Annotated in this window: 87 protein-coding genes and 2 pseudogenes (2 of these 89 running past the window's edge); 42 read left to right on the top strand and 47 right to left on the bottom strand. The window is 71.7% G+C overall.

What is annotated here, in order from left to right; genetic code table 11:
* On the top strand, positions 1-537 hold the 3' portion of the coding sequence (locus tag IE275_RS32115) for a GTP-binding protein (protein WP_189715672.1). It extends 63 nt beyond the left edge of the window; the window shows 537 of its 600 coding nt (coding positions 64-600); its start codon lies off the left edge, out of view; it ends in the stop codon at positions 535-537.
* Between the two features lie 131 nt (positions 538-668).
* A pseudogene (locus IE275_RS32120) lies at positions 669-2,063 on the top strand (glycoside hydrolase family 43 protein).
* A 13-nt stretch (positions 2,064-2,076) separates the two neighbouring features.
* Here IE275_RS32120 and IE275_RS32125 read toward each other — a convergent pair.
* Both IE275_RS32125 and IE275_RS32130 read right to left on the bottom strand, forming a co-directional pair.
* Positions 2,077-3,852, bottom strand: coding sequence for an aromatic amino acid ammonia-lyase (locus IE275_RS32125; RefSeq protein WP_189715674.1), 1,776 nt, complete (start codon positions 3,850-3,852; stop codon positions 2,077-2,079).
* Between the two features lie 25 nt (positions 3,853-3,877).
* Positions 3,878-4,846 carry an ABC transporter substrate-binding protein gene (locus tag IE275_RS32130; RefSeq protein WP_189715676.1) on the bottom strand — a complete coding sequence of 323 codons (969 nt, stop codon included), beginning with the start codon at positions 4,844-4,846 and terminating at the stop codon, positions 3,878-3,880.
* A 405-nt stretch (positions 4,847-5,251) separates the two neighbouring features.
* Between IE275_RS32130 and IE275_RS32135 the strand changes: the two genes are divergently transcribed.
* From IE275_RS32135 to IE275_RS32150, 4 genes are read left to right on the top strand one after another with little or no spacing between them, the layout of a single operon-like run.
* Positions 5,252-8,200 (top strand): sensor histidine kinase, encoded by a 2,949-nt coding sequence (locus IE275_RS32135; RefSeq protein ID WP_189715678.1) that lies wholly within the window; start codon positions 5,252-5,254, stop codon positions 8,198-8,200.
* Complete coding sequence (locus tag IE275_RS32140) at positions 8,197-8,673, top strand: roadblock/LC7 domain-containing protein (protein ID WP_189715680.1); 477 nt, start codon at positions 8,197-8,199, stop codon at positions 8,671-8,673. The genes IE275_RS32135 and IE275_RS32140 overlap by 4 nt, the downstream gene beginning before the upstream one ends.
* A gap of 43 nt (positions 8,674-8,716) precedes the next feature.
* A complete protein-coding gene (locus IE275_RS32145) occupies positions 8,717-9,157 on the top strand; it encodes a DUF742 domain-containing protein (protein ID WP_189715682.1) in 441 nt (146 codons plus the stop codon).
* On the top strand, positions 9,144-9,743 hold the full coding sequence (locus IE275_RS32150; RefSeq protein WP_189715684.1) for a GTP-binding protein: 600 nt from the start codon (positions 9,144-9,146) through the stop codon (positions 9,741-9,743). Before IE275_RS32145 ends, IE275_RS32150 begins: the two co-directional genes overlap by 14 nt.
* 81 nt (positions 9,744-9,824) lie before the next feature.
* Here IE275_RS32150 and IE275_RS32155 read toward each other — a convergent pair whose 3' ends face one another.
* From IE275_RS32155 to IE275_RS32165, 3 genes are read right to left on the bottom strand one after another with little or no spacing between them, the layout of a single operon-like run.
* Complete coding sequence (locus tag IE275_RS32155) at positions 9,825-10,493, bottom strand: ABC transporter permease (protein ID WP_189715686.1); 669 nt, start codon at positions 10,491-10,493, stop codon at positions 9,825-9,827.
* Complete coding sequence (locus tag IE275_RS32160; protein WP_189715688.1) at positions 10,490-11,179, bottom strand: ABC transporter permease; 690 nt, start codon at positions 11,177-11,179, stop codon at positions 10,490-10,492. The genes IE275_RS32155 and IE275_RS32160 overlap by 4 nt, the downstream gene beginning before the upstream one ends.
* Positions 11,176-12,345 (bottom strand): ABC transporter ATP-binding protein, encoded by a 1,170-nt coding sequence (locus tag IE275_RS32165; protein ID WP_189715690.1) that lies wholly within the window; start codon positions 12,343-12,345, stop codon positions 11,176-11,178. The genes IE275_RS32160 and IE275_RS32165 overlap by 4 nt, the downstream gene beginning before the upstream one ends.
* A gap of 257 nt (positions 12,346-12,602) precedes the next feature.
* Here IE275_RS32165 and IE275_RS32170 point away from each other — a divergent pair, with 257 nt between their 5' ends.
* Complete coding sequence (locus tag IE275_RS32170; protein WP_189715847.1) at positions 12,603-14,702, top strand: ArnT family glycosyltransferase; 2,100 nt, start codon at positions 12,603-12,605, stop codon at positions 14,700-14,702.
* A 65-nt stretch (positions 14,703-14,767) separates the two neighbouring features.
* Here IE275_RS32170 and IE275_RS32175 read toward each other — a convergent pair whose 3' ends face one another.
* The 3 genes from IE275_RS32175 to IE275_RS32185 are packed head-to-tail and all read right to left on the bottom strand — an operon-like array spanning position 14,768 to position 17,586.
* Positions 14,768-15,529 carry an FAD:protein FMN transferase gene (locus IE275_RS32175; protein WP_189715692.1) on the bottom strand — a complete coding sequence of 254 codons (762 nt, stop codon included), beginning with the start codon at positions 15,527-15,529 and terminating at the stop codon, positions 14,768-14,770.
* A gap of 1 nt (position 15,530) precedes the next feature.
* Positions 15,531-16,229, bottom strand: a complete 699-nt coding sequence (locus IE275_RS32180; RefSeq protein ID WP_189715694.1) for an FMN-binding protein — start codon at positions 16,227-16,229, stop codon at positions 15,531-15,533.
* A 10-nt stretch (positions 16,230-16,239) separates the two neighbouring features.
* Positions 16,240-17,586: a ferredoxin reductase family protein gene (locus IE275_RS32185; RefSeq protein WP_189715696.1), complete on the bottom strand. Its 1,347-nt coding sequence runs from the start codon at positions 17,584-17,586 to the stop codon at positions 16,240-16,242.
* Between the two features lie 152 nt (positions 17,587-17,738).
* Here IE275_RS32185 and IE275_RS32190 point away from each other — a divergent pair, with 152 nt between their 5' ends.
* The 3 genes from IE275_RS32190 to IE275_RS32200 all read left to right on the top strand — a co-directional run bounded on the left by IE275_RS32190 (position 17,739) and on the right by IE275_RS32200 (position 21,201).
* A complete protein-coding gene (locus tag IE275_RS32190) occupies positions 17,739-18,431 on the top strand; it encodes a response regulator transcription factor (protein ID WP_189715848.1) in 693 nt (230 codons plus the stop codon).
* On the top strand, positions 18,428-19,876 hold the full coding sequence (locus tag IE275_RS32195; RefSeq protein WP_189715698.1) for a sensor histidine kinase: 1,449 nt from the start codon (positions 18,428-18,430) through the stop codon (positions 19,874-19,876). The genes IE275_RS32190 and IE275_RS32195 overlap by 4 nt, the downstream gene beginning before the upstream one ends.
* A 311-nt stretch (positions 19,877-20,187) precedes the next feature.
* Positions 20,188-21,201, top strand: a complete 1,014-nt coding sequence (locus IE275_RS32200; protein ID WP_189715700.1) for a lysylphosphatidylglycerol synthase transmembrane domain-containing protein — start codon at positions 20,188-20,190, stop codon at positions 21,199-21,201.
* Positions 21,202-21,219: 18 nt separating this feature from the next.
* Here the strand turns inward: IE275_RS32200 and msrB are convergent, their stop codons facing one another.
* The 4 genes from msrB to IE275_RS32220 all read right to left on the bottom strand — a co-directional run bounded on the left by msrB (position 21,220) and on the right by IE275_RS32220 (position 24,607).
* Complete coding sequence (gene msrB / locus IE275_RS32205; protein WP_189715702.1) at positions 21,220-21,627, bottom strand: peptide-methionine (R)-S-oxide reductase MsrB; 408 nt, start codon at positions 21,625-21,627, stop codon at positions 21,220-21,222.
* Between the two features lie 13 nt (positions 21,628-21,640).
* Complete coding sequence (gene murC, locus IE275_RS32210; RefSeq protein ID WP_189715704.1) at positions 21,641-23,026, bottom strand: UDP-N-acetylmuramate--L-alanine ligase; 1,386 nt, start codon at positions 23,024-23,026, stop codon at positions 21,641-21,643.
* A 167-nt stretch (positions 23,027-23,193) separates the two neighbouring features.
* The gene (locus IE275_RS32215) at positions 23,194-23,667 is read right to left on the bottom strand and encodes an indole-3-glycerol phosphate synthase (protein WP_189715706.1); all 474 of its coding nucleotides are present in this window, start codon (positions 23,665-23,667) and stop codon (positions 23,194-23,196) included.
* A 157-nt stretch (positions 23,668-23,824) separates the two neighbouring features.
* Positions 23,825-24,607 (bottom strand): pyrimidine reductase family protein, encoded by a 783-nt coding sequence (locus tag IE275_RS32220; protein WP_189715708.1) that lies wholly within the window; start codon positions 24,605-24,607, stop codon positions 23,825-23,827.
* A 37-nt stretch (positions 24,608-24,644) separates the two neighbouring features.
* Here IE275_RS32220 and zapE point away from each other — a divergent pair, with 37 nt between their 5' ends.
* The 8 genes from zapE (at position 24,645) to IE275_RS32260 (ending at position 32,277) form a co-directional block, all read left to right on the top strand.
* Entirely contained in the window at positions 24,645-25,751 is a 1,107-nt protein-coding gene (gene zapE, locus IE275_RS32225) for a cell division protein ZapE (RefSeq protein ID WP_189715710.1), read from the top strand.
* 195 nt (positions 25,752-25,946) lie between these two features.
* The gene (locus tag IE275_RS32230; protein ID WP_189715712.1) at positions 25,947-26,387 is read left to right on the top strand and encodes a hypothetical protein; all 441 of its coding nucleotides are present in this window, start codon (positions 25,947-25,949) and stop codon (positions 26,385-26,387) included.
* An 89-nt stretch (positions 26,388-26,476) separates the two neighbouring features.
* On the top strand, positions 26,477-27,058 hold the full coding sequence (locus IE275_RS32235; RefSeq protein ID WP_189715714.1) for a carbonic anhydrase: 582 nt from the start codon (positions 26,477-26,479) through the stop codon (positions 27,056-27,058).
* An 8-nt stretch (positions 27,059-27,066) separates the two neighbouring features.
* The gene (locus IE275_RS32240) at positions 27,067-28,557 is read left to right on the top strand and encodes a SulP family inorganic anion transporter (RefSeq protein ID WP_189715716.1); all 1,491 of its coding nucleotides are present in this window, start codon (positions 27,067-27,069) and stop codon (positions 28,555-28,557) included.
* A 111-nt stretch (positions 28,558-28,668) separates the two neighbouring features.
* A complete protein-coding gene (locus tag IE275_RS32245; RefSeq protein ID WP_189715850.1) occupies positions 28,669-29,607 on the top strand; it encodes a slipin family protein in 939 nt (312 codons plus the stop codon).
* Between the two features lie 90 nt (positions 29,608-29,697).
* On the top strand, positions 29,698-31,065 hold the full coding sequence (locus tag IE275_RS32250) for an alkaline phosphatase PhoX (protein WP_189715718.1): 1,368 nt from the start codon (positions 29,698-29,700) through the stop codon (positions 31,063-31,065).
* 148 nt (positions 31,066-31,213) lie between these two features.
* Positions 31,214-32,065, top strand: coding sequence for a polysaccharide deacetylase family protein (locus IE275_RS32255; RefSeq protein WP_189715720.1), 852 nt, complete (start codon positions 31,214-31,216; stop codon positions 32,063-32,065).
* Between the two features lie 32 nt (positions 32,066-32,097).
* A complete protein-coding gene (locus tag IE275_RS32260) occupies positions 32,098-32,277 on the top strand; it encodes a hypothetical protein (protein WP_189715722.1) in 180 nt (59 codons plus the stop codon).
* 23 nt (positions 32,278-32,300) lie between these two features.
* On the opposite strand, the gene IE275_RS32265 is transcribed toward IE275_RS32260, so the two are convergent.
* Entirely contained in the window at positions 32,301-32,972 is a 672-nt protein-coding gene (locus IE275_RS32265) for an ABC transporter (RefSeq protein WP_189715724.1), read from the bottom strand.
* Entirely contained in the window at positions 32,969-33,826 is an 858-nt protein-coding gene (locus tag IE275_RS32270) for an ABC transporter ATP-binding protein (RefSeq protein WP_189715726.1), read from the bottom strand. The genes IE275_RS32265 and IE275_RS32270 overlap by 4 nt, the downstream gene beginning before the upstream one ends.
* Positions 33,827-33,885: 59 nt before the next feature.
* Here IE275_RS32270 and IE275_RS32275 point away from each other — a divergent pair, with 59 nt between their 5' ends.
* Positions 33,886-34,602, top strand: a complete 717-nt coding sequence (locus IE275_RS32275; protein ID WP_189715728.1) for a peptidyl-tRNA hydrolase — start codon at positions 33,886-33,888, stop codon at positions 34,600-34,602.
* A gap of 125 nt (positions 34,603-34,727) precedes the next feature.
* Positions 34,728-36,014, top strand: a complete 1,287-nt coding sequence (locus tag IE275_RS32280; RefSeq protein ID WP_189715730.1) for an MbnB/TglH/ChrH family RiPP precursor modification enzyme — start codon at positions 34,728-34,730, stop codon at positions 36,012-36,014.
* Positions 36,015-36,144: 130 nt separating this feature from the next.
* On the opposite strand, the gene IE275_RS32285 is transcribed toward IE275_RS32280, so the two are convergent.
* The 3 genes from IE275_RS32285 to IE275_RS32295 form a co-directional block, all read right to left on the bottom strand.
* Positions 36,145-36,621, bottom strand: a complete 477-nt coding sequence (locus IE275_RS32285) for a barstar family protein (protein ID WP_189715732.1) — start codon at positions 36,619-36,621, stop codon at positions 36,145-36,147.
* Positions 36,618-43,172, bottom strand: coding sequence for an RHS repeat-associated core domain-containing protein (locus tag IE275_RS32290; protein WP_229870764.1), 6,555 nt, complete (start codon positions 43,170-43,172; stop codon positions 36,618-36,620). Before IE275_RS32290 ends, IE275_RS32285 begins: the two co-directional genes overlap by 4 nt.
* 96 nt (positions 43,173-43,268) lie before the next feature.
* Positions 43,269-46,898: a LamG domain-containing protein gene (locus IE275_RS32295; protein WP_229870766.1), complete on the bottom strand. Its 3,630-nt coding sequence runs from the start codon at positions 46,896-46,898 to the stop codon at positions 43,269-43,271.
* A gap of 396 nt (positions 46,899-47,294) precedes the next feature.
* On the opposite strand from IE275_RS32295, the gene IE275_RS32300 reads away from it, so the two are divergent.
* The 3 genes from IE275_RS32300 (at position 47,295) to IE275_RS32310 (ending at position 50,773) form a co-directional block, all read left to right on the top strand.
* Positions 47,295-48,071, top strand: a complete 777-nt coding sequence (locus tag IE275_RS32300; RefSeq protein WP_189715733.1) for a DUF4142 domain-containing protein — start codon at positions 47,295-47,297, stop codon at positions 48,069-48,071.
* A gap of 98 nt (positions 48,072-48,169) precedes the next feature.
* Entirely contained in the window at positions 48,170-48,955 is a 786-nt protein-coding gene (locus IE275_RS32305) for a TIGR04222 domain-containing membrane protein (protein ID WP_189715735.1), read from the top strand.
* Between the two features lie 204 nt (positions 48,956-49,159).
* Positions 49,160-50,773, top strand: a complete 1,614-nt coding sequence (locus IE275_RS32310; protein WP_189715737.1) for an alpha/beta hydrolase — start codon at positions 49,160-49,162, stop codon at positions 50,771-50,773.
* On the opposite strand, the gene hemQ is transcribed toward IE275_RS32310, so the two are convergent.
* Positions 50,774-51,505: a hydrogen peroxide-dependent heme synthase gene (hemQ, locus tag IE275_RS32315; protein WP_189715739.1), complete on the bottom strand. Its 732-nt coding sequence runs from the start codon at positions 51,503-51,505 to the stop codon at positions 50,774-50,776.
* Between the two features lie 5 nt (positions 51,506-51,510).
* On the bottom strand, positions 51,511-52,968 hold the full coding sequence (gene hemG, locus IE275_RS32320; RefSeq protein ID WP_189715741.1) for a protoporphyrinogen oxidase: 1,458 nt from the start codon (positions 52,966-52,968) through the stop codon (positions 51,511-51,513).
* 166 nt (positions 52,969-53,134) lie between these two features.
* On the opposite strand from hemG, the gene IE275_RS32325 reads away from it, so the two are divergent.
* Entirely contained in the window at positions 53,135-54,070 is a 936-nt protein-coding gene (locus IE275_RS32325) for a DUF4349 domain-containing protein (protein ID WP_189715743.1), read from the top strand.
* Positions 54,071-54,097: 27 nt separating this feature from the next.
* Positions 54,098-55,477 carry an FAD-dependent oxidoreductase gene (locus IE275_RS32330; RefSeq protein WP_189715745.1) on the top strand — a complete coding sequence of 460 codons (1,380 nt, stop codon included), beginning with the start codon at positions 54,098-54,100 and terminating at the stop codon, positions 55,475-55,477.
* 134 nt (positions 55,478-55,611) lie between these two features.
* Here IE275_RS32330 and IE275_RS32335 read toward each other — a convergent pair whose 3' ends face one another.
* On the bottom strand, positions 55,612-55,884 hold the full coding sequence (locus IE275_RS32335) for a hypothetical protein (RefSeq protein WP_189715747.1): 273 nt from the start codon (positions 55,882-55,884) through the stop codon (positions 55,612-55,614).
* Positions 55,885-56,009: 125 nt separating this feature from the next.
* On the opposite strand from IE275_RS32335, the gene IE275_RS32340 reads away from it, so the two are divergent.
* The gene (locus tag IE275_RS32340; protein ID WP_189715750.1) at positions 56,010-56,822 is read left to right on the top strand and encodes a rhomboid family intramembrane serine protease; all 813 of its coding nucleotides are present in this window, start codon (positions 56,010-56,012) and stop codon (positions 56,820-56,822) included.
* A gap of 1 nt (position 56,823) precedes the next feature.
* Here IE275_RS32340 and hemE read toward each other — a convergent pair whose 3' ends face one another.
* Complete coding sequence (gene hemE / locus IE275_RS32345; protein ID WP_189715752.1) at positions 56,824-57,891, bottom strand: uroporphyrinogen decarboxylase; 1,068 nt, start codon at positions 57,889-57,891, stop codon at positions 56,824-56,826.
* 153 nt (positions 57,892-58,044) lie between these two features.
* Between hemE and IE275_RS32350 the strand changes: the two genes are divergently transcribed.
* The 3 genes from IE275_RS32350 to IE275_RS32360 all read left to right on the top strand — a co-directional run bounded on the left by IE275_RS32350 (position 58,045) and on the right by IE275_RS32360 (position 61,222).
* The gene (locus IE275_RS32350) at positions 58,045-58,713 is read left to right on the top strand and encodes a DUF3000 domain-containing protein (protein ID WP_189715753.1); all 669 of its coding nucleotides are present in this window, start codon (positions 58,045-58,047) and stop codon (positions 58,711-58,713) included.
* A 293-nt stretch (positions 58,714-59,006) separates the two neighbouring features.
* Positions 59,007-59,669, top strand: a complete 663-nt coding sequence (locus IE275_RS32355; protein ID WP_189715754.1) for a response regulator transcription factor — start codon at positions 59,007-59,009, stop codon at positions 59,667-59,669.
* 257 nt (positions 59,670-59,926) lie between these two features.
* Positions 59,927-61,222 (top strand): ribonuclease D, encoded by a 1,296-nt coding sequence (locus tag IE275_RS32360; RefSeq protein WP_189715755.1) that lies wholly within the window; start codon positions 59,927-59,929, stop codon positions 61,220-61,222.
* A gap of 137 nt (positions 61,223-61,359) precedes the next feature.
* On the opposite strand, the gene IE275_RS32365 is transcribed toward IE275_RS32360, so the two are convergent.
* Genes IE275_RS32365 through IE275_RS32375 form a run of 3 tightly spaced genes read right to left on the bottom strand, consistent with a single transcriptional unit; the run spans position 61,360 to position 64,504 of the window.
* Positions 61,360-62,226: a carbohydrate ABC transporter permease gene (locus IE275_RS32365; RefSeq protein WP_189715756.1), complete on the bottom strand. Its 867-nt coding sequence runs from the start codon at positions 62,224-62,226 to the stop codon at positions 61,360-61,362.
* Positions 62,223-63,191, bottom strand: coding sequence for a carbohydrate ABC transporter permease (locus IE275_RS32370; RefSeq protein ID WP_189715757.1), 969 nt, complete (start codon positions 63,189-63,191; stop codon positions 62,223-62,225). The genes IE275_RS32365 and IE275_RS32370 overlap by 4 nt, the downstream gene beginning before the upstream one ends.
* On the bottom strand, positions 63,191-64,504 hold the full coding sequence (locus tag IE275_RS32375; RefSeq protein WP_189715759.1) for an ABC transporter substrate-binding protein: 1,314 nt from the start codon (positions 64,502-64,504) through the stop codon (positions 63,191-63,193). The genes IE275_RS32370 and IE275_RS32375 overlap by 1 nt, the downstream gene beginning before the upstream one ends.
* A 151-nt stretch (positions 64,505-64,655) precedes the next feature.
* Between IE275_RS32375 and IE275_RS32380 the strand changes: the two genes are divergently transcribed.
* From IE275_RS32380 to IE275_RS32395, 4 genes are all read left to right on the top strand, one after another.
* Entirely contained in the window at positions 64,656-67,064 is a 2,409-nt protein-coding gene (locus tag IE275_RS32380; RefSeq protein ID WP_189715761.1) for a glycoside hydrolase family 2 protein, read from the top strand.
* Positions 67,061-68,098 (top strand): LacI family DNA-binding transcriptional regulator, encoded by a 1,038-nt coding sequence (locus tag IE275_RS32385; protein ID WP_189715763.1) that lies wholly within the window; start codon positions 67,061-67,063, stop codon positions 68,096-68,098. The genes IE275_RS32380 and IE275_RS32385 overlap by 4 nt, the downstream gene beginning before the upstream one ends.
* A 161-nt stretch (positions 68,099-68,259) precedes the next feature.
* Positions 68,260-69,480 (top strand): thiolase family protein, encoded by a 1,221-nt coding sequence (locus IE275_RS32390; protein ID WP_189715765.1) that lies wholly within the window; start codon positions 68,260-68,262, stop codon positions 69,478-69,480.
* On the top strand, positions 69,477-71,609 hold the full coding sequence (locus IE275_RS32395) for a 3-hydroxyacyl-CoA dehydrogenase NAD-binding domain-containing protein (RefSeq protein ID WP_189715767.1): 2,133 nt from the start codon (positions 69,477-69,479) through the stop codon (positions 71,607-71,609). Before IE275_RS32390 ends, IE275_RS32395 begins: the two co-directional genes overlap by 4 nt.
* Positions 71,610-71,681: 72 nt before the next feature.
* On the opposite strand, the gene IE275_RS32400 is transcribed toward IE275_RS32395, so the two are convergent.
* Positions 71,682-72,701 (bottom strand): PLL family lectin, encoded by a 1,020-nt coding sequence (locus IE275_RS32400; protein WP_189715769.1) that lies wholly within the window; start codon positions 72,699-72,701, stop codon positions 71,682-71,684.
* Between the two features lie 109 nt (positions 72,702-72,810).
* On the opposite strand from IE275_RS32400, the gene IE275_RS32405 reads away from it, so the two are divergent.
* Positions 72,811-73,194: a PIN domain-containing protein gene (locus IE275_RS32405; protein WP_189715771.1), complete on the top strand. Its 384-nt coding sequence runs from the start codon at positions 72,811-72,813 to the stop codon at positions 73,192-73,194.
* A 42-nt stretch (positions 73,195-73,236) separates the two neighbouring features.
* Here the strand turns inward: IE275_RS32405 and IE275_RS32410 are convergent, their stop codons facing one another.
* The 9 genes from IE275_RS32410 to ngcE form a co-directional block, all read right to left on the bottom strand.
* Entirely contained in the window at positions 73,237-74,763 is a 1,527-nt protein-coding gene (locus tag IE275_RS32410) for an amino acid permease (protein WP_189715772.1), read from the bottom strand.
* 150 nt (positions 74,764-74,913) lie between these two features.
* Positions 74,914-76,839 carry a 1-deoxy-D-xylulose-5-phosphate synthase gene (gene dxs / locus IE275_RS32415; RefSeq protein ID WP_189715774.1) on the bottom strand — a complete coding sequence of 642 codons (1,926 nt, stop codon included), beginning with the start codon at positions 76,837-76,839 and terminating at the stop codon, positions 74,914-74,916.
* A 194-nt stretch (positions 76,840-77,033) separates the two neighbouring features.
* Positions 77,034-78,389 (bottom strand): sugar ABC transporter permease, encoded by a 1,356-nt coding sequence (locus IE275_RS32420; protein WP_189715776.1) that lies wholly within the window; start codon positions 78,387-78,389, stop codon positions 77,034-77,036.
* A complete protein-coding gene (locus IE275_RS32425; RefSeq protein WP_069767557.1) occupies positions 78,386-79,177 on the bottom strand; it encodes an ATP-binding cassette domain-containing protein in 792 nt (263 codons plus the stop codon). The genes IE275_RS32420 and IE275_RS32425 overlap by 4 nt, the downstream gene beginning before the upstream one ends.
* A gap of 272 nt (positions 79,178-79,449) precedes the next feature.
* Positions 79,450-80,538: a sugar ABC transporter substrate-binding protein gene (locus IE275_RS32430; protein ID WP_189715778.1), complete on the bottom strand. Its 1,089-nt coding sequence runs from the start codon at positions 80,536-80,538 to the stop codon at positions 79,450-79,452.
* 135 nt (positions 80,539-80,673) lie between these two features.
* Entirely contained in the window at positions 80,674-81,873 is a 1,200-nt protein-coding gene (locus IE275_RS32435; RefSeq protein WP_189715780.1) for an ROK family transcriptional regulator, read from the bottom strand.
* Between the two features lie 307 nt (positions 81,874-82,180).
* Positions 82,181-83,089 (bottom strand): carbohydrate ABC transporter permease, encoded by a 909-nt coding sequence (locus IE275_RS32440; protein ID WP_189715782.1) that lies wholly within the window; start codon positions 83,087-83,089, stop codon positions 82,181-82,183.
* 2 nt (positions 83,090-83,091) lie between these two features.
* On the bottom strand, positions 83,092-84,018 hold the full coding sequence (locus IE275_RS32445; protein WP_189715784.1) for a carbohydrate ABC transporter permease: 927 nt from the start codon (positions 84,016-84,018) through the stop codon (positions 83,092-83,094).
* Between the two features lie 28 nt (positions 84,019-84,046).
* Positions 84,047-85,498, bottom strand: a complete 1,452-nt coding sequence (ngcE, locus tag IE275_RS32450) for an N-acetylglucosamine/diacetylchitobiose ABC transporter substrate-binding protein (protein WP_189715787.1) — start codon at positions 85,496-85,498, stop codon at positions 84,047-84,049.
* Positions 85,499-85,840: 342 nt separating this feature from the next.
* Between ngcE and IE275_RS32455 the strand changes: the two genes are divergently transcribed.
* A complete protein-coding gene (locus tag IE275_RS32455; RefSeq protein WP_189715789.1) occupies positions 85,841-89,644 on the top strand; it encodes a GH92 family glycosyl hydrolase in 3,804 nt (1,267 codons plus the stop codon).
* Positions 89,645-89,718: 74 nt separating this feature from the next.
* A complete protein-coding gene (locus IE275_RS32460) occupies positions 89,719-91,731 on the top strand; it encodes an alpha-glucuronidase (protein WP_189715791.1) in 2,013 nt (670 codons plus the stop codon).
* Here the strand turns inward: IE275_RS32460 and IE275_RS32465 are convergent.
* The 6 genes from IE275_RS32465 to IE275_RS32490 are packed head-to-tail and all read right to left on the bottom strand — an operon-like array spanning position 91,721 to position 99,528.
* Positions 91,721-93,766, bottom strand: a complete 2,046-nt coding sequence (locus IE275_RS32465) for a beta-galactosidase (protein ID WP_189715793.1) — start codon at positions 93,764-93,766, stop codon at positions 91,721-91,723. The genes IE275_RS32460 and IE275_RS32465 overlap by 11 nt on opposite strands.
* Positions 93,763-94,443 (bottom strand): hypothetical protein, encoded by a 681-nt coding sequence (locus tag IE275_RS32470; protein ID WP_189715795.1) that lies wholly within the window; start codon positions 94,441-94,443, stop codon positions 93,763-93,765. Before IE275_RS32470 ends, IE275_RS32465 begins: the two co-directional genes overlap by 4 nt.
* Positions 94,440-95,948 carry a GH39 family glycosyl hydrolase gene (locus IE275_RS32475; protein WP_229870768.1) on the bottom strand — a complete coding sequence of 503 codons (1,509 nt, stop codon included), beginning with the start codon at positions 95,946-95,948 and terminating at the stop codon, positions 94,440-94,442. The genes IE275_RS32470 and IE275_RS32475 overlap by 4 nt, the downstream gene beginning before the upstream one ends.
* The gene (locus tag IE275_RS32480; protein ID WP_189715798.1) at positions 95,945-97,600 is read right to left on the bottom strand and encodes an ABC transporter substrate-binding protein; all 1,656 of its coding nucleotides are present in this window, start codon (positions 97,598-97,600) and stop codon (positions 95,945-95,947) included. The genes IE275_RS32475 and IE275_RS32480 overlap by 4 nt, the downstream gene beginning before the upstream one ends.
* Before the next feature lie 27 nt (positions 97,601-97,627).
* Complete coding sequence (locus IE275_RS32485; protein ID WP_373299331.1) at positions 97,628-98,542, bottom strand: carbohydrate ABC transporter permease; 915 nt, start codon at positions 98,540-98,542, stop codon at positions 97,628-97,630.
* On the bottom strand, positions 98,539-99,528 hold the full coding sequence (locus IE275_RS32490; protein ID WP_189715800.1) for an ABC transporter permease: 990 nt from the start codon (positions 99,526-99,528) through the stop codon (positions 98,539-98,541). Before IE275_RS32490 ends, IE275_RS32485 begins: the two co-directional genes overlap by 4 nt.
* A 268-nt stretch (positions 99,529-99,796) precedes the next feature.
* Between IE275_RS32490 and IE275_RS32495 the strand changes: the two genes are divergently transcribed.
* The gene (locus IE275_RS32495) at positions 99,797-100,792 is read left to right on the top strand and encodes an acetylxylan esterase (protein WP_189715803.1); all 996 of its coding nucleotides are present in this window, start codon (positions 99,797-99,799) and stop codon (positions 100,790-100,792) included.
* Positions 100,793-101,178: 386 nt separating this feature from the next.
* On the opposite strand, the gene IE275_RS32500 is transcribed toward IE275_RS32495, so the two are convergent.
* Positions 101,179-102,264, bottom strand: a complete 1,086-nt coding sequence (locus IE275_RS32500; protein ID WP_229870772.1) for a lytic polysaccharide monooxygenase auxiliary activity family 9 protein — start codon at positions 102,262-102,264, stop codon at positions 101,179-101,181.
* Positions 102,265-102,318: 54 nt separating this feature from the next.
* Here IE275_RS32500 and IE275_RS32505 point away from each other — a divergent pair, with 54 nt between their 5' ends.
* Positions 102,319-102,525 carry a hypothetical protein gene (locus tag IE275_RS32505; RefSeq protein ID WP_189715805.1) on the top strand — a complete coding sequence of 69 codons (207 nt, stop codon included), beginning with the start codon at positions 102,319-102,321 and terminating at the stop codon, positions 102,523-102,525.
* A 71-nt stretch (positions 102,526-102,596) separates the two neighbouring features.
* Here the strand turns inward: IE275_RS32505 and IE275_RS32510 are convergent, their stop codons facing one another.
* The 3 genes from IE275_RS32510 to acnA form a co-directional block, all read right to left on the bottom strand.
* Positions 102,597-104,111 carry a HAMP domain-containing sensor histidine kinase gene (locus IE275_RS32510; protein ID WP_189715808.1) on the bottom strand — a complete coding sequence of 505 codons (1,515 nt, stop codon included), beginning with the start codon at positions 104,109-104,111 and terminating at the stop codon, positions 102,597-102,599.
* Positions 104,108-104,833, bottom strand: coding sequence for a response regulator transcription factor (locus IE275_RS32515; RefSeq protein WP_189715810.1), 726 nt, complete (start codon positions 104,831-104,833; stop codon positions 104,108-104,110). The genes IE275_RS32510 and IE275_RS32515 overlap by 4 nt, the downstream gene beginning before the upstream one ends.
* Before the next feature lie 134 nt (positions 104,834-104,967).
* On the bottom strand, positions 104,968-107,682 hold the full coding sequence (gene acnA, locus IE275_RS32520) for an aconitate hydratase AcnA (RefSeq protein WP_189715811.1): 2,715 nt from the start codon (positions 107,680-107,682) through the stop codon (positions 104,968-104,970).
* A gap of 396 nt (positions 107,683-108,078) precedes the next feature.
* Between acnA and IE275_RS32525 the strand changes: the two genes are divergently transcribed.
* The 4 genes and pseudogenes from IE275_RS32525 (at position 108,079) to IE275_RS32535 (ending at position 112,049) form a co-directional block, all read left to right on the top strand.
* Entirely contained in the window at positions 108,079-108,714 is a 636-nt protein-coding gene (locus tag IE275_RS32525) for a shikimate kinase (RefSeq protein WP_189715812.1), read from the top strand.
* Between the two features lie 12 nt (positions 108,715-108,726).
* Positions 108,727-108,807: pseudogene (locus IE275_RS46210) on the top strand (DUF4236 domain-containing protein); the annotation flags it as partial.
* A gap of 94 nt (positions 108,808-108,901) precedes the next feature.
* Positions 108,902-110,431: a helix-turn-helix domain-containing protein gene (locus tag IE275_RS32530; RefSeq protein WP_189715813.1), complete on the top strand. Its 1,530-nt coding sequence runs from the start codon at positions 108,902-108,904 to the stop codon at positions 110,429-110,431.
* A 415-nt stretch (positions 110,432-110,846) separates the two neighbouring features.
* Entirely contained in the window at positions 110,847-112,049 is a 1,203-nt protein-coding gene (locus tag IE275_RS32535) for a hypothetical protein (RefSeq protein ID WP_189715814.1), read from the top strand.
* Here IE275_RS32535 and IE275_RS32540 read toward each other — a convergent pair.
* The 3 genes in view from IE275_RS32540 to IE275_RS32550 are tightly spaced (at most 1 nt apart) and all read right to left on the bottom strand, a layout consistent with a single transcriptional unit that may run on beyond the window.
* Complete coding sequence (locus tag IE275_RS32540) at positions 112,034-113,590, bottom strand: dynamin family protein (RefSeq protein WP_189715815.1); 1,557 nt, start codon at positions 113,588-113,590, stop codon at positions 112,034-112,036. The two genes, IE275_RS32535 and IE275_RS32540, sit on opposite strands and share 16 nt — an antisense overlap.
* Before the next feature lies 1 nt (position 113,591).
* A complete protein-coding gene (locus IE275_RS32545; RefSeq protein WP_189715816.1) occupies positions 113,592-114,503 on the bottom strand; it encodes a TRAFAC clade GTPase domain-containing protein in 912 nt (303 codons plus the stop codon).
* Positions 114,500-115,343: the end of a dynamin family protein gene (locus IE275_RS32550; RefSeq protein ID WP_189715818.1), read on the bottom strand. 1,157 nt of this gene lie beyond the right edge of the window; only the last 844 of its 2,001 coding nucleotides appear in the window; its start codon lies beyond the right edge, outside the window — the gene reads right to left on this strand; it ends in the stop codon at positions 114,500-114,502. Before IE275_RS32550 ends, IE275_RS32545 begins: the two co-directional genes overlap by 4 nt.

The following is a 115,343-nucleotide window of genomic DNA, read 5'->3' on the forward strand; positions in this document are numbered from 1 at the left end:
GCCGGTGGCTTCGGCGTCGGCAAGACCACCATGGTCGGATCGGTCAGCGAGATCGCGCCGCTGCGCACGGAGGAGCCGCTGACCGTCGCCGGGCTGGACGTCGACGACCTGTTGGGCATCGAGCAGAAGCGGGCCACGACCGTGGCGCTGGACTTCGGGCGGATCACGATCAGCGACGACCTGGTGCTGTATCTCTTCGGCACACCCGGTCAGCAGCGGTTCTGGTTCATGTGGAACGACCTGGCCATCGGCGCTCTTGGGGCGGTGGTGCTGATCGACGTGCGCCGGCCGGAGTCCAGCTTCGCCGCGATCGACTTCTTCGAGCGCCGGCGGATCCCGTTCGTCGTCGCGGTCAACGGCTTCCACGGCCGGCATCCCTATCCGGCGGCGGAGATCAGGGAGTCGCTGGCGCTGCCGACGCACGTCCCGGTGCTGCTGTGCGACGCGCGGGAGCGGGCCTCGTGCCGGGACGTCCTGGTCGCGCTGATCGACCGGCTGATCGCGGATGTCGAGTTCCAGCCAAGCCCGACAAGCTGATTGACGCACTTCAGTCACACCCCTACCTTCTGATCGACCTTCCGAACCATGTTCGGCATTTCGGTCAAGCGTGTGCGCAGTCCTCCCTCCACGCCCCTCCCCCGGGCGCCCGCACCCCCGTTGGAGCACGCATGACTCCCCCTCCCCGCCCGCACCCCTCCCGCCGGCTCGTGCTCGGCATGGCCGCCGCCGCCCCGCTGGCCATGACCGGCACCCTGACGCTCGGCGCCGGGACCGCCCACGCGGCCGACTCTGCGTACGTGATGAGCTACTTCACCGAGTCCACCAACCTCGGTGACGGCACCGACTACGGCCTCCATCTGGCCGTCAGCACGGACGGGCTGCGCTGGACCCCGTTGAACCAGAACAACCCGGTCGTCACCCCCACCGAGGGCGCGCTGGGGCTGCGCGACCCGTTCATCCTGCACAAGCAGGACGGCACCTTCGTGGTGCTCGCCACCGACCTCAAGGGCACCGACTGGAGCTACAACAGCCAGTACATCCACGTCTGGAACTCCACCGACCTGCGCACCTTCACCGGCTACCACCGGCTGAAGCTGCACGACATGACGACCCACAGCTGGGCGCCGGAGGCCTTCTGGGACGCCGGGCGCGGCCAGTACGGGATCGTGTACTCGTCGGTGAACTCCAGCGGCCACAACGTGCTGATGGTCAACTACACCACCGACTTCGTGACGGCCTCGGCGCCCCAGGTCTTCTTCGACCCCGGGTACGACGTGATCGACGGCGACCTGGCCGTGGGTGTGAACGGCGTCAACTACCTCTACTTCAAGAAGAACCAGACGCTGGTCGGGGCACGCTCCACCTCCCTGGACCCGGGCAGCTTCACGGAGTTCAGCACGGGGGTCGCACACGGCGGCACCGAGGCGCCGACCCTGGTCAAGTCCCTGACCTCCGGCACCTGGTGGCTCTGGGGCGACACCTACACGCCGAACGGCGTCTTCTACGCCTGGCAGTCCACCGATCTCTCGGCGGGCAGCTGGACCGCGCTCGACCAGCGGACCTACACCCAGCCGGTCAACTCCAAGCACTGCGGCATCACGACGATCACCACGGCCCAGTACAACGACCTCGTCGCCCACTGGGGCGCGCCCACCTGGAACCGGCTCAAGTCGTACAACTAACCGGCCCGTTACGTCCGCCACTCCAACTACGCCGGCCGGATCGACGAGTACCCGGTCGAGCCGTACAAGGACTCCCTGTGGACGCTGGTGCCGGGCCTCGCGGACAGCTCCGGGGTGTCCTTCCGGTCGGTCAACTACCCGACCCGCTACCTGCGGCACTACGACTACCAGCTCCGGCTGGACGCCAACGACGGCACCTCGGCCTTCGCGGGCGACGCGACCTTCTACCGTACGGCGGGCCTGGCGGACGCGAGCTGGGCGTCGTTCCGCTCGTACAACAACCCGACCCGGTACCTCCGGCACTCCAACTACGTCCTGCGCATCGACCCGATCTCGACGGCCACGGACCAGCAGGACGCCACCTTCCAGGTCGGCCACTGACCCGCCCGCCGCGTCACAACCCGGCGAGCACCGGCAGGAGTTCGGCGGCCGCCGTCACATCGCCCGTCAGGGGGCGGTCGTCCGTGCCCCGAGGCAGGGCGGCCGCCGCCACGGCGAAGGCCGCGACCGGCGGCGGCGCGGGACGCAGTCGCAACGCCCGTACGGCGGTGACGAGTTCGCAGGCCAGGACGGTGACGTAGGCCTCCGCCGCGCGCAGTGCCTGGCGGGCGGCCTGGCCCGCGAAGCTGGCGGCCTCCTCCAGACCGCGGGAGAGGACGGCGTGCCCCGCCGAGGCGGGTGCCGTGCACGAACGCAGCTCCGCCAGCGCGGAGTTGGAGGTGTACTCCAGAATCATCGTGCCCGAACTGCTCGCGGGTCCGGCGGCGAGGAAGGCGGGCAGGCCGGTGAGCGCCGGGTCGCCCAGCGCGGCCAGCCGGGCGGCCGACAGTTGGGCGGTCTGGAGCAGCGCGAGGTTCGCCGCGTCCAGGGCGAGGCCCAGGGGCGCGGCGAAGAAGCCTCCGTGGTGGTAGGCCGCGGTGCCGTCGGGCGCGATGACGGGGTTCTCCGAAGGGCAGTTGGCCTCCACCTCGACGACCTCGCGCAGCCGCTCGGCGGCGTCCAGGGCACAGCCGTGGGCCTGCGGGAACGCCCGGAAGCCGAACGGGTCCTGAATCCGCAGGCCGGGCGCGGCGGGCACACCTGAGGCACCGGACGCGCCGGCCGCCCGGTCGTCGAGCCCGAGCAGCCGCCGTACCTCCCCGGCGGCCCGGGCCGCGCCGGGGTAGGGCCGCAGCGCGTGCACGGGCGCCGCGTACGCCTCCGCCGAGCCCGACACCGCGGCCAGCGAGAGCGCGGCGACCGCGTGCGTGGCCCGCAGCAGCATGTCCAGCTCGCACTGCGCGACCGCGGCCTGCGCCAGGGCGAGGGCATTGCTGCTGAGCAGCGCGAGCGCGTCACCGGGGAGCAGGGTGACCGGGGCGGGCAGGGCGGAAGGCGGGAGCGGGGAAACGGGCGCGACCGCCTCCGACGACACCGAGGCCCCCGTCAGAACCGTGAGCCCCGCGCCGATGTCCTTCCCGCCCCCGGCGCCCCGGCCACCCGTCGGCCGCACGTCCGCGACCGAGCCGTACGACTCGCCCTCGGACCGGTCCCTCGTCGCGGCACCGGCTCCCGCGGCGGCCGGCGCCGGACCGCTCCCGGTGACGGGCGGCCCGCCATGGGCCGAGGGCCGGTCACCAGGTGTCCAGGGCCGGTCGCCATGTGTCCAGGGCTCGTCGCCGCCCGTCCAGGGCCGTTCGCCGATGAGGGTGAGGCCCGTCTGGGCCAGGGCCGTGAGATCGCCGGTGCCCACGGCGCCGTACTCGTGGACCGCCGGGTGGACACCGAGGCGCAGGGCGTCGGTGAGGGCGTCGACGAAGGCCGGCTGGATGCCGGAGCCGCCGGCGAGGAACTGGTTGAGGCGGACGGCGAGCATCGCCCGGACCTGGCGGGCCGGAAGCAGCGCGCCGGCGCCGCCCGCGTGACTGCGCAGCAGGCGCAGGCCGTGCGCGCTCTCGTCGGCCGGGTCGACCGGCACGGAGCGGTGCGCGCCGACACCGGTGCCCCGGCCGTAGAGCCGGCCGCCGGCGGCGAGGCGCTCGGCGGCGCGCCAGGAGCGTACGGCCCGCTCGCGCGCCTCGGGGGCGACGACGGGCACGGCCGCACCGTCGGCGAGCGCGATCAGCTCGCCGACGGTGAGGGTGGTGCCGTTCAGGACGACCCGGCGCGGGCCGTCCGGTGTCCGTTCCAAGGGTGGTTCAGCGGCCGGGCCGTGATCAGTCCAGGCCCGCCGACTTCAGCCACGCCTTGGCGACGTCCAGCGGGTCCTTGCTCTCCAGCTGCACCTGGGAGTCCAGCTCGAGCAGGGTCTTCGTGTCGAGCTTGGCGGAGACGGCGTTGAGCGCGGCGACGCCCTCCGCGGAGAGCCCGCTCTTGTAGACCAGCGGGGTCACGTTCGCGAAACCGAAGAGGTTCTCCGGGTCCTGGAGAACGACGAACTTCTCCTTGGTGATGGTCGGGTCCGTGGTGAAGATGTCCGCCGCCTGCACGGTGTTCTTCTTCAGCGCGGCCTGGGTCAGCGGGCCGCCCGCGTCGAGCGCCTTGAAGGACTTGAACTTCAGCCCGTACACCGACTCCAGGCCGACCATGCCCTGCTGCCGGGTCTGGAACTCGGGCGAGCCGCCGAGGACCAGCTCGGGCGCGTGGTCCTTGAGGTCGGCGAGCGTCGACTCGGAGGTGAGGTTGTACTTCTTGGCGGTCTCCGCGTTGATCGTGACGGAGTCCTTGTCCTCGGCCGGCGACGACTCCAGCAGCGTCAGCTTGGGGTCGAGCTTGGCCTGCGCGGCCGCGTTCACGGTCGCGAGGGACTTCTGCTCGGCCTTGGCGTCGAGGTAGGCCAGCAGCGAGCCGTTGTACTCCGGCAGAACGGTGATGGAGCCGTTCTTGAGCAGGCCGTACGTGGTCTCCCGGCTGCCGATGTTCGGCTTGTAGGAGACCTTGACGCCCTTGGCCTTCAGGGCCTCGCCGTAGATGTCGGCGATCAGGATGCTCTCGGCGAAGTTGTTGGAGCCGACGACGACGGTTCCGCCGGACGCCTTGTCCCCGTCGAGGGGGTTGTCGGAGGTGTCGTCGGACGAGGAGGAACATCCCGTCAGCAGGACCGCGATCGCGGCGAGCGCGACGGACGCCGCGCCGGGGTGGTTCCTGAGGGACCTGGACCTGCTGCTGTGGGCGTTGGAAGTCACGGTTCCGTTCCGAGCTCTGGGGGGCGATGAGATGTCGAGGTGGAACTGTCTAGGGGACCTGTCGAGGCGGGTCCGACGGTTCGGCGGAACCGACGGACACGGAAACACTCTGGCCTGATCCAATCCACCCTGTTCTTGGTCAGTCAAGTGCGGACAGGTTGCCGATTGGGTTCGATTCGTGGTCACTTGTGTGTTGTTCAGCGGCCATTCCTGGAGAACCTGGGGGCGCTTCGTAATGGATTCTTGACGTAGGGCAACACTCGGGGCCGCACAAAGAAGCGATAGTGTCCCTTGAGTTGGCGTCAACCACAGCGGTGTGCGGGGGCCGCTTGGGTGCCGTTTCGTTCACGTTCGGCCACACGCGTGCAACCGCCACGCTCGCAAGACCCCCCTGAAGGAGGCCCGGTGTCCACGAAAGAGGTGGACGCGCCCGCCCGGTCGGCATCCTCGGCTCCGTCCGCACGACGGGGCCTGCGGGGATTCGCCGACCGATGGCCCTTCCAGCGCAAGCTGAACGCCCTCGTCGGCATCCCGCTGACGGTCATCGCCCTGCTGCTGACGTATCTGATCGTCGACCTGGTGCAGGAGTCCAACCGCGCCGAGTCCGCGGCCCAACTGGTGCGCGACAGTGCCCAGGTGGCGCAGCTCGTCGCCGAACTCCAGGACGAACACCAGCAGGCGATCCTGCTCTCGGTGCGCTACCAGGCGGCCTTCGACGGCGGCACGCCCTCCACCGACGCCTACCGGCAGGCACAGCTCGCGGTGGACGACCAGGTCCAGAAGGTGGTCGACACCTTCGACGACCGGCTGCCGGACACCGAGGCGCAGGCGCTGCGGGAGATCCAGGGCCTGGCCGGCCTGCGGAGCACGATCGAGCAGGGCTTCCTGCCCGCCGACAACATCGACCCGGCGTACTCGGGCGCGGCCAAGGCCCTCATCGACGGCCTCGGCCTGGACCGCAACTCCGGCCTGGCGACCACCTTCACCGGCAACCTGCTCGACTCGCTGCTGCGCGCCGACGCCGCGCACGGCGCCTACGAGACCGGTGTGTTCTCCGCGCGGACCGGCGACAGCAACGCGCTCATCGAGTTCACCGGCGCGGTCGGGGCGTACGAGGTGTACCAGTACCAGGCCGAGCGGTTCGCCCGGTTCGCCACCGAGTCGCAGAACGACCGGCTCGGCGGTATCGAGCACAACGCCTCGCAGGCCTCCATCAGCCAGCACTTCGCCGAGCTCTCCGTCGACCCGAGCGCGTTGCAGGCGGAGTCCCGGGCCGAGACCCGTACGGCGTTCCGCGCGGCCCTCGCCTCCTACCCCGAGTACAGCGCGCAGTCCGCGACCCGGCTGAAGATCACCACGGGGCTGATCGACGAGATCGCCGACCGGGCCGACGAGACCGCGACCAGCGCCGAGTGGCGCGCGGGTCTGCTGCTGAACCTGGCGCTGCTCTGCTTCGCCCTGTGGATCGCCTTCGCCATCATGGTCCGCCGCTCCGTGGTCCGGCCGGTGCTGGCGCTGACCGGCGCCGCGCAGGAGGTCGCCGACATCGCCGGGCGCGAGCTCGCCCGGGTGGCCGACGACGACGCCGAGGAGTCCGGGCCGCCGCAGCTGCGCGAGCTGCCGGTCACCGCGGACGACGAGATCGGTGAACTCGCCGAGGCCTTCAACAACGTGCAGACGACCGCGGCCGCGCTGCTGGAGCGCCAGGTGCTCAGCCGGCGCAACGTCGCCGAGATGTTCGGCAACGTCGGCCGCCGCGTCAGCAACCTGACCACGCGGCAGCTCGCCCTGATCGACGCGGTGGAGCGCGGCGAGACGGACCCGGCGCTGCTCGAACGCCTCTACTCCATCGACCACATCGCCGTCCGGCTGCGCCGCAACGCCGACAGCCTGATGCTGCTGGCCGGCATCCGCGAGACCGTCCTGGACTCCGGCCCGACCGCGCTCACCAACGTGGTGCGCGCCGCGCTCGGCCAGATCGAGGGCTTCCAGCGGGTGCAGCTGTACGCCGGCACCGAGGCCATGGTGGAGCCCGACATCATCGGCGACCTGACGCTGATGATCGCCGAACTGCTGGAGAACGCCGTGTCGTTCTCGCCCGAGGGCAGCACCGTCGAGGTGGCGGTGGACTCCGGGGACCACGGCGCGACGATCACCGTCGCCGACCACGGCCTGGGCATGAGCACCGAGCGCCTCGCCGAGGAGAACGCCCGGCTGGTGCGCCGTGAGCGGCTCGACGTGGTGCCGACGAAGGTGCTCGGCCTGTTCGTCGTCGGCGCCCTGGCCCGCCGCTGGGACATCGACGTCACCCTCGCCCGCACCCCGGGCGGCGGTGTGACGTCCGAGGTGACCATCCCGTCGGCCCTGCTGCTGACGCTGAGCGGAATGGGCGTACCGGCGGACGCGTCGGCCCCGGCCGCGCTGCCCGTCCCCTCGGCTCCGGCGGCCGGCCCGTCCCCCGCGTCCTCCGTGACGCCCGAGGCCGGTACGTCGTCCGCCGAGGAGTCGGTGGCGCTGCCGCGCCGGGTGCCGCGCCGCGACCAGCCGGCCACCGCGGAGAACGAGCCCCCCGAGAGCACGGAGAGCACCGAGAGCACGGAGAGCACCGGGACCACCGGGACCGCCCCGAGCGTGCCCGCCGACGGGACGGCCGACCAGGAGGGCGCGCCGCCGGTGACCCCGGCCGCCGAGCCCGAGCCGGAGCCCGCCCGCCGCGAGGTGACGTCCCTCGCGGATGCGACCAGGACCGTGTCCGGCGCGGGCACCCCGGGCCGTGCGGCACAGCCCGTGCGCTCCGGCGCCCCGGCCGTGCCGACGCCGCGCGCCAGCACCGAGGGCTCCTCGGCCCGCACCGGCGCCGAGGGCGCCCGGGCCGACGCCGACACCGGCGCGAGCACCGACACCGGCGCCACCGAGGTCACGGGTCACGCCCGCACCCCGGAGCCGGCCTCCCCCGGCCGCACCGCCGGACACCCGGCGCCGCTCGGCCGGACAGCGGAGCCCGCGTCACCGAACGGCGGCTCCCCGAACGGCGATGCCTTCGCCACGGGGAGCGACGGCGCCCGTCCGCTCCGCCGCCGGGTCCGCGGCGCCACCCTGCGGACCACCGTCGACGCCGCCCACCAGGCGGCCCGGCAGCCCGCCCGCCCCGCCGACGCGGACGCCGTGCGCAGCGCGCTGGAGGAGTTCGAGGAGGCCGTGGAGCGCGCCCACCGCGACTCCGGTGGCGACACGGGCGAGCACCCGTCCCCCGCGGGACACCACCGAACCGACGGCCCGAGCGGCCGGAGCGACCAACAGAACCAGCAGAACCAGCAAGACCAGAACCACCTTCCGGAAGGAGCCGAGCAGTGAGCACGTCGACAGGTGAGACTCCCTCGGGAGACGCCACGCCGACCGACCTGCGGGCCGCCGCAGCCGACTTCACGTGGCTGCTCAATCGTTTCGCCACCGAGACGGCGGGCGTCGTGGACGCGATCGCGGTGTCCTCCGACGGCCTGTTGATCGCCGTGTCGGAGCTGCGCGAGCACGCCGACTCCGAGCGGCTGGCCGCGATCGTCTCCGGCATCACCAGCCTCGCCGCGGGCGCCTCCGGCAACTACGGCCTGGGCGGTCTGAACAAGGTCATCATCGATCTGGAGGGCGGCCATGTGCTGGTCTCCGCGATCGGCAGCGGCGCCGTGCTCGGCGTGGTCACCGACAAGGAGGCCAAGCTGGGCAACATCGCCTACGAGATGACGGTGTTCGCCAACCGCGCCGGTACCGCGCTCAGCCCCCAGCTGGTGCTGGAACTGAAGAACAGCGTCGGCGCCACCAGGTCGCGCTGAGCGGCCGGCACCGTAGGAACCGCAGAGGAAGCGAACGACACCGATGGCGGACGGCCGCACTCCAGGCGGCGGGGGCGAAGACGGTTTCCCACCGGTCGGCCCCGCGTCCGCCGTACGGCCCTTCCTGGTCACGGCGGGCCGGGTGGCGGGCGCGGGCGAGGCGTCGTCCGGCCGGACGATGCCCGTCGAGACCCAGCTGGTGGCCACCACCGACGGGCTCGACGCCCTGGACGGGCTCTCCTTCGAGCGGCACGACATCGTGGCCGCATGCAGGCAACCGCAGTCGATCGCGGAGATCGCGGCCCGGCTGAAGCTGCACCTGAACGTGGTGCGGGTCCTCGCCGAGGACCTGCGGACGGCGGGGCAGCTGTCCGTGCACGTGCCCGACTCCGGCGTCACCCACGACGCGTCCGTACTGCGCAGGCTCATCGATGGCCTGCGGGCCATCCCCGACTCCCGGGGGGTACTCCGTGACTCCGACTGAACCGCTGGTCCGCTCCGGGACCGGCCAGGCCTCCGTGCGGCCTCCGCTGCCGGTGAAACTGGTGATCGCGGGCGGCTTCGGCGTGGGCAAGACCACCGCCGTCGGCTCGATCTCCGAGATCGAACCGCTCACCACCGAGGCCGCCATCACCGAGGTCGCCGCGGGTGTGGACGACCTCAGCCACACCCCGCGCAAGACCACGACGACCGTGGCGATGGACTTCGGCTGCATCACCATCGACCCGACCCTGAAGCTGTACCTGTTCGGCACACCCGGGCAGGAACGGTTCGGCTTCATGTGGGACGACATCGTGGAGGGCGCGGTCGGCGGGCTCGTCATCGTCGACACCCGCCGGCTCGACGACTGCTACGCGGCCGTGGACTACTTCGAGCACCGGCAGATCCCGTTCGCCGTCGCCGTCAACGCCTTCGACGGCCAGGTCGCGCACACGCTGGAGGAGGTCCGCTGGGCCCTCGACGTGTCCGACGGCGTCCCGCTGCTCGTCTTCGACGCCCGCGAACGCGGCTCGGTACGGGACGCGCTGCTCGTCGTCCTCGAACAGGCCCTGGCCCGTACGGCGGGCTAGGGGGCCTCTCCCCCAGGCCGTTGTCCGCCAGGTGGCCGGGCCGCGGCTCCCCGATCCGGAGGAGCCGCGGGTCCGGCAGCGCTAGTTGCTCCGCCGCACTCCCGCCGACACCGTCAACCGGCCCAGCGCCCAGAACAGGGCGAGGGTCGCGAGGGCGAGGGCGGCAACCAGGGTGGCGCCGCCGACGACCTTCTCGTAGTCGCGCTGGTAGAGGCCGTCGACGATGTAGCGGCCGAGGCCCCCGAGGCTGACGTACGCGGCGATGGTGGCCGTGGAGACGATCTGGATGGCCGCCGAGCGCAGGCCGCCGAGGATCATCGGGAGCGCCACCGGGAGTTCGACCCGCAGCAGGATCCCGGCCTCGTTCATGCCCATGCCGCGCGCGGCGTCCACCGGGGACGGGTCGACGGAGCGCATGGCCTCGTACGTCGTGACCAGGATCGGCGGGACGGCCAGGACGACCAGCGGGATCATCACCGGCAGCATGCCGAAGCCGATCAGCATGGTCATCAGCACCAGCAGACCGAAGGTCGGCAGCGCCCGCGCGGCGGTGGCGATCAGGGAGAGGGCGTTTCCGCCGCGCCCGTAGTGCCCGGTGACCAGGCCGACCGGCAGCCCGATCAGGGCGGCCAGGGCGAGCGCCTCCAGGGTGTAGCCGAGGTGCTCGCTCACCCGGGTGGGGATGCCGTCGTAGCCCTGCCAGTACGCGTCGTTGCTGAAGAACGCGTTGACGTAGTGGAGTACGTTCACCGGGCCGCAGCCTCCTTACGGCCGCGCCCCTGGCCGCGGCCGGCCGTGCCGCTCGGCATCCAGGGTGTCAGCAGGACGCGGACGCCCACCAGCAGGACGTCGGCGAGGATCGCCAGGACGGCCATGGTGAGCACGGCGTTCCAGGCGAGTTCGGGCCGGTTGTAGATGGTCGCGTCGTGGAGCAGGTTGCCGAGGGCGCCCTGGTTGCCGATCAGGGTGCCGACGCTGACCAGGCTGATGCTGGACACGGTCGCCACCCGCAGGCCCGCGATGATGGCGGGCACCGCGATCGGCAACTGGACCTGCGCGTAACGGCGTACGGGTCCGAAGCCCATGGCGGCCGCGGCGGCGAGGGTCTCCGGCGGGACCGAGCGGACGCCGTCGACGATCGCCGGCACGAGGACGACAAGGGTGTAGACGGTGAGCGGGATCATCACCGTGACCTCGGTCTGGCCCGTGTAGTCGATGAGGACGACGAAGAAGGCCAGCGAGGGGATGGCGTAGAGCACGGTCGTCACCCACAGGACGGGCGGGTACAGCCAGCGCAGCCGGACGCACAGCTGCGCCAGCGGGAGTGCGAGCACCAGCCCGCCCAGGACGGGCAGCAGGGCCTCGCGCAGATGCAGCCCGATCAGACCGGCCCAGCTGTGCTGGAGGTCGCTGGGGATGTCGAAGAAGCGGTTCACCGGGCAGCCTTCTGCACGGCCGCGAGGTCCGGCGCGCCGGCGAAACCGGTGGTCCCGGTGGTGTCGTTGGCGTGGGCGCCGCGGATGGCCTCGCCGATGGCCGCCTGGGAGACGACACCGGCGGCGCGGCCCTCGCCGTCGACGGCGACCGCCCAGCCGGTGGGCGAGAGCACGGCGCAGTCGAGCGCGGCCCGCAGCGAGTCCCGTCCGGCCGCGAACGGCCGTCCGCACGGCAGCAGTCGGCCGGTGTCGACCTGCCCGGCGGTCAGCGCGCCCGGCTCGCTCCAGCCCAGCGGCCTGCCGTCCAGGCCGGTGACCAGGAGGTAGGGCACGTCCTCGGTGGCGCGGGCGGCGATCTGCTCGGCGCTCGCGTCGACCGCGACGATCGGGGCGGTGAGCAGTTCCAGCCCGGCGGACGAGAAGAACGACAACCGCCGGATGCCCCGGTCGGCGCCGAGGAAGTCCTCGACGAACGCGTCGGCGGGGTTGGTGAGCAGCTCGGCCGGCGGCGCGAACTGGGCGAGCCGGCCGCCCGTGCGCAGGACGGCGACCATGGTGCCGAGCTTGACCGCCTCGTCGATGTCGTGCGTGACGAAGACGATCGTCTTGCCCAACTCGTCCTGGATGCGCAGGAGTTCGTCCTGGAGTCCCTTGCGGACGACGGGGTCGACGGCGGAGAAGGGCTCGTCCATCAGGAGCACCGGCGGATCGGACGCAAGGGCCCGTGCCACGCCGACGCGCTGCTGCTGACCGCCGGAGAGCTGGTAGGGGTAGCGCCTGGCGAGCGAGGCGTCGAGACCGACGCGCTCCATCAGCTCCCGGGCCCTGGCCCGCGCCCGGTCCTTGCTCCAGCCGAGCAGCCGGGGCACGGTGGCGATGTTGTCGACGATCGTGCGGTGCTGGAAGAGACCGGCGTTCTGGATGACGTACCCCATGGACCGGCGCAGGGTGTTGACCGGCTGCTGCCGGGTGTCCCTGCCGTCGATGGAGATGGTGCCCTCACTGGGCTCGACCATCCGGTTGATCATCCGCAGGGTGGTCGTCTTGCCGCATCCCGAGGGGCCGACGAGGACGGTGATCGCGCGGTCCGGTATCTCCAGGGAGAGCCGGTCGACCGCCACCGTGCCGTCCGGGTACCGCTTGGTGACTGAATCTATCCGTATCAAAACGCCGAACGCCCTTCGGGTCTGGCACTTTCCGCCCGTTCTCGACCATGTGAGTTCGAGTGCCGTTGCGGGGAGAGTCTAGACCGCTTGTGTTGCGGGGGTTTTGACGGGAGACCCGCGATCCGGGGAGGCCACCGCCTTTGCGCAGGCTGTGAGTCCGCTGATTCTCACCCTCCCCTCACCGACGGCACAGGGAGCCCCCAGAGAGGCGCCCGATCGTCACTGCCATGAACGAATCGAACGCGGGAGGCGTCGTCATGAAGACCCTCGCCCCGCCGCCCACCCCCGTCGAGGAGGACGGCGCCCGCGCCCGACGCCTGTTCACCGGCGCCCCGGACGACCCGCGCTGGGCCCGCCCGGCCCTGTGGGCGGTCCTCGTCCTCGCCACGGCCCTGTACGCCTGGAACCTCTCCTCCCTCACCGGCAACACCTTCTACGACGCGGCCGTCTACTCCGGCACCAAGAGCTGGAAGGCGTTCTTCTTCGGCGCGCTGGACGCGGGCAGCTTCATCACGGTCGACAAACCGCCGTTCGCCCTGTGGGTGATGGGCCTGTCCGCACGCGCCTTCGGGTACGGCACCTGGCAGTTGGCGCTGCCGATGGTCGCGGCGGGAACCGGTTCCGTCGCGCTTCTCCACCGGCTGGTCAAGCGCGACTTCGGCGCGGTGGCGGCGACGGTCTCCGCACTGGCGCTGACGCTCACCCCGATCACCGTCGCCATCACCCGGGACACCAACCCCGACCCCGTCCTGGTCCTCCTCATGCTGCTCGGCGCGGCCGCGCTGCTGAAGGCCGTCCGCACCGGCCGGGCGATGCCGCTGGTGTGGTCCGGTGTCGCCATCGGTTTCGCGTTCAACACGAAGATGATGCAGGCGTACGTCGTCCTGCCCGCGTTCTTCCTGGTGTACCTGTGGGCCGCGAACGCCTCGCCGGGCAGGCGCATCCGCAACCTCGCGGCCGGCACGGTCGCGCTGATCGTCTCCAGCGCCTGGTGGATGGTGGTCGTCGATCTGATCCCGGCCTCCTCCCGCCCCTACATCGGCGGCTCGACCGACAACACGGTCTGGGACCTGGTCATCGGCTACAACGGCTTCGGCCGTATCTTCGGGGCGAGTTCCTCGGCCGGCTCGCAGGGCAACGGCGCGAGCTTCGGCGGCGAGGCCGGCCTGTACCGGATGTTCAACGAGATCATGGGCGGTCAGATCTCCTGGCTGATCCCGTTCGCGCTGATCGCCCTGGCCGGCGGTCTGGTGCTGCGCGGCCGGGCCCCGCGCACCGACGCCAGGCGGGCGGCGCTCCTGCTCTGGGGCGGCTGGTTCGTCCTGCACTACCTGACCTTCGCCCTCGCCGAGGGCACCTTCCACCCGTACTACGTCACCGCCATGGCCCCCGGGATCGCGGCCCTGGCCGGGGCGGGCGGTGTCATGCTCCACCAGGCCTTCCGTGAGTCCGCGGCGACGGGGGTCCTCCCGCGCGAGCGAAGCCGGGGGTGGGGCTGGGTGCTGCCGGCCGCGGTCGCGGTGAGCTCTCTGTGGGCGGTCGTCCTGCTCCGGCGGGTCTCCGGCTCCGGCACGCCGTACACGGTCGCCGAGGTCGTGGCCGGGGTGGCGGGGGCCGCCTCGGTGATCGGGCTGCTGGTCGCCCGGTTCACCGGGAGGCAGCGGCTGACGGGCGTCGCGGCACTGGCGGCGGTCGTGGCCCTGCTGGCCGGTCCGGCCGCGTACTCCGCCTCGGCGGCGGCCTCGAGCACCAACGGCACCAACCCGACGGCCGGTCCGAACACGGGCGGGACGGGCGGAACGGGTGGCGGTGGCGGTGGCGCCGGTGGGCAGCAGCCGAGCGGCGGCCCGGGCACCGGCTCCGGGCGGACGGGCCAGGCGCCGTCCTCCGGCAACGGCAGCGACAGCGGCGGCGGGACCTCGTCCTCGTCCGAGTCGGACGGCGCGGCCACCGAGTCCGGCGACGAGGGTCGGACGGGCGGTGCCATGGGCGGCGGCACGGGCGGCGCCACGGGCGGCGGCACCCAGGTGTCGTCCGCGATGATCACGTACCTGAAGAAGAACCAGGACGGCGCCACCTGGCTGGTCGCGGTCGCCACCGACCAGACCGCGTCCTCGATCATCCTGGAGTCCGGTGAGCCGGTCATCTCGATGGGCGGCTGGTCCGGCACCGACGACGCGATGACCCTCGCCGGGCTCAAGAGCCTGGTGAAGTCCGGCAAGCTGCACTACATCGTCGTCGGCGACAGCGGCCGGGGCTCGACGAACTCCGAGATCTCCACCTGGGTCGAGGCGAACGGCACGGCAGTCTCCGACTACAGCGGGCTGTACCGCCTGGACGCCTCCGACGTGACCTGATCCCCGTGGGGAGAGGACACCCCCGGCCAGGCGCGGCCGGGGGTGTTCCGGTGTTCCGGAAGCGGTTACGCCGCGGCCGCCGACGCCGTCGGGAACCCCGGCGTCCGCAGCACCCGGCCCCCGGAGAGCACCGCGAACACCTCGCAGCCCTCCCGCGAGGCCGCCCACTCCACCCCCTCCGTGCCCAGCGCGAACGCGGCCGTGGCGACGGTGTCCGCGAGGGTGAGGTCCGGGGCGACGACGGTGAGGCTGTCGAGGCCGGTGGCCGGGTGGCCGGTGCGGCCGTCGAGGATGTGGTCACCGCGCTCGTAGCGTGCGGAGGTCGCGACAGCCGCGTCGGTGAGGCCGAGGACCGCGCAGAGCTTGTCGGCGGCCTCGGGGTGCCGTACGCCGACCCGCCAGGGGCCGCCCGCGACGACCACGTCACCGCCGGCGTTGAGGCAGAACCGGGTGAGCCCGGCCGCCGTCAGCAGCTCCGCCGCCCGCTGCACGGACCAGCCCTTGACGACGGCGCACGGGTCGAGGCCCCGGCCGGGCAGCCGTACGTCGAAGGCGCCGCCGGTGGCGAGCCGGTACTCCTCGCACAGGTCGAGCACCTCGGTGAGGTCGGCGCTCAGCTCGCCGGGGGACAGCTCGCCCCGGTCCAGCCGGGACACCTCGCTGCCCTCCTTGAACGGGCTGAACCGCTCGTCGACCTCCCGCAGCCACGCGAAGACGGCGTCCGCCCCCTGCGCGAACACCCGCGCGTCGTCGATGCCGCCGATGCCGGCGACGTCGTCGACGCGCAGCGAGACCGGGAAGCCCATGACGTGCTCGACCCTGTGCACGTCAGGCGCCCTTCGCGTCGATCGCCGCCTGGAGCGACTCCCGGTAGCCGTCGCTGGTGATCGTCGCGCCGGACACGGTGTCGATGTCCGCGCTCTGCGCCTCCAGCGTCTCGGCGATCAACGTCGGCACCGCCGCCGTGGTCTGCGGATGGTCCGGCTGCTTCAGCATCCTCACGGCCGTGATCGCGTCACCCTCGAAGGTGACCTCGACCTGGACGTCGCCCTTCTCGGTGTTCACGGTCGAGCCCGAGACCGTCTGCGAGGCGGCGGCGGAGGCGGACGCCGAGGGGGACGCGGAGGCGGCGGACGCCTGGGCGTCGATGGCCGCCTGGAGCGACTCCCGGTAGCCGTCGCTGGTGATCGTCGCGCCGGACACGGTGTCGATGTCCGCGCTCTGCGCCTCCAGCGTCTCCGCGATCAACGTCGGCACCGCCGCCGTCGTCTGCGGATGGTCCGGCTGCTTCAGGAACTTCACGGCCGTGATCCGGTCGCCGTCGTAGGTCACCTGGACCTGCACGTCGCCCTTCTCGGTGTGCACGGTCGTCCCGGTGAAGGTCGATCCGGCGGACGAGGTGCCGGCGGAGGACGTCGAGGCCGGTTCGGTGACGGTGGTGGACGTCGAACCGGTCGACGCCTCGTAGCGCCAGACGGGGATCAGGCCCACCACGGACAGGACCAGGACAGGTATGGCTCGCTTCACGATGTCTCTCTCATCCCGCCAGGCTGAAGCGTTCGAAGTGGATCTGCGGCCGCGGCACGCCCAGCTCGCGCAGGGTGGCGAGAACCGCGTTCATCATCGGCGGCGGCCCGCACAGGAAGACGTCCCGCTCGGTGATGTCCGGCACCAGCGCGGCCAGTTCCCGCGGCGCCAGCCGGTCCGGCACCGGCGGTCCGGTGACCAGGTGCAGCTCGGCGCCCTTGGCGAGGGCCAGCTCGCGCAGCTCGTCGTAGAGGACGGCGTCGCGTTCACCGGCCACGCGGTAGACGACCACGGCGTGCCCGTCGATCTCCTCCAGCAGCGCGCGGATCGGCGTGACGCCGACGCCGCCGGCGATGAGCAGGGACTCGGGGCGGGTGCGGTGCATCGCGGTGAAGGCGCCGTAGGGCCCCTCGGCGAAGACCCGGGTGCCGGGCCTGAGGTGGCGCAGGGAGGCGGAGCCCTCGCCGGCCGCCTTCGCGGTCAGCCGCAGCCGGGTGCCGTCGGGCGCCGCGGATAGCGAGAACGGGTTCGCCTGCCACCAGCGGTCCTTCGTCAGGAACCGCCACAGGAAGAACTGGCCGGCCCGGGCGGGCAGCCGGTCCAGGTCGCGGCCGGTGATGTACACCGAGACCACGTTGTCGGACTCGGGGACGACCGCTTCGACGCGCAGCTGGTGGCGCAGGTTCCGCCACAGGGGCAGGGCCAGCCGGCCGGTGAACAGCGCCGCGCCGGCCGCGATCCAGAGGGTGTACCAGTACGCGGTGGCGGCGGGCGACGCGGTGAAGGTCGTGCCGACCGCGACCTGGTGGGTGAAGGCCAGCACCACGGCGACGTAGGTGTACAGGTGGATGAAGTGCCAGGTCTCGTAGGCCAGCCGGCGGCGGGCCCAGCGGGCGGAGACGCCGCCGATGACGAGGATCAGCGCCATCGCGACGGTCGCGCGCAGCACACCCTCGACGGTCTCGGCGAGGTCGACGAGCTCGCTGACCGGGTTCATCGACGAGTCCGCCGAGGCGTCCGCGTAGCCGAAGGTGATGAACACCACATGCGCGACCAGCGTCCAGAGCAGGCCGAAGCCGGTCCAGCGGTGCCAGTTGGTCAGCCGGTCCATGCCGATCCGGCGGTCGAGCCAGGGCAGACGGGCGACCAGCAGCAGCTGGAACGCCATCAGCAGGGCCGCGTACAGCCCGGCGAACCGGCCGACGACGACGAGCGCGTTGGAGGCGAAGCCCGCCTGGACGGCGAAGAGGGTCACGACGGCGGCGTTCGCCGCCAGCAGGGCGTACAGGCCGGTGCGGGCCACGATTTTGGGACGTGCCGCCGTGGGGGGTACGGGAGGCGATTGGACGGTCGTCACGGAAGGAAACTCCTTGATCTGATCCTCAGGACACAGAGCTTCTCCGTGCTTTGCTGTCGTTTTCCTGTCGTACAACTTTCAAGAGCTTATCGATCTCCGCGCAGGCGAGACGGGGGTGCTGCGGCCAGGGTGGCGTGACGCAGTATGAGCGGGTGGAAAAAGTACGACTCCTCGTCGTGGACGACGACCCGCCGATCGCCGACCTCGTGGCGACGGTCGCCCGCTACGAGGGCTGGGACGCGGTGACCGCGAACTCGGGCGAGGAGGCGCTGCGCCGCGCCGTCGCGTTCCGTCCCGACATCGTGGTGCTCGACCTGATGCTGCCCGACATCGACGGATTCGGCGTGCTGGACCGGCTGCGGCAGTCCGGCACGATGGTGCCGGTGGTGTTCCTCACCGCGCGCGACGGGGTCGCCGACCGGGTGGCGGGGCTGACCCGCGGCGGCGACGACTACCTGGTGAAACCATTCGCCGTGGAGGAGTTGATGGCCCGGCTGCGGACCGTGCTGCGACGCAGCGCGGGCCCCGCCTTCCAGCGCTCGGTCCTCGGGGTCGCGGACCTCACCATGGACGAGGACACCCGCGAGGTGCGCCGCGCCGGGAAACTGCTGACGCTGACCCCGACCGAGTACGAGGTGCTGCGCTACCTGATGCGCAAGTCGCCGACCGTCCTCACCAAGGCGCAGATCCTCGATCACGTCTGGGAATACGGTTTCGGCGGCCGTTCCAACGTCGTCGAACTGGTCGTCAGCCGGCTGCGCCGCAAGCTCGACGCGACCGGCGACGGCCCGCTGATCCAGACGGTACGCGGCTTCGGATACGTGATCCGGCAGGCGTCCGAGTGATCGGCCGGCTGCGGCGGTCGTACCGCAGACTCCGGCTCGGCACCCGTCTCGCGCTGGGCCTCGGGGCGCTGTCCCTGGTGGTGTTCGCCGTGGTCGGCACGGCCCTGACGACCTACATGCGGGACTATCTGTCGGCGCAGCTCAACGACCAGCTGAAGCTCGCCCAGGTCGCCCAGTCCAAGAGCATCGCGGACTACGGCACGCTGACCGGCAAGAAGTACTACCGCTGGTACTACGCGGTGTACGACGTCAAGGACGGCACCCCCGTGCTGCGCGAGCCGGAGGACCCCGCGGACGTACCCGAGGACGTCGACGACCTCACCGCCCTCGCCCGGATGCAGACCGCCACGAACACCGAGGTGCTGAGCACCGAGGACCTGCGGGGCGAGGGCCTGTACCGGCTGCGCGCCTGCGAGGTCGAGCCCGGTGTGGTCCTGGTCAGCGGCGCGCCCCTGGACGACATCGAGGACACCGTACGGCAGCTGATCACGGTCCAGGTCGTCACGTTCGTGCTGGCGCTGCTGGCCCTGGTGGTGTTCGGGCGGGCGATGCTGCGGCGCGGCCTCCAGCCGCTGAGCGACATGGCGTACACCGCGCACGGCATCGCCTCGCACGACCTCTCCGAGTCGGCGTCCCGGCTCCCGCTGCGGGCGGAGGCGCCGGGCGGCGGCCCCGAGGTGGAGGAACTGCGCACGGCCTTCAACACGATGCTGGAGCACATCGACGCCTCCCTGGCCGTGCGCGCGGAGGCGGAGCAGCGGCTGCGGCGCTTCGTCGCGGACGCCTCGCACGAACTGCGCACCCCGTTGATGTCGGTACGCGGTTACGCGGACCTCTTCCAGTACGCGCCCGCCAACGCGCCCGGGGAGCGGGACAAGCACCTGGCCCGGCTGCGTGCGGAGGCCGCCCGCATGGGGGTCCTCCTCGACGACCTGCTGCTGCTCGCCCGGCTGGACGCGGCCGAGGTGGACGCCCCGCTGCGGATGGAGGACGCCGATCTGGTGGACCTGGTCGAGCAGGCGGCGGACGCGTTCCGGGCGAGCCACCACGGTCATCCGCTGACGGTGCTCCCGGGTCCGGCCTCGGTCCGGCTGCGCCTCGACCCGCACCGTGCCCGGCAGGTGCTGGACAACCTCCTCACCAACGCGGCCGTGCACACCCCGGCCGGCACCCCGGTCTCCGTCGGGGTCTCGGTGACCGCGGGCGCGGCCCGGGTGCGGGTCACCGACCGCGGCCCCGGGATACCGTCGGGCGACCGCGACCAGGTCTTCGACCGCTTCTACCGGGTCGACAAGGCCCGCAGCCGCGACCGCGGCGGCAGCGGTCTCGGCCTGTCCGTGGCCCGCTCCCTGGTCCGCGCCCACGGCGGCTCGCTGGACCTGGACGGCGGGCCGGGGGAGACCGTGTTCACGGTGACGCTGCCGCTGGGCGGCGGCGGGCGGTAGCCCCCTCGGCGTCGCCGCCGCCTCGGCCCCAGCCGCTGTCACCGCCCTGTCCGCCGTCTCGGCCCCAGCTGCCGGCGTCACCTCGCCCGCACCACCGCCACCCCCACCGGGATGACCGCCCCCGCGCACGGGCAGAACTCTCACAGCGCCACCGCACCCCGTCGCCCCTCCGCCCGCGCACCGTCGGCTTCCGGACACCGCGCCGTCACGCGAGGAGGGGAAGTTCCCTCGCGTTCCCCTCCTCCCCGCCCGGGAGCCTGATCCGTCACCGCTGCCGCGTGCGGACGTGACGTGGAAGGACGACGTGCGCCGTGTCCCTGCAGCCGCTCGACACCCCCGCCTCACCGCCCCCTCCTCCGCCCTCTCCCCCGTCCCCGCGCGCGGCCGCCCGCCGCCCGCTGCTGACGTCCACCACCGCCCGGCACGCCGTGAGCCTGCTCCCCCTGCTGTATCTCGGGGTGTGGGCGGCGGTGGACTGGCACGCCGTCCGGGACGGCACCGCCCGGCTGGCCACCGCGGACCCGTGGTGGCTGCTGGCCGGGCTCTTCTTCACCTACCTGGGCGCGGTCGCCGCGGCCTGTGTCCGCCAGGGCGCGATACCGGACCGGCTGCCGCCCGGCCTCCTGGTGGCCTCCCAGATCGCCGCGGGCGCCGCGAACCACGTCCTGCCCGCGAGCATCGGCGCCCACGCGGTCACCGTCCGCTTCCTCCAGCGCCAGGGCATCCCGCTCGCCCGCGCCACCGCGTCGATCGGCCTGTACTCCCTGGTCAGGGCGCTGGCGAAGACACCTCTGGTGCTCGTCTTCCTCTTCACGGCCCCCGTCGCCGCGCTCGTCCCGGACGACCGCGCCCTGCTGCTGGCCGCGGTGGGGATCGTCCTGGCCCCGTCGGCGGGCGCGCTGCTGGTCGCCGTCGTGCGCCCGCTGCGCGGCCCCGCCCTGGCATTCGTCCGCACGGCCCTCACCGACGCCCGCCGGCTGCACACCCGGCCCGGGCGGGTCATCCCCCTGTGGGGCGGAGCGTTCGCGGCTCCCCTGATCCAGGCCTGTGTGGTGGCGTCGGTGGGGAAGGCGCTCGGCCTTCCCCTGACCTGGCCCGAGCTGCTCTTCGCGTTCCTCGCGGCGAGCACCGCGGCCGGCGCCGTCCCGGCCCCGGGCGGCATCGGCCCGGTGGACGCCGCCCTGGTCCTCGCCCTGGCCGGCTACGGCGCCCCGCTCGCCCTCGCCACGGCCACCGTCATCGGCTACCGCACGCTGACGGTCTGGCTGCCGCTGCTGCCGGGAGTGCTGGTGCTGTCCGCGCTGGTGCAGCGCGAACACCTGTGAAGGTGAACCGGAACCGGCTCAGCTCTCGTCCGGCGCCAGCCGCAGCGACACACTGTTGATGCAGTAGCGCTGGTCGGTCGGGGTCGGGTACCCCTCCCCGGCGAAGACGTGCCCGAGGTGCGAGCCACAGCGTGCGCACCGCACCTCGGTGCGCACCATGCCGTGCGAGCGGTCGTCGATCAGCTCCACCGCGTCGGTGTCCTTCGGGTCGAAGAACGACGGCCAGCCGCAGTGGGACTCGAACTTGGTGTCGGAGGTGAACAGTTCGGCGCCACAGGCCCGGCAGGAGTAGACACCCCGGGTCTTGGTGTCGGTGTACTCACCGGTGAACGCGGGCTCCGTCCCGGCCTGCCGGAGGACGGCGTACTCGGCGGGCGTCAGCTCCGCACGCCACTGCTCGTCCGGCTTCTCGACGTCGTACGACATGAGCTTCAGCCCCTCACTGCGAAAGACGGTCCAGGATGCGCGGGCCCAGGTCGGTCACATCGCCCGCGCCCATGGTGAGAACCAGATCACCGGGCTTGGCCATTCCCGCGACGACGTCGGGCACCTCGCCCTTGTCGTGCACCGGCGTGACGTCCGCGCCGGCCGCCCGGGCGGCGTCGATGATCAGGGCGCTGGTGACTCCGGGGACCGGGTCCTCGCGGGCCGGGTAGATGTCGAGGACGACGGAGGCGTCGGCCAGCGTGAGGGACTCGCCCATCTCCTTGCCCAGCTCCTGGGTGCGGGAGAAGAGGTGCGGCTGGAAGACGACCAGGATGCGGGCGTCGCCGGCCGCCGAGCGCATGGCCTCCAGGTCGGCCGTCATCTCGGTGGGGTGGTGCGCGTAGGAGTCGATGACCTGGACCCCCGCCGCCTCGCCCTTGAGCTGGAGGCGGCGCTTGACGCCGGTGTAGGCGGCGAGCGCGGGCGCCAGTTCGGCGGCCGGGATGCCGAGGGCCACGCCGGCGGCCAGCGCGGCGACGGCGTTGTGCGCGTAGTGCCGGCCGGGCACGGACACCGTGAAGGTGATCTCCTGTCCGTCCATGAGGACGGTGACCAGGCTCTTCAGGCCCTGCGGGACGACGGACAGCACCCGCACGTCGGCGTCCTCGGACTCCCCGTACGTCACCACGCGCACGCCCTCAACACGGCGGGTCAGCTCCCGCGCGCCCGCGTGGTCGGCGTTGATCACCAGGGTGCCGCCGGGCACGATCTTCCCGGCGAACGTCTCGAAGGACTCGTAGATCTCGTCCATCGACGCGTAGTTGGCGTGGTGGTCCAGCTCCACGTTGAGGACGATCGCGACCTCGGGGGCGTACTTGTGGAAGCTGCGGTCCGATTCGTCCGCCTCGGCGACGAAGATCTCGCCGTCGCCGTGCAGCGCGTTGGAACCGGGCGCGTCCAGGTCGCCGCCGATGGCGTAGGACGGCCGGCGGCCCAGCTCGGACAGGGAGACGGCCAGCATGGAGGTGGTGGTGGTCTTGCCGTGCGTGCCGGCGACGGCGATCGCGCGCAGCCCGTCCATCAGCGCGGCCAGCGCGTCGGAGCGGTGGACGACCGGGACGCCCAGCTCGGCCGCGCGGGCCAGCTCGGGGTTGTCCTGCCGGATCGCCGAGGACACGACGACACAGCTCGCGTCGTCGGCCAGGTGCTCCGCCGCGTGCCCGATGTGCACGGTGGCGCCCAGCGCCCGCAGCGCGGCGGCCGTCTCCGACTCCTTGGCGTCACTGCCCGCCACCCGGGCCCCGCGCTGCGCGAGGATCTTGGCGATCCCCGACATGCCGGCGCCGCCGATGCCGATGAAGTGCGGTCGGTCCATGGCGGGGGGAAGGCCGGCTGCCATGCGTGATCTCCCAGTGGTGCGGTACGACGGTGAGGGCTCCACCTTAGGGGGCGGGGCGGGGCGGCCGACCAGCGGGCGCGGGACCGTACCGATGTGCGGGACCGTACCGATGCGCGGCTCCGCCACGCGCGGGCGCGGCCGGGCCCGCACGCGGCAAAGCCTGCCGGCTAGGCCTTGCTGTGCGAGAACAGCTTCAGGACGGGGACCCCGACCTTGTGCCGGGCCCGTGACGCCCAGTCCCGGTGGAAGAACTCCTCCACGTAGTGGGGATCGGTCAGGACGATGACCTCGTCGGCCCCCACCTCCTCCACCAGGGATCTCAGCGCGTCCAGCGGATGGTCCTCGACCAGCCGGCCGACCGCCTCGCTGCCGGCGACGTGCAGCGCCTGGAGGGAGACCTCCAGGGCTCTCTCACCGAACCCCTTCGCCTCTTCGCCCTCCGGCGTCCGCCGCTCGCGCGCGGCCTCGTCCAGCTCCCCGAGCGCCACGTCGTCGATGGCTCGCAGCAGCCGGTCGGCCTGGTCGCCGCGCGGCTGGAGCAGCACATGGAAGGAGACCTGCTCGTCCCCGTGCAAGGTGGTGACGAACTCCACGTCGGCGGACGTCAGGGCCTTCTCGATCATCAAAACGCTTGTGAACACCAGCGCCCCATTCTCCTGCGGAAACCATCCTTCCCCGTGCCAGCACGGGAACTGCGAGTCCTAGTCTGCCCATCGGAAGCTAACCGGAACGGCATATTCCGCCGTTTTCGGGACTGTGTGGGTGTCATACCCCCACTCCTGACCCCACCCGGCCGTTTCAGACCCTTCCGTACCTGCTGAAGAGGAATCCGTCCTCCTCCAGCAGGGACACCAGTGCGAACCGCCGCGGCACCGCGACCGACGGCCCGCCCGCGATGCGCTGCGCGTCCCCCGCGGTGAGCATCGGCGAGACCGTCAGACAGAGCTCGTCGAGCACCCCGGCGGCGACGAACTGCCCCAGCATCCGGGGGCCGCCCTCGGTCAGCAGCCGGGTGTGGCCCAGCCCGGCGAGGGCCTGTACGGCGCGTGCGGGCTCCACGCCCGGCCCGTCGCCGGCGACCACCACCGTGGCGCCCGCCTTCTCCGCGGCGGCCACTCGGTCGGGGGCGGCCGCGGCGCCGGTCAGCAGCAGGGTCGGCACCGGCGGCGAGGTGAAGAGCGGGAGCGAGAAGTCGAGGTCGAGGCTCGCGGTGACCACCGCGATCGCCGGGGCGGGCGCCTGCCCGGCCGCCTCCCGCCGCGCCGCGAACTCCGCACGCGCGCGTGCCGGGCGGTACCCCTCCTGCCGTACCGTTTCCGCGCCCACGACGACGACGTCGGCGAGCCCCCGCAGCGTGCCGAAGATCCGCATGTCGGTGGCGGTGGAGATGGGCTGGGAGCGCCCGTCGTGCTGGGCGGCGCCGTCGAGCGTGGAGACCATGTTGGCCCGCAGCCAGGGCCGCGGCTCCCCGGGCGCGGGCACGGGGTAGGCGTAGGCCTCGGCGAGTTCGTCGAGGCTCCACTCCCGATCGCCCGGGGTCGTCGCGGGTGTCTGGTCGGTCACAGGGAACAGCCGTCGCATGCCAGGCAGTCTGGCACGCGGATTAGCATGGGGAACCGTGTCGTCCTCCACCTCCGCTCCCGGCATCGATGCGATAGCCGACGCGGCCCCGCTGTCCCTGTGCGCCCGTGAGCCGTATGTCCCCGCGGACCGGCTGGTCGCCGAGATGGTGCCGCCGCCCCGCTTCGACTCGGTGCGCTTCAGCACGTACCTCCCGGACCCGAACCAGCCCAGCCAGACCGAGGCCGTAGGGGTCCTGGAGGGCTTCGCGGGCGGGCTCGGCGGGGCGCATGCCGTGGGTGCCGCCAAACGGGGGTTCTTCGGCTTCGGGAAGGCGAAGGCCGCCAAGGTCCCGGCCGGACCCCGCGGCGTCTACCTGGACGGCGGCTACGGCGTCGGCAAGACCCACCTGCTCGCCTCGCTCTGGCACGCCACCCCGGCCGAGCCCGCGCTCAAGGCGTTCGGCACGTTCGTGGAGCTGACCAACCTGGTCGGCGCCCTCGGCTTCCAGCAGACGGTGCGCACGCTCTCCGGGCACCGTCTGCTCTGCATCGACGAGTTCGAGCTGGACGACCCGGGCGACACCGTCCTGGTCTCCACGCTGCTCGGCAAGCTGGTCGAGGCCGGCGTCGCGCTCGCCGCCACCTCCAACACCCTGCCCGGCAAGCTGGGCGAGGGCCGGTTCGCGGCCGCCGACTTCCTGCGCGAGATCCAGGGGCTGTCGGCGCACTTCCGCGCCCTGCGCATCGACGGCGAGGACTACCGCCACCGCGGCCTGCCCGCCGCGCCGAAGCCGTACTCCGACGAACAGGTGACGAAGACGGCGTACGCCACGCCCGGCACCTCGCTGGACGACTTCCCGCATCTGCTGGAGCACCTCGCCAAGGTCCACCCCAGCCGCTACGGCGCGCTGACCGATGACCTGAAGGCGGTGTGTCTGACGGACGTGTGTCCGATTCCCGACCAGTCGACGGCCCTCCGGCTCGTCGTCCTGGCCGACCGGCTCTACGACCGCGAGGTCCCGGTGCTCGCCGCCGGCGTCCCCTTCGACCAGCTGTTCAGCGAGGAGATGCTGAACGGCGGCTACCGCAAGAAGTACTTCCGGGCCATCTCGCGACTCACCGCGCTGGCCCGTGACGCCCAGCGACTGGTCGACACCCCTTAAGGGTTCCACCAGGTCCCGGTCAAGGATCGGTTCGCGCCAGAAAACCCTCGCATTTGAGGCGCACTTCTTCCCGACACGCCGAGTTAACCCTGCAAACAACTTTGCAGGGTTAACGTGTTCTTGACCAGTCATTGACCAACCATTGGTCTGGACTAGACCTGCCCGCGGTGGCGCGAACTGCCTGGAGGGGGGCGCATGTTCCGAGGTACGACGGCCCGGGGCGTGGTGTCGCACCTCGCCGCCGTCCTGCTCGCACTCGCGTTCTTCGCACCCGCGTCCCCCTTCGCACATGCGCACACGGCGCGTCAGGTCGAGGCCAAGGCCCAGCCCGGATCCACACCCTCCGTCAAGGCGCTGCGCCACGAGCCCGTCACGGTCCGCGACTGCGACCTCCCCCACTCTCGAACGGCATCGAGCGGGGGGACCCCCACCGGCCCCGCCGGTCCGCTGCGCTCCCGCGACCGCCACCGCGCCACCGTCAGCGCCGCCCCGGCCCCCCAGGAACCCGAGCGCCCGCTGCTGGCGCTGGATCCCGCCGCCGACCACGAACCGGCCCGGCCGGCCGAACCCTACGACCGCACGTCGAGATGCGCGACGGACCACTCCCCGGCCGCGCTCCAGGTCTTCCGCTGCTGAACGGGCGGAGCAGAACAGCGGTTCCCCCACCTGTCCTGTGTTCCGCACGTCCGACGCGCCCCCACAGCGCGCCAGGAGGAGTCACCAGCATGCAGCCCCTCATCGACAACGCCCGTACGTTCGGACAGCGCCCTGAGGAGTTCGCCGAGCTGGCCGAAGGCCAGTCTCCGCAGGTCCTGTTCATCACCTGCTCCGATTCGCGGGTCGTCCCCGCCCTGATCACGGGCGCCCGCCCCGGCCAGCTCTTCGAGCTGCGCACCGCGGGCAACATCGTGCCCCCGTACGGCTCCGACCGTCCCACCGGCGAGGCCGCCACCATCGAGTACGCCGTCGAGGTCCTCGGCGTCCAGGACGTCGTGGTCTGCGGCCACTCGCACTGCGGTGCCGTCGGCGCGCTGGTGCGCGGCGACGACCTCGACGCCGTCCCCGCCGTCCGCGACTGGCTCGCGCACGCCGCGGACGAGCCGGGAAGCGCCGACCCGGACGATCCGGCGGTCGCCCTCGCCGTCCAGCACCACGTCCTCGCCCAGCTGCTCAGGCTGCGCTCCTACCCCTGCGTGGAGAAGCGGCTGGCGGACGGCCGGCTGCGGGTGCGCGGCTGGTACTACGAGGTCCACACCGGCGCCGTGCGCGAACACCGGGTGGACACGGACGCCTTCGAAGCCCTGTGAGCGCCCCGATGACCGACCCCACCGCCCCCGCGCGGCGAATAGCCCCGTTCCCCCACCTCAGGCAGGACTTCGCCGCCTCACTCGTCGTCTTCCTGGTCGCGCTCCCGCTGTGCGTGGGCGTGGCCGTGGCCTCCGGCGTGCCGGCCGAGCTGGGGCTCGTCACCGGCATCGTCGGCGGCATCGTCACCGGGCTGATGCGCGGCAGCAGCCTCCAGGTGTCCGGTCCGGCCGCCGGACTGACCGTGCTGGTCTTCGAGGCGGTGCGGGAGTTCGGCCTGCCCGCCCTCGGAGTGATCGTCCTCGCCACGGGCGTCCTCCAGATCGCGATGGGCGCCCTGCGGCTGGGGCGCTGGTTCCGCGCGATCTCGGTGTCCGTGGTCGAGGGCATGCTGGCCGGCATCGGCCTGGTGCTGATCGCCGGCCAGCTGTACTCGGTGGTCGGCGCCAAGGCGCCCGCGTCCGGTCCGGAGAAGATCGCCGGGCTGCCCCGGGCGCTCGTGGACGCGGCCGGGAACACCGCGACGCTGGCCTCGCTCGCGCTCGGCGCCGGCACCGTCGCCGTACTGGTGGGGTGGAAGCGGCTCCCGGCGAAGGTCCGTACCGTGCCCGGTCCGCTCGCCGCGGTGGGCCTGGCGACCCTCGCCGCGCTGCTGCTGGACCTGCCCGTGGCCACCGTCGAGGTGCGGGGCCTGCTCGGTTCGATCCAGCCGCCGTCCCTGTCCGCCTTCGGCGAGGCGGCGAACGTCGGACTGCTCGGCACGATCGTCGCGTTCACCCTGATCGCGTCCGCCGAGTCCCTGTTCAGCGCGGCGGCCGTGGACCGGCTGCACGACGGGCCCCGCACCGCCTACGACAAGGAGCTGGTCGCGCAGGGCGCGGGCAACGCGATCTGCGGGATGCTCGGCGCGCTGCCGATGACCGCGGTGATCGTGCGCAGCGCGGCCAACGTCCAGGCGGGCGCCCGCACCAAGGCGTCCCGCGTCCTGCATGGCGTGTGGCTGCTGCTGTTCGCGGCGCTGCTGCCCGGCGTGCTGGCCTACATCCCCCTCCCGGCGCTCGCGGGCGTCCTGGTCCACGCCGGCGCGAAGCTGGTCCCCGTACGGGCGCTCGCGTCCCTGTGGCGCGAGCACCGCGGCGAGGCGCTGATCCTGGTCGTCACGGCCGTGTCGATCGTCGCGGTCAGCATGTTCGAGGGCGTCCTCGTCGGCCTCGGGCTGGCGGTCGCCAAGACGGCCTGGGAGGCCTCGCACCTGCGGCTGGAGATCGTCGACAAGGGCGCCGGGCCCGTCCAGGCGTACCTGTCGGGCAACGCGACCTTCCTGCGGCTGCCGAAGATCCTCGACAGCCTGGAGTCCCTGCCGCAGGACCGGCCCGTCGAGCTGGACCTCTCGGGTCTGCACCACCTCGACCACGCCTGCCGTACGGCCCTGGAGACCTGGGCCGAACGGCACAGCGCGGCCGGCACCGAACCGGTGAAGGTCACGGCGGACAAGGCCTAGGGGCTCTGTGCCCGTCGTCCGGTGCGGGGGCCGGTTCGTCGCCCCGCACCAGGCGGCGGGCTTATCGTGGACAGGAGCGGACGGATCGGCCCTGAGGTCGAGGAGGTCGTCATGCTCCAGGAACTGCTGGGCGCGGCGCTGGCGGCGGGTGCCGTCGGCATCGTGTACGCCGGGGCGGCCGCACGGGTCGTCAAGCAGTACGAACGCGGCGTGGTCCTGCGGCTCGGCCGGCTGCGCGGAGAGGTCCGCTCGCCGGGGTTCACCATGGTGATCCCGGCCGTGGACAGGCTGCGCAAGGTCAACATGCAGATCGTGACGATGCCGATCCCGGCCCAGGAGGGCATCACCCGCGACAACGTGACCGTACGGGTCGACGCGGTCGTGTACTTCCGGGTGGTGGACGCGTCGGCCGCCGTCATCAACGTCGAGGACTACCGTTTCGCCGTCTCCCAGATGGCCCAGACCTCGCTGCGCTCGATCATCGGCAAGAGCGAGCTGGACGATCTGCTGTCGAACCGGGAGAAGCTCAACGAGGGCCTGGAGCTGATGATCGACAGTCCGGCGGTGGGCTGGGGCGTGCAGATCGACCGGGTCGAGATCAAGGACGTGTCGCTGCCGGAGTCCATGAAGCGGTCCATGGCCCGGCAGGCCGAGGCCGACCGGGAGCGCCGCGCGCGGATCATCAACGCGGACGCCGAACTCCAGGCGTCGAAGAAGCTCGCCGAGGCGGCGAAGGAGATGTCCGAGCAGCCCGCCGCGCTCCAGCTGCGGCTGCTCCAGACGGTGGTCGCGGTCGCCGCCGAGAAGAACTCCACCCTGGTGCTGCCGTTCCCGGTGGAGCTGCTGAGGTTCCTGGAGAAGGCCCAGCAGCAGCCCGCCCCGGGCGCCCCGCCGGCTCCCCCGCCGGCTCCCCCGCCGTCGCCGCTCGGCCTCGAGGAACGCCTCGCCGCCGCCGCGGAACCCCCGCCCGACCCCGAACCGCCGGCCCCGCCGCACCCGCCGGCTCCCCGGCACGAACCCCCCGGCGCTTCCCCGGACCTCGACCGGTGACACGTGCGTCGGGCGTGGTTCCCGGGGCGTGCGCGGAGTGATAGACACAGCGGGATCACAGTTCCTGTCCGCCAGCAGGAAGGTTCCCGCATGTCTTCGACACGCCGTCAGATCCTCGCCCGCACCGGTGCCCTGGGGGCGGGCATCGCCTTCACCGGCGCCCTCTCCGACCTCTTCGCGGGCACCGCCGCCGCGCAGGAGACCGGCCACGGCGGCTACGGCCCCCTCGTCCCCGACCCGGACGGCCTGCTCGACCTCCCCGAGGGCTTCCGCTACCGGGTGCTCTCCCGCGAGGGCGACCCGCTGCGCTCCGGGGAGGGCCCCGTCCCCTCGAACCACGACGGCATGGCGGCCCTCCCCGGCCGCCAGGGCCGTGTCCACCTGGTCCGCAACCACGAGAACCGCCCCACCGCACGGCACCCCGTCCCCACGATCGAGGGCCTGACCTACGACCCGGCGGGCAAGGGCGGCTGTACGGCGCTGACGCTCGACGCGCGGGGCCGGGTGCTGTCGGAGCGGGTCGCCGTCGCCGGTACGGCCGTCAACTGCGCGGGCGGACCCACCCCGTGGCACACCTGGCTGACCTGCGAGGAGACCGAGGACAGGGCCGGCACCAACGGGTACACGAAGGACCACGGCTTCATCTTCGAGGTCGATCCGGCCGACCCGCGCCGCACCGGCGCCGTCCCGCTGGCCGCGATGGGCCGCTTCCAGCACGAGGCGGTCGCCGTCGACCCGCACCTCGGCGTCGTCTACGAGACGGAGGACGCGTTCCTCGAACCGTTCGGCCTCTTCTACCGCTTCCTGCCGAAGAAGCCGCTGGGCGGGATCGGTTCGCTGCGCGCCGGCGGCCGGCTCCAGGCGATGCGGGTGCCCGGCGTACCGGACCTGTCGTCGATCCTGGAGACCGGCGCGGTCTTCGACGGCGTGGAGTGGGCCGACGTGCCGGACCCGCTCGCCGCCGGAACCCCCACCCGACTCCAGGACTACGGCCCGCGGGGCATCACGCACGCCCAGAAGCTGGAGGGCTGCTACTGGGGCGGGCGGTGCGTGTACTTCGTGTCGTCGTTCGCGCGCAGCGCGGACGGTTCGGCGGCCGACCACTTCGGCCAGGTCTGGCGCTACGACCCGGCGCGCCGGCGCCTCACGCTCGTCGTCGTCTTCGGCCCGGACACCGACGTCCAGCTGCCCGGCGAGTCCCCCGACAACATCTGCCTCGCCGCCGGGGGCGGCCTGATGGTGTGCGAGGACGGCAACGGCGCCCAGCACGTCTTCGGTGTCACCCGGCACGGCGAGGTCTATCCGATGGCCCGCGGCCGGCAGAACATCGGCACCCCGGCCGAACCGGAGTGGGGCGAGTTCGCCGGTGTCACCTTCTCCCCCGACGGCCGCACGATGTACGTCAACTGCTACACCCCCGGGACGACGTTCGCGGTGACGGGCCCCTGGCGCCGCTGACGGCGACCGGGGTGTACCGCCCGGCTTTCCGAAGGTGTCCCCCGCCCTGGCGCGCACGGACCCCGTGCGCGCCCGGGCGGGTGACACCTCCGGGGAGCCGGGCGGCATATCGTCATAAGTAACTCTTTTCGGATCCTAAGTTCGTACGGTGATCCCTCCCGTACGCCGTCTCGCCGCCCTCTGCGCCCTCGGAGCCCTCGGCGCCTCGCTCACCGCCTGCGGCACCTCCCCGGCACCGCACCCCGCCCGCCCGGCCCCCGCCGCCGCTTCCGCCACGCCCTCCCGGCCGCCGACGCTCGCCCCGGGCCCCGCCGGACTGACCCCCGTCTTCCGGCACGGGCCCCGTACGGCCGGGAGGACCGTCGCCCTCACCTTCGACGCCGACATGACGGCCGACCAGGGACCGCGGGCGGCGCGCGGCGAGCACTTCGACAACCCGGGGCTGATCGCGGCCCTGCGGACGCTGAGGGTGCCGGCCACCGTGTTCATGACCGGCCGGTGGGCCGAGGAGTACCCCGCCCAGGCCCGCGCCATCGGCCGCGACCCCCTGTTCGAGGTCGCCAACCACTCCTTCAGCCACTACGCCTTCACCGACGACTGCTACGGGCTGCCGACCGTCTCCGGGGACCGGATGCGGGCGGACGTGGAGCGGGCGTACACGGCGCTGCGCCGGGTGGGGGTGCCCGACGCGATGCCGTACTTCCGCTTCCCGGGCGGCTGCTACGACCGGCGGGCGCTGCGCGCGGTGAGCGCCACGGGTGTCACCGCCGTGCAGTGGGACGTGGTGAGCGGGGACGCCTTCGCCACGGACGCGGACGCCGTCGCCCAGGACGTGCTGGACGGGGTGCGGCCGGGCTCCGTGGTCGTCATGCACTGCACCCGCAGCGCCGCGCCGACGACCGAGCGGGCCGTGCGCGCGATCGTGCCGGAGCTGCGCCGGCGCGGGTACCGGTTCGTGAAGGTGTCCGAGCTGATCGGGGCGGCGAGCGGGCGCCGCTGAGCCCCGGGGCGTCCTCCTCGTACGCTGGACGCATGAACGACGACGTGTGCGGCCCGGTCGACGCGACCCGGCCGCCCCGGGCCGACGGACCGCCGTACGCGGAGTGCGTGCTGTGCCGGAAGCCGACGGAGTACCCGGAGTCGCACAAGGGGATCACCTTGTGCCCGGTGTGCGAGTGGCAGGAGGCCCAGCGCACCGCCTGCTCGGGGTGAGTGCCGGGAGGCGGGCGCGCCGCTCAGGGTGAGCGCCGGGAGGTGAGCGCGCAGGCCGCGCCCGTCGCGGCGGCCGTCAGCAGCGCCGCGGCCGCCGTCGCCAGGAGCGGCAGGTGGACGGTCGCCGTGTGCGAGCCGCCGACCAGGCCGCTGACCGCCGCGTGCGCCGGGGATCCCGTCACCACCAGCGCCAGCAGGGCCGCGAGGAGCGTCGCCGGGACCGCCCGGCCGGGTGAGCGCAGCACGGGCCAGGCGGTGAGCGCGCCGACGGCCGTGCCGAGCAGGGCGCAGGTCAGGCAGGCGAGCAGCCCGGCCGCGGTGCCTTCGAGCGCGGGCACCCGCTGCTGGTGGTCGGCGCCGACCGGGTCGCTGACGAGGGCGACCACCGCCGTCGACGCCGTTCCGAGGAGGGTCGCGGCGCCCAGGGCGACCAGGACGCAGGCCAGGTGCGCCCGCGCGGGCCCGGCCGCCGCCGCGACGACGGTGCGCGCCGCCGGGGGCTCGCCGGAGACACAGATCCGCACCAGCCAGGCGGCGACGGGCAGCAGCGCGGCGGCCGTGTAGCCGAGCGAGTCCAGCAGCGGCTGGCCGCCCTGCACACCGATGCCGAGGAGGACGGCGTAGAGCAGGAACGGCGGCAGCCAGCGCTGGGAGCGCAGGAGCAGGGCGCTCTGGTAGCGCAGGAGGGCGGTCATGGGCGGCCTTCGCGGTCGGCCGGACCCACGCCGACGACGTGCCACGGCGGGCTCGCGGTCAGCAGGGCGCGGAGCAGGACGTCGGATCGGGCGGCGGGGACGGTCAGACGGTGGGTGCGGTCGCCCGTCTCCTCGGCGGAGACGACCAGGCGCAGCGCCCCCTCGGGCAGCGGCGACGGGCCCCGCACCTCGACGACCGTGTGCGGCCCGTCGGCGCCGGCGGCCGGCTGCGGGACGCGGCGGTGCAGGGTGCCGTCGCGGACCGCGTACACGACGTCCGTCGTCCCGGCGAGGCGGCGGGGGTCGTGGTCGACGAAGACGACGGCGGTCCCCGCGGCGGTGCGCTCGGCGACCGCGCGTTCCAGTTCGGCGCGCGCGTCGGTGTCGAGGCCGGTCCAGGCCTCGTCCAGGATCAGCAACTCCGGTTCGGCGAGCAGCGCCTGGGCCACCGCCACCTTCTGGCTGCTGCCCTTGGACAGCCGGGTCATGGGGGTGCGGGCGTGGGTGCCGGCGCCGAAGCGCTCCAGCCAGTCGCCCGCCGCGCGCTCGGCGGCCGTACGGTCCAGGCCGTGGACGGCGGCGAGGTGGGTGAGGTAGCCGAGGGCGGTGAAGGGCAGGGCGGCGGGGAAGCGTTCGGGGACGTGGGCGGTGCGGGGGCGGCCGGTGACCCTGCCCTCGGTCGGGGCGTCGACGCGGGCCAGGAGGCGCAGCAGGGTGGACTTGCCGGTGCCGTTGGCGCCTTCGACCCGGATCAGGGTGGCGGGGTCCGCGGTGAGGTCCACCCCGCGCAGGACCCAGGGGCCGCGCAGGCCGTAGCGGCGGCCGACGCCCTCCAGCCGTAGCGCACCGTGCATGCGGACCGTCCTTTCACGCGCCCCGGGGAGCGGATCTTCCACCTGGCAGACTGGAGGACGTGACCAGTGATCCGGCCGTTCCCGGCGACAGCCCTTTCCGTTCCGGAACCTCCCCCCGCGACGAGGCCCCGCAGTTCGTCCTTCCCCTGGTGGTCCGTATCGAGCGGGCCGCCCCGCCCGCGCGCACGGACGCGCTGGAGACGGCCGCGCGGGCCGTGCTGACCCTCCTCGCCGACGAGCGGGCGCTGGGCGACGGCGAGTGGGCCGAGGCCGTGCACGACTGGCAGGACGCCCGGATCCGCAAGGTGGTCCGGCGGGCGCGCGGCGCGGAGTGGCGGCGGGCCGAGGCACTGCCCGGCATCACGGTCACCGGCAAGTCGGCGGAGGTACGGGTGTTCCCGCCCGTCCCGCTGGACGGCTGGCCGAAGGACCTGGCCAGGCTCCAGGTCTCCGGCACGGACCTCGACGACCCGGAGCCGCCGGTGGAGGCCGGCCCCTTGGCGCCGGTGATCTGGCTGAACCCCGATCTCGGCATGTCCGCCGGCAAGGCGATGGCCCAGGCGGGGCACGGCGCGCAGCTCGCCTGGTGGGAACTGCCCGAGGAGGAGCGCACCGCCTGGCGCGAGGCCGGTTTCCCGCTGGCCGTACGGACCGCCGCGGCCGACCGGTGGCGCGAGCTGACGGCGAGCGGGCTGCCCGTGGTCCGGGACGCGGGGTTCACGGAGATCGCGCCCGGCAGCTGCACGGTGGTCGCCGAGCATCCGGCCCTGCGCTGAGCGGGGCCGCCCGCGCCCAACCTCAAATGTTGCTCTGAAGGCGGGCCGAGGACGGTTCGGCGCAACCTCGCGGGGTCATACCCCCGTCACCACCGAGGGGGCACGGCACGAAGGAGGCGGGGGCCATGACACGACTGGGCACGGGCATCGGCTGGCGGCCGGAGATCGCGGACGCCGTGGAGCGGATGCCGGGCATCGACTGGGTCGAGGTCGTGGCGGAGAACACCTGCCCCGGACACCTCCCCGAGTCCCTGCAACGGCTCCTCGACCGCGGTGTCACCGTCGTCCCGCACGGGGTCTCGCTGGGACTCGGCGGCGCCGACCGGCCCGACGAGGGGCGGCTGGCCGCCCTCGCCGAGCGGGCCGAGGCGCTGGGCTCACCGCTGGTGACCGAACACATCGCGTTCGTCCGCGCGGGCGGCCCGCTGACCGCCTCGGCGCCGCTGGAGGCCGGGCACCTGCTGCCGGTGCCGCGCACCCGCGACGCCCTCGACGTGCTCTGCGAGAACGTGCGCATCGCGCAGGACGCCCTGCCCGTGCCGCTCGCCGTCGAGAACATCGCCGCCCTCGTCGCGTGGCCCGGCGAGGAGATGACGGAGGGCCAGTTCCTGTACGAGCTGGCCGACCGGACGGGCGTACGGCTGCTGATCGACGTGGCGAACCTGCACACCAACCACGTCAACCGCGGCGAGGACCCCGCCAAGGCGCTCGCCGAACTGCCCCTGGAGGCCCTCGCCTACGTCCATGTCGCGGGCGGCTTCGAACGGGACGGCGTCTGGCACGACAGCCACGCCCACCCGGTGCCGCGCCCGGTCCTCGACATCCTGGCCGACCTCGCCTCCCGGGTCTCCCCGCCCGGAGTGCTGCTGGAACGCGACGAGAACTTCCCCGAACCCGGCGAGCTGGAGCGGGAGCTGGGGGCGATCCGGGAGACGGTACGGGCCGCGGCGCCCGAGCGGCCGCACCGGACGCCGGAGCGCGGCCGGACTCCGGTGCCCGCCGCCGACGACGCCGCTCGCCAGCGGCTCGGGCTCGCGGAGGCCGCGCTGCTGTCCGCCCTGGTCGCGGGCACCCCGGCGCCGGAGGGCTTCGACCGGGTCCGCCTGGGCGTCCAGGCACGGGCCCTGGCGGCGAAGCGGGCGGACGTGGTGGCGAAGGTGGCGCCGGAGCTGCCGGTGATCCTCGGCGAGGGGTACCGGACGGCCTTCCTCGGTTACGCACAGGGCCACCCGATGCGCGGCGGCTACCGGCAGGACGCCCTGGACTTCGCGGAGTGGGTGCTGCGGAGCGGGCCGCCGCGGGAGAGCGGGGCCCGTCGGGAACTGCGGCGGTGGTGGCTGGACCGCTCGGGCCCGGCGCCGCGGCCGCGGTCGCGGCTGGCCCGGGTGGGGCGGTCGCTGACGCGGCGGTGACGGATCCGGCCAGGACCGTCCGACGACGCGGGGTCCGTCGGGTGACGGCGGCCGCGGTACCGGCCCCGCCTCGCCTTCGCCCATGAGTGAGGCCCTCCCGCCAGAGCGGGAGGGCCTCGTCGTCAGGTGATCAGAGAGTCTTGAGCAGACCCGTCAGCGATTCGGCCGAACCGGTGTCGCAGGACGCGACCACGACCAGCCGGCCCAGCTCCACGGCCTCGGGCCGCTTCGTGTAGGACCACCGGCGGCCCGCTTGCAGGACGATCCCCCAGAACTGCTCCCGTTCCTCCGCGTCGTCGGCCAGCACGGCCTGGGCGTGCTCGACGACGAGCACATGGTGATCCGCCTCCAGCCAGCCGAGGTCGCGCAGGCAGTCCGAGAACGCGTCCCAGTTCCAGCCGAAGTAGTCCGGCAGCCGCAGGCCGTCCCAGAACTGCTGGAACACGCCGTCCACGTCGGCCATCTCGCGTCCGTCGACACGGGCCACGTACGTCCTGCCCGGCACCGGGAGCAGTTCGCCGAGCGGCACACCGGACCCGTCGGACCCGTCCGGAACGACGTGTAGCCAGGGATGGATGCGCACTGCGGGACCTTTCTCCGTCGTCATCGCGCCCATGAGGGGCTCTCTCCGACGATGTATGTCTGGTAGTGGGTCGGAGTGTAATAGGACGAACCGTCGCTGCCGAACACCCAGCGTTCGCCACCGGGCTTGGGGTTCTGCGGGGACGGATAGGTCCCGTACTCCTGGTACGTGATGGGCTTTCCGGACGGGTCGTGCGTCGGGAGCTTGTAGCCGCCGTTCTTGGCGGTGTTCCCGAACGGCTCGGTCCACATCTTCGGACCGTGGAAACCGGGACCGCCCCAGTATCCGAGGTTGAACTCCTTCACATCCCTCAGGACCTGCATGGATTCGTCCGGAATGGCCTTGGGGACCCAGCCGTGCACCTTGGACACGTCACCCAGGGTCTTTCCGGTGGCGAACGGTGACGAGGGACTCGTCTTGGGCACGTCCGCCTTCTTCGCGCCTCCCTTCAGCAGTTTCCTCAGCAGTGAGCGGAAGGCCCCGGCGAGGCTGAAGACGCCGGCCACCTCCGCCGCGGCGTCGCCCGCGTCCCACGCCTTGGTGTTCTTGTCGACACCCTGCTTGGTGACGAGGTCGTCGTACTGCTTGGTGGCGCCGCTGCAGTCCTCGATCCAGCACCACGGACTCGCATGGGTGAGCGCCTCGCCGCCCGCGACCAGGTTGTGGCCGATGCCGCCGAGGAAGTCGGTGAAGCTGCCCTGTTCTTTGGGGTTCTCGGGTTCGACGTTGGTGTTGCAGCCGGGTTTGTAGGCGGGATAGGTGGCACTGCAGTCCACACCGCCGCCGCTGCTGCCGTAGTTGCCGCTGCCCCACGGGCCCGAACCGGAGCGCGACGACGTCCTGGAGGCGCGGGTACTGGAGGAGTCGCGGTAGCCGACGTGCGAGGCCGCGGCCAGGTAGCGGATGATCGCCCGGATGATCTTGACCAGGGCGAAGATCATCGAGAAGAACCACTTGCCGTCCGGATCGGCGAACGTCACCGGGTTGTTGTTGCTGTAGGAGTAGCCGTTGACCTGTTGCGGATCCTTCAGGTCCGCCACCGGGTCGGCGCTGACGAAGCGGCCGGTCGTCGGATCGTACTCGCGGGCACCGAGGTGGGTGAGGCCCGTCGGATCCTGCGTCCCGCCGACGAAGCCCTTGTCGCCGGTCCACTGAGCGGGCTGCGTGCCCCGTGTCTCCCCGAACGGCTGCGTGTGCCGCCGCGTGACCACCTGGGTGGCCGCGTCGATCTGCACGTTGGCGGTGCCGTTGTGGTCGGCGCTCGTCCAGGTCAGCGACCCCGCGGTGCGCACCGCGACCACGGTGCCGCCGTGGCTGTAGTAGCGGGTGGCCTCGACCTTGCCGGTGGCCTTGTCGTGCCGCAGCTCGGTCTCGCCGAGGTACAGCGTGGTACCCGTGGCGTCACGCCGGATCAGCCGCTTGCCGTCGGCGTCGTTGAGGAACGTCGTCCGGGTGCCGTTCGCCTCGGTCACCTCGGCGAGGTTGTTCTCCTGGCCCCATCGGAGACTCTGGGTCTTCCCCGCGATGGTCCGGGTCGTGGTGTTGCCGGACTCGTCGTAGCCGAAGCTCATGGCCGGGCGAGACGGGTCCGCGGGACTGGTGACCGTGGAGGCCAGCAGGTGCGGGCGGAGCTTGCCCCCGCTGGTGAGGTCGTACCCGTACGTGGTGGTCGCCGGGCCCGCCGTGGCCAGGTGGTCGGTGACCGTCTCGCGGTTGCCGGCGGAGTCGTACGTGAAGGACTTCCAGTACGGCGCGATCCCGCCGACGCCCGCCGTGGTGGGCTCCGTGGCGCAGTCGGTCCTGGCGGTCCACGCGCTCTTCAGGCGACGGTGCCCGTCGTAGGTGAAGCACTGCTTGTCACCCGCCGCGGTGGACCGGTCGTCGATCTCGACCGGGTTGCCGGCCGCGTCGTAGCGGTAGTACGTGTCCGCGTCCGTGCCGCTGTGGGACTCCGAGACGACCGTCTGCCGTGCCAGCCTCTTGGTGCCGTCCTCGTAGGAGGTGTTGACCTCCGTCCACTTGGCCGAGGAGGAGACGCCCAGCGTGAGGCGGATGCGCTCGCCGCCGGGCAGGTAGTCCGTGCCGCGCACGATGCCGGTCAGGCCCTGCTGGGTGGTCGGCAGGCGCTGGTCGTTGTAGCCGTAGGTGATCACCTCCTGGGCGAGACCGCCCATGGCGGGGATGGTGCGCTTCTGGAGCGTGCCGTCCAGGTTGTAGGCGTTGGTGAGGGTGTAGGTGCCGGTGCCGGCCACCGCGCCCTCGGTGGTGCTGACCGTGTACTGCTCCTTCAGCACCCGGTACAGGGGGTCGTACGCCGCGTTGGTGACGGCGTAGACCTTGCCGCTCTTGCCGCCCTCGTACCGGATGGACGAGGTGGGCCGGCCCAGCGCGACGGTGTCGTACGACCAGCGCGCCAGGTACGCGGAGTCGTCGATCGTCGGCACGCCGTTGACGAGCGGGATCCGGCCGGAGAGCCTGCCGGTCGGGCGGCCGAGCTCGTCGTAGGTGGTGCTCAGGATGTTGCCCCGGGCGTCCTGGGTGACGCCGACCCGGTCGAGCTCGTCGTACTCGGTGCGGTTCGTGCCCGTGTCGGGATCGGTCACCGCCGTGGTACGGCCGAGGAAGTCGTACTCGTACGACCAGGTGTTGCCGTCGCCGTCCTTGACCTCGGTGAGCTGGTCGGCCTTGTTGTAGGCGTAGGTGAAGCGGGCGTAGGAACCCGTCGCCCTGTCGCCGTCGTACTCCCGCTTCTCCGCGAGGCGGCCACGGCTGTCGACGAGTTCACGCACGGCGGAGGCACCGGCCGGTGGTTCGACCGTCGTGGCGTTGCCCTCGTACGTGGTGGTGGTCCGGGAGTGTTCCTTCTCTCGCACCAGGGTGATCTCGGCCGTGGGCCGTCCGGCTCCGTCGTAGACCTTCCGGGAACCGGCGGGAGCCGCGGTCAGCAGGGTGGCGAGCGTGCCCGACGGCGCTGTCGCGTCGATATAGTCGGCCGAGGTCTCCGCCTCCAGGCCCCGCGTGTCGTACTTCGTCTCGGTGATCACACGGCCTCCGCCCACGGCCGCGGGAGACTGCGTCTGCCGTGGACGCAGCAGGGCGTCGTAGATGGCATACGAGGTCAGGTAGCTGGTGCCGTCGTTGTTGAGCGACTTCGTCGCGACCCACGAGGCAGTCGTCCGGTTGATCTGGTACCGGAACGAGCGGCTCGGGGCGTCGCCGCCGGCCCGGTCGCGGTCGGCGAGCCAGACGTCCGTCAGCCGGCCGAGTCCGTCGTAGGCCATCTCGGTTCGCCGGTTGTTCGGGTCGACACTGGCCTTGTTGACGCCCCAGTCGGGGACCAGCTCGGTGGTGACAGCGTGCCCGCGGGCGTTCGTCTCCTTGGTGGCGGTCAGCGGACCGCCGGTCCCTGGGGTGTAGTCGGTGTGCTTGATACGGGTGCCCTTGGCGTCCCACTGGTCGGTGACCCGGCCGAGGGTGTCGTACTGGGCGGTGCGCACGGTCTGGAGCTGCGGGGTGCTCCCGCTGTAGCCGGTCACGCGCTGGGCGGTCGTCTCGTTGCCCCGGGTGGGGGCGGCGCCCCACGCCAGCCCGTCGAACGACGAGCGGACGTCGGAGATGACGTCGGTCGTCTTCGGATCATCGGAGCGGTTCGGCGTGGCGGCGCAGCCGACGGCGACCTTCTCCGCCCGCTTCACCGGTGTGAGCAGCCAAGTCGTGGTGTTCTTGACGTACTCGGTGCGGGTGCACTCCTTCAGCCCTCCGCCCTCTGTCTCCACGGTGAGCGGCAGGCCGCTCTGCGGGTCGTAGGTCGAGGCCGTGGTGGACGTGATCGGGGGACCGCCCGCGACGGGCGTCCGCTTGACCTCCTTGGCGGTGCGGGTCATGTGGGCCCGCACGGTCCCGTAGGAGTGAGTGACCGTGGCGGTGGTCTGCGACCACGGCGTGGTGATCGTGCCGGAGACCTCGGTCCCGGCGGTGCCGTTGTAGGTGATGGCCTCGCGCACCTGTCCGGCGTACTGCTCCTCGTCGTTCAGCGACGTCCCCTCGGAGTCGGTGACCGTCTCGGTGCGGGTGGAGCCGTCGAGCTGCTTGTCGCCGTGCATGCCCCGGTAGTAGAGGTTCGTCGCCCTGGAACGGACGCCTGCCGCCTCACCGGTGGTGGTGGTGACCTTCTGGTAGCCGCGCCAGATGCCCCAGGTGCGGTACTTGGCCTGGGTGATCGGCGACTGGTCGTCGTACGCCCAGGCCCCGCCCCCGTGGTACGTGTAGTCCGTCTGCTTCAGCGGTGCGCCGCCGGTCGGGTCGGACTCCGTGACCTGGGTGACGACGTACTTGTGGAACCAGTCGGTGCGGGGCTGCGGGTCGGTCCCCGGCGTGGGGTTGGACGGCGGGATCCACTTGACCGGGTAGCAGCGCTTGGTGTTCTTGTCGAGCGCTGAGGGAAGGTTGGTGTCCGCGACGCACTCGGGGTCCGAGTAGGTGGCGGTGAGGACGGAGCCGGTCTCCGACGTCACCGTACGCACCCGCCACTTGATGAACGGCGGTACGTCGTCGCCCGTCCGGTCGACCCGGTTGTGCAGCTGGACCCCGGCGAAGGTGATCGCCGGCAGGGAGACGGCCGTGCCCACCTTGCCCGTCTGCTGGATGGACTTCAGCCACAGCGCCGCGTTCGAACCGTCGCCCGGATCCGGGAAGGACTGGTCGAGCGTCCAGTGGTTGACGTCGCGGTAGTCGGTGTCCGCTCCGGTGCCGCTCCCCTTGTAGACCTGCGTGGTGACGCCGGTCAGGCGCTTGCGGGAGAAGAAGGACGGGGTCGGCTGGTCGGTGCAGACGGTGTCCTTCTTGCAGATCTGGTCGTAGGGGACGTCCGGCCAGGCGTTGCGGTTCGACGCGCTCAGCGTGGCACACGTCTCGCCGCCGCTCACCGGAACGCAGCGCTCGGCGACGGAGAACGTCACCCGGGCCGCGGCGGGCTGGGTGGAGGAGAAGACGGTGTCGGTTCGCTGGCCGTAGTCGATGCGCTTGAGCTGACCGCCGCGCACATACTCGACGCCGTTCCCGGTGGTGCCGTTCTTGGCGTAGTGGTTGAGCTCCTTGTCGTACCAGTACGTCATGACGTTGCCGTTCGGATCCACGACGTAGTCGAGGTTCCAGCGCCATGCCTGGGTCTTGGCACGCGCGGAGAAGCTCGTGCCCGCGTCGTAGCCGGGTTCGCCGGTGTCGTCACCGAAGACCGGCACCGTCCACACCGAGTTCGTCTCGGCCTTTCCGGTGGCCCAGCCGGGCAGCCGGTTCCTGCCGAAGACGTACTGGGTGCCGTCGGTGGTGGTGACGGTCCACTGCTCGCCGTCGTCGTCGCCGTTGGCGGCGCCCGTGGAACGCACCACGCGCTCGCCGTCGTCGCCCTGCAGCCGCCAGGTGTCGGTGGCCTTGTCCTTCAGCACGAGGGTGCTGGACTTGCCGTTCAGGACGATGGAGGCGTTGTCCTCCTTCCAGCACAGGTCGTACTTCTTGTCCTGGCCGTCGTCCTCGCAGGAACCGTAGGAGCGCTCGATGTAGGAGGTGGGCAGGTCGAAGCCCTCACCGATCCAGGACGCCTGGGCGCTGGTGGAGGAGGTACGGCCGTCGACGCTCTGGGCCGAGTAGCCGATCGACAGCGACGGCGACGGTCCGGCGGGGGCCGGCACGACGTCCAGGGGGTACGACCACGTGAAGTCGCCGTTGGACCCGCCCCCCGACCAGGTGGCCGACGGGGACAGCGCGGTGGCCTCGTAGGTGCCCTGGTCCGAGGAGGTGCCGGCCGAGGCCGCGAGGACCGTGAATCCGCCGCGGGCCTGGGCGGTGCCGGCCTTCGGGGTGGTCACCTCGCCGGTGAGGGTCTTGTCCGCCGTGTCGTTCGAGGACGCCACGGGCGTGGTGGCACGGCAGGCGGCCTTCTGCGGAGTCGTCAGGGCGCACGCCGGGAGCTGGACCAGCCGCAGCCGGGAGGCCCAGTTGCCGCTGTAGGCGTGGCCGAAGCCGCTGTAGTCCAGGGCCAGGGACAGTCCCGCCGGTCCGGACTTGCCGTCCGTGCGGCGGACGGTGAGCACGACACCGTCGATCCCCAGGGCGGCGGTCTTCGCGCGGTCGAGGAACCGCACCTCCGCCTTGGCCGGCGCGGGCGCGGTGGTGGTGGTTCCCGGCTTGCGGGCGGCACCGGTCTTCGCACGCCGCGGTTGGGCAAGGCTGACGGGCAGCCGGCCCGCCGTCGCCTCGGCCCGTGGCTCGGCCGGGACGGTGACGCTCGCCGCGTCCGTCGTCGGCCAGGCGACCGCGCGGGCGGCCCGGGTCCGGGTCCGCTCCGCGGCCGCCTTCGTCGGGTCGGTGGCCTTCTGGGAGCGGGGAGTGAACGTCCGTGCCTTGCCGAAGACCGGCTTCTGCGGGGCGCTGGGGTCGCGCTCGAACGCCTGGACGGGCGCCGCGCCCAGCAGGGTGGTGACGATGGCCGTGGTCAAGGGCAGGGCGACCGCCGCCACACGGCGGCGGCCTGCTCTGCTCCAGGACCATGAGGGCAGCACGAAGGGTGTGCTGGTCAAGGGGTCTCCGCGTTCTCGACAGCGGTGGTGAGCCGGCCGTGGGCCGCGCTCACCACCGCGTGTGGGTGGGGTGAAACCGTCCGGGCCGACGGCCCGTCAGCCGATGTCGATCGGCGGCTCGTCGACCGTCGCGAGCTGGGTGATCTCCGCCTCGGACAGGACGCCGGCGTAGACGCGCAGGTCGTCGAGTTGTCCGGTGAGACGGTTGCCCCACGCGCCGGTGTCGTGGCGCCGGGCCTGGCCGACCGTCAGGGGCTGGTCGGACTGGAAGATGCTCTTGACGACGACGCCGTCCTCCGCACCTTCCCGCACCCCCGCGAGGTACAGCTTCACGGACTGGTTCACGGAGTCGTACACGCCGACCACGTGGATCCAGTTGCCCGGCGGGTTGACCTGCTCCGAGGCGATGGTGGCCGCCGGCCCCTCGAGGACGTCGGTCTCGTAGGCGCCGAAGTTCCAGTCGCCCACCGCTTCACCGACCTCCTGCCGGTACCACAGGCGGAAAGCGTTGCGCTGCAGGCCCGGATGGGCGAAGACGGAGGGCGAGTGGGCGACGGTGGTGTCCTCCAGCCCCACAGCGTCCAGGTTGGCCCAGCCGGCCACGGTGAAGCTGCCGGATTCGTCGAGCATCACCGGGGCGGAGGCACCGCCGGTCTGGGTGATCGGCAGGTTCAGCACGGTACCGTGCGCCGGGTCGTCGGCGGGGGCGAAGCCGGCCCCGGCGCCCAGGGTGAGCGTGTTCCCGCGGCCGGACTGGTCGGGGGCCGTCGTGCCGGAGGCGCCGTCCATGGCCCAGTGCGCCAGCAGCGCGGGCTGGGGGTAACCCGTCTCCGGGTTCTCCATGTTGGCTTCGGACCACAGTTCGTCGGGGAACACGACGCGGTTCCACGCCTGTACGTGGTCCACGTCTCCCTGGAAGTAGCTGCTGGGGCTGCCGCTCGAGCCCTTCATCCGGCCGATCTCGAACGGTCCGGTGGCGCCCCACGGGGTGGTGAAGGCGGTCGACGCCTCCAGGCGGCCGTTGACGTACAGCCGGATCTCCTGGGCGTCACGGTCGTAGACGGCCAGCAGGTGCGTCCAGGCGCCGACGACTCCGGGGCGCGTCGCGATGGCACGCACCAGGCTGGAGCCGTCGGAGGTGTAGCGGTTGAAGATCCACCGGTCGTAGGAGCTGGAGTAGTAGAGCTGGAAGGCGCCGACCTGGGTACCGTTCTGGTTGGCGACCGTGCCGATCGTGTCGCGGGTGGTCAGCTTCGCCCACGCCGACACGGAGAAGCTGCCCGTCGTGTCGACGACCGGGCCCGCCGTGGCCGCGTACGCGCTCGTGCCGTTGAGGCGCATGCCGGAGTCCAGCCGCGCCTGCGGCAGCCAGGCCGCTCCGCCGCCCAGGGTCAGGGGATGGCTGCTGCCCACGGCGTTGTAGCCGGTGGCGTCCAGCTTCCACTCGCCGACCGGGTTCGACGCCTTGGCCACCTTGAAGAGGTAGTCCTTGGTCTCGCTGGGATTGCCCGCCGCGTCGAAGGTCTGCACCCGAAGGGTGTTGGTGAGGCGCTTGGTGGGCGTCACCTTGCGCTCGTAGGTCGCGGTGCCGGCGCTGAACTTCTTGCTCTCCACCAGGACGCCGTTGAGCCAGATGTCGTAGCGGCGCACATCGGCCGCCCCCGCGGCGATCCTGAACGTACCGGTCCGGCCGACACTTCCGGTCTCTGGCGAGGCGTCGCAGGTCGTCCCGGCGCACTCGGGATACTCCGTGGAGGTCACCGTGGGACGTGGCGGGGCGGCATTGTCGACCTTGAAGTGGCAGTAGCCGGACCACGGGCCGTACAGGTAGCTGGTCGTGCCCGACCACGTGTACCGGTACTGGGTGCGCGCCCGGAACTTGTACGTCGTGCCGCTGGTGAGCGTGGGTGTCGGATCCGAACCCGCGGTACCGCTGGCCGTCCAGGTGTCCGGGCTCAGGTTGACGGGGGTCGTGCCGGATCCGGCGTAGAGCTCGAAGTTGGGCCGCAGGCTCGCGTTCGCCCCGTCCGCCGACGTGGGCGTGGCCGTGACCCGCGGAGTGGTGTCCCGGATCAGCGCGGGGGCCGAGGACGCGGAGCACGCCACGTTCGGCTCGGACAGCTTCACCGCCGAGGGGGCGGCCGTCGGCGGGGAGACGTAGGTGATGGACAGCCGCGGCTTGCGGCTGGACGTCGCGCGCTCGTCCGCCGGGGACATGAACTGCTTCCACGCGATGGCGTCGGTGTCACTGGCCGTCAGGCCGAGGGTGGTCGTGGTCGACTTCGCCTTGGCCGTGTACGCGACCGCCGACGTCGCGTTGAACTCGATGTCCCCGTCGGGGCAGCTGGCGGAGAACCCCTTGGCGGCCGAGACCTTCGTGACGTGGGACCAGCCGGTCGGCGGGTTGCTCCAGGTCGTGGATCCGGAGATCGGGTTCGTCCGGTAGAGGTTGACGTCCCGCTTGTCGCAGTTGGCGGACCAGATCGCGTAGGCGGTGAACGTCGCGTCGAGGATCTTCTTGCCGGCCACGCGCCGGGTGTCGAACTGGAAGAGCGACTTGGCCTTCTTGTTGTCCACATAGGCGTCGTAGCCGACCCCCAGGGCGTGCGAGGTCTTCCAGAAGGAGGTCCCCGGCGAATTGGACCAGATCGTCGTCCAGCCCGTCAGCGTGGCGCTGACGGCGGGCGGGTCGATCACCACCGGGTAGGCGGTGTCCTCGGCGGTCAGGAAGGCGCGGTCGGGGATCACCGAGAGGGCGCCGCCCGCCAGGTCGACGTCCGCGACTGCGGTCCTGGCGCCGGGGTCGGGCAGCACGGCGTCCGCGGCGTCGCCGGGCCCGGCCGTGGCTCCCCCGGCCGTCGTACCGGTGGCGGTCGTGAGGGACGCGCGCTGCGCGGTGACCGCGGTCCGTGGGCCGGAGGCGGTGGCCGGGGCCGGCGCGGATCTTGGTTCCGTGGCGGAGTCCCACATCAACGCCGCGCTGCTGGAGAACACCGCGTGCCCGCCGGGATCGACCAGGGAGACGCTGCCGTTCTCCGCGGTGGTGACGGTCAGGCCCGTCGTGCGGACGGGGAAGCGGATCGCCGCCAGGGCGGGGTCGGCAGCCGCCTCCCGGGTGTGGACCACGAGGTTCTGGGTGAACCCGTCGGGACGGACCTGCACCACCAGGTCCACGTCGGGGCGGACCGACTCGTAGACGGCGAGGGAGCCGGTGACCTTCGGCACCGGCAGCGTCCACGGCGAACCGAGCTCGTACGTCCGGCCGTCGCGGGTGATGGTGGCCAGCGGGGCGGTACCGCCGCCGGACAGCACGACGTCCTGCGCCGCCCTGGGGACCACCCGGCCGTCCGCCCGGGTGACCAGCGAGGTGTCGACGGGCACCCAGTCACCGTCCTTGCGGACGCGTTCGGGTACGGGCGAGGACTCGACGGTGAAGGTGCCGTCGCTGTTGGCGAAGACCTGGTTCGTCTCGTTCGTCAGAGAGGGGACCTCCACCCGCCGCCCTGCCGACACGGCCCTCTCCGACGCCTTCTGCTCCGCCGACTTCGCGGGCAGGGTGTCGTCCTGCCAGAACGCCTTGCCCCGGGCCGCGTCGTCGGCCGGCACGCTCGAGGCGGCCTCGCGCGACTCCGCCGATCCGTTAGGTGTGCCGGCGGCCCAGGCATCGGAGAGCGTCGCGTTGAGAACGCCTCCCACAGCCAGCAGCGCCACCGCACTCGCCGCCACCCCCCGCACCGGTCTTCTCCGGTGCCTGCGTTGCGTCACTCTGTTCCACTCGCAATCTGAGAATTCGGTGAGAATCGAGTAAGAAGAGCGACTCTACGAGAGTGATCGTTTAGTGGTCCAGACCTCAACCTCCCCACCCGATGGGCATTCCTCCACCCATCCGAACAATCAGGCCAGTGATGCGCGGCACACAGGGGGCCGGGGCGCCATCGCCTGACGAAGCGTCGAACAGCACGCCCCGACCGATGACCCGAGGTCACAGGGTGTCAGGCGCGGCGGAACCATCCCGAATACCACCGTTTGCCCCCGTACGGTGGCTGGCGCGGCGGGCACAGTAATATGCCAATCCCGCACCCCGAACCACACGAGCGTGCGGTGCCATGCGCAGGAGGCACCATGCGACCCCGACCCCCGATCAAGGGCAGAGGCATCTTCACCGGCACCGGTCTCATCCTCGCGTGCCTGACCGCCACCCTCGCGGCCCTGGCGTACCCGATCTGGTCGTACGAGGACCGGTCGGGCACCGGGGCGGACGTGCTGAACGCCGAGACCGTGTCCACCCCGTACGGTCCGCTGTCCGCGCTCGACCGGGAGTTCGTCACCAAGGTCCGGCTGGCCGGGCTGTGGGAGCTGCCGGCCGGCCAGCAGGCCCAGGGCAAGGGCACCACGGAGGCCGTACGGACGGCGGGCCGGCACCTCGTCGAGGGGCACACCCTGCTGGACGCGCGGGTGCGCGACGTGGCGGCGAAGCTGGGGCTCGCCCTGCCGAACGAGCCCAACGACCAGCAGCGGGGCTGGCTCGCGGAGCTGAACGCGGCACAGGGCACGGAGTACGACTGGAAGTTCGCCAACATCCTGCGGCTCGCGCACGGCCGGGTGTTCTCCGTCGTCGCGCAGGTGCGGGCCGCCACCCGCAACTCACTGGTGCGCTCCCTCGCCGACGACGCCAACGCCACCGTCCTGGACCACATCCAGATCCTGGAGGCCACCGGGTACGTCGACTTCGACGCCCTGGCCCGGGAGATGGCGATGGCCGCCACCCCGCCGGTCACCCGCTCTCCCGGCCCGCCCGGCCCCGTCGGCGATCCCGGGACGGTCGTCCCGCTGTCCCCGTCACCGGTGCCGACCTACACGCTGCCGCCCGCCGCGGCGAGCCCGCCGTCCGCCCCCTGAACCGACGGAACCCACCGGAACGTCACATACCCACAACGCTCGGTCCGGATGGTGAACAAAGCATGGCGTTTCCCGGTGCTCTGGCATAGAAACACGGCATGTTCTGGGTCCTTCTCCTGGTGTTGGCATGGGGCGTCGCGGGGGCGGCGTGCACCCGGCTGTGTCTGGCCGCCGTCCGCGCGGCGGCCGTCGACCCGAACCCGGACCAGCGCCACGACCTGACGCTCTACGAGGCCGCGTTCCTGTCCGGCGGGCCCGGCAGGGTCGCCGAGCTGACCCTGGTCTCCATGGCCCGCCAGCAGCGGCTGCTGCTGGCCCACACCGGCTGGGCGACCGTCGTGGACCCGCGCGGGCGGGACGAGATGGAGCGGTCCGTCCTCGGGGCCATCGGGCCGGAGGGCCAGTCCCGGATCGCGCCGGTGCGGGCGGCCGCGGCGGCCGCGGACGCGGTGCGCGGCATCGCCGACCGGCTGGTCGGCGCGGGCCTCGCGGTGCCCGACGGGGCGCGGACGACGGTCGTGGCCGGGATGCGGCAGGTGCGCGGTGCCGCCCTGTTCGTCCTCGGGCTGGGGGCGGTGGCGCTGCTGATGCCGGGCACCCCGGACATGCCGCGCGGGCTCGTCGCCCTCTGGTTCGCGCTGCCGCTCGCGCTCACCCTGAGCTGCCTGGCGATCGCGCGGGTCGAGGTGCCGCCGTACGCGCGCTGGGCGTCCCCGGCAGGTCAGCGACTGCTGGGCGCGCTGGCCCGGCGGTCCGGCGGCACGGGCGGCGCGGCGGACGAGCGCACGTATCTGACCTCCGTCGCCGTCCTCGGGATACGCGCGGTCGGCGAACCGGAACTGCGGGCGGCCTTCGGCCACCGCGAGCCGTTCCTGCGGGACTGAGGGACGGGTCGGGCCCGACGCGGGCACGGCGGAGAACGCGCGGAGAACCGGCGAAGGCTCGGCCGCCGGACGGCCGGGGGTGCCGGGCCGTCCGAGGGGGCGCACAGGGGGCATTGGCGCCGACACCCGGGGGCGGTGCTTGCCTTCCCCCACGACCGAACGAAACATCCCTTTTGTCGCTGCCGCGCACCGAAGGGACTCGCCATGAGAGCTGCCGCCCTCTACTCGGCCACCGGAGCCCTGCTCCTGACCACCCTCTCCGCCGCCCCCGCGGGCGGTGTCCCGGACACCTTCGGGGCCCCCGCCGGCGTCGCGCTCGCCGCCGCGCGGGCCGCCGAGAAGGGGGTGGCCTTCGGGGCGTGCCCCGACACGCGGGACCTGCCGGCCGGGATGCAGTGCGGCACGGTCACCGTCCCGCTCGACTACGCGCGGCCGAACGGCCGGCAGATCACACTGACCGTCAGCCGGATGCGGGCCACCCACCGCGACCCCCACAACAGCAAGCGCCGGGTGCCCCGGCAGGGCTCCCTGGTCTTCAACCCCGGCGGTCCCGGCGGCTCCGGGCTGTACTTCCCCGTGATCGGGACGCTGCCGGAGTGGAAGCGCATCGGCGCCGCCTACGACCTCGTCGGCTACGACCCGCGCGGCGTCGGCCGCTCGGCGCCGCTGTCCTGCCAGGACCCCAAGCAGTTCTTCAAGGGGCCCTCGCCCGCGCCGGTCCACCCTTCCGCGTCGTACAAGCAGGAGCGCGTCGCCGAGGCGAAGGCGTACGCGCGTGGCTGCGCCCGGCGGGCGGGCAGCGCCCTGGCGCACTACAACTCGCTGAACAACGCCCGCGACCTGGACGTGCTGCGGGCCGCCCTGGGCGAGGAGAAGCTGACGTTCATGGGGGCGTCGTACGGCACCTACTTCGGAGCGGTGTACGCGACGCTGTTCCCCTCGCACGTGCGGCGGATGGTGTTCGACGCGGCGGTGAACCCGGCGCCGGAGAAGATCTGGTACCGCAACAACCTCGACCAGTCGGTGGCCTTCGAGAGCCGCTGGACCGACTTCCGGGAGTGGGTCGCCCGGCACGACCGGGTGTACGGCCTGGGCCGGACGGCGGACGCGGTACTGCGCAGCTACGAGCGGGCGCGCGCCCGGCTGGCCGCGGAGCCGGCCGGCGGGAAGGTCGGCCCCGGGCAGCTCCAGGGCGCGTTCCTCCAGGCCGGGTACTACGACGACGTCTGGCCGCACCGCGCGCGGGCGCTGTCGGAGTATCTGAAGGGCCACCCCGAGGAGCTGGTCGAGCAGGCCGGACCGGTCGCCGGGGCGGAGGCGGCGGCCGAGAACTCCACCGCGGTGTACACGGCGGTGGAGTGCAACGACGCGTCCTGGCCGACGGACTTCAGGACCTGGGACCGGGACAACACCCGGCTCGCGCGGGTGGCGCCGTTCGAGACGTGGGACAACGTGTGGGCGAACCTGCCGTGCGCGTACTGGCCGGCGCCCCGGCAGAAGCCGCTGGACGTGCGGACGGGTCCCGGTGAGCTGCCGGCGACGCTGATCCTGGCCGCCGAGCGGGACGCGGCCGCGCCCTACGACGGGGCGCTGGAGATGCACCGGCGGCTGACCGGCTCGGTGCTGGTGACCGAGCGGGACTCCGGTACCCACGGCATCGGGGGCGGGTCGAACCGGTGCGTCAACAGCCACCTCGACGCGTATCTGCTGGAGGGCCGGCTGCCGGTGCGGCGCGCGGCCTGCGCACCGCACACGGAGCCCCGCCCGGCCGACGGCTCGGCGGAGCCGGCGAACCGGACGGTCCGGCCCGCGCTCTGATCAGGCGAGGCCCGCGACCAGCTCCGCGACGTCCTTGCGGCGGCCGGTGTAGAACGGGACCTCCTCGCGGACGTGCATCCGGGCCTCGGAGGCACGCAGATGGCGCATGAGGTCGACGATGCGGTACAGCTCGTCGGCCTCGAACGCCAGGATCCACTCGTAGTCGCCCAGCGAGAACGAGGCGACCGTGTTGGCACGGACGTCCGGGTAGCCGCGGGCCATCTTGCCGTGGTCGGCGAGCATCCGGCGGCGGTCCTCGTCCGGCAGCAGGTACCAGTCGTAGGAGCGCACGAACGGGTACACGCTGACGTAGTCGCGGGGCGTCTCGTCGGCGAGGAACGCCGGGATGTGCGAGCGGTTGAACTCGGCGGGGCGGTGCAGCGCCATGTTCGACCAGACCGGCTCCAGGGCGCGGCCCAGCTTCGTCCGGCGGAAGAGGTTGTACGCCTCCTGAAGCTGGTCCGCGGTCTCGGCGTGCCACCAGATCATGACGTCGGCGTCGGCACGCAGCCCGGACACGTCGTACGTGCCGCGGATCGTCACGTCCTTCGCGGCGAGCTGGTCGAACAGCTCCTGGACCTCGTCGGCGTAACCCGTACGGTCCTCGGGAAGCACGTCCTTCAGCCGGAAGACGGACCACAGCGTGTAGCGGATGACCTCGTTGAGGTCCTTGGCCAGCTTGCCCTTGTTCGGGACCCTGCCGGACTCGGTGGTGGGGGCGTCGTCACTCATGGTTCTCATTCTCCCGCTCCCCCGTGCAGACTCTGCACCGGGTGGGCCGTGAGCTCCCGCACGGCGCTCAGGTCGCCGTCGATCTGGTCGACCGCCGCGTACGCGCTCGCGACGCAGGCCGGGATGCCGACACCGTCGTACGGGGCGCCGCAGACGGCGAGGGCGGGGAGCTTCGCGACGTGCTCGCGGATGCGGGCCACGCGCGCGTGGTGGCCGACCGGGTACTGGGGCAGGCCGTCCGTCCACCGGGTGACGCGGGTCTCCAGCGGGGTGGCGTCCAGGCCGGTGGCGGCACGCAGGTCGAACCGGGAGACGTCGACCAGCTCCTCGTCCGTCCGCTGGAGGATCTCCGTCTCGCCGTGCCGCCCGACGGAGGTGCGCAGCACCACCACGTCCGGGTTCTCGTCGGCGATCCAGCCCCACTTCTGGGAGGCGAACGTGGACGCCTTCACGGTGCGGCCGTCGACCGGCGGGACGAGGAAGCCGCTGCCCTCGGGCAGGGCGGTGCCGGAGCGGCGGTAGGCGAGGGTGACCAGGGCCATGGAGGCGTACTCGACGGCGCCCAGTTCGGCGGCGGCCGCCGGGGACTCGGCGGCCAGCAGCCGGGCGGCGACGGGCGCGGGGACGGCGACGACCACGGCGTCCGCGTGCAGCACGCGCTCCCCGGCGGTCACCCGCCAGCCGCCGTCCGCCTCCCGGCGCAGGCCGCTCACCTGCGTGCCCGTGCGGATCTCCGCGCCCCGCTCCTCGACGGACCGCGCGACCGCGAGCGGCAGGGAGCCCACACCGCCCTCGATGCCCATGAACACCGGGTCGGTCCGCTGGTGGGCGGCGGCCTTGGCCTGGATCTCGCGGACGCCCTCCGTCAGCGAGGTGTGCGTGCGCGCGGCCTCGAACAGCTGGGGGACGGCCGAGCGCATCGAGATGCGGTAGGCGTCCCCGGCGTACACACCGCCGAGGAGCGGCTCGACCAGGCGGTCGACGACCTCGCGGCCCAGGCGGGCCGCCACGTACTCCCCGACCGCCACGTCCTCGCCGGTCTCCGTGCGCGGCAGGTCCGCGTCGCGCCCGATGCGGGCGAGTCCCTCGTCGGAGAGCACGCCGCTCAGCGCGGCCGCCGTGCCGGGGACGCCCATGACATGGCCCTTGGGCATGGGGCGCAGGGCGCCGCGGGTCCAGATCGAGGCCGTCGCGGTGGCCGGCGGCGTCAGGCGGGTGCCGAGGCCCACCTCGCGCGCGAGGCCGACGGCCTCGGGGCGGCGGGCCAGCATCGACTCGGCGCCCAGATCGACCCGGACGCCCGCGATCTCGCCGGGCAGCAGCTTGCCGCCGACCCGGTCGGACGCCTCCAGCACGGTCACGCGCGCGCCGCGCGCCAGCAGCCGGTGGGCCGCCGCCAGCCCGGCGATCCCGGCTCCGATGACGACGACGTGCCGTCGCGTGCCCGTACCCGTTGCGCTCATGTCCCCCACTCTCTCAGACCGCACCGACGGTCCGGCCGGTGCCCCGTGGCCCCGCCGCGTCCCGACCGTGACCTGTTCGGAACCCTCGCACCCCAACATTCCGGCCCGGTCCGGCGTCGAAGTGTCGACGAAGTCAGCCGACACGACCCTCGGGGGGTACGCAGACATGCGCACACGACGTTCCGTACGACCGGTCCACACCCTGGCCGGAGTCCTGCTCGCGGCCGCCCTCGCGCTCACCGGTTGCAGTGGCGCGAACGACTCGGCCGGGAGCCAGGCCGCCGACAAGGCCGCCCCCGCCGCCGGCGACGACGGGGGCCGCGCCGAGGAGCAGGCCGGCGCCGTCCAGGAGGACAGCAAGCAGGGCTCGGGGGCGAGCGGTTCGAAGGCGACCTCGGCCCCGCAGCTCGCCGCGAGCAGCATCATCCGCACCGCCTCCCTGACCGTGCAGGTCAAGGACGTGCCGAAGGCCCTCGACGAGGCCCGCACGACCACCGAGAACGCGGGCGGCTACATCGGCGACGAGTCCACCACCCGCGACGAGGACGGCGCCGAACGCACCCGCGTCGTCCTGCGCGTGCCGGTGGAGCGGTACGACGACGTCCTCGCCGACCTCCAGGGCGCGGGCAAACTCCTGGCGCGCACGGCGAAGGCCCAGGACGTCACCGACCAGGTCGTCGACGTCGACAGCCGCATCAAGTCGCAGCAGGCCAGCGTCGCCCGGGTGCGCGAGCTGATGGACCGGGCCACCAAACTGAGCGACGTGGTCACCCTGGAGGGCGAGTTGAGCCGCCGGGAGGCGGACCTGGAGGCGCTGCTCTCCCAGCAGGCCTCCCTGAAGGACCGCACCAGCCTGGCGACCGTCACCCTGAACCTTCAGGAGAAGCCGGCCGATGAGGCCGCCGAGGACGAGGACCCCGGGTTCGTGGACGCGGTCGCGGGCGGCTGGGACGCGTTCGTGACGACGCTGCGCTGGATCGCCGTCGCGTTCGGCGCGGTGCTGCCGTTCCTCGCGGTGGCCGTGCTGCTGGTGCTGGCCTGGCTGCGGCTGCTGCGGGCGCGCCGCCGGACGGCCCCGGCGGGCGAGCCCGAGCAGGACTGAAGTGCCGGGCCCCCGTAGCGTGTTCGTATGAGCAAGCAGCGAATGGTCGTGATCGGCGGGGACGCCGCGGGCATGTCCGCGGCGTCCCGGGCCCGCCGGCTCAAGGGGCCCGAGGAGCTGGAGATCGTGGCCTTCGAACGCGGCCACTTCACGTCGTACTCGGCGTGCGGCATCCCGTACTGGGTCGGCGGTGACGTCGACGACCGGGACGCGCTGATCGCCCGGACGCCCGAGGAGCACCGGGCGCGCGGGATCGACCTGCGGCTGCGCACCGAGGTCACGGAGATCGACGTGGCGGGGCGGCGGGTACGCGCGCGTGGCCTCGATTCCGGGGCCGGATCCTCGTACTGGACGTCGTACGACAGCCTCGTCGTCGCGACCGGGGCCCGGCCGGTGCGGCCGCGGATGCCGGGGGCGGACGCCGAGGGCGTGCACGGGGTGCAGACGCTGGACGACGGCCAGGAGCTGCTCGACACGCTGACCCGCGCGCGGGGACGGCGTGCCGTGGTCGTCGGGGCGGGCTACATCGGCGTGGAGATGGCCGAGGCGCTCATCAACCGCGGCTTCGAGGTGACCGTCGTCAACCGGGGCAGCGAGCCGATGTCGACGCTCGATGCGGACATGGGCCGGCTGGTGCACCGGGCCATGGAGGGCCTGGGCATCACCATGGTGAACGACGCCGAGGTCACCGGCCTGCTCGCCGGCGGGGACGGGCGGGTGCGGGCGGTGGTGACCGAGGACGCCGAGTACCCGGCGGACGTGGTGGTCCTCGGTATCGGGGTCCGTCCGGAGACCGCGCTGGCGGAGGCGGCCGGTCTGCCGCTGGGCCCGCACGGCGGGCTGCTGACCGATCTGGGGATGCGGGTGCGCGGCCGTACGGACATCTGGGCGGGCGGCGACTGCGTGGAGGTCCTCGATCTGGTCTCCGGCCAGGAACGCCATGTTCCGCTGGGCACCCACGCCAACAAGCACGGGCAGGTCATCGGCACCAACATCGGCGGCGGCTACGCCACGTTCCCCGGCGTCGTCGGGACGGCCGTCAGCAAGGTCTGCGACCTGGAGATCGCCCGTACGGGACTGCGCGAGAAGGACGCGCGCAGGGCGGGGCTCCAGTACGAGACGGTGATCGTCGAGTCCACCAGCCGGGCCGGCTACTACCCGGGCGCCTCCCCCATGACCGTCAAGATGATCGCCGAACGCCGCACGGGCCGGCTGCTCGGCGTCCAGATCGTGGGCCGCGAGGGCGCGGGCAAACGCGTCGACATCGCGGCGGTGGCGCTGACGGCCGGGATGACGGTGGAGGGGATGACGGCCCTCGACCTGGGGTACGCCCCGCCGTTCAGTCCGGTGTGGGACCCGGTGCTGGTGGCCGCGCGGAAGGCGGCGGCGAAGGTGCAGAACTCCTGAACCGGCGCCGGGGCGGTTCCCCCGGGGGCGCGGGAGGCCGTGCGGCCGGCCCGCGCACTCCCGCGTCCGCCCCAGGGGGTGTCTCGTCGATCAGGCCGGATCCCGCGAGCCCGGCATGATCGGCGAGACACCCCCTAAGCGGTCCCGCTGAGCCGCGGCAGCGCGGAGACCGGCGCGGTGGTCGGCTGCTCGGCAGCCGGCTTCGCGTGCGCGGCCGGTGCCGGCCTGGAGCGCAGCCGGTGGCTGACGGCCTCGTCGAGCGTCACCGGCCGCTGGTGCTGCGCGGCGAGGCGCCCGGCCTCCTGGCCGAGCCGTGCCACGTCCTCCCAGGGCAGCCGGATCACCAGGGATATCTCCGCCTCCCCGTCGGGCGTGGCGTGCATGGGGGGAGTCACTCGGTCGTTCATCGTCTGTTCCTCACGTCGTCCCCGCGCCCCGCCTTCCCCGGGTCACGGGCGGTTGACGACTCATACGCGCGGTCCGCGGTGCGTGTTCACCGATTCACCGAACGGATCGGGGGCAGTACTTCCTTGTGGTCATCCCCGTCCATGACGTGAATCCGGTGCGCCGCACCCCCGTGGTCACCTACGCGCTGATCGCGGCGAACGTCCTCGTGTTCGTGTTCATGCCCGGCCTGTCCGGTTCCGTGGCCGGGGACAGCACGCTGGCCCAGACGTGCCATCTGCACGCGTTCCTGGAGCACTACGCCGCCGTTCCGCGCGAGCTGATCCACGATCAGCTGCCGCGGCTCGTCCCCACCGGAGGCGTCCGGGCCGGCGGCTGCCTGCTGGGCCCGCCGGGCTACGACAAGTCCCCGGTGCTGAGCGTGTTCACCGCCATGTTCCTGCACGGCGGCTGGCTGCACCTGCTGGGCAACATGCTGTTCCTGCTGATCTTCGGGAACAACATCGAGGACCGCATGGGCCACGTCCGCTTCGCGCTGTTCTACGTCGTCTGCGGCTACGCGGCGTCGTACGGCTTCGCCCTGCTGAACGCCGACTCGGCCGACCCGCTGATCGGGGCGTCGGGGGCGATCGCGGGCGTGCTGGGCGCCTACCTGGTGCTGTATCCGAGGGCCAGGGTCTGGGTCCTCGTCCCGTTCCTGGTGTTCCTGCCGCTCAGGCTGCCGGCCTGGCTGGTGCTCGGCTTCTGGTTCGTGCTCCAGGCGGTGTACTCCTCCGGCGAGGGCGTCTCCGACGCGGGGACCGTGGCGTACGCGGCGCACGTCGCGGGGTTCCTCGTGGGCATGCTGCTCGCCTGGCCGCTGAAGCCGGGCACACCCCCGCCGCCGGAGCCGCGCGGCCTGCTGTTCGGCAGACGGGCCCGGCCCCGGCACACCTGGTAGGTCAGCGGGCGGTGTGGGTGTGGACGTGGTCCACGAGCCGGGTGAGCGCGTCGGGGTCGGTGGAGGGCATCACGCCGTGGCCGAGGTTGAAGACATGGCCCTCCAGGCCGGCGGCCGACTCCAGGACCTCACGCGTCTTGGCCTCGACGGCCTCGGTCCCGGCGAACAGGACGGTCGGGTCGAGGTTGCCCTGGAGCGCCTTGCCGGGGCCGACCCGGCGGGCGGCCTCGTCGAGCGGGACGCGCCAGTCGACGCCGACGACGTCCGCGCCGGCCTCGCCCATCAGGGCGAGCAGCTCACCGGTGCCGACACCGAAGTGGATGCGCGGGACGCCGTACCCGGCGACGGCCTCGAAGACCTTGGCGGAGGCGGGCAGCACCGAGCGGCGGTAGTCCGCCGGGGCGAGGGCGCCGGCCCAGGAGTCGAAGAGCTGGACGGCGCTCGCGCCCGCTTCGATCTGCACCTTCAGGAAGGCCGCGGTGATCTCCGCGAGGCGGTCGAGCAGGTCGGCCCACAGGAGCGGGTCGCCGTACATCATCGCCTTGGCGTTCTCGTACGTGCGGGACGGGCCGCCCTCGACGAGGTAGCTCGCGAGGGTGAAAGGCGCGCCCGCGAAACCGATCAGCGGGGTGGCGCCCAGTTCGGCGGTGAGCAGGCCGATGGCCTCGGTGACGTACGAGACGTCCTCGGGGGTGAGGTCGCGCAGCTGCGCGAGGTCGGCGCGGGTGCGGATCGGGCGCTCGACGACCGGGCCGACGCCGGGCTTGATGTCGAGGTCGACACCGATGGCCTTGAGCGGGACCACGATGTCGCTGAAGTAGATCGCCGCGTCCACGCCGTGCCGGCGGACCGGCTGGAGGGTGATCTCGGTGACCAGCTCGGGCAGCATGCAGGACTGGAGCATCGGGATGCCCTCGCGGACCTTGCGGTACTCCGGCAGGGAGCGTCCGGCCTGGCGCATGAACCACACGGGCGTGTGCGGCACGGGCTCACGCCTGCACGCCTTCAGGAAGGCACTGTCGTACGTCGCTGTCGGCTGGTGGCCCGCGGGGCTCTCGTTCGCGCTCACATCGGCAAGTCTCCCACGCCGCCGCGGGCGTCCCGGCCGCCCCCCGCACGGCCCACGGCCCGCGCGCGTGTTCGCCCAGCGCGCAGCCGTCCGAGGTGCCCGCACGGGTGTCTTGCCCTGCGCGAGGCCCCGGTTCCCCTTAACCTTCCCCGCATGGCTGCGGCTCAGGGACGACTGTCGGACGGCGCTGGCGGGATGGACGAGGCGAACGAGGGGGACCGGGATGGGGGCAGGTCGGCGCCACTGCCCTTCCGGGCCGCCGTCGACGCCCTGAGGGCCGCGCGGCTGCGGCCACAGATCGAGATCGAGCCGGTGCCGGCTCCGAAGAAGCTCGCCCCGTTCGCGTACGCGCTGGAGGCGGCGGTCGTGGACGGCGAGCAGGAGCTGGCCGACGGGCGGCTGGTGCTGCTGCACGATCCCGCCGGGCACGACGCCTGGCACGGAACGTTCCGGCTGGTGACCCTGATCCGGGCCGAGCTGGAGCCGGAGATGGCCGCGGACCCGCTGCTGCCGGAGGTGTGCTGGTCCTGGCTGACCGGGGCGCTCCAGGCGCGCGGGCTGACGTACGGCGAGCCGAGCGGGACGGTCACCCGGGCCAGTTCGCACTACTTCGGCGGGCTGGCGGAACGCCCGGCCGCCTCGCAGATCGAGATCCGGGCCTCCTGGACGCCCCGCGAGGGGCTGGGCGGGGCACCGGACACGGGGGCGCACCTGGCGGCCTGGTGCGATCTGCTGGCGCAGGTGGCGGGACTGCCGCCGGCCGGCCCGGGGGACGCGTCGGTGGTGACGCTGCCGCAGCGGCGCGGACCGCAGTCGCGCTGAGGAAACCGGTTTCGAGCAAGGCGTCCAACCCGTTCGGCCGCCCAGATTGACCATCTCTTTGTCGATACGGCCACTTTCGATCCCGTACCGCACCCACCCAAACCGATTCGATCTTCGGATGATCGATCGCGTGTCCGAATTGCACGTATTGTTACTCACTAGATCGTGATCATTTTCTAAAGGACCCCGGGTTCGCTGCCGAAGACGACTGTGACCTTCAAAGCACGGTTCGTCCCGGCTTCATCCCCACGAGCCCCCCACGAGCCGGCCCGTCCCCCACCCCAGGAGGCCTGGTGTCCGTTCTCCTCGAGCAGCCCGCAAGCCTGGTCGCCTACCGCCCGAACAAGCCCACCGCCATGGTGGTCGTGGCCGACCCACGCGTCCGCTCCACCGTCACCCGTCATCTGTGGGCGCTCGGCGTGCGCGATGTCATCGAGGCCTCGTCCATCGCGGAGGCTCGTCCCCGCATCGGCAACCCCCGCGACATCTGCGTCGCCGACGTCCACCTGCCCGACGGCTCGGGCCTCACCCTGCTGTCCGAGACCCGCGCCGCGGGCTGGCCCAACGGCCTCGCCCTCTCCGCCGCCGACGACATCGGCGCCGTCCGCAACGCCCTCGCGGGCGGAGTGAAGGGCTATGTCGTCACCGGCACCCGCACCAACGTCGGGCTCCCCACCCGGCCCGGCGCCGCCCCCATCGGTTCGGCCGCCGCCCGTCTGCACCGCCGCCCCCCGGGTGCCCCGAGCCACCCGGGCGGCTACCGCGAGCTCTCCGGCCGTGAGGTCGAGGTGCTGCGGCTGGTGGCGGAGGGCCAGTCCAACAAGGCGATCGGCGTCTCGATGGGACTGTCCGCGCTGACCGTCAAGAGCCACCTGGCCCGCATCGCCCGCAAGCTCGGCACGGGCGACCGCGCCGGAATGGTGGCGGTCGCCCTGCGGACCGGCATCATCCACTGAGCGCACTCCGAGCACCCGGGAGCGCACTCCGAGCACGCCCCCGACCGCCCGCGAACACGCCCGAGCACCGTCCGAGAACACGCCCGAGCACCGTCCGAGAACGCCCGACACCGTCCGACAACATCCGGCACATCCGAGAAAGCGGTTACCGATCGCTGTCGCCGATCACACCGCTCTGACTGGTTTACGACCCCGAGGCGCCCGTCGACGGAACGTTCCGTCGGCGGGCGCCGTCCATACACGGATACCCTTGACAGGTGACCGACGCCCAAGAAACCGCAGCAGCCAGTTCACTGCGAACCACCGGAGGCGCCCCTCCGGACGACGGCGGATCAACTGCTTCTTCTGTTTCCGGGGCGCCGACACCTCTGCTCGAACCGCGCGAGGGCATCCCTCCCGTCGTCGCGGACGAGGCCGCCCTCGCCGAGGTGATCGCCGCGTTCGCCGCCGGCTCCGGCCCCGTCGCGGTGGACGCCGAGCGCGCCTCCGGCTACCGCTACGGCCAGCGCGCCTACCTGGTGCAGCTGCGCCGCGAGGGCGCCGGCAGCGCGCTGATCGACCCCGTGGCCTGCCCCGATCTGTCCGGACTCGGCGAGGCCCTGTCCGGCGTCGAGTGGGTGCTGCACGCGGCCACCCAGGACCTGCCCTGTCTGCGCGAGATAGGCATGGTGCCGACGCGGCTCTTCGACACCGAGCTGGCCGGACGGCTGGCCGGTTTCCCGCGGGTCGGCCTGGGCGCCATGGTCGAGGGTGTCCTCGGCTTCGTCCTCGAGAAGGGGCATTCCGCCGTCGACTGGTCGACCCGGCCGCTCCCCGAGCCCTGGCTGCGGTACGCGGCACTGGACGTCGAGCTGCTCGTCGACCTGCGCGACGCGCTGGAGAAGGAGCTCGACCGGCAGGGCAAGCTGGAGTGGGCCCACCAGGAGTTCGACGCGATCGCCTCCGCCCCGCCGCCCGAGCCCCGCAAGGATCCCTGGCGCCGCACGTCCGGCATGCACAAGGTGCGCCGGCGGCGGCAGCTCGGGGTGGTGCGCGAGCTGTGGGAGACCCGCGACCGGATCGCCCAGCGGCGGGACGTGTCGCCGGGCAAGGTGCTCTCCGACGCGGCGATCGTGGAGGCCTCGCTGGCCCTGCCCGCCACGGTGCACGCGCTGGCCGCGCTGAACGGCTTCGGGCACCGGATGGGACGGCGTCAGCTGGAGCAGTGGCAGGCCGCGGTCGACCGGGCGAAGGCGCTTTCCGAGGCGCAGCTGCCGCAGCCGGGCCAGCCGGTGGCGGGACCGCCGCCGCCGCGGGCCTGGGCCGACAAGGATCCGGCGGCGGCCGCGCGGCTCAGCGCGGCACGGGCGGCCGTCTCCGCGCTGGCCGAGAAGCTGAACATGCCGCAGGAGAACCTGATCGCCCCGGACTCGGTACGAAGGGTCTGCTGGGAGCCGCCGCAGCCGATGGACGGCGAGACCGTCGCGAGCGCGCTCACCGCGCTCGGGGCGCGGCCGTGGCAGGTGGAGCAGGTGACTCCCGCCCTGGTCACGGCCCTGTCCTCGCCCTCCTGAGGCCCGAGCCTCGCCCTCCTGAGGCCCGCTCTGCCGACCCGCGCGGCCGCCGTGGACAACCGTGTCCCACGGCGGCCGCGGGTCCGCCGTGGCCCTGCGCCCTCGCGCGTCCCGCGGCCCTGCGCCCCGGCGGCCGGTCACCGGGACGCGCCCCGCATGAAGCCGTTGTAGATGTATTTCTGGAGCGCCAGGAAGACGATCAGCGTCGGCAGGATGACCAGGACCGCTCCCGCGGAGATCGTTTCCCAGTGGGCCGCGTAGGGCCCCTTGAAGCGGAACAGAGACGTCGAGATCACGCCAAGATCTTGTGAGGGCATGTAGAGGAACGGGATGTAGAAGTCGTTGTAGACGGCTATCCCCTTCACGATCACGACGGTCGCGATCGCCGGTTTCAGCAACGGGAAGATGATCTTGCGGTAGACGGTGAACGCGTTGGCGCCGTCCAGCCGGGCCGCCTCGTCCAGGGAGACCGGTATCGAGCGGACGAACTGCAGAAAGATGTAGATCGAGACGATGTCCGTGCCCATGTAGAGGGCGATCGGGGCCCAGCGGGTGTCGAACATGCCGAGGCTGTGGACGATCTGGAAGGTCGCCACCTGGGTGGTGACGCCGGGCACCAGGGCGGCCACCAGGAAGAGCGCCACCACGAGCTTCCGGAAACGGAACGTGAAGCGGTCGATCGCGTACGCCGTCATCGAACCGATCAGGACCGTTCCGCCGACGGAGATCACCAGGATGAAGGCGGTGTTGGCGAACGCCGTGAGCATGCCGCCGTCCTGGAACGCCGTCACATAGTTGGCGAAGTGGAACGGATCGCGTGGCGGCGTGAGCGCCCCGCCGCTGTCCGCCGTCTCGCTCTCGGTCTTCAGGGACGTGAGGAGCACGACGCCGAGGGGGAGCAGGACGACCACCGAGGCGGCGACGAGCGACAGGTACACGAGGGTCCGGGCGACTGCCCGGCGGGTCGGTCGGTGGGTCGTACGGCGGGTCGTACGGCGGGTCATACGAGGTCCACCCTCTCGTCCGGGACGAGACGTCGCTGCACCCAGGTCACCAGCAGGATGATCAGCAGCAGGACCACGGCGGCCGCGGAGGCGAGGCCCGTCTTGTTGAACTGGAACGCCAGCTTCACGGTCTGGATCACGAAGGTCTCGGTGCCGGTCGCGCCGCCGGTCATGATGTACGGGATCTCGAAGGCGGACAGCGAGCCGGAGACCGAGAGGATCACGGTCAGGGTCAGCACCGGCTTGATCCCGGGCAGGATGATGTGCCGGAACTGGTGCCAGCGGTTCGCGCCGTCCAGCGCCGACGCCTCGTACAACTCCCCCGGGATGGACTGGATCGCGCCCAGGAACAGGACGAAGTTCATGCCGAGGTAGCGCCAGACCGAGACGCCGGCGAGGGAGACGTTCGCCGACGCGGGCGTCCCCAGCCAGGCGTGGTCGGTGTGGTACCCGAAGAGGCCGAGGACCGTGTCGAAGGTGCCGCCGTCCTGGAAGAAGTAGAGGAAGACGAAGGCGATCGCCACTCCGTTGACCAGGGACGGGAAGAAGAGCACGCCCTTGAAGAAATTCCGGAGACGGACGTCGAAACTCAGGATCGTCGCGAAGTACAGCGCGGCGACGATCTGGATCGCCGAGGCGACCAGGTAGTAGCCGCTCACGAAGAACACCTGGAAGAGGTCCTCCCTGGTGAAGATCTCCGTGTAGTTCTCGACGCCGGTGTAGTGCAGTTCGGGGCTGACGCCGTCCCAGTCGGTGAAGCTGTACGCCACCATGTTGGCGATCGGCGCGTAGGTGAAGGTGATCAGGAGGGCGAGGGGGGCGAGCAGGAACAGCCAGGGCGTGACCAGCCGCCATGTGCGGGCGCGGCGCGGGGCGGGTGCGGGGGCGGCGTGCCGCGGGGCCGACGCCACGGCCGCGGAGGCAGCCTTCTCCGTGAGGTGCGCGGGGGTGGGCGCGGGGGGCATCAGTCGCCCACGTTCTTCCGGGTGTCGGTCCACTTCTCGCCGAGGCCGGCCAGGAAGTCGTCCAGGCTGCCCTTCCTGGCGCCGCGGGCGAGGTCGACGAGGTCCTGGCGGTACTCGGGCTTGTTGATGCCGACCTCGGACTCGTTGTCGATGAGCTTCACCCGGCCGCCCGCCGAGTCGTCCAGCTCGATGAGCTTCACGCCCTCGTCCTCGTAGGGCTTGAGGACCTCGGGCATGGGGGCGTCCTTGAGCGGGGAGATGGCGAGGTTGTCGCGGTCGTAGCCGGACCTGTCGGTGAACCAGTCGATCCAGGCGCGGGCCGCCTCCTTGTGCCGGGAGTGGACGTTGACGGCCTGGTTGTAGTCGGGGCCGACGGTCGCGCAGAACGTGCCGTCCACCTGGGCCGGGAACGGCATGAAGCCGATGTCGTCCGGGTTCACCCCGGCCTTGCGGGCCGCGTCCTGGAACTGGATGATCGCCCAGGTGCCGAGCCACTGGGTGGCGATCTCGCCCTTGGCCGTCCGGGGCTTGGACTCCTCCCAGTTGCTGGTCGTCGGATCCTTCTCGGCGAGGCCCTCGTGGACGATGTCGTACAGGAGCGTGTCGCCGACGCGCAGGTCGGAGCCGTCCGCCCACGGGTCGCCCTCGGCGAGTTTCGTGGTGGCCCCCGGGTCGCAGCCGACCGAGCCGTTGACGAAGGTCCAGGAGGTCAGCGGCCACTGGGCGGCGAAGTTGGTGTAGTACGGGATCGCGTCCGTCTTCGCCTTGATCGCCTTCAGTCCGGCGAGGAACTCGTCCGGGGTGGTGGGCCAGTCGGTGATCCCGGCCTCCCGCCAGACCCTCTTGTTGTAGACGAAGCCGGGCATCACGCCGTTGGGCGTCTGGCCGTAGACCTTGCCGTCGACGGTGGTGAAGTCCGTGAAGCGGTACTTCTTGCCGCGCTCCTCCTGGGTGCCCAGGGAGGCGAAGAACTTCGGATAGTCGTCCTTCTCGATGACCCCGGGGATCAGCAGGACATCGCCGTAGTCCTCCGTGTTCATCCGGATCTTGATCTCGGCCTCGTAGTTGGTGAGGGCCTGGAACTCGACCTTCACCTTGGGATACGTCCTGTTGAACTCGGCGGCGTACTTCTTCATCGTGCCGTCCTGCACGAGGTCGGTCCGCACGGTGAGGACCGTGATGGTGCCGCTCACCTTCGACGGGTCGTCGGGTGCCTCGGCGTCGGCGCCCTTCGCGCTGCCTCTGGTTCCGGTGCAGCCGGCGAGCAGCAGGGCGGCTCCCGCGGTCAGGGCCAGGACTGTACGGCGGTTCATGTGCATCAGCTCCGTTCGAGGGACGGACGAGCACCAGCGGGTTGGCTGATTCGGCACTCTGACAGCGCTTTCTCAACCGGTAAAGTCCCATTCCCGCCAACGATGAAGAGACGGCGCCCAGTTGTCGGCTTGACCGGTTTAGGGAGTGCGCATGCTGGAGGCCTCACCGCTCGACGACGGATGGATCCTGCGGCACGAGGATGAGGCGCTCCCGGCCGTCGTGCCGGGCTGTGTGCACACCGATCTGCTCGCGGCGGGCGCGATCCCGGACCCCTTCCTCGGCCGCAACGAGGGGGAGGTGGCGTGGGTGGGGCGGCGCGAGTGGAGTTACGAGAGCGAGCTGCCCGCCGTGACGTCCGGGCACGAGCAGACCGACCTGGTCTTCGACGGGCTCGACACGGCGGCGGAGATCCGGCTGGACGGCCGGCTGCTGGGCCGGGTGCGGAACATGCACCGCTCGTACCGGTACGACGTGACGGGCCTGAGCGGCGCGCTGACCGTGCGGTTCGTCTCCGCGTACGCCGAGGCGGAGGCCGTGCGCGGCAGGACCGGGGAGCGGCCCGCCGCGTACGCCGAGCCCTATCAGTACCTGCGCAAGATGGCCTGCTCCTTCGGCTGGGACTGGGGGCCGACCCTGGTCACGGCCGGGATCTGGCGTCCGGTGCGGCTGGAGCGCTGGTCGACGGCGCGGATCGCCCGGGTGCGGCCGCTCGTCACGGTGGAGCGCGGCACCGGGGTCGTCGAACTGCACGTCGAGGTCGAGCGCACCCGGGTGGAGGCCGAACTCGCCCTGGAGGCCCGGGTGGGGGGCCTGCGGGTGCGGGGCGAGGTGTCGGGGAGCTGCGGGACGGTCCGCCTCGAGGTGCCGGGGGCCGCGCTGTGGTGGCCGCGCGGTTATGGCGAACAGGCGCTGTACGAAGTCGAGTTGACGTTGTCGCACGGGGGCGCGCCGCTCGACGTGTGGCAGCGGCGGATCGGTTTCCGGGATGTGGAGCTGGACACCTCCGCGGACGAGTGGGGAACCGGCTTCACCCTGGTCGTCAACGGGGAGCGGCTGTTCGCGCGGGGCGTCAACTGGATCCCGGACGACGTGTTCCCGTCCCGGGTGACCCGGGAGCGCTACCGGAGACGGTTGCGGCAGGCCGCCGACGCCGGGGTGGACCTGGTCCGGGTGTGGGGCGGCGGGATCTACGAGAGCGAGGACTTCTACACCGCCTGCGACGAACTGGGCCTGCTGGTCTGGCAGGACTTCCCGTTCGCCTGCGCGGCCTACCCGGAGGAGCAGCCGCTGCGCGGCGAGGTGGAGGCGGAGGCCCGGGAGAACGTCGTACGGCTGATGCCGCATCCGTCGCTCGTGCTGTGGAACGGGAACAACGAGAATCTGTGGGGTTTCCGGGACTGGGGGTGGGAGGAGCGGCTCGGCGGGGACTCCTGGGGGGAGGGGTACTACCTGGGCGTCCTGCCGCGGGTGGTGGCCGAGCTGGATCCGACCCGGCCGTACACGGCGGGCAGCCCCTGGTCGGGGAGCTGGGAGCGGCATCCGAACGATCCGGCGCACGGGACCCACCACTCGTGGGAGGTGTGGAACCGGGAGGACTACGCCGTGTACCGGAGTGAAGTGCCGCGGTTCGTCGCGGAGTTCGGGTGGCAGGCGCCGCCCGCGTACGCCACCCTGCGGCGGGCGCTGCCGGGCGAGGAACTGCACCCGGACTCCCCCGGGATGCTGCACCACCAGAAGGCGGAGGACGGCAACGGCAAGCTGGAGCGGGGACTGCTCCGGCACTTCGCCCGGCCGGACCGGGACTTCGACCGCTGGCACTATCTGACGCAGGTCAACCAGGCGCGGGCGGTGGCCGCCGGGATCGAGCACTGGCGGTCGCACTGGCCGGTGTGCGCCGGGACGGTTCTCTGGCAGCTCAACGACTGCTGGCCGGTGACCTCCTGGGCGGCGATCGACGGGGACGGGCGGGAGAAACCGCTCTACCACGAGTTGCGCAGGCTGTACGCGGACCGCTTGCTGACGCTCCAGGCGCGGGACGGGGGGCTGGTGGTGGCCGCCGTCAACCAGGGCGCCGGGGAGTGGACGGCGGCGGTGCGGCTGCGGCGGATGTCCGTCGCCGGGGAGGTGATCGGCGAAGGGGCCGTCGAGGCGGCCGCCCGGGCGCGGGCGGTGGCCGTGGCGCGGGTGCCGGCGGAGCTGACGCCGCAGGGGGCGAAGGAGTTCCTGGTGGCCGACGCACGGAAGTCCCCCCGCTCGAACGAAGCCGAGGGCGGGGGAACGCTGCGCGCGCTGTACTTCCCCGTGCCGGATCGTGAAGTGCCTTACCCCGAGCCGGAGTTCGAGGTGGAGCTGGTGCCGGACGGGGTCGCGGTCACGGCCCGGACGCTGGTGCGGGACCTGCTGCTCCAGGCGGACCGGCTGGCGCCGGACGCGCGGGCCGGCCGGGGGCTGGTGACGCTGCTTCCCGGGGAACGCGTGACCATCGGCGTCGAGGGCTGGGAGACTCCGGATGCCGCCGCGGCACGGGCCGCGCTGTACTGCCAGGAGCCCGCTCGATGACAGCGTCCCCCGCCCCCCGCGTCACCATCAAGGACGTCGCCGCGCGCGCCGGTGTGTCCAAGGGTGCCGTGTCGCTCGCCTTCAACCACAAGCCGGGGCTGGCGGAGGCGACCCGGGACCGGATATTCGCCGCGGCCCGGGAACTGGGCTGGGAACCGAACCTCAGCGCGCGGTCGCTGTCGAACTCGCGGGTGGACGTGGTGGGGCTGGCGATCTGCCGGCCGGCCCGGATGCTGGGGCTGGAACCCTTCTACATGGAGTTCGTGTCGGGCGTGGAGAGCGTGCTGACCGAGCACTCCTGCTCGCTGCTGCTCCGGCTGGTGCGGACCGTGGAGGAGGAGGTGGGGCTCCAGGAGTCCTGGTGGCGGGGGCGGCAGATCGGCGGGGCGATCCTGGTGGACTTCCGGGCCGACGACCCGCGGGCGGCGGCGGCCGAGCGGCTCGGGATGCCGGTGGTGGCCGTCGGACATCCCTCGCTCACCGGGACCCTGACGTCGGTGTGGACGGACGACGCGACGGCGGTGACGGAGGCGGTGCGCTATCTCGCGGCGCTCGGGCATCGCCGGATCGCACGGGTCGGGGGCGCGGCCGCGCTCGGCCACACGGTGATGCGGACGGCCGCGTTCGACCAGGCGGCGCGGAGCCTCGGGCTGGCCGGGGCGTGGCAGGTGGCCACGGACTACTCCGGGGAGGCGGGGGCGCGGGCGACCCGGTCCATGCTGACGGCGGCCCCGCCGGACCGGCCGACGGCCATCGTGTACGACAACGACATCATGGCGGTGGCGGGGCTGGCGGTGGCGGCCGAGATGGGGCTGAACGTGCCGCACGACGTGTCGCTGCTCGCCTGGGACGACTCGCAGCTGTGCCGGCTGACCCATCCGACGCTCTCCGCGATGAGCCACGACGTGTACGGGTTCGGCGCAGAGGCGGCCCGGACCCTGTTCGGGGTGATCACCGGGGCGGGGCCGGGGTCGCATCCCGTGCCCACGCCGGTGCTGACCCCCCGGGGGTCGACGGCGCCGCCCCGGCGGTGAGCGTGCCGCGGGCCCCGTGGGAGGCGTCCGGGTGTGTGACCTTCGCCGCTTGGGGCTCCGGGACTGGGCAGCTACGTTACCCATAAGTAGCATGGGTCCTGAGCGCGCGCTCAGCGAGTGCGTCGCAGCAGTGCCATCCCGCACCCTGGAGGAGAGCCATCGTGCCTCGTACCGTCAGGGATGTCGTCTTCGTCGACGGCGTCCGCACCCCGTTCGGCAAGGCGGGCCCGAAGGGCATCTACCACGAGACCCGGGCCGACGACCTCGTCGTGAAGGCGATCCGGGAGCTGCTGCGCCGCAACCCCGGTCTCGACCCCAAGAAGATCGACGAGGTCGCCATCGCCGCGACCACGCAGATCGGCGACCAGGGCCTGACCATCGGCCGTACCGCCGGCATCCTGGCGGGTCTGCCGACCTCCGTGCCCGGCTACTCCATCGACCGTATGTGCGCCGGCGCCCTGACCGCCGTCACCGCGGTCGCCGGCTCCGTCGCCTTCGGCGCGTACGACATCGCCGTCGCCGGCGGTGTCGAGCACATGGGCCGTCACCCGATGGGCGAGGGCGTGGACCCCAACCCGCGCTTCGTCAGCGAGAAGCTGGTCGACGAGTCCGCCCTGTTCATGGGCATGACCGCGGAGAACCTGCACGACCGCTACCCGCAGATCACCAAGCAGCGCGCCGACGAATACGCCGTGCGCTCCCAGGAGAAGGCCGCCAAGGCGTACGCCGACGGCAAGATCCAGGCCGACCTGGTACCGGTCTCGGTGCGCCGTACGAACGCCGAGGCGGGCGAGACGGGCTGGGGCCTGGTCACCGCCGACGAGCCGATGCGTCCGGGCACGACCCTGGAGAGCCTGTCCGGGCTCAAGACCCCGTTCCGGGTCCACGGCCGGGTCACCGCCGGTAACGCGGCCGGTCTGAACGACGGCGCCACCGCTTCCCTCATCGCGTCCGAGGACTTCGCCCGCGAGAACGGGCTGCCGGTCAAGATGCGCCTCGTCTCCTACTCCTTCGCGGGCGTGGAGCCGGAGGTCATGGGCTACGGCCCGATCCCGGCCACGGAGAAGGCGCTCGCGCAGGCGGGTCTGTCGATCTCCGACATCGGTCTGTTCGAGATCAACGAGGCCTTCGCCGTCCAGGTGCTGGCCTTCCTCGACCACTACGGCATCGCGGACGACGACGCGCGCGTCAACCAGTACGGCGGCGCGATCGCCTTCGGTCACCCGCTGGCCTCCTCCGGCGTCCGTCTGATGACGCAGCTGGCCCGCCAGTTCGAGGAGCAGCCGCACGTCCGCTACGGCCTGACCACCATGTGCGTCGGCTTCGGCATGGGCGCGACGGTCATCTGGGAGAACCCGCACTTCGACGGAGGCGACAAGTGAGCACCACCACCGCTGAGCTTCTGAAGGGCGCGGCCGAGCTGTTCCCGGACGAGGTCGTCACGAGCGCGCACGTCCGCCACCTGGACCTGCCGTTCGGTGCCGGGCGCTTCGCCCTGATCACCCTCGACAACGGTTTCGACCACACCAAGCCGACCACGTTCGGCCCGCAGTCCCTCGCGCGCCTGGACCTCGCGATCGACCAGGTCGAGCGCGAGGCCGCGGCCGGCGAGATCGTCGGTGCCGGTGTCACGGGCAAGCCGTTCATCTTCGCCGTCGGCGCCGACCTCAAGGGCGTCGAGCTGCTGAAGGAGCACGAGAACGCGCTCGCCATCGGCAAGGGCGGCCACGAGGTCTTCAAGCGCCTGTCGGCGCTGGCCGTCCCCACCTTCGCGTACTACAACGGCGCGGCGATGGGCGGCGGTGTGGAGGTCGGTCTGCACTGCACCTACCGCACCGTCTCGAAGGCGCTTCCCGCGTTCTCCCTGCCCGAGGTCTTCCTCGGTCTGGTCCCCGGCTGGGGCGGCTGCACGATCCTGCCGAACCTGATCGGCGCCGACAAGGCCGTCTCGGTGATCATCGAGAACAGCCTCAACCAGAACAAGCAGCTCAAGGGCCAGCAGGTCTTCGACCTCGGCATCGCGGACGCGCTGTTCGAGGGCGCGGACTTCCTGGAGCAGTCGCTGATCTGGACCGCCCGGGTCCTGAAGGGCGACGTCGAGGTCGAGCGCCCGGTGATCGACCGCGGTGAGGCCTGGGACCAGGCCGTCGCCCGCGGCCGGTTCGTCGCCGACTCCAAGGTGCACGGCGCGGCCCCGGCCGCCTACCGCGCGCTGGACATCATCGCCGCCGCCAAGAACGGCGACCTCCAGCAGGGCTACGACGCCGAGGACACCGCGCTCGCCGACCTGATCATGGGCGGTGAACTGCGCGCCGGCATCTACGCGTTCAACCTGGTGCAGAAGCGCGGCAAGCGCCCGGCCGGTGCCCCGGACAAGTCCCTGGCCCGTCCGGTCACCAAGGTCGGCGTCGTGGGCGCGGGCCTGATGGCCTCGCAGCTCGCGCTGCTGTTCCTGCGCCGCCTGGAGGTGCCGGTCGTGCTGACCGACATCGACCAGGAGCGCGTCGACAAGGGTGTGGGCTACGTCCACGCCGAGATCGAGAAGCTGCTCGGCAAGGGCCGCATCAACCAGGACAAGGCCAACCGCCTGAAGGCCCTGGTCAGCGGTGTCCTGGACAAGGCCGAGGGCTTCGCCGACGCGGACTTCATCATCGAGGCCGTGTTCGAGGAGATCGGTGTCAAGCAGCAGGTGTTCGCGGAGGTCGAGGCGGTCGCCCCGGCGCACGCGATCCTCGCCACGAACACCTCCTCGCTGTCGGTCTCCGAGATGGCGTCGAAGCTGAAGAACCCCGAGCGGGTCGTGGGCTTCCACTTCTTCAACCCGGTCGCGATCCTGCCGCTGCTGGAGATCGTCCGCGGCGAGCGGACCGACGACGCGTCGCTGGCCACCGCGTTCGCCGTCGCCAAGAAGCTGAAGAAGACGGCGGTCCTGACCAAGGACGCCCCGGCGTTCGTGGTGAACCGCATCCTGACCCGCTTCATGGGCGAGATCCAGAACGTCATCGACGAGGGCACCTCGGTCGAGGTCGCCGAGAAGGCCATCGAGCCCCTCGGCCTGCCGATGTCCCCGCTGGTCCTGCTGGAGCTGGTCGGCCCCGCGATCGGTCTGCACGTCTCGGAGACCCTCAACCGGGCCTTCCCGGACCGCTTCACGGTCTCCCAGAACCTCGCGGCCGTCGTCAAGGCGGGCAAGCGCGGCTTCTACGTCTACGACTCCGGCAAGCCGGAGCTGGACCCCGAGGTCGCGGCTCTCCTCAAGCAGGGCGACGTCGTCCTGACCGAGGAGCAGGTGCGGGACCGGGTCCTCGACGCGGTGGCGCAGGAGATCGGCCTGATGCTCGACGAGGGCGTCGTCGCCGAGGCCCAGGACATCGACCTGTGCCTGATCACCGGTGCCGGCTGGCCCTTCCACCTGGGCGGCATCACGCCGTACCTGGACCGCGAGGGCGTGTCGGAGCGCGTGAACGGCAAGAAGTTCCTGGCGCCGGGTGTGGCGTCGGTTCCCGCCTAGTCGTCGCCGTACGACCGTACGAACCGGAGAGGGCCCTCGCTGTGCGGCGGGGGCCCTCTCCCCTGTCCGGCTCTACATCTCCTGCCACGCCGTGAGCGCCAGGCCCGGTTCGTCCTTGCGGCGCGTGAGGAGCAGGCGGCCGGTCGACGGGGACAGGGTGGCCGCCACCACCCGGCCCTCGTGGTCCACGGCGAGCGCCACCTCGGTGTCGGCCGGCAGCCGGGGCCCGGACTCGGTCCACCAGGCGCCGGCCGACTCCTGTTCGGTGGGGTAGGCGGCGAAGGCCACCCGGCCGCTCGCCGATCGCTGGGCGAGCAGGGTGCAGTCGTGGCCGTCGAGCACGCAGCGGATCGCGGCGACCGGGCCGGGGCCCGCCGCCGGGAGCACGGGGACCGGCTTGTCGCCTGGGCGCCAGGCCCGGACGTCGCCGGAGTCGTCGGTGAAGAAGAGCGTGGTGTGCTCCGGGGAGGTGGCCAGTGCCCGCAGGGTGCCGGGACGCGCCGGCACCACGTCCAGGGTCTCCTCCAGCACCGGCCGGGCGCCCGGCTCCCGCTGCCGCCAGTGCAGCAGAGCGCCGGACCCGGCCGCGTAGACCTCGACGCACCCGGACTCCCCGGTCACCGCGACGGGCTCCTGCGCGGCGCCCTCGCCCGGCAGGGCGCACCAGGGGTCCCAGCCGCCCTTCTCCTTCTGGGCGACCATGGCGATCCCGGCGGCACCGTTGCGGACGAAGACGTGTGCCCGGCCCTGGGCGTCCACCGCTACGGCGGGTGTGCCCGTACGGTCGCCCTTCTTGTCGGGGTGGCCGATCGGCACCCAGTCCAGGGCGGCGAGGAGCGGCCGGTAGTGGGTGGAGTGCACCAGGCCCGCCTCCCCCTTCACGGTGGGCCGCCACGACGTCAGATGGCCGTAGCCGTCGGGGCCGTGGCCGACGGCGAGGACCGGGTGCAGCTTCTGCGCACCGCCGATCCTGCGCGGAGGGTCCCAGGGCCCGCCGGGTGTCCGTTCCGCCCGGCACAGGACCGCGCCGTCCGACGTCAGATAGATACTCAGCCGCCCGTCGCGGCCACGTATGAGCCAGTCGCCGTTCACCCGATCACTGTATGACGGCCCCTCCCCGGCCACGTCCGGCGGGCCCGCGGGTACGGCGCCGGGGGGATCGGCCGCTCGGGTGCGCGGCCCGGCGTGGGACCCTGGCCCCATGGACGGCCCCCGGTACGACGGCACACCCCTGCTGGTGATCGTGGACGGCGCGAACGTCGTCGGGTCGGTGCCCGACGGGTGGTGGCGGGACCGGCGGGGCGCCGCGGAGCGGCTGCGCGACCGGCTGGCGGCCGACGGGCTGCCGGGGCACGCCGGTCCCGTCGAGATCGTCCTCGTGGTCGAGGGCGCGGCCCGCGGGGTGGAGCCGGTCTCCGCCGTACGGGTGGAGTCGGCGGCCGGCAGCGGGGACGACCACATCGTCGCCCTGGTCGCGGCGGCGGGCGGCCGCAGCGCTCTGGTCGTCACCGCCGACCGTGAGCTGCGCCGCCGGGTGACGGACCTGGGCGCCGAGGTCGTGGGACCGCGGGCGGTACGCAGCTGAGCACCGCCCTCCGGTCCGCCCGTGGTCCACGGGGTGTCGGGGTCACGCCGTGCCGTCGGGCCCCGGCCGCCTGTGCACCTCGGCCTCCGTCGTCTCCTCGTGGCGTCCGAGACGGCTGTGGGAGCGGCCGTAGAGGAAGTACACGACGAAGCCGACGACCATCCAGCCGGCGAACCGGAGCCAGGTCTCGGCCGGCAGGTTGATCATCAGCCAGAGCGAGGCCAGCACGGACACGATCGGCAGGAACGGCACCCACGGGGTGCGGAAGGACCGGGGCAGGTCGGGGCGGGTCCTGCGCAGGACGATCACGCCGATGGCGACGACCACGAAGGCGAACAGGGTGCCGATGTTGACCAGCTCGGCGAGTTCGCTCAGCGGGGTGAAGCCGGCCAGGATCGCGATCAGCCCGCCGAGCAGGATGGTCGGCCGGTGCGGGGTCTTGAACCGCGGGTGGACCTGGGAGAAGAAGCGCGGCAGAAGTCCGTCGCGGCTCATCGCGAAGAACACCCGGGTCTGCCCGAGGAGCAGGATCATGCAGACGGTGGTGAGGCCGACGGCGGCGCCGAAGCTGATGAAGCCCGCGAACCAGGGGTGCCCGGTGGCCTTGAAGGCGTCGGCGAGCGGCGCGGTGATGGACAGCTTGCTGTAGTGCTGCATACCGGTGACCACGATCGACACCGCGACGTAGAGGGTGGTGCAGATGAGCAGCGAGCCGAGGATGCCGCGGGGCATGTCGCGCTGCGGGTTCTTGGTCTCCTCGGCCGCGGTGGCGACGACGTCGAAGCCGATGAAGGCGAAGAAGACGACGGAGGCGGCGGTGAAGATGCCCATCACGCCGAAGTTCGACGGTGCCCAGCCGAACATCAGCTGGATGAGCGGCGCCTGGAGGCTCCCGCCCGCGTCCACGGTCTGCGCCTTCGGGATGAACGGGTCGTAGTTGTCGCCGTGGATGAAGAAGGAGCCCGCGATGATCACGGTCAGTACGACGACGAGCTTGATGGCGACCACGATCGCGGTGACGCGTGCGGACAGCTTGGTGCCGATGACCAGGATGGCGGTGAGCACCAGCACGAGCGCCGCGGCGAGGATGTCGAAGCCGAAGCCGTCGGCCCCGTCTCTGCTGCCGAGCGCGTCCGGCAGATGCCAGCCCGCGTTGTCCATCAGCGAGGCGACGTAGCCGGACCAGCCGACGGCCACCACCGCCGTACCGAGGGCGAACTCCAGGACCAGGTCCCAGCCGATGATCCAGGCGGGCAGTTCCCCGAGCGAGGCGTAGGAGAAGGTGTAGGCCGATCCCGCGACGGGGACCGTGGAGGCGAACTCGGCATAACAGAGCGCCGCCAGCGCGCAGACGACGCCTGCGGCGACGAAGGCCAGGGCGACGGCGGGGCCGGCGTTGTTCCTGGCCACCGTGCCGGTCAGGACGAAGATGCCGGTGCCGATGATGACACCGACGCCGAAGACCGTCAGATCCAGCGCGGACAGGGATTTCTTGAGCGCGTGCTCGGGCTCCTCGGTATCGAGGATGGACTGCTCGACGTTCTTCGTCCGGAAGAGGGTGCTGCTCATGTGCGCGTTCCTCCCACGCTGTGTCGTCCCAGACATGATCGAGAGGGGGCGTAGTCCGTATGCCCCGGCATGGGCGCGTTAACGCGAATGGGCCGGTTTCACCACCCTTCGCGGTGGTGAAATCGGCCCATCCGGGCGTGTCGGGTGGCGTCAGTCGCGGGCGGGCTGCACCGAGTCGACCGCGGCCGCGGTGCCGTACTTCCCGTCCAGCTTCGCGACCAGGCCGGTGACCTGGCGGGCGATGTCGGGGGCGGTCAGGCCGATCTCGGCCATGACCTCGGCGCGGGAGGCGTGGTCGAGGAAGCGCGGCGGGATGCCGAAGTCGCGCAGCGGGACGTCGACGCCCGCGTCCCGCAGGGCCTGCGCGATCGCGGAGCCGACGCCGCCGACGCGGCTGTTGTCCTCGACGGTGACGACGACGCGGTGGCGCTCGGCGAGCGGGGCCATGGCCTCGTCGACGGGTTTGACCCAGCGCGGGTCGACGACGGTGGTGGTGATGCCCTGCTTCTCCAGCAGAGCGGCGATCTCCAGGCACATCGGTGCCAGGGCGCCCACGGAGACCAGCAGCACGTCCGGGGTGTCCGTCCCGGGCTGGCGCAGGACGTCCATGCCGCCGACGCGGCCCACGGCAGGTACGGCGGGGCCCACGGCGCCCTTGGAGAAGCGCACCACGGTCGGCGCGTCGTCGACGGCGACGGCCTCGCGCAGCTGGGCGCGGACCTGGTCGGCGTCGCGCGGGGCGGCGAGCCGCAGGCCGGGGACGACCTGGAGGATCGACATGTCCCACATGCCGTTGTGGGAGGCACCGTCGGTGCCCGTGACACCGGCCCGGTCCAGGACGAACGTCACCCCGCACTTGTGCAGGGCCACGTCCATGAGGACCTGGTCGAAGGCGCGGTTGAGGAAGGTCGCGTACACGGCGAAGACGGGGTGGACGCCGCCGGTCGCGAGCCCGGCGGCCGAGACGGCGGCGTGCTGCTCGGCGATGCCGACGTCGTAGACCCGCTCGGGGAAGGCCTTGGCGAACCTGTCCAGGCCGACCGGCTGGAGCATCGCGGCGGTGATCGCGACGATGTCCTCGCGCTCCTTGCCGAGCTTCACCATCTCCTCGCCGAAGACCGAGGTCCAGTCGGCGCCGGAGCTGGCGATCGGCAGGCCCGTGTCGGGGTGGATCCTGCCGACGGCGTGGAAGCGGTCCGCCTCGTCCTGGAGGGCGGGCTGGTAGCCGCGGCCCTTCTCGGTGAGGCAGTGCACGATCACCGGGCCGCCGAAGCGCTTGGCGCGGGCCAGCGCGGACTCCAGGGCCTCGATGTCGTGGCCGTCGATCGGGCCGACGTACTTCAGGCCGAGGTCCTCGAACATGCCCTGCGGGGCGATGAAGTCCTTCAGGCCCTTCTTGGCGCCGTGCAGGGTGTCGAAGAGCGGCTTGCCGACGACCGGGGTCCGCTCCAGGACCTCCTTGGTGCGGGCCAGGAACCGCTCGTACCCCTCGGTGGTGCGCAGGGTCGCCAGATGGTTGGCGAGGCCGCCGATGGTCGGCGCGTAGGAGCGCTCGTTGTCGTTGACGACGATGACCAGGGGGCGGTCCTTGGCGTCGGCGATGTTGTTGAGCGCCTCCCAGGCCATGCCGCCGGTGAGCGCGCCGTCGCCGATGACGGCCACGACGTGGGCGTCACGGTCGAGGACCTCGTTGGCCTTGGCGATGCCGTCGGCCCAGCCGAGCACCGTGGAGGCGTGGCTGTTCTCGATGACGTCGTGCTCGGACTCGGCCTGCGAGGGGTAGCCGGACAGGCCGCCCTTCATCTTCAGCCGGGAGAAGTCCTGCCTGCCGGTGAGCAGCTTGTGGACGTAGGACTGGTGGCCCGTGTCCCACAGGACCTTGTCCTTCGGGGACTCGAAGACCCGGTGCAGGGCGATGGTGAGCTCGACCACACCGAGGTTGGGGCCGAGGTGGCCTCCGGTCTTGGACACGGCGTCGACGAGGAAGGTCCGGATCTCCTCTGCCAGCTGGTCCAGCTCCTCCAGGCTGAGCCGGTCCAGATCGCGCGGTCCCCTGATGCGGGTCAGCAGCGGCACCCGTGCCTCCTTGCAGTTGAGCTGATCGAGCTGTTGCCGGGCTTGTCGAGTCTAATGTTCCGTCCCGGCGGTCGGACTCCGGGCCATGCGTCATAGGTCACGCGAACGGCCGTACCCATGATCGGCCCCTCCTATGACACGGCTGTGCCCGGCACTGAGGACAGTGCCGGGCACAGTGACGTTCCTGCGAACCGTCAGCCGCGGCCGGCGGCCTTCTGGCTCTTGCGGGACACCGAGTCGATGACGACCGCGCCGAGCAGAACACCACCGGTGATCATGTACTGGATCGAGGTGTTCATGTTCAGCAGGTCCAGACCGGTCTGGATCGACTGGATGACCAGCATGCCCAGGAGGGCGGACCAGACGGTACCGCGGCCACCGAAGAGGCTGGTGCCACCGATGACGGCCGCCGCGATGGCGAGCATCAGGGTGTTGCCGCCACCGGCGCTGAGCGTGGCGCTCGCGGTCTGGCCGGCGAAGAACATACCGCCGACCGCCGCGAAGCCGCCGGAGATGGCGAACACGGTGATGCGGATCATCGGCACGTTGATACCGGCACGGCGCGCGGCCTCGATGCCGCCACCGACCGCGAAGACCTTGCGGCCGTACGTCGTACGACGCAGCACGAAGTCCACGATCACCAGCGCCGCGAGGAAGATCACCAGCGCGTTGGAGACACCGGAGGCGTTGTTCAGCACCGCCGCGGCGACGAAGGACGCGACCGCGAGGGCACCGACGCGCAGCAGGATCTCGCTGGTGGGCCGGAACGGCACACCGGCGGCCCGGCGGCGACGCTGCTCACCGAAGTTGCCGATGAGGGTCAGGACCACGCCGAGACCGGCCAGCAGGTAGGCGCCGATGATCGCCTGGTCCATGAAGAAGCTGCCCTGGCCGAGCAGGTGGATCGGACCCGACTCGGACGGGATGTTGATCGTGCCGCTGTCGCCCAGCAGCCACAGCATCAGGCCGTTCCAGCCGAGGAAGCCGGCCAGCGTGACGACGAACGCCGGCACACCGATCCGGGCGAAGAACCAGCCCTGCATCGCGCCGATGGCGATACCGGTGAGGACCGCCAGGACCAGCGACAGCCAGGGGTCCATGCCGTTGTTCACCGCGAACACGGCGAACAGCGTCGACGACAGACCGCTGACGGAACCGACCGACAGGTCGATCTCGCCGAGCAGCAGGACGAACACCAGGCCGATGGCCAGCATGCCGGTGGCCGACATGTAGTAGCTGATGTTCGAGAGGTTGTCGGCGCTCAGGAAGCGGTCGTTCTGCAGCTGGAAGATCGTCCAGATGACGATCAGGCCGACGAACACCGGCAGCGAGCCCAGCTCGCCGCCCTTCACCTTGCGCTTGAACTCGGTGACGTAGCCCTTGAAGCCCTCTTCGCGGACCAGCAGACGCGGGTCGACGACGGTGACCGGCGCGGCCGTGGGGTCGTCGGCGGGTGCGACGGTCTCCTGCTCCTCGATCACGCCTTCGGCCTTGTCGACCTTCGCGGTCTCCGAGGAGTCGCTCTTCACGGTCTTCGACGTGTCGCTCACTTTGCCGCCTCCGCGGTGCGACGCCCCGCACGACGGGTCACGGCGTTGTCCGTGGCACCCGTGATCGCGGCGATGATCTCTTCGTGGCTGGTGTCCTTCACCGGGAAGGAGCCGTTGTTCTTGCCCAGACGCAGGACGGCGACGGTGTCCGCGACCGCCTTGACGTCGGCCATGTTGTGGCTGATGAGGATGACGCCGAGGTCACGCTCGCGCAGCCGCTCGACCAGGTCGAGGACCTGCGCGGTCTGCTCCACGCCGAGAGCCGCGGTGGGCTCGTCGAGGATGACGACCTTCGGGTCGCCGATCAGGGCGCGGGCGATGGCCACGACCTGGCGCTGACCGCCGGAGAGGCTCGCGATCGGGATGCGCACGCTCGGGATGCGGATCGAGAGCGTGGAGAGCAGCTCGCGGGCGTTCTTCTCCATCGTCACCTCGTCGATGACGCCGCGGTGGAGCAGCTCACGACCGAGGTAGAGGTTGCCGACCACGTCGAGGTTGTCGCAGAGCGCGAGGTCCTGATAGACGGTGGCGACGCCGAGTCCCTGCGCGTCGTGCGGCTTGGTGATGCTGACGGGCTTGCCCTCCCACTCGATGACTCCCTCATCGATGGGGTGGACACCCGCGATCGTCTTGACCAGGGTCGACTTCCCTGCGCCGTTGTCGCCCACCAGGGCGACGACTTCTCCGGCGTGAACCTCCAGCTCTACGTCGGTGAGTGCCTGCACTGCACCGAACCGCTTGGAGACTCCGCGCAACGCCAGCACGGGCGTAGCGGACACGTGAACCATCTCCTTCGCCGCCTGACCGGCGGGGATGCCGCGCTTGGGGTGGGGCGCGGAGGGGCATGCGGGACCGGGCGCTGCGCCGCGGTGCCGCACGAGGTTTACAAGATGAACATGCGCGAATCCACTGCGCTTGGCAACGGGTTCCGTCCGACGCCCGCCCCGGCAGCGGGGTGTGAAGGTGGGGCGGGCGTCGGAGGGGTCTCGCGGACCGCTGGGCGGTCGGGGCCCGAGTCCCTCAGGGGACCCGGGCCGGGCTGCGCCGGGGCGCGTGACCGCTACTGGAGGCCGGCGGCCTTGCAGGCGGCGGCGTACTCGGCGGTGCAGATCTCGGCGACCGTGTACAGCTTGTCCTTGACGACCGTGTCGTTGATGTTGGCCTTGGTGACCGACACGGGGGTCAGCAGCTGCGAGGGCACCTTGTCGCCGGAGCCGCTGGTCAGCTCGGTGGTGGCCAGGGACTTGATGTCCTTGCCCTCGAGCAGGTTGACCGCGAGCTGGGCGGCGGCGTCGGCCTCGGGCTTGAAGGCCTTGTAGACCGTCGAGGACTGCGTGCCGGCGATGATGCGCTGGATGCCCGCGAGCTCGGCGTCCTGGCCCGTCAGCGGGATGCCGCTGATCTTCGCGCCCTTGAGGGTGTTGGCGATGCCACCGGCCATGCCGTCGTTGGCGGAGTAGACGCCGGCGATGTTCTTCGCGCCCAGCTGGGTGATGGCCGCGGACATCTTCTGAGCGGCGACCGTGTCCTTCCAGAGGCCGGACTGCTCGTAGGCGATGTCGACCTTGCCGTCGAGCGCCTTGTGGGCGCCTTCCTTGAACTGGCCGGCGTTCGGGTCGGCGTCGTCACCGTTGATCATGACGACCTTGGACTTGGTGGTCGCCTTGGAGCCGAGGGCGTCGAGCAGGGCCTGGCCCTGGAGCTCGCCGACCTTGACGTTGTCGAAGGAGACGTAGGCCGAGACCGGGCCCTGGGCGAGGCGGTCGTACGCGACGACCTTGACGCCCTTGTCCACCGCGGACTGGATGGAGGACTTGATCGCGGCCGAGTCCTGGGCCGAGACGACGATGACCTTGACGCCCTTGGTCACCATGCTGCTCATCTGCTGAGCCTGCTTGGCCGGGTCGGCCGCGGCGTTCGCGTACTGCACGTCGCAGTCGGCGCAGAGTTCCTTGACCTTGGCCTCGAAGAGCGGCCGGTCGAACTTCTCGTAGCGCGTGGTGACGCTGTCGGGGAGCAGCAGGCCGATGGACTTGTTGTCCGAGCCGCTGCTGCTGCCGGAGTCACTCTTGTCGTCGCCGGCCTTGCCGCACGCGGCAATCGAGAGCGCCATGGACACGGCGGTGGCGCCGATAACGACTCTGCGCATCGTTGCGTTCATTTGGGGTGTGCCTCCCTGACAGGGCCGCAACGCTGCGGCCGAGGTGGCTCGAAGTCAACTCGGCCACACATGCGACGTCAAGAAGTAAATACTTAACGAGATGGCAACGGCGTCATTCGTTCTCTAAGTGAAGACAGGGGTAGCCGCGGACAGGGTGCCGTCCAAAAGGGTCGAATCGCCCATCTCGCTGAGCGCGAGAGCAAGCGCTCCGAGCACCTCCGCACGACCTCCAAGTGCCCCCGGGAGAACGGAGAGTTGACGCGCCGCACTGGGGATCGCATAGCGGCCGACGGACTCCCTGATGGGACCGAGCACCAGCTCACCGGCCTCGGCGAGATCACCGCCCAGGACTACTCTGCTCGGGTTCAGCAGGTTGCAGAGATTGGCGACTCCACTGCCGATGTGGCGGCCGACGTCGGCGATCACGCGACGACAGCCCGGGTCTCCGTCCCTGGCCAGCCGCACGACGCCTTCCATCGTCAGATCCGTACCGTGACTGGACTGGAGGAGCGGCAGCACATAGCGGGCGGCCGCGAAGGTCTCCAGGCAGCCCCGGTTTCCGCAGCGGCAGACGGGGCCGGATTCATCGAGTGTAATATGCCCGATTTCTCCCGCCGTCCCGCCGGGCCCCCGGTAGATCTTCCCCTCGATCACCAGACCGGCGCCGACACCGCTCGCGACCTTGATGTAAGCAAGATCACGTACACCCCGGCCGCTGCCCCAGACCATCTCGCCGAGGGCGCCGAGGTTGGCGTCGTTGTCCACGTGCACGGGCACTCCCAGGCGCCCTCTCAGCTCCTCGGCGGGTCTGGTGCCGATCCAGCCGGGCAGGATCGCCGACGACCCGAGCGTGCCGGACTCCAGGTCGATCGGTCCGGGCACGCCGAGACCGACCCCGGCGACCTTCGTCCGGTCCACGCCCGTGGCCTCGATCAAACGCGTGACCAGCTGCTCGGCCCGGTCGAAGCCCTGGGCCGCGGAGGCGTCCACGTCCAGCGGCTCGGACTCCTCGGCGAGCACCTGGTGGGCCAGGTTGCCCACGGCGACCCGTAGATGCGTATGGCCGAAGTCGACGCCGATGACGATGCCGGCGTCCCCGCTGAGCGATACGCTGCGGGCCCGGCGTCCACCGGCGGACGTGGGCGTGACCTCGACGGTCCCGCCGTCCTTGAGCTCCCGGACGATGTTGGAGACGGTCGCCGCCGACAGACCGGTCGTCCGGGCGATCTCCGCTTGCGTGAGGGACCCGGCCAGACGCACGGCCCGTACGACCCGCTCGAGGTTGGCTCGGTGCAGCGATGACTGCGACCCCGGAGTCTCCACGACGACCTCCTGCGCGCGGGACCGCTTCGATGAGGCCCCGTCTATGTCCAACTAGTGAACTCTAAGCTGAGCTGTTCGGGTTGCCTCCCGTCAAGAGGTTGAACAGTATCCGCACGGTCGAACAAGATCGTCCATGGTGACGCTCCGTATCGTCGCGGGGTGTGCGGGGGTGGCTGCGGGGTGTTGCGGGAAGCCCTTTCTGCGGCGCGGGGACCGGGGTTCGAAATCGGGCGGCGGTCATGAAAAGCGGCGTACGCGGACACCCCGCACGGCGGAGGTCCGTGTACGCCGCATGAAGGCGCGCGGTCTACTTGAGCGCCCCCGCCGTCAGCCCCTGCACCACCTGCCGCTGGAAGACGATGTACGCGGCCAGGACCGGCAGCATCGCCATGACCAGCCCCGCGAACAGCCCCGACCAGTCGCCCTTGTAGCCCTGGCTGACCGCCAGCTGGACCAGGCCCTGGGTGAGGACACGCTTGTCGGGGTCGGTGTTGAGGACCGTGGGGAGCATGTACTGGTTCCACTGGCCCAGGAAGTTGAAGATGCCCACGCTGATCAGACCGGGCTTGGCCATGGGCAGCATGATCTGGAAGAACGTACGGCTGTGCGAGGCCCCGTCGACGAAGGCCGCCTCCGCCACCGAGGTGGGCAGCGTGCGGAAGAACGCCGTGAGGAAGAACACGGTGAACGGCAGCGAGTACGCGATGTACACCAGGATCAGGCCATGGATGGTGTTCAGCAGGCCCATGTTGTTCACCACGTAGAACAGCGGGACCAGCGCCAGCATGATCGGGAAGCTCATGCCGCCGACGAAGAGGTAGTAGACGAAGCGGTTGCCCGGGAAGTCGAACCGGGCCAGGACGTAGGCCGCCATCGAGCCGAGGACCAGGGTGCCGATGAGCGAGCCGCCCACCACCAGGACGGTGTTGAGGAAGTAGTCGCTCATGTTGGCCTCGGTCCAGGCCCGCGACCAGTTGTCGAAGTGCAGCCGGTCCGGCAGCGACCAGGGCGAGGAGAAGATGGAGCGGTCGTCCTTGAAGGACGTCATCACCGCCCAGAGCAGCGGCATCACCACCATCACGGCCCAGACGACCAGGATGCCGTGCGAGAAGGCGTTGAGGGCCCGGCCCTCGGATTTGGGCTTCGGCCGCCCCCGGCCGGCCGGCAGGTCGACCTTCGTGACGGAGACGGGCGCGGGGGATTCGGTCGTCTTCATCCTCAGTACTCCAGCCGCTCGCGCCGGCCCAGTCGCATCACGACGGCGGCGAAGGCCAGCGTCACGACGAGCAGGGCGACGCCGATGGTGGTGGCGTAGGCGGCCTGACCGTCCCGGAACGCCTTCTGGTACACGTACAGGACCATGACGGTGGTCGAGTAGTCGGGGCCGCCCGGGCCGGTCGTCATGATCTGCACGACCGCGAACGACTCGGCGCCCAGGGCGAGGATGCCCATGTAGACCCAGCCGGACTGCACGGTGTCCCAGAGCAGCGGCAGGGTGATCCGGAAGAAGGTGGTGGCGCGGCTCGCGCCGTCCAGCAGGGCGGCCTCGTAGAGGTCGGCCGGGATGGAGGCCATGCCGGCCGAGAACAGGACGACGAAGAAGCCGACCGTGGACCAGACGAGGACGGCCATCACGCACCACAGGGCGAGGTCCGGGTCGCCGAGCCAGAGCGGCTGGACTCCGTCGAGGCCGACGCCCCGCAGGAACGAGTTGATCGCACCGCTGTCCGGGTTGTACGCGAAGGCGAACAGCAGCGCGACGATGGCGATCGAGAGCACCTGCGGGAAGAAATACACGATCTTGTAGAAGGAGGAGCCCCGGGCCCCGGTGACGACCGGGCCGCCCTTCCTTCTGCGTCCGCCGACATTGATCATGAAGGCGAGGAACAGGGCCAGGCCGATCGTGACCACCGGCACCAGGAGGGCGAACAGCAGGCTGTGCTGGAGGGATTTCCAGAAGATCTGGTCGTCCAGCATCCTGCGGTAATTGTCGAAACCGACCATCTTGAATTCGGGGCTCAGGCCGGTCCAGTCCGTGAACGAGTAGTAGATGGACTGGATGAACGGCCAGACCACGAAGAGCGTGTACAGTCCCAGCGGCAATGCCAGGAACCCCACGATGAAGCGGTACTTGCCGTGCTGCATCGCCACTCCGGTGCCGTCGTGAATGCGGTCACTGATGCTTGTAGTGCTTGATCGCCGTGTCCTTCGCGGCCGCGTCGGCATAGCCCTGGATCTTCTTGACGGCTTCCGCCGGGGTGAGCCGTCCGGCCATCATCTCGCCCAGCCCGCCGACACCGATCTGCTCCTTCTGGAGCTGGACGTACCAGTCCTGGAGGCGCGGGTTCACCACGTTGTCGCCGGCCTTGTCCAGTGCGGCGACACCGGACTTCAGGCCCGGGGTGAGGGTGATGCCGTCGGTGCCGCCGTTGTACGCGGTGAGCGACTTGACCTTGGCGGTGAAGTTCCTGGACGACGCCTCACTGAGCATGATGCGCAGCTGCTCCATGCCACCGGAGGCGTTGTTGGCCTTGGCGGGGACGACGAACGGCTCGCCGCCGGAGGCCCAGATGGTGCCGAAGGGCATCGCGTCGGAGGAGTCGATGCCGGTGGGGCCCGAGACCGCCAGGTCGAAGTCGGCCGGGATGACCTTCGCCGACTCGTTCTCCACCCAGGAGCCGTTGGGGATGAACAGGGCCTTGCCCTGGGCCCAGGCGGTCTGCGACTGGATGTGGTCCAGGCCGGGGGTGCCCTTGAGGACGTAACCCTTCTTGTACAGCTCGTAGTACGCCTCGAAACAGGTCTTGACGGCCGGGTGCTTCCAGGCGTTGGGCTCCAGGTTGTCGATGGCGTCGAGGACCTCGCGCCCGCCGACCTTGCCGATCATCGGGTAGAGCGAGAAGGGGAGGTAGTAGGGGTACTTGCCCGCGTACGTCCAGCCGGCCATGCCCTTCTTCTTGGCCTTCTCGCAGACCGCGAGCATCTCGTCCCAGGTCTCGGGGTACGTGGCGTCGAGCGAGTCCAGCGCCTTCTGCGAGTACCAGACGCCGTAGACCGTGTAGGCGTAGTACATGATCCAGACGGGGTCGCCGTCGAACTGGCCCATCTCGACGATGCCGGGGCGCAGGGTGTCGCGGACCTTCTTGGCCGGGTCGTCGTAGGAGGGGGCGTCGAGCAGCGGGGTGAGGTCGGCGAGCTGCTTCTTGCCGACCAGGACGCCCATGTCCATCTGTTCGGCGCCGGAGTTGTCGATGAGGTCGGGCGGGGTGCCCTGGTTGAAGCGGGGCTGGAGCGTGGACTGGATCTTCTGGGTGGCCGAGAACTTCACCTTCGCCTCGGGGAAATTCTTCTCGTAGATCTTCACGGCGTCCTCGGCGTACTCCTTGCCGAAACCACCGTCGAACAGGACGAATTCCATCTGGGCGGTTTCGTTGACCGCGAGGGGGTTCTGCTCGGTCTTCTTTCCGGCCTTGGCCTTGTCCTCGTCACCACCGCCGCCGCTGCTCGCGCAGGCGGCCAGGAAACTCATGGTGGGGACGGAAATCAGACCGAGCGCGGCGGACCTTCTGATCAGATCTCGGCGGCCGACACCCGTGGAGCCGTTGTTCTCGGAGGTGGATCCCATGCTCAAGTCCTCGCCTTCTCCAGGACTCAGGCGGTGAACCGGAACCTCCCGGCACCGCGGTCAGGTCAAGCAGGGTCGTGCGGATCGCGTGAATTGCCGACAGGTATAGTCCACTTCCCGCCAGCGGAGCAAGATCGAATGCAAGGTTGGCCATGGGTCTTTTCCGAGTTGAGACCTCCCCGACATAGGAACCGGCTGTGGGCGGCTTGCCGGAAAATTCGCAACATAAACCCCGAACGACACAGCCAACACCCTTGACATCCTTGACCACTTGACCCACTACTGGTCTCTGCGTCGATTTTGACAACGTTGTCCAAGTGAGCGCAGGGAGGGTGCTGGCGTATGCGGCACAGAGCTCGGCACAGATGGGGTTCGACCGTCGTCGTGACGGCCGCTTTTGCCTTGGCGGTGGGCTCGCAGGGGGCCGCCGTCGCACTGCCGGAGAAGGCTCCGGCGGTCGACCGGGAGTTCGCCTCCTCGTTCGAGGCGGACGATCCGGCGCCGGACTGGCTGAACACCGTCGACACGACGGCGGGCGGCGGCAAGCGGGCTTCGGGCGTCGACGGCGGGTACAGCAGCGGTATTCCGGGCAACGTCACCGATCACGTCACGGACGTACGGGCGAGCAGCGAGAACACGGGCGGCGGGGAGGTGAAGGAGAACCTCGTCGACGGCGAGTCCAGCACGAAGTGGCTGACCTTCGCGCCCACGGGCTGGGCCGAGTTCGATCTCGACAAACCCGTCAAACTCGTGACATACGCTCTCACCTCGGCCAACGACTTCGCCGAGCGTGACCCCAAGGACTGGACCCTTCAGGGTTCCACGGACGGCAAGGACTGGAAGACCGTCGACACCCGCGCCGGCGAGTCCTTCCCCGAGCGGTTCAAGACCAGGACGTACGACCTCGCCGAACCGGCCGAGTACCAGCACTTCCGGCTCGAGGTCACCAAGAACAACGGCGCCTCCGGCATCCTCCAGCTCGCCGACGTCCAGTTCTCCACGGGCGGCGGCGACAACCCGGTCCCGCAGGACATGCTGTCGCTGGTCGACCGCGGCCCGAGCGGCTCCCCGACCGCGAAGGCGGGCGCCGGGTTCACGGGCAAGAAGGCCCTGCGGTACGCCGGACGCCATACGGCGGACGGGCGGGCGTACTCGTACAACAAGGTCTTCGACGTGAACGTGGCCGTCGGCCGCGACACCCGGCTGTCGTACCGGATCTTCCCGTCGATGGCGGACGGCGACCGCGACTACGACGCCACGAACGTCTCCGTGGACCTGGTCTTCACCGACGGCACCTCGCTGAGCGGCCTCGGCGCGACGGACCAGCACGGGTTCGGGCTCACCCCGCAGGCGCAGGGGGCCTCGAAGGTGCTGTACGTCAACCAGTGGAACAACGTGGCCTCGCGGATCGGGTCGGTCGCGGCCGGCAAGACCGTCGACCGCGTCCTGGTGGCGTACGACTCCCCCGCGGGCCCGGCGAGGTTCCGCGGCTGGCTGGACGACATCGCGATCGAGCGCGTGGCGCCGGAGAAGCCGAAGGCGCACCTGTCCGACTACGCGCTGACGACCCGCGGCACCAACTCCAGCGGCGGCTTCTCGCGCGGCAACAACTTCCCCGCGACCGCCGTACCGCACGGCTTCAACTTCTGGACCCCGGTCACCAACTCGGCGTCCCTGAGCTGGCTGTACGACTACGCGCGCGCCAACAACGACGACAACCTGCCGACGATCCAGTCGTTCAGCGCGAGCCACGAGCCCAGCCCCTGGATGGGCGACCGGCAGACCTTCCAGGTGATGCCGTCCGCCGCGTCGGGCACGCCGGACACCGGCCGTGAGGCCCGGGAGCTGGCCTTCCGGCACGAGAACGAGACGGCACGGCCGTACTACTACGGGGTCCGGTTCGAGAACGGCCTGAAGGCCGAGATGACCCCGACCGACCACGCGGCGGCGCTCCGCTTCACCTACCCCGGTGACGACGCGAGCGTGCTGTTCGACAACGTCACGGACCAGGCGGGGCTGACGCTCGACAAGACCGACGGGACCGTCACCGGCTACTCGGACGTCAAGTCCGGGCTGTCGACGGGTGCCACCCGGCTCTTCGTCTACGGCGTGTTCGACAAGCCCGTGAAGGACGGGTCCTCCAGCGGCGTCAAGGGCCACCTGCGCTTCGACGCGGGCGCCGACCGCACGGTCACCCTGCGTCTGGCCACCTCGCTCATCAGCGTGGACCAGGCCAAGGACAACCTGCGCCAGGAGATCCCGGACGGCACCTCCTTCGACGCGGTGAAGAAGCGCGCCCAGCGCGCCTGGGACCGGATCCTCGGCAAGGTCGAGGTCGAGGGCGCCACGCCGGACCAGCTGACCACCCTGTACTCCAGCCTGTACCGGCTGTACCTGTACCCCAACTCCGGCTTCGAGAAGGTCGGTTCGACGTACCGGTACGCGTCCCCGTTCTCGCCGATGCCGAATCCGGACACCCCCACCCACACCGGCGCGAAGATCGTCGACGGCAAGGTGTACGTCAACAACGGCTTCTGGGACACCTACCGGACGACCTGGCCGGCGTACTCCCTCCTGACGCCCTCCCAGTCCGGTGAGATGGCCGACGGGTTCGTGCAGCAGTACAAGGACGGCGGCTGGACCTCGCGCTGGTCCTCCCCCGGCTACGCGGACCTGATGACCGGCACCTCCTCGGACGTGGCGTTCGCGGACGCGTACGTCAAGGGCGTCCCGTTCGACGCGAAGGCGGCGTACGACGCGGCGGTGAAGAACGCGACCGTCGTCCCGCCGTCGTCCGGCGTGGGCCGCAAGGGCATGGCCACCTCGCCCTTCCTCGGCTACACCTCCACCTCCACCGGCGAGGGCTTCTCGTGGGCGATGGAGGGCTACGTCAACGACTACGGCATCGCCCGGATGGGCCAGGCCCTCTACAGGAAGACGGGTGACAAGCGCTACCAGGAGGAGTCGGAGTACTTCCTCAACCGCGCCCAGGACTACGTCAACCTGTTCGACTCCGAGGCCGGCTTCTTCCAGGGCAGGAACGCGCAGGGCGACTGGCGCGTGAAGTCCTCCGACTACGACCCGCGCGTGTGGGGTCACGACTACACGGAGACCAACGGCTGGGGCTACGCCTTCACCGCCCCGCAGGACAGCCGGGGCCTGGCCAACCTGTACGGCGGCCGCGCCGGGCTCGCGGACAAGCTCGACGAGTACTTCGCCACCCCCGAGACGGCGTCCCCGGACTTCGTCGGCTCCTACGGCGGCGTCATCCACGAGATGACCGAGGCGCGGGACGTACGGCTCGGCATGTACGGGCACTCCAACCAGGTCGCCCACCACGTCATCTACATGTACGACGCGGCCGGGCAGCCCTGGAAGGCGCAGAAGAACGTCCGCGAGGTGCTGTCGCGCCTGTACACCGGCAGTGAGATCGGGCAGGGCTACCACGGTGACGAGGACAACGGCGAGCAGTCGGCCTGGTACCTGTTCTCCGCGCTCGGCTTCTACCCGCTGGTGATGGGCGGCGGCGAGTACGCGGTCGGCTCCCCGCTGTTCACGAAGGCCACCGTGCACCTGGAGAACGGCAAGGACCTGGTGGTCAGGGCGCCGAAGAACAGCACGCGGAACGTGTACGTGCAGGGCCTGAAGGTCAACGGCCGTGCCTGGAGCTCCACTTCACTGCCCCACACGCTGCTCGCCAAGGGCGGGGTGCTGGACTTCGACATGGGGCCGAAGCCCTCGGCGTGGGGCAGCGGCAAGAACTCCGGACCGGTGTCGATCACCCAGGACGACAAGCCGGCGACGCCCCGCACGGACGCGCTGACCGGCCCGGGCGCCCTGTTCGACAACACCTCGGCGACCGACGCGGCGGTGACGGACACGGTCGAGCTGCCGGTCGGCAAGGCCGTGAAGGGCGTGCAGTACACGCTGACCTCGTCCGACCGCACCAAGGCCCCCACGGCCTGGACCCTCCAGGGCTCCGCCGACGGCACGACGTGGACGACGCTGGACCGGCGCTCCGGGGAGAGCTTCTCCTGGGACCGGCAGACGCGCGCGTTCACCGTGGGATCACCGGGTACGTACGGGAAGTACCGCCTGCTGATCGACGGCCGGGTGACGCTGGCGGAGGTCGAGTTGCTGTCCTGAGCCGGACGGCCCGCGCCGGTGCCGCACCTGGCGCCGGCGCGGGCCGTCGGCCGCTCCCCTAGGAGGGTCCGCCCATGCCGCTTCCCGTGCCCGTGCTCCCCGAGGGGGTCGACCCCGCCTGGCTGCCGGTGGAGGCACTGCGGCCGCTGGGCGTCCGGCGGACCCTGATCCGCGGCTCGGGCCCCCTCGTGGACACCGTGCACGGTGAAGTGGCGGACGCCTGCGGGCGGTTCGGCGGGAAGGTGGTGCGCGGCGAGGAAGGAGCGGCGCGGGGGGCGCCGGACGGCGCCCGGTACGACCTGCTGCTGGAGGTGTCGGCGGCGGAGGGCCTCGGTGCGGAGGGATTCGCGTTCGGGCGGGACGGCGGCACCACGACCGTCACCGCGTCCGGCCCACACGGGCTGCTGTACGGCCTGTTCCACGTCGTGCGGCTCGGGGCGGCGGCGTTCGCCGGACCGGTGGCGCGCGAGGAGCACCGTCCGGCGACGGCGCTGCGGATGCTGGACCACTGGGACAACGTGAGCGTGCACCCGGTCATGGGCCAGGTGGAGCGCGGGTACGCGGGCGGATCGCTGTTCTGGCGCGACGGCCGGGCACGCGGGGAAGCGGAACGGGTCCGGGCCTACGGCCGGCTGCTGGCGGCCGTGGGGATCAACGCCGTGGCGGTCAACAACGTCAATGTGCGCGAGGCGGAGACCCGTCTGCTGACCGAGCGGCTCGGTGAGGTCGCCGGCCTGGCGGAGGCGTTGCGGCCGTACGGGATCCGGACGCATCTGTCGGTGAACTTCGCGGCGCCGATGCTGCTCGACGGGCTCCCCACGGCCGATCCGCTGGACACCGGGGTGCGTGCCTGGTGGGCGGGGGCCGTACGCCGGGTGTACGCGGCGATACCGGACTTCGGCGGGTTCGTGGTGAAGGCGGACTCGGAGGGCGAGCCGGGGCCGTTCGCCTACGGCCGCAGCCACGCCGACGGCGCGAACATGCTGGCCGCGGCTCTCGCGCCGTACGGCGGCACGGTCCACTGGCGGGCCTTCGTCTACGACCACCGGCAGGACTGGCGGGACCGCGGGACGGACCGGGCCCGGGCAGCCCATGATCATTTCGCCCCGCTCGACGGGGAGTTCGCCGGCAACGCGGTGCTCCAGGTGAAGCACGGGCCGATGGACTTCCAGGTGCGGGAGCCGGTCTCACCGGTGCTCGGGGCGATGCCGCGCACCCGGCTGGCGGTGGAGGTGCAGGCCACGCAGGAGTACACCGGTCAGCAGCGGCACGTGTGCTGGCTCGGGCCGATGTGGAGCGAGGTGCTGCGGTTCCGGACGGACGGTGCGGCCGGGCCGTCCGTGGCGGAGTCGGCGCGCGGCGGGATCGTCGCCGTGTCGAACGTGGGCGACGACCCCTTCTGGACCGGGCATCCGCTGGCCCAGGCGAACCTCCACACCTTCGGGCGCCTCGCGTGGCGGCCCGACGCCGATCCCTGCGACGTCCTCGACGAGTGGATCGGCCTCACCTTCCCGGGCGCCCCGGCCCGGCTGGCCGACGGCCTGCGCGCGGTGCTGCGCGGCTCCTGGCGGACGTACGAGAAGTACACCGCGCCGCTCGGCGTGGGGTTCATGGTCCAGCCCGGGCACCACTACGGGCCCGGCGTGGACGGCTACGAGTACAGCCGCTGGGGCACCTATCACTTCGCGGACCGGGACGGGGTCGGTGTCGACCGGAGCGCGGCGACCGGGACGGGGTACGCGGCGCAGTACGCCAAGGCGTGGGCCGAGGTGTACGAGTCGGTCGACTCGTGCCCCGACGAGCTGCTGCTGTTCTTCCACCATGTGCCGTACGGGCATGTGCTGCACAGCGGGAAGACCGTGATCCAGCACATCTACGACACCCACTTCGAGGGCGTCGAGGAGGCCGAGGAGGCCCGCCGGGTGTGGGCGGGCCTCGGGGACCTGGTGGAGCCGGCGCGCCACGCGCGGGTGGCCGAGCGGTACGAGGAGCAGGTGCGCTGCGCGCGGGAGTGGCGCGACCAGGTCAACAGCTACTTCCTGCGGAAGTCGGGGGTGCCGGACGGGCAGGGGCGGCTCATTCACTGACGCCCGGGTCACCGCTCCCCGGGCGCGGGCGCAGGACCGCGACGCCGAGCGGGTCGAGCACGAGGGGCTCGCCCCGTTCGGCCCGCTTGCCGGTGAGGAGGTCGGTGGCGGCGGCGTGGGCGGTCAGCCGGACCGGCTCCGGGGCGTGGTTGAGGAGGAACAGCAGGCTCGTGCCGTCGGGGGTGACGCGGGTGGCGGTCTCGACGGCGGGGTGGGCGGCGTAGGGGCCGATCAGGCCGTGGCGGGCGAGGACCCGCCGGACGACGAGGTCGACGCCGGACCGGTCGAGGTCGGTGGCGACGTACCAGCCCTCTCCGGCACCGAAGCGGTGGCGGGTCACGGCCGGGGTGCCGGCGTAGAAGTCGGCGCCGTAGGTGGCGACCGGTTCGGCGCCGCGGGGCTGGACGATCTCGAAGACCAGGCGGGCCTCGGCGGTCGACTCCGCGAAGCGCACGGGCTGTACGACGTCCTGCGGGCGGGCGTCCCATTCGTCGACGCGGATGCCGAGCAGCGGGGCGAGCGGCCCGGGGACGTCGGTGAGGAAGGCGCGGTCGTGGACGTCGGAGCGGGCGGTGAGGAAGGTGGCGAGGACGGTGCCGCCGCGCCGGGCCAGTGCTTCGAGACGTTCGGCCAGGTCGCCCTTGACCAGGTGGAGGACGGGGGCGAGGACGATGTCGTAGGGGGTGAGGTCGGCGGTGACGGGGACGACGTCCACATCGGCGCCGGCCTCGCGGGCGGCCCGGTAGTAGCGGTGGACGACGTCGGTGTACCGGACCAGCCGGGAGGGGCCGTCGGAGATCTCCAGCGCCCACCAGCTGTCCCAGTCGAAGAGGAGGGCGGTGCGGGCCGGAGTGCGGGCACCCAGGGTGATCGCGCCGAGATCGCTCAGCTCCGCTCCCAGCGCGGCGACTTCACGAAAGACGCGGGTGTCGTCGCGGCCCGCGTGGCCGATCACCGCGCCGTGGTACTTCTCGCAGGCGCCGCGGGAGGCCCGCAGCTGGAAGTAGAGGGCGGCGTCGGCTCCGTGGGCGATCGCCTGGAACGTGGCCAGCCGCAGCTCCCCCGGTCTGCGCAGGGGGTTGACGTCCCGGCAGGCGGTGGCGGAGGGGGTCTGTTCCATCAGCCAGAAGGGTGCGCCGTCCTTGAGTCCGCGCATCAGGTCGTGGGCGAGGGCGGGCCGGGTGGGCGGGGCGTCGAGGGGCGGGTAGTTGTCCCAGGAGACGAAGTCGAGGTGGGGCGCCCAGCGGTGGTAGTCGAGGGGCCGGTAGGCGCCCATCAGGTTGGTGGTGACGGGGGTGTCCGGGTCGTGGGCGCGGACGGCCTCCTTCTCGGCAGTGAAGCAGCCGAGGAGGGCGTCGGTCATGAAGCGCCGGTGGTCGAGGGTGATGCCCTGGAAGGCGGTGTGGTCGGGGCCTCGCCAGTGTTCGGTGAGGGCGCTCGGCGGCTCGATCTGGTCCCAGTCGGTGTAGCGGTGCGACCAGAAGGTGGTCCACCAGGCGTCGTTGAGGGCGTCGAGGGTGCCGTGCCGGGCGCGCAGCCAGCCGCGGAACGCCTCGGCGCACAGTTCGCAGTAACAGGCGCCGCCGTACTCGTTGTTGATGTGCCAGGCGAGCAACGCCGGGTGCTGTGCGTACCGTTCGGCGAGACGGCCGGCCAGGACGGTGGCGAGGCGGCGGTAGGCGGGTGAGCTGGGGCAGAAGTTGTGGCGCTGGCCGTGGCGGTGCCGGCGGCCCTCGAAGTCGGTGCGGTTGACCTCGGGGTACGTTCTCGCGAGCCAGGGCGGGACGGCGGCGGTGCCGGTGGCCAGGCAGACCCGGCGGCCCTCGGCGGCGGCCCGGTCGAGTGTCCGGTCCAGGACGCCGAAGTCGTGGATGTCCTCGGCGGGCTGGGTGAGCGACCAGGAGAAGACACCGACGGTGAGCGTGTCGATGCCGGCCCGTGCGAAGAGGCGGTGGTCCTCGTCCCAGACCTCCTGGGGCCACTGCTCGGGGTTGTAGTCGCCGCCGTAGGGGATCTTGGGGCTGTTCGGGGTCATACGGTGAAGTCCTCCTCGGTCTCGGCGATCACCGGGCGCTCGCAGTGCAGCAGGGAGAGCAGCAGCGGGGCGGCGAGCAGGGCGGGCAGGGCCTCGGTCAGCAGGGCGGTGAGGCCGGCGGCCAGGACGAGCAGCGAGGCGGCGCCGGCGGTGGCCCTGGCGTGCCGGAGCAGGAAGTACGCGGCGAGGCGGGCGGTGTCCCGGGAGCGGAACGCGAACAGTGAGGTGAGGACGAGCGCGTGGGCGCCCCACAGGAGCGAGACCGCGCCGGTCAGCCCGAGCAGGGCGGCCCACCAGCGGGGGAGGCCGGTGGCGGCGAAGTGGGTGAGGGTGAAGGCGATCACCGTCAGCCAGGCCAGCAGGGGGGTCCAGAGGGTGAGGGCGGGTACGGCGTTGAGGCGCCAGCCGCGGGCGTAGGCGCGGGCCGGGTGCAGGTCGGTGAGGTCCCGGCCGCGGTGGTGCAGGGCGTACAGCGCGGCGGACAGGGCGGGGCCGAGCGGCAGCAGGCAGACGGCCGCCAGGGGCAGGTTGGCGGGGTCGGGGTCCAGGAGGAACAGGGCGATCAGGCCGGGCGTGGCGGCGGCGAGGAGCAGGGCCTCGACGGTGAGGAGGGTGTGCAGCAGGGCGGCGGCGCGGGAGAGGACACCGGTGCCGAAGTCGGTGGCCGTGCCGCTCATGACGCCTCCCGGCCGAGCAGGCGTCCCTCGTCCCACCAGGGCGGGGTCTCGTCGGTGAGCGGGGTCAGTTCGACGAGGGTGACCTCGTGGCGGGCGAGCGTCAGGTCGAGTGCGGCACGTCCCTCGCGCACGGGCAGCCGGTGGTGGCCGCGGGCGGGCTCGGAGGCCTCGTGCAGGACGTCCAGCTGTCCGGCCTTCGGGGAGCGGGGGCTGCCCATGCGGCGCCAGGTCGTGTACGCGTTTCCGCGCTCCTCGTCCACCGTGGACCGGCGGACGAACACCTCGGGTCCGCCGACCGGGACGGACAGCCGCAGGACGTGCCGGTCGGGGCCGGGGGTCTCGCCGGTCGGGTCGACGGGGGCCCAGGCCAGGACGGTGACCCGGCCGTCGGGGTGGCGGGTGACGAGATGGTCGTCGCCGCGGGCCAGCAGGTCGGGGCCGGTCCGCGCCATGAAGGCGTACAGGTGGTAGGCCGGTTTCCTGACCTGGCGGTGGGTGAGCAGTCCGAAGCCGCCGTGGAAGAGGGCGGTGGGGACGCCGGCCTCCTCGAACATGTCGCTGAACGTCCAGTAGGAGAACGAGTCGACGAGGTCCCCGCCCGACGCCAGGACCGGGGCGAGGTAGGCGGCGTGGAACGCGGTGTCGTGGACCGGGTTGTCGGGGCGGTAGGAGGAGTTGAACTCCGTGATGTGGACGGGGAGTCCGGCCAGCCGGGTGCCCTTGAGCCGCTCGCGGGGCGTGGCGAACTGGTCGAGCAGGCCGGCCGCCGGCGCCAGGGTCTGGTGGACGCCGAACGGCACGTGCTGGGCGGGGCCGGAGGTGTAGGCGTGCTTGGACACGAAGTCGACGGGCACGTCCCGGTGTTCGGCGAACTCCGCGAACCGGTCGAGCCAGTCGTCGGCGCCCGGGGAGATCGCCGGTCCGCCGACCTGGAGGCCGGCGTCCACGTCCTTCACCGTGTGCGCGGTGATCTCGTACAGCCGGTGGTACGCCCGTTCGTCGGCGTGCTCCCAGAAGTCGGGGAGGTTGGGCTCGTTCCACACCTCGACGGGCCAGGTGCGGACCTCGTCGAGGCCGTAGCGGTCGACGAGGTGGGTGAGGGTGGCGCGGACGAGGGCGGCCCACTCGCGGTGGTCGCGCGGTGGGGTGACGTTGCCCCGCCACCAGAAGACGGTCCGGTCCCCCGAGGCCAACTCGGACGGCATGAAGCCGAGTTCGAGGAAGGGACGGATGCCGAGCTCCAGGTACGCGTCGAGAACCTGGTCGACGTAGGTGAAGGAGTGGTGGACCCGGCGGCCGCCCTCGTGGTCGTAGGGCCGGTGCACGCCCATGCCGTCGCTGAGCAGACCGTGGCCGCGGATGTGCCGGAAGCCGATGTCGCGCCGCAGGAGCGCCAGGGAGTCCTGGTAGTCGCGGCGCAGGGCGAGTTCGATCCGGCCGGTGCCGACGCACGCCCGCCAGGCGTCGGAGAACCGGCCGACCGGCTCGGCCGGGACCCGGATCACCCGTTCTCCTTCGTGTAGCGCTCGCGTGCCTTGTTGTGCAGGTCGACGAGCCGGTCCATGTTCTTGGCCTTCAACTCGGTGACGTAGTCGTCCCATTCGGTCAGCGGGCGCTTGCCGAGGGCGAACTTGAGGGTGTTCTGGGTGACGTGGTCGCGCAGCGGGGTGTCCCAGAGCTGCGCCTGTTCCTGCTCCACGGACCGCAACGGGTGCGCCGGGCCGACGGGCAGCTGTTCGCGCCGGGCCATGACGTCCTGGAACGCCTTCTCGTCGGGGCCGAACGAGGAGGAGACCAGCGCCCAGCTGCCGCCGTAGGTGAAGACGCCGTTGAAGAAGCCGTAGTCCTTCTGGAGGTCCTTCGGCGCGTCGGGGTCGGAGCCCATCAGGCTGATCCCGGGCTCCAGCGCGTACTGCCCGCCGCCGTACGTGTACGTGGTGCCCTCCACACCCCACTTGGCGAACCGCTGGCCCTCGTCCGAGTACCAGAGCCAGTCCACGAACTGCATCATCGCCACGAAGGAGTCGCTCGTGAGGGCCTTGCTGGAGATCATGACGCCGTTCTCCAGCCGGGCGCCGCCCATGACCACGGGGCCGGCCGGGCCGAGCGGCACCGGCACCATCTCGATCTTCGCCCCCTCGACCTGCCGCTCCAGGTTGTAGCGGTAGTTCTGGACCAGCTCCTGGGGGTTGGCGCTGATCGCGAAGGACTTCTCACCCAGCAGCTTCTGCACCGCTTCGTCGTCGGTCTGGGTGAAGCTCTCGGGGTCCATCAGCTTCTCGGCGACCAGCTTTCTCAGGTACTCGACCATCCCGCGGTAGCCGTCCTGGGCGCCGGTGAAGACGAAAGCGTCCGCCTTCGCGTCGTAGCTGATGTTGTCGTACGTCCAGCCGGCCCGGACGCCGTGGGACTGGCCGAGGTAGCTGAGCAGCGCGGCGACCGGATAGGGGGTGTTGATGCTCCAGCGGTCGGAGAGCGGGTACCGGTCGGGGTACTCGGCGCGGATCGCGCGAAGGACGTCGTACACCTCGTCCCAGGTGGTGGGCAGGCCGAGGCCGAGCGTGTCGAGGACGTCGGTGCGCAGCGACAGCGAGTAGCCGGACTTCACCTTCTCGTGCAGGCCGGGCAGGAGGTAGTACTTGCCGTCGGACTGGCGGATGGAGTCGAGTTCCGGCTCCAGCTTCCACTTCCCGACCTTGTTCCGGAAGTTGGGCATCAGGTGCACGTACTCGCTCACCGGGAGGATCGCGCCGGACGAGACGAAGGCGACCTCCGAGGGGTGGTACGTCTTCGGGATCAGGAAGGGGGCGTCGCCCGCGCCGATGAGGACGCTGCGCTTCTTCTCGTAGTCGCTGAGCGGGACGTCGACCGGTTTCAGGGTGACGCCGGTGCGGCGGGTGAGTTCCTTCCAGAACAGCCAGCCGTTCTTCAGCGGGTAGACGGGGTTGTTGTTGTGCAGCATCGAGAAGGAGAGCGGCTTCGACGCCTTGAACTGCTGGCCGGCGCGGTACTCCTTCATGGCGCCGTTCTGCTTCTTGGAGAGGTCCTTGGAGTCCCCTGTGTCGTCGCCGCTGCCGCAGCCGGTGAGGGCGGCGAGGCCGATGAAGCCGGCTGCCGCGAGTATCTGACGTCGTGAGAGCTCGCCTTCGTTCTTCACGGATACTCCCTTGTTGAGGTCCGGCTCTCAGCCCTTGACCGCGCCGAGCATCACGCCGGAGACGAAGTAGCGCTGGACGAACGGGTACACGCAGAGGATGGGCAGGGCGGTGAGCACGATCGTGACCGCCTGGATGTTCGCCCCGACCTGGCTGAGCTGTTCGGTGGCCGCACCGGCGTTGCCGCCCGTGGTGGCGCCGGAGATGAGGTTGCGCAGATAGACGGTGACCGGCATCAGCTCGGTGCGGTCCATGTAGAGGTACGCCGAGAACCAGGAGTTCCAGAAGGACACCGAGTAGAAGAGCACCATCGTCGCGATGACCGCCTTGGACAGCGGCAGCACGATCCGCAGCAGGATGCCGTACGTGCTCAGGCCGTCGATCTCGGCGGCCTCCTCCAGTTCGGTGGGCAGGCTCTCGAAGAACGCCTTCATCACCAGCAGGTTGAAGACGCTGATCGCGTTCGGCAGGGCGATCGCCCAGACGGAGTTCTTCAGGCCCAGGCTGGTGACCAGGACGTAGTTCGGGATGAGTCCGCCGGAGAAGAACATGGTGAACACGGCGACCCCGACGAGGACGCCCCGCCCTTTGAGGTTCCTCTTCGACAGGACGTAGGCGTAACAGGTCGTCAGAACCATGGCGACGACGGTGGAGACGACCGTGTAGAAGACGGTGTTCGCGTAGTTCCGCCAGAACATCGCGTCCTGGAAGACGATGTCGTAGGTGGTGAGGTTGAACCCCTTCGGCCACAGGGTGACCTCACCGGCGCGGATCTGCCGCTCCCCGCTGAAGGACCGGGCGACGATGTTGACGAAGGGGTAGAGGGTCACCAGCACGACCAGGGTGAGAATCACTCCGTTGACGCCCTGGAAGACGCGGTCGCCGCGGGTGCGCCGGTGCACCGGGGTGCGCGGACGCACGGGCGGGGAGAGCGGCGGGCTCACCACAGGCTCGTCCCCACCGTGCGGCGCGACAGCTGGTTCGCGGACGTGATCAGCACCAGGCCGATGACCGCCTCGAAGAGGCCGATCGCGGCGGCGTAGCTGAAGCTGTTGGACTCGACGCCGGCCCGGTAGAGGTAGGTGGAGACCACATCGGCCGTCGGGTAGGTCAGCGGGTTGTACAGCAGCAGGATCTTCTCGAATCCGACGGCCATGAAGGTGCCGATGTTGAGGATCAGCAGAGTGATCATGGTGGGGCGGATGCCGGGCAGGGTGACGTGCCAGATCTGCTTCCACCGGTTGGCGCCGTCGATCCGGGCCGCCTCGTACAGGTCCTCGTCGACGGTGGTCAGGGCGGCGAGGTAGAGGATCGTGCCCCAGCCGGCGGTCTGCCAGATCTCCGAGCCCACGTAGACGGTGCGGAACCAGCCGGGTTCCTGGACGAACCGGATCGCGTCCAGACCGAACCAGCCCAGCGCGTGGTTGACCGGCCCGTCGGTGGCGAGCATCTGCAAGGTGATGCCCGCGACGATCACGATCGACAGGAAGTGCGGAAGATACGAGACCGACTGCACGAACCGTTTCAGCGAGCGTCGGCGTACCTCGTTGAGCAGCAGCGCCAGGGCGATCGGGATCGGGAAGCAGAAGACGAGCGTGAGCGTGCCCAGCCACAACGTGTTGCGGAAGACCTGCCAGAACGTGGGATCGGACAGGAACATCCGCACATAGCGCAGCCCCACCCACTGCTCGCCCAGGATCGAACCCCCGGGCTCGAAGCGGCGGAAGGCGATGACATTGCCGATCATCGGCAGATAGCGGAAGACCAGGAAGAACAGCAGCGGCAGCACGGCCAGCGAGTACAGCTGCCAGTCCCGGCGCAGCGCGCGCCGACGGCCGGGGCGCGGGGCCGGTCGCCCCGGTCCGTGCCGGGTCTTGGGCGGTGGGTCCTGGGTTCCTGGGGACGGGGCCGACGTGGTGGAGGTGCTCATGCTCGGGCCTCCCGGGGCGTCGCTCGAAACGTTCGACCAGCCACGTGCTCTCGAAACTTTCGTGCCCTTACCGGTAACTCTGCGGCAACGTAAGGGCACACGGAAAGCGCTGTCAATGGGTGCTGCACGGTGGACCGGTGGGGAGTGATGCGGCGTTGAAGGCGCAAACGGGTGGGGTAGAACCGGAGAGTCCACTGCTAACGTGCGTCGCAAATTTCTGGCTGAGGTACGCAACGATCGATCGCCCACGACCCCTGCGAGGTGCCCCGTGCCCGCGTTCGACCTGCCCCTGGCGGAGCTGGAACGCCACCGCCCCGACCTCGACGAGCCCGCCGACTTCGACGCCTTCTGGCAGGACACCCTGAAGGAGGCCGAGCGCCACGAACCCCTGGTGTCGGTCCGCCCGGTGAAGACCGGCCTGCGTCTGACGGACACCTGGGACGTGACGTTCCGCGGCTTCGCCGGGGATCCCGTCCGGGCCTGGTTCACCCTCCCCGCACACGCGCGGCAGCCGCTCCCCGCCGTGGTCGAGTACATCGGCTACGGCCGCGGCCGGGGCCTCCCCCACGAACGGCTGACCTGGGTGAACGCCGGGTACGCACACCTGCTGATGGACAACCGCGGCCAGGGCGACCAGTACGGCAACGGCGGCCACACCCCCGACCCGCACACCGGCGCCCCCGGCGGCCCGGGCCCTGCCGTACGCGGCCTGCTCTCCCCGCACGACCACCACTACCGCCGGCTGATCACGGACGCGGTGCGCGCGGTGACGGCGGTCCGCGCGCTGCCCGGGGTGGATCCGGCGCGGACCGCGGCCGTCGGCAACAGCCAGGGCGGCGGGCTGGCCCTGGCGGTGGCGGGCCTGGTCCCCGACCTCGGCGCGGCCTTGGTCACCGCGCCGTTCCTGTGCGGCATCCGCCGCGCCCTGGACCTCACCGACGCGGCCCCCTACGGCGAGATCACCGCCTACCTCGCCGTCCACCGCGGCGCCGAGCAGGCCGCCCACCGCACCCTCTCGTACCTGGAGGGTGTCTCCTTCGCCCGTCGCGCCCACGCACCGGCCCACTTCGGCACCGGCCTGCGCGACACGGTGTGCCCGCCGAGCGGCGCGTACGCGGCGTTCAACCGCTACGGCGAGCTGAGCGGGGGCGGCGCGGACCCACGCCGGGAGATCCACCCGTATCCCTTCAACGGACACGAGGGGGGCGAGGCGGAGCAGGTGCGCCGCCAACTGGGCTGGCTGGCACGGGTGATGGCGGTATAGCGCCGCGCGGGGTTCGCCGCGGCGCCCTTCGCCGGAGGCCGCGGCCGACTTCGCCGTGGGGCGCGCCCGCTTTCGCCGTGGCCGCGGCCGCCTTCACCGTGCGCCGCGCCCCTGGTGGCGCTCACGGCGCCGCCTTTGCCAGGTGCGGCAACTGCCTTGACCGGCACCCCACTTGGCAGCGGGCGGCACTGACACGGTAAAGTCGCCGACGGCGCCGCGACAACGTTGTCCCGCCACGATGCGACATCGGCTTCCGGCCCGTGACACCGTCCGGGCCGACCCCCGGGCCGCCCTACTCCCCCGAAGGGCGGCCCGCTCGCGGACCCGGTGGGCGCGCGGCTCGCTGCCCACCGGGTCCGCCCCGAGCTACGGCTCGCGGGATCCGGTCACCCCACCCGGCAGGGCAGGGTCGTGGCGCTGTCACCGCCGGAGCCCGTGACGACGTAGCCGAATGTGGTGCTCTGGCCCGGACTCAGCGAACCGTTCCAGTCGGCGTTGTGGACCATCACCGCCTGGCCGTTGTAGGTGGCGTTGCCGTTCCAGAGACTGGCCACCGACTGCCCGGCCGGCAGGGTCCAGTCGACCATCCAGCCGAGCATCGGGACGTCACCGGAGTTGGTGACGGTCACCTCGGACTGGTAGCCGCCGTTCCAGCTGCCGGTCGTCCGGCGGGTGGCGGTGCAGGTGCCGGGGACGGGCTCGGAGGGGTTGCCGGGTTCGTGGATACCGGTCACCTCGCCGTTTCCGCCGTCGAAGACGACGTCGGAGCAGGAGTAGAACGTCTCCGCGCTGTCCGAGCGCTGCCAGACCATGTAGATGATGTGGCGGCCCGACTTGCCGGACGGGAGCTGCCCGGTCCAGGAGTAGTTGGCCTCGACCGTGCCCGGGGAACCGTTGAGCGGCGGGTGGTCGACGGTGAGGAAGGGCTGGTCCTCCATGTCGTCCCAGGTGAGGGTCCGGGTCGGGTCGAAGCCGTCCTTGGTGACGTAGACGTAGAACCACCCCGGGTGCGCGGCCCAGGCGTTGTAGGAGAAGTCGACGCCGGCGCCGGAGGTGAGGTGGGTCAGCGGCCAGTCGCTGCGGGCGGCGTTGAACCCGGTGAAGTTGGCGTTTCCGCCGCTGCACAGCTGACCGTCCGGGACGAAGCCGCGGGTGCGGCCGGCGCCGTCGGAGCGCAGGACGGAGAACCAGTTGTAGAACGGGGTGGTACCGCTCACCTGCTGGGCGTTCTTGCAGGCCGGATTGACCGGCTTGATCTCACCGGTGTCGGTGAGACCGTCCTGCCAGCACAGGAAGGTGCGGCTGCCCGGCTTCATGGGGGTTCCGTGGGCCTCGGCCCTGCCACCGCTCGTGACGATGAGGCCGAGCGCCGGGACGGTGGCCACCAGAGCCAGGAGGACGAGGAGCAGGGCCTTGGTGCGTAACCGCGATCTCGTGGACGTTGATTTTGGCGTGATCATGACAGATGACATGGCGGAGTCCGTCCTTCCATGTACGGACCGTGCGCGTACGGGGAGTTCGTGCGGGTGAGACGGACCGCGCGGCACGACGGGCCGCACGGAGGGGGTGTGCGGGTGTGGGGCGTGAGCGTGGAGCGCGAGGTGCGGGTGTGGGTGCAGGTGCGGGTGTGGGTGCGGGTGCGCGAGGCGGGAGCGTTCCCGGCTCCCGGGCGGGTTCCGGTCCGCCGGGTGCCTCTATGGGAGCGCTCCCACCTCACCTGTGGCGGAAGGTAGCGCCGTACGGCCCACTTGTAAACGGGTGCGCTCAGGTTGGCGTCGGGGCCGGCGCGGGCGTCCCCGACGGCTCACCTCATCGACGCCCGTGCACTCCAGGTCAGCGTGTCCGCGCCCGTCTCGCCCGTCAGGGGCAGTTCGACGGTGAACTCGGTACGGCCCGGCTCGCTGCGGACGTCGATCCGGCCGCCGTGCGCCGCGGTGATCGCGGCGACGATGGCGAGTCCGAGGCCGGATCCGGTGCTCTGGTCGGCGCGGGCGCGGGAGGCGTCGGCGCGGGTGAAGCGTTCGAAGACGGAGGGCAGGAGGTCGGGCGGGATGCCGGGGCCGTCGTCGCGGACGCGGATCGTGCCGAGGCCCTCCCGCGCCTCGACCGCGGCCACCACCCGGGTGCCCGCCGGGGTGTGGACCCGGGCGTTGGCCAGCAGGTTGGCGACGACCTGGTGGAGCCGGGCCTCGTCGCCGAGGACCAGCGGCGCGGTGTCCAGGCACAGCTCCAGCTGCCAGTCGTGGCCGTCGCCGGCGGCCCGCGCGTCCCACACCGCCTCCGCGACCAGCGACGCGAGGTCCACCTCCGCCGACTGGAGCGGCCGGCCCTCGTCGAGGCGGGCCAGCAGGAGCAGATCCTCGACCAGACCGGTCATCCGGGCCGACTCCGCGGTGACCCGGCGCCAGGCCATGCCCGGTTCGATGCGGTCGGTGCCGCGGTTCATCAGCTCCGCGTAGCCGGAGATCGAGGCGAGCGGGGTGCGCAGTTCGTGGCTGGCGTCGGCCAGGAACCGGCGCATGCGTTCCTCGCTGCGGCGCACCCGTTCCTCGCCGCGCTGGCGTTCGGCGAGCGAGGACTCCACGTGGTCGATCATCCGGTTGAGGGCGGCGCCGACCTGGCCGGCCTCGCTGCCGGGGTCGGTGTCGCGTTCGGGAACACGGGTGAGCGCGGTGACCTCGCCCCGGCAGAGCGGGGCCCGGGAGACCTCGACGGCGGTGGCGGCGACCCGGCCGAGGGGGCGCAGCTGACGTCGTATGACCACCGCGCAGACGCAGCCGGCGGCCGTCAGACCCAGTGCCGCGACGACGGCCTCGATCGCGACCAGGCCGCTGATCATGTCCTGGACGTCGCCCATCGGCAGGCCGGTGAGCACCCGGACGCCGTCGCCGGCGAGGCCGGTGACGCGGTACGTGCCCAGGCCGGGGACCGTCCTGGTGTGGTACGACCCGTCGGTGCCGATGCCCGACAGTGCCGCGGTCTGGGCGGCGGTGAGGTTCCGCGGCGGGGCGTCCTGGCCCACGGTGGCCGCCGCGAGGATCGTGCCGTCGGTGTCCAGCCGGGCGGCCAGCATGCCGGCGGGGTGACCGCTCTCGTTGAGGAAGGTCAGGTCGCCGGTGAGGTCCGGGTGGAGCGAGGCCCCGCCCAGGCTGCGTTCGGCCGCGTTGGTGACCCGGTCGTCGAGGTTGCCCAGCAGGTAGGCGCGCTGGGCGAAGACGGTGGTGAGGGCCATCGCCGCGCACACCGTGACCAGGATGGCGGTGATGAGGAGGAGGAGACGGGTACGCAGGGAACGGCCCCGGAGCCTGCCGGCGTTCATCTCCCGTCCTCCACCGGCCTGATCGCGTACCCCAGCCCGCGCACGGTGTGGATCATCGGCGCGCGGCCCCGGTCGAGCTTGCGGCGCAGACTGGAGATGTACACCTCGACGAGGTTGCCGCCGCCGTCGAAGGAGCTGCTCCACACATGGTCGAGGATCTGCGCCTTGCTCAGGACCTGGCGCGGGTGCTCCATGAGCAGGCTGAGCAGGTCGAACTCCTTGGCGGTGAGCGTGACCGGGGCGCCGTCGCGGTGCACCTCCCGGGTCCGGGCGGTGAGCACCAGGGGGCCGAGGACGCGTACGGGGTCGTCGGCGCGGGTGCGTTCGGCGCCGGAGCGGCGCAGCAGTCCGCGCAGTCTCAGGACGACCTCCTCCAGGGAGAAGGGCTTGGTGACGTAGTCGTCGGCGCCGTTGGCCAGCCCGTCGATGCGGTACTCCAGGGCGTCGCGGGCGGTGAGCATGAGGACGGGCAGTTCGGGGTTCTCGTACCGCAGGCGGCGCAGTACCTGGATGCCGTCCAGGTCGGGGAGCATGCCGTCCAGGACGACGGCGTGCGGGGCGCAGCCCCGGGCCACGCGCAGGGCGCTCTGGCCGTCGGCGGCCGGGTAGGGATGCCAGCCCGCCTCGGTGACGGCCACGGACAGCACTTCGGTGAGCGCGGGCTCGTCGTCGACGATGAGCACGCGGACGCGGCCGGTTCGGGTCCCGGGGGTGCCAGTCATGTCCCGATCCTGTCCCGGCCGGCTGGGGGAAGCCTGTGTTCAGCCTGAGGGTCGGTGATGACCTGGGACGAACACGGCGAAGGGCCGCACCCCCGTCCCCGGGGATGCGGCCCTCGACTGCCGTGCGCCGACGCCTACTTGCGGATCAGGCTGCGCAGCACGTACTGCATGATGCCGCCGTTGCGGTAGTAGTCCGCCTCGCCGGGGGTGTCGATACGGACGACCGCGTCGAACTCGATGCCGGTGTCGGTGGTGACCTTCACCGTGCGCGGGGTGGTGCCGTTGTTGAGCTCCTCGACGCCGGTGAAGGAGAAGGTCTCCTCGCCGGTGAGACCGAGGGTCTCCGCGGACTGGCCCTCCGGGAACTGGAGCGGCAGCACGCCCATGCCGATGAGGTTCGAGCGGTGGATGCGCTCGTACGACTCGGTGATGACGGCCTTGACGCCGAGGAGCGCGGTGCCCTTGGCGGCCCAGTCGCGGGACGAGCCGGAGCCGTACTCCTTGCCGCCCAGGATGACCAGCGGGATGCCCTGGTCGATGTAGTTGCGCGAGGCGTCGTAGATGAACGACACCGGCGCGTCCGCCTGGGTGAAGTCGCGGGTGTAGCCGCCCTCGGTGCCCGGCGCGAGCTGGTTGCGCAGGCGGATGTTGGCGAACGTGCCGCGGATCATGACCTCGTGGTTGCCTCGGCGCGAGCCGTAGGAGTTGAAGTCACGACGCTCCACACCGTGCTCGGTGAGGTACTTGCCGGCCGGGGTGTCGGCCTTGATGGCACCGGCCGGGGAGATGTGGTCGGTGGTGACCGAGTCGCCCAGCTTGGCGAGCACGCGGGCGCCGGTGATGTCGGAGACCGGGGTGGTCTCCATCGTCATGCCCTCGAAGTACGGGGGCTTGCGGACGTAGGTCGACTCCGCGTCCCATTCGAAGGTGTCGCCGGTGGGGATCGACAGGGCCTGCCACTGGGCGTCGCCCGCGAAGACGTCCTGGTAGGACTTGTTGAACATGTCCTCGCCGATGGCGTTGGCCACGACGTCGTTGACCTCGGCCTCGGAGGGCCAGATGTCCTTGAGGAAGACCGGGTTGCCGTCCTGGTCGATGCCCAGGGCGTCCTTGGTGATGTCCACCTTCATGGAGCCGGCGAGGGCGTACGCGACGACCAGCGGCGGCGAGGCCAGGTAGTTCATCTTGACGTCGGGGTTGATCCGGCCCTCGAAGTTCCGGTTGCCGGAGAGCACCGAGGTGACCGCGAGGTCGTGGTCGTTGACGGCCTTGGAGACCTCCTCCGGCAGCGGGCCGGAGTTGCCGATGCAGGTGGTGCAGCCGTAGCCGACGAGGTTGAAGCCGACCTTGTCGAGGTACGGGGTCAGGCCCGCCTTGTCGAAGTAGTCGGTGACGACCTTCGAGCCCGGGGCGAGGGTGGTCTTGACCCACGGCTTGCGGGTCAGGCCCTTCTCCACCGCCTTCTTGGCCACCAGCGCGGCGGCGACCATGACGTACGGGTTGGAGGTGTTGGTGCAGGAGGTGATGGCCGCGACGGTGACCGCGCCGTGGTCGATCGTGTAGGTCGTGCCGTCGGGGGCGGTGACCGTGACCGGGTTGCTCGGCACGCCGTTGGTGGCGGCCGGGGCGTCGGAGGCCGGGAAGGACTCCTCGCCCGCCTCGTCGGCGGTGGAGACGTAGTTCAGGACGTCGGTCTTGAACTGCTCGGCGGCGTTCGCGAGGACGATCCGGTCCTGCGGGCGCTTGGGGCCGGCGATGGACGGGACGACCGTCGACAGGTCCAGCTCGAGCTTCTCGGAGAAGTCGGGCTCGGCCTTCGGGTCCAGCCAGAGGCCCTGCTCCTTGGCGTACGCCTCGACGAGCGCGACCTGCTGCTCGGAGCGGCCGGTGAGCTTGAGGTAGTTCAGGGTCTCGTCGTCGATCGGGAAGATCGCGGCGGTGGAGCCGAACTCCGGCGACATGTTGCCGATGGTGGCGCGGTTCGCGAGGGAGGTGGCGGCGACGCCCTCACCGTAGAACTCGACGAACTTGCCGACGACACCGTGCTTGCGCAGCATCTCGGTGATGGTGAGCACGAGGTCGGTGGCGGTGGTGCCGGCGGGCAGCTCACCGGTCAGCTTGAAGCCGACGACGCGCGGGATGAGCATGGAGACCGGCTGGCCGAGCATCGCGGCCTCGGCCTCGATGCCGCCCACGCCCCAGCCGAGCACGCCGAGGCCGTTGACCATGGTGGTGTGCGAGTCGGTGCCGACCAGCGTGTCGGGGTACGCCTGACCGCCTCGGACCATGACCGTACGCGCCAGGTGCTCGATGTTCACCTGGTGGACGATGCCGGTGCCCGGCGGGACGACCTTGAAGTCGTCGAAGGCGGTCTGGCCCCAGCGCAGGAACTGGTAACGCTCCTTGTTGCGGCCGTACTCCAGGTCGACGTTCTGCTTGAAGGCGTCGTTGGTGCCGAACTTGTCGGCGATGACGGAGTGGTCGATGACCATCTCGGCCGGGGAGAGCGGGTTGACCTTCGCCGGGTCGCCGCCGAGCGCCTTGACGGCCTCACGCATGGTGGCGAGGTCGACGACACAGGGAACGCCCGTGAAGTCCTGCATGATCACGCGGGCCGGCGTGAACTGGATCTCCTGGCTGGGCTGGGCCTGCGAGTCCCAGCCGCCGAGGGCGCGGATGTGGTCGGCGGTGATGTTCGCGCCGTCCTCCGTGCGGAGCAGGTTCTCCAGCAGGACCTTGAGGCTGTAGGGGAGTCGGGCCGAGCCCTCCACCTTGTCCAGGCGGAAGATCTCGTACGACTCGTCGCCCACCTGCAGCGTGCTGCGGGCGTCGAAGCTGTTCGCCGACACGACGGTCTCCTTCATTGATGTGCGCGTACCACCGCATCCTGCCGCCACGCGGGCTTGGCCGATCCGCTGAGGTCAGGCTAAGTTAGGTAACCCTTACTGCCAGACCGGTGACGCGTGCGGCTGCGGTGCGCCTCGGCAGATATCTCGATGTCGAGATAACTCTAGTACATAGGGGCTGGATGGTCATGCCCGGGCTCGCTGCGCGGCCCGGGAGCACTTTGTGCTGCGCGGCGCCGGGCCTCGGCATCCGTCTTCATTCTCCGGCGTCCGTCGGCGCCCGTCGGCGTCCCTCGGCGTCCGTCGGCGGGAAATCGCATAGCGGACCGGCCGCGGCCGCTGCTTGACTCGCCCGAGCCCGAGCGATCTCGACGCCCGACGATCCCGCGTGAGGCCCCCATGACCGCCCCCGCCCCACCGCCCCTCCCCGGCCGCGCCGAGGACACGGCCGCGCCCGCGCCTCTGATGGTGCTCATCGGACCGGCCGGCGCCGGAAAGACCACGCTGGGGCGGGAGGTCGCGGCGCGGGCCGGGGTGCCGTTCGTGGATCTGGACGCCGTCGGCGACCGGTACTACGCGGAGGTGGGGTGGAGCATCGCGCGGGTGCGGGAACGGATCGACGCGGTGGGACGGCTCGCGGCCGAGACCGAGTGGGAGCCGGCCCGGGCGCACGCCGTGGCACGGGTGGTCGCCGAGCGCCCGGGTGCGGTGGTCGCGCTGGGCGCCGGGCACACCAGCTACACCGACCCGGCGGCACTCGCCACCGCGCGCGCCGCACTGGCCCGCTGCCGTGACGTGGTGCGCCTGCTGCCCTCACCCGACCGCGCGGTGTCGCTGGCGGTACTGCGGCGGCGCTGCGCGGAGACCAAGGGCAGCGTCTGGATCGTCGACGGGCACGACTTCCTCGCGCAGTGGCTGGACGACCCGGCCGTACGGCGGATGGCGACCCGGACCGTGCACACCGGGGAGGAGCCGCCGGGCCGGACGGCGGAGCGGCTGCTGCTCGGTGGTCATGGAGTGGCGCAACCGGGGTAGACGCCGGGCGACGGCCGGCACGGCCCGCGTCACACACGGAGCAGCACCGGACGTCGTACGACATCGGTGGATTTGCCTGGGCCATTCGGGTGACGTCGGACGCGTACCTCCAGGCGGCGTTGACGGGGTATCACCCGAACGGACCCCCCAAGAGGCGCCATCTCATATCTGAGATAGCCTCAGCCTCATGGCAGACGACTACCTCGTACGCATCGGCAGGCTCATCCGTGATGCCCGGCAGCACCGTGGCTGGACACAGGCGCAGCTGGCCGAGGCGCTCGGAACCAGCCAGAGCGCGGTCAACCGCATCGAGCGCGGCAACCAGAACATCAGCCTTGAGATGATCGCTCGGATCGGTGAAGCCCTGGACAGTGAAATCGTCTCGCTGGGCTATGCGGGACCCATGCATCTGCGTGTGGTGGGCGGCCGTCGGCTGTCCGGTGCCATCGACGTGAAGACCAGCAAGAACGCCTGCGTGGCGCTGTTGTGCGCCACGCTGCTCAACCGGGGGCGGACGGTGCTGCGCCGGGTCGCCCGGATCGAGGAGGTCTACCGCCTGCTCGAGGTGCTCAACTCGATCGGTGTGCGGAGCCGCTGGATCAACGGCGGGGTGGACCTGGAGATCGTGCCGCCGGCCGCGCTGGACATGGACGCGATCGACGCCGACGCCGCCGTCCGCACCCGGTCCATCATCATGTTCCTCGGTCCGCTGCTGCACCGCCTGGACCACTTCAAGCTGCCCTACGCCGGCGGCTGCGACCTCGGTACGCGGACCATCGAGCCGCACATGATCGCGCTGCGCCGGTTCGGGCTGGACATCGCGGCGACGGAGGGGCAGTACCACGCCGTCGTCGACCGGGCCGTACGCCCGGACCGGCCGATCGTGCTGACCGAGCGCGGGGACACCGTCACCGAGAACGCGCTGCTGGCCGCCGCCCGGTACGACGGGGTGACCGTCATCCGCAACGCGTCCTCCAACTACATGGTCCAGGACCTGTGCTTCTTCCTGGAGGCGCTGGGCGTGAAGGTGGAGGGCATCGGCACCACCACGCTCACCGTGCACGGCGTGCCGCACATCGACGTCGACGTGGACTACTCCCCCTCCGAGGACCCGGTCGAGGCGATGAGCCTGCTCGCCGCCGCGGTGGTCACGGAGTCGCAGCTGACGGTGCGCCGGGTCCCCATCGAGTTCCTGGAGATCGAGCTGGCGGTCCTGGAGGAGATGGGCCTCGACCACGACCGCACGCCCGAGTACGTCGCCGACAACGGCCGCACCCGGCTGGTGGACCTCACCGTCCGGCCCTCCAAGCTGGAGGCGCCGATCGACAAGATCCACCCGATGCCGTTCCCCGGCCTGAACATCGACAACGTCCCCTTCTTCGCGGCCATCGCGGCCGTCGCGTCGGGCAAGACCCTCATCCACGACTGGGTCTACGACAACCGCGCGATCTACCTCACCGACCTCAACCGCCTCGGCGGCCGCCTCCAGCTCCTCGACCCGCACCGCGTCCTGGTCGAGGGCCCCACCCGCTGGCGCGCCGCCGAGATGATGTGCCCGCCGGCCCTGCGGCCCGCGGTGGTCGTCCTGCTGGCGATGATGGCGGCGGAGGGCACGTCCGTGCTGCGCAACGTGTACGTCATCAACCGGGGCTACGAGGACCTCGCCGAGCGGCTCAACTCGATCGGGGCGCAGATCGAGATCTTCCGGGACATCTGAACGGCGCGGTGCCGTGCCCCTTGGAGGCAAGGGGCACGACACCCAGTAGTAGTGGTGCACCCACACCCGGCGCAGCGGCGAACGTCACGCCGACGAGGCTCCGGGCGAGGCCCTGCCGGCGGCCGGCGTGCTTGCCGCGGTGCCTCGCACGGCGAGCCCGGAGCAGGTGGTGGACGGTTCGGATCAGGCCGTGAGCCAGCATGTTCGGGGCGTCCTTCTTGGTACTGCCGACGTAGTTGCAGATGTGCGGTCCGCTCGATCCTTCGCGGCCGCCGATGCACGAACCCCGGCCCGCGCGAGCACGGCCAACGGCGGCGCGGGGCCGTTTGCGAGGAGAACGCGGCGGGCGCGCGCCCCCGTGGCTACGCTGCCCCTGGGCCGGTGGTGCGTCCGGCACACGAGGAGTGGGGGCTCCATGGGGGACCGACGGGTGGAGAGTCGGCGGAGGCTGTGTCTCGTCGTCGACGTGGAGCGGTACGGCGGCCGCAGCTACGCCGCTCAGGAGAAGGTGCAGGACGGGGTGGCGCACGCGCTGGACCAGGCCTGCCGCAACGCGGGCCTGCGTCGGGGGGACTGCGAGCGGCAGGACCGGGGCGACGGCCAACTCCTGCTGCTGCCCCCGGAGATCGACGAGGACCGGGCCGTTCCGGGGCTGATCCACGGCCTGCGCGACATGCTCCCGCTGCTCAACGCCCGGGTCCCCGAGGATCAGTTGATCCGGCTGCGGGTGGCCCTGGCCCAGGGCGCGGTACGGTCGGCGAGACTCGGGTTCGTGGCCTGGTCGGTCGAACTGGCCTCACGGCTCCTCGACTCGGCGGCGCTGCGCAAGGAACTCGCCGCGGCCCAGGGCAGCGACATGGCGCTGATCGTCCCGGACGACCTCTACCACGACCTCTTCGAACGCGGCGCCGGCGGGCTGCCGCCGGACACACTGCGCAAGGTGCGGGTGGAGATCAAGGCGAAGAAGTTCGCGGCCGACGCCTGGCTCGGCGCGGTGCCGCGCGGCCGTACCGCGCCGCTCGGCTTTCCGGTCGTCCCCCTCGACGGCCCGTTGGCGCGTCCCCGGCGTTCGTTCGCGACGCGGGCCACAGAGGCCGCGGTCCTGATGGGCGGGACCCTGCTGATGCTGCCCGCCGCCGCGCCGCCACAGCATCCGGCGCCTCCCGCGCACGGTGACGCCGACGGCCACGGGGACGCTCCCGCGCACCCCGTGGACCGCGGGGCGGGCACCCGCGCGGCGGACACCGCCGAGGCCCTCGCCTCGACCGCCGACCATGTCGTGGACGGCCCGCACCCGTACCCGGACGCGTCCCAGGTCCCCCACGACTGGGGTGAGCTCTACGCGCACCCCACCGACGAGCCCCACCATGCCCCGGCCGGGGGCGAGCCGGCCGACGACGGCGATCCGGACGACGCCGGCCACACCCCCTACGACGGCCATGAGCCCCACCCGTCCCCGTACGACCACCACGCCTACGACTCCGGCTTCCCCGTAGCCCAGGACGACCCCGACGGCCTCCGCCTCCAGGACGACCTCACCGACCCGTACGACTCCGGCGTCCCCGACGATCCCGGTCACGGCGGCTTCCCGGCCGATGCCCATCAACCGGACTGGTGACCGGCCCGTTCGGCGGAGCGGAAGTGGAACTCCTCGCACAGTTCCCGTGCCGTGCGCGCGTGGCGCCGTAGCGGCCGGGGTCCGGACGCCTCCCGCACCCGCCAGCCGGCCGCCGCCTCCGCCGCCGTCCGGGCGATGTCGTGGGCCGGCGCGTCCGGCGGCAGGCGCAGACAGGCCGCGGCGTCCGTGCCCGTCGCCAGGGCGACCAGCGCGGCCGCGTCGGCGTCACCGAGCGACAGCGTGCCGCTCGCCAACTCGGCCAGCGCCGAACCGAGTTCGGTCTGGCGCAGCAGCGGATGGCGGCGCAGGGCGGCCACGTCGGAGCGCAGGGCGGCCAGCGTGTCGCGTACGGCGGGGTCCGCGGTGGCGCCCGGCACGGCGAGGGCCAGATCGTCCAGGGCCTGGAGGGCGGACGCGGCACGCAGCCGGTCGGCGGCGGACACGAAGCGCGCCTGGATCTCCCGCACCAGGGCGTCCAGCCCGGAGGCCGCCCGCAGCCGGTCCAGGAGCGCGCCGGTGCCGCGTACGGCGGGGCCGCCGTCGGCGCCGGTGAGGAGGTCGACGGCCAGCGCGATGCCGTAGGCGCCCAGGAGATCCAGCAGGCGCAGCCGTCCGGCCTTGTCCAGCGGCCCGTCCGCCCACTCGGCGAACTCCTCCGGCGAGTACAGCGCCTCCTCCAGCGACTCCCGCGGCACCTCGGTGAGCCGGCGCAGCAGCGCGGTGTCGTCCTCGGTGAACTCGTCGCCGCCCGCGGTCTGCGCGAGCAGGCCGACGACCGGGACGATGTGGGAGACCATGCCGGTGAGCCGGGTGGCGTAGGTGGCCGCCACCCTGCGGGCCCGCGGCCACGGGGGACCGGTGCCGGTGCCGAGTTCGTCGATCCGGCTGAGGACGCCGAGGACGTTCATCGCGGTCATCCGGGGCCCGGCCTGGCGGCGCAGCGACTGGAGCGCCTCCGCGTCCCCGGCGCCGGGGTGCGGCATGACGTACAGCAGGGCGTCCGCCTGGGCCAGGGCGCGCAGGGCCACGTCGTCGAGACCGCTGAGGGTGTCCATCCCCGGGGTGTCGATGAGGATGTGACGCCGGGTCAGTTCGCTGCTGGTGATGTCGACGAGCAGTTCGGCGATCTCCTCGGGCGGGCTGCCGAGCCGGCCCGGGTCGCGCGGGATGCCGCCGCCCGGGTGTGCGGGGACGTCGTAGGCGCGGCCGTCGAGCCGCCGGACCCGCACCTTGTTCTGCACGCCCCGGCGGAACCACGCCACGACCGTCGTGCACTCGGTGGCGTCGGTGGCCGCGAGCCGCTGCCCGAGCAGGGCGTTGACGAGCGTGGACTTCCCGGCGTTCATCCGGCCGCCGACGGCGATCCGCAGCCGCCCCTCCGCCAGCCGGTCCCGTACGGCCTCCAGGGCGCCGACGACGGAACCGGGCTCCGGTCCGGGGGCCGTGCCAGGTGGCAGGGCCGCCAGGGCGGTGCCGACCAGGCGGGCCACGGCCGTGCACAGCTCGCCCTGCTCGGGGCCGGAGGTGCTCGCGGCGTTCATGTCACCGCCCGGCCGGCACGGGCGGCGCGGTCTGCTCGCGGGCCTTGTCCAGGGCCGCCAGCAACCGTTTCGCCGGGCGTTTCAGCGGGGCGAGCTGGGCCGCCTCCTCCTTGGCCGCCTGCTCGTGACGCTGCCACTTGCGGTACTCGCTCTCCACCCCGTCCAGGGTGGAGACCAGACTGTTCCAGAGGCCGGCCTTGTTCTTGGCCTCCTCCGCGAGCCGACGGCTGACGGCCAGTTCGTGCTCCAGGTCCTCCACCCGGATGCTCAGATGCTGCGCCAGGCACCAGAGCACCGGCACCTGGACCCCGGCCGGCTGCGGCCCGCAGGACAGGGCCACGGTCGCGGCCCGCACCATCGAGGCCCCGTCCAGCGACTGCTGGAGCAGGTCCAGCGGCGCCGTGGCACGCGCCCACGCGTCGGTGCTCGTGAGGAGATCGGCCTTGGTGTACGCCAGGACGACCGGGATCCGGCTGGTGCGGCCCTCCATGGCCCGCTGGAGCAGGACCGTCAGCCGCCGCACCTCGCGCCCGCCCCGGTCGTCGTGCGCGAGGTGGTGGGCGTCGACGAAGACGACGATGCCGTCCGCCCCGGTCAGCTCCGCCAGCACCCGGGCGGTCTCCTCGTCGTCGGTCCGGCTGCTGAGGGCGCCGCCCCGGTAGTCGGTCCAGGTGAAGCCGGCCACGGTGCGGCGCCCGTGGGAGAGACGGAAGACGTGCTGCTCGCGCCGGGAGGAGGGGGGCGGATAGCTGCCCTGCCGGACGGCGTCGGCGGCGGCCCGCAGTTCACGGTCCAGGGCGCCGTCCTCGGCCCGGACCTTGAAACCGCCGTACCCCTTGCGCATCAGGGCGTACATCATCGCGATGTATGTCGTCTTGCCCGCGTTGCTGTGGCCCAGCATGACGATGTTCACGATCGGTCCTCCGGGACGTGCGGGCCGGCCGGCCCGGGGGTGGTGGCCAGGCGGTCGGTGAGGTCGTCGGCGCGCCGCAGCAGGCCGGTGAGGGCCGCCATCCGGCGCTGGGCCCGGTCGCGTTCCGCGGCCCGCTGCTCCTTGGAGGCGCGGGCGTGCCGCTGGAGGTTGGCGAGTTCGTCCTCCAGCAGCCGGCGCTGGGCGGTGATGCGGTCGCCGAGCCGCTCGGCGAGACGCTCGCCGACCGTGTCCACGGCCTGGGTGATCTCGGGCGGCACCTCGGTCTCCAGTTCGCTGATGACCCGCTGCGCGTAGCGGCTGCCGTCGCCGCGGGCCCGGACCAGTTCGTCGCGTTTGCGGCGGCGCCGGGAGAGCAGGGTCACCATGCCGAAGCCGGCGGCCAGCGGCAGCAGCACACCGGAGGCGACCATCGCGGTGACGCCGACCGTGAGCACCCCGGTGCTCAGCGTCGGGACGATCCGTTCGACCGCGCCGAGCACACCGGCGGCGTCGTGCACGGAGCTCACCAGCGGCGGCAGCGCGGCCAGCCGGTCCGGCCGGGACAGCCCGTCGAACGACTCCTCGTCACCGATGCCGCACTCACGCTCCATCAGGGCGGTGAGCCGGGCGACACCCTCCCGGGTGGCGTGGTCGAGGTCCATCCAGACCGCCTCGATACCCGCCTCCAGATCACGGGGCAGCGCGGCGGCCAGTTCGTCCCCCGAGAGCGAGGCGATCTTCGCGTCGGCGAGCTGGCGCAGGTCGTTGACATTGCGCCGGAATCCGGTGCGCAGCCGGCGTTCCAGCTCCCGCGTGGCCGTGCGCAGCATGCCGCGCCAG

The sequence above is a fragment of the Streptomyces phaeofaciens genome (assembly GCF_014648915.1).
In the GTDB taxonomy this organism is placed as follows: domain Bacteria; phylum Actinomycetota; class Actinomycetes; order Streptomycetales; family Streptomycetaceae; genus Streptomyces; species Streptomyces phaeofaciens.

What these genes read in the sequence shown, in the direction of transcription:
- IE275_RS32440 (WP_189715782.1), bottom strand. Translation starts at nt 83,089, where the DNA reads ATGAAGACGACCGAATCCCCCGCGCCCGTCTCCGTCACGAAGGTCGAC.
- IE275_RS32330 (WP_189715745.1), top strand. Translation starts at nt 54,098, where the DNA reads ATGAGCAAGCAGCGAATGGTCGTGATCGGCGGGGACGCCGCGGGCATG.
- IE275_RS32300 (WP_189715733.1), top strand. Translation starts at nt 47,295, where the DNA reads ATGCGACCCCGACCCCCGATCAAGGGCAGAGGCATCTTCACCGGCACC.
- IE275_RS32535 (WP_189715814.1), top strand. Translation starts at nt 110,847, where the DNA reads ATGGGGGACCGACGGGTGGAGAGTCGGCGGAGGCTGTGTCTCGTCGTC.
- hemQ (WP_189715739.1), bottom strand. Translation starts at nt 51,505, where the DNA reads ATGAGTGACGACGCCCCCACCACCGAGTCCGGCAGGGTCCCGAACAAG.
- IE275_RS32425 (WP_069767557.1), bottom strand. Translation starts at nt 79,177, where the DNA reads ATGGTTCACGTGTCCGCTACGCCCGTGCTGGCGTTGCGCGGAGTCTCC.
- IE275_RS32375 (WP_189715759.1), bottom strand. Translation starts at nt 64,504, where the DNA reads ATGAACCGCCGTACAGTCCTGGCCCTGACCGCGGGAGCCGCCCTGCTG.
- IE275_RS32385 (WP_189715763.1), top strand. Translation starts at nt 67,061, where the DNA reads ATGACAGCGTCCCCCGCCCCCCGCGTCACCATCAAGGACGTCGCCGCG.
- IE275_RS32515 (WP_189715810.1), bottom strand. Translation starts at nt 104,833, where the DNA reads ATGACTGGCACCCCCGGGACCCGAACCGGCCGCGTCCGCGTGCTCATC.
- IE275_RS32465 (WP_189715793.1), bottom strand. Translation starts at nt 93,766, where the DNA reads ATGACCCCGAACAGCCCCAAGATCCCCTACGGCGGCGACTACAACCCC.
- IE275_RS32145 (WP_189715682.1), top strand. Translation starts at nt 8,717, where the DNA reads ATGGCGGACGGCCGCACTCCAGGCGGCGGGGGCGAAGACGGTTTCCCA.
- IE275_RS32410 (WP_189715772.1), bottom strand. Translation starts at nt 74,763, where the DNA reads ATGAGCAGCACCCTCTTCCGGACGAAGAACGTCGAGCAGTCCATCCTC.
- IE275_RS32445 (WP_189715784.1), bottom strand. Translation starts at nt 84,018, where the DNA reads ATGCAGCACGGCAAGTACCGCTTCATCGTGGGGTTCCTGGCATTGCCG.
- IE275_RS32240 (WP_189715716.1), top strand. Translation starts at nt 27,067, where the DNA reads ATGACCGACCCCACCGCCCCCGCGCGGCGAATAGCCCCGTTCCCCCAC.
- IE275_RS32510 (WP_189715808.1), bottom strand. Translation starts at nt 104,111, where the DNA reads ATGAACGCCGGCAGGCTCCGGGGCCGTTCCCTGCGTACCCGTCTCCTC.
- IE275_RS32285 (WP_189715732.1), bottom strand. Translation starts at nt 36,621, where the DNA reads ATGACGACGGAGAAAGGTCCCGCAGTGCGCATCCATCCCTGGCTACAC.
- IE275_RS32350 (WP_189715753.1), top strand. Translation starts at nt 58,045, where the DNA reads ATGGCTGCGGCTCAGGGACGACTGTCGGACGGCGCTGGCGGGATGGAC.
- IE275_RS32335 (WP_189715747.1), bottom strand. Translation starts at nt 55,884, where the DNA reads ATGAACGACCGAGTGACTCCCCCCATGCACGCCACGCCCGACGGGGAG.
- IE275_RS32490 (WP_189715800.1), bottom strand. Translation starts at nt 99,528, where the DNA reads ATGAGCACCTCCACCACGTCGGCCCCGTCCCCAGGAACCCAGGACCCA.
- IE275_RS32170 (WP_189715847.1), top strand. Translation starts at nt 12,603, where the DNA reads ATGAAGACCCTCGCCCCGCCGCCCACCCCCGTCGAGGAGGACGGCGCC.
- IE275_RS32430 (WP_189715778.1), bottom strand. Translation starts at nt 80,538, where the DNA reads ATGCGCAGAGTCGTTATCGGCGCCACCGCCGTGTCCATGGCGCTCTCG.
- IE275_RS32525 (WP_189715812.1), top strand. Translation starts at nt 108,079, where the DNA reads ATGACCGCCCCCGCCCCACCGCCCCTCCCCGGCCGCGCCGAGGACACG.
- IE275_RS32455 (WP_189715789.1), top strand. Translation starts at nt 85,841, where the DNA reads ATGCGGCACAGAGCTCGGCACAGATGGGGTTCGACCGTCGTCGTGACG.
- IE275_RS32235 (WP_189715714.1), top strand. Translation starts at nt 26,477, where the DNA reads ATGCAGCCCCTCATCGACAACGCCCGTACGTTCGGACAGCGCCCTGAG.
- IE275_RS32310 (WP_189715737.1), top strand. Translation starts at nt 49,160, where the DNA reads ATGAGAGCTGCCGCCCTCTACTCGGCCACCGGAGCCCTGCTCCTGACC.
- msrB (WP_189715702.1), bottom strand. Translation starts at nt 21,627, where the DNA reads ATGTCGTACGACGTCGAGAAGCCGGACGAGCAGTGGCGTGCGGAGCTG.
- IE275_RS32305 (WP_189715735.1), top strand. Translation starts at nt 48,170, where the DNA reads ATGTTCTGGGTCCTTCTCCTGGTGTTGGCATGGGGCGTCGCGGGGGCG.
- IE275_RS32230 (WP_189715712.1), top strand. Translation starts at nt 25,947, where the DNA reads ATGTTCCGAGGTACGACGGCCCGGGGCGTGGTGTCGCACCTCGCCGCC.
- IE275_RS32530 (WP_189715813.1), top strand. Translation starts at nt 108,902, where the DNA reads ATGGCAGACGACTACCTCGTACGCATCGGCAGGCTCATCCGTGATGCC.
- IE275_RS32540 (WP_189715815.1), bottom strand. Translation starts at nt 113,590, where the DNA reads ATGAACGCCGCGAGCACCTCCGGCCCCGAGCAGGGCGAGCTGTGCACG.
- IE275_RS32405 (WP_189715771.1), top strand. Translation starts at nt 72,811, where the DNA reads ATGGACGGCCCCCGGTACGACGGCACACCCCTGCTGGTGATCGTGGAC.
- IE275_RS32380 (WP_189715761.1), top strand. Translation starts at nt 64,656, where the DNA reads ATGCTGGAGGCCTCACCGCTCGACGACGGATGGATCCTGCGGCACGAG.
- IE275_RS32460 (WP_189715791.1), top strand. Translation starts at nt 89,719, where the DNA reads ATGCCGCTTCCCGTGCCCGTGCTCCCCGAGGGGGTCGACCCCGCCTGG.
- IE275_RS32500 (WP_229870772.1), bottom strand. Translation starts at nt 102,264, where the DNA reads ATGTCATCTGTCATGATCACGCCAAAATCAACGTCCACGAGATCGCGG.
- ngcE (WP_189715787.1), bottom strand. Translation starts at nt 85,498, where the DNA reads ATGGGATCCACCTCCGAGAACAACGGCTCCACGGGTGTCGGCCGCCGA.
- murC (WP_189715704.1), bottom strand. Translation starts at nt 23,026, where the DNA reads ATGGCAGCCGGCCTTCCCCCCGCCATGGACCGACCGCACTTCATCGGC.
- IE275_RS32470 (WP_189715795.1), bottom strand. Translation starts at nt 94,443, where the DNA reads ATGAGCGGCACGGCCACCGACTTCGGCACCGGTGTCCTCTCCCGCGCC.
- hemG (WP_189715741.1), bottom strand. Translation starts at nt 52,968, where the DNA reads ATGAGCGCAACGGGTACGGGCACGCGACGGCACGTCGTCGTCATCGGA.
- IE275_RS32220 (WP_189715708.1), bottom strand. Translation starts at nt 24,607, where the DNA reads ATGCGACGGCTGTTCCCTGTGACCGACCAGACACCCGCGACGACCCCG.
- IE275_RS32325 (WP_189715743.1), top strand. Translation starts at nt 53,135, where the DNA reads ATGCGCACACGACGTTCCGTACGACCGGTCCACACCCTGGCCGGAGTC.
- IE275_RS32280 (WP_189715730.1), top strand. Translation starts at nt 34,728, where the DNA reads ATGACACGACTGGGCACGGGCATCGGCTGGCGGCCGGAGATCGCGGAC.
- IE275_RS32265 (WP_189715724.1), bottom strand. Translation starts at nt 32,972, where the DNA reads ATGACCGCCCTCCTGCGCTACCAGAGCGCCCTGCTCCTGCGCTCCCAG.
- IE275_RS32370 (WP_189715757.1), bottom strand. Translation starts at nt 63,191, where the DNA reads ATGCCCCCCGCGCCCACCCCCGCGCACCTCACGGAGAAGGCTGCCTCC.
- IE275_RS32270 (WP_189715726.1), bottom strand. Translation starts at nt 33,826, where the DNA reads ATGCACGGTGCGCTACGGCTGGAGGGCGTCGGCCGCCGCTACGGCCTG.
- IE275_RS32260 (WP_189715722.1), top strand. Translation starts at nt 32,098, where the DNA reads ATGAACGACGACGTGTGCGGCCCGGTCGACGCGACCCGGCCGCCCCGG.
- IE275_RS32365 (WP_189715756.1), bottom strand. Translation starts at nt 62,226, where the DNA reads ATGACCCGCCGTACGACCCGCCGTACGACCCACCGACCGACCCGCCGG.
- IE275_RS32250 (WP_189715718.1), top strand. Translation starts at nt 29,698, where the DNA reads ATGTCTTCGACACGCCGTCAGATCCTCGCCCGCACCGGTGCCCTGGGG.
- IE275_RS32245 (WP_189715850.1), top strand. Translation starts at nt 28,669, where the DNA reads ATGCTCCAGGAACTGCTGGGCGCGGCGCTGGCGGCGGGTGCCGTCGGC.